81 protein-coding genes are annotated in these 101,152 nt (G+C 73.5%); 45 read left to right on the top strand and 36 right to left on the bottom strand.

Annotation, left to right across the window (positions count from 1 at the left end; translation table 11 throughout):
• Positions 1-83 precede the first annotated feature (83 nt).
• Positions 84-269: a hypothetical protein gene (locus AB0F71_RS27710; RefSeq protein ID WP_360239408.1), complete on the bottom strand. Its 186-nt coding sequence runs from the start codon at positions 267-269 to the stop codon at positions 84-86.
• A gap of 193 nt (positions 270-462) precedes the next feature.
• Here AB0F71_RS27710 and sigJ point away from each other — a divergent pair, with 193 nt between their 5' ends.
• The 21 genes from sigJ to AB0F71_RS27815 all read left to right on the top strand — a co-directional run bounded on the left by sigJ (position 463) and on the right by AB0F71_RS27815 (position 28,902).
• Positions 463-1,395 carry an RNA polymerase sigma factor SigJ gene (gene sigJ, locus AB0F71_RS27715; protein ID WP_360239620.1) on the top strand — a complete coding sequence of 311 codons (933 nt, stop codon included), beginning with the start codon at positions 463-465 and terminating at the stop codon, positions 1,393-1,395.
• Between the two features lie 94 nt (positions 1,396-1,489).
• Positions 1,490-1,966, top strand: a complete 477-nt coding sequence (locus AB0F71_RS27720) for a carboxymuconolactone decarboxylase family protein (protein ID WP_360239411.1) — start codon at positions 1,490-1,492, stop codon at positions 1,964-1,966.
• Between the two features lie 294 nt (positions 1,967-2,260).
• A complete protein-coding gene (locus AB0F71_RS27725; RefSeq protein WP_360239623.1) occupies positions 2,261-3,013 on the top strand; it encodes a response regulator transcription factor in 753 nt (250 codons plus the stop codon).
• A gap of 12 nt (positions 3,014-3,025) precedes the next feature.
• Entirely contained in the window at positions 3,026-4,537 is a 1,512-nt protein-coding gene (locus AB0F71_RS27730) for a HAMP domain-containing sensor histidine kinase (RefSeq protein WP_360239414.1), read from the top strand.
• A 236-nt stretch (positions 4,538-4,773) separates the two neighbouring features.
• On the top strand, positions 4,774-5,715 hold the full coding sequence (locus AB0F71_RS27735) for an LAETG motif-containing sortase-dependent surface protein (protein WP_360239417.1): 942 nt from the start codon (positions 4,774-4,776) through the stop codon (positions 5,713-5,715).
• A 265-nt stretch (positions 5,716-5,980) separates the two neighbouring features.
• Complete coding sequence (locus AB0F71_RS27740; RefSeq protein ID WP_360239420.1) at positions 5,981-6,562, top strand: Uma2 family endonuclease; 582 nt, start codon at positions 5,981-5,983, stop codon at positions 6,560-6,562.
• Positions 6,555-7,925, top strand: a complete 1,371-nt coding sequence (locus tag AB0F71_RS27745; protein WP_360239423.1) for an EF-hand domain-containing protein — start codon at positions 6,555-6,557, stop codon at positions 7,923-7,925. Before AB0F71_RS27740 ends, AB0F71_RS27745 begins: the two co-directional genes overlap by 8 nt.
• Positions 7,926-8,272: 347 nt before the next feature.
• Positions 8,273-9,835, top strand: a complete 1,563-nt coding sequence (locus AB0F71_RS27750) for a cytochrome ubiquinol oxidase subunit I (RefSeq protein ID WP_360239426.1) — start codon at positions 8,273-8,275, stop codon at positions 9,833-9,835.
• A 30-nt stretch (positions 9,836-9,865) separates the two neighbouring features.
• A complete protein-coding gene (gene cydB, locus AB0F71_RS27755) occupies positions 9,866-10,903 on the top strand; it encodes a cytochrome d ubiquinol oxidase subunit II (RefSeq protein ID WP_360239429.1) in 1,038 nt (345 codons plus the stop codon).
• 4 nt (positions 10,904-10,907) lie between these two features.
• Positions 10,908-14,471 carry a thiol reductant ABC exporter subunit CydD gene (gene cydD, locus AB0F71_RS27760; protein ID WP_360239432.1) on the top strand — a complete coding sequence of 1,188 codons (3,564 nt, stop codon included), beginning with the start codon at positions 10,908-10,910 and terminating at the stop codon, positions 14,469-14,471.
• Positions 14,472-14,661: 190 nt separating this feature from the next.
• Positions 14,662-16,347, top strand: a complete 1,686-nt coding sequence (locus AB0F71_RS27765; RefSeq protein WP_360239626.1) for a GAF domain-containing protein — start codon at positions 14,662-14,664, stop codon at positions 16,345-16,347.
• A gap of 265 nt (positions 16,348-16,612) precedes the next feature.
• Entirely contained in the window at positions 16,613-17,014 is a 402-nt protein-coding gene (locus tag AB0F71_RS27770) for a hypothetical protein (protein WP_360239435.1), read from the top strand.
• The gene (locus AB0F71_RS27775; RefSeq protein WP_360239438.1) at positions 17,004-17,408 is read left to right on the top strand and encodes a hypothetical protein; all 405 of its coding nucleotides are present in this window, start codon (positions 17,004-17,006) and stop codon (positions 17,406-17,408) included. Before AB0F71_RS27770 ends, AB0F71_RS27775 begins: the two co-directional genes overlap by 11 nt.
• 383 nt (positions 17,409-17,791) lie before the next feature.
• Positions 17,792-18,826, top strand: a complete 1,035-nt coding sequence (locus AB0F71_RS27780; protein ID WP_360239441.1) for a substrate-binding domain-containing protein — start codon at positions 17,792-17,794, stop codon at positions 18,824-18,826.
• A 137-nt stretch (positions 18,827-18,963) separates the two neighbouring features.
• Entirely contained in the window at positions 18,964-19,560 is a 597-nt protein-coding gene (locus tag AB0F71_RS27785; protein ID WP_360239444.1) for a hypothetical protein, read from the top strand.
• A gap of 260 nt (positions 19,561-19,820) precedes the next feature.
• A complete protein-coding gene (locus AB0F71_RS27790) occupies positions 19,821-22,403 on the top strand; it encodes a hypothetical protein (protein WP_360239447.1) in 2,583 nt (860 codons plus the stop codon).
• 355 nt (positions 22,404-22,758) lie between these two features.
• Entirely contained in the window at positions 22,759-23,790 is a 1,032-nt protein-coding gene (gene pstC / locus AB0F71_RS27795; RefSeq protein ID WP_360239450.1) for a phosphate ABC transporter permease subunit PstC, read from the top strand.
• A gap of 127 nt (positions 23,791-23,917) precedes the next feature.
• Positions 23,918-25,207: a phosphate ABC transporter permease PstA gene (gene pstA / locus AB0F71_RS27800; RefSeq protein WP_360239453.1), complete on the top strand. Its 1,290-nt coding sequence runs from the start codon at positions 23,918-23,920 to the stop codon at positions 25,205-25,207.
• Positions 25,208-25,272: 65 nt separating this feature from the next.
• The gene (locus tag AB0F71_RS27805; protein ID WP_360239455.1) at positions 25,273-27,042 is read left to right on the top strand and encodes a substrate-binding domain-containing protein; all 1,770 of its coding nucleotides are present in this window, start codon (positions 25,273-25,275) and stop codon (positions 27,040-27,042) included.
• Positions 27,039-27,935, top strand: a complete 897-nt coding sequence (locus tag AB0F71_RS27810) for a class E sortase (RefSeq protein ID WP_360239458.1) — start codon at positions 27,039-27,041, stop codon at positions 27,933-27,935. Before AB0F71_RS27805 ends, AB0F71_RS27810 begins: the two co-directional genes overlap by 4 nt.
• Positions 27,936-28,125: 190 nt before the next feature.
• The gene (locus tag AB0F71_RS27815) at positions 28,126-28,902 is read left to right on the top strand and encodes a phosphate ABC transporter ATP-binding protein (RefSeq protein ID WP_360239629.1); all 777 of its coding nucleotides are present in this window, start codon (positions 28,126-28,128) and stop codon (positions 28,900-28,902) included.
• A gap of 5 nt (positions 28,903-28,907) precedes the next feature.
• Here AB0F71_RS27815 and AB0F71_RS27820 read toward each other — a convergent pair whose 3' ends face one another.
• On the bottom strand, positions 28,908-29,762 hold the full coding sequence (locus AB0F71_RS27820; protein ID WP_360239461.1) for an HAD family hydrolase: 855 nt from the start codon (positions 29,760-29,762) through the stop codon (positions 28,908-28,910).
• A gap of 175 nt (positions 29,763-29,937) precedes the next feature.
• On the opposite strand from AB0F71_RS27820, the gene AB0F71_RS27825 reads away from it, so the two are divergent.
• On the top strand, positions 29,938-30,120 hold the full coding sequence (locus AB0F71_RS27825) for a hypothetical protein (RefSeq protein ID WP_360239464.1): 183 nt from the start codon (positions 29,938-29,940) through the stop codon (positions 30,118-30,120).
• A gap of 117 nt (positions 30,121-30,237) precedes the next feature.
• On the opposite strand, the gene AB0F71_RS27830 is transcribed toward AB0F71_RS27825, so the two are convergent.
• Positions 30,238-31,125, bottom strand: coding sequence for an LLM class flavin-dependent oxidoreductase (locus AB0F71_RS27830; protein WP_360239467.1), 888 nt, complete (start codon positions 31,123-31,125; stop codon positions 30,238-30,240).
• Positions 31,126-31,215: 90 nt separating this feature from the next.
• On the opposite strand from AB0F71_RS27830, the gene AB0F71_RS27835 reads away from it, so the two are divergent.
• Genes AB0F71_RS27835 through AB0F71_RS27850 form a run of 4 tightly spaced genes read left to right on the top strand, consistent with a single transcriptional unit; the run spans position 31,216 to position 33,912 of the window.
• Positions 31,216-31,521, top strand: a complete 306-nt coding sequence (locus tag AB0F71_RS27835) for a hypothetical protein (RefSeq protein ID WP_360239470.1) — start codon at positions 31,216-31,218, stop codon at positions 31,519-31,521.
• 32 nt (positions 31,522-31,553) lie between these two features.
• Complete coding sequence (locus AB0F71_RS27840) at positions 31,554-32,792, top strand: hypothetical protein (protein ID WP_360239473.1); 1,239 nt, start codon at positions 31,554-31,556, stop codon at positions 32,790-32,792.
• Between the two features lie 59 nt (positions 32,793-32,851).
• Complete coding sequence (locus tag AB0F71_RS27845; RefSeq protein WP_097236829.1) at positions 32,852-33,451, top strand: MarR family transcriptional regulator; 600 nt, start codon at positions 32,852-32,854, stop codon at positions 33,449-33,451.
• Positions 33,448-33,912, top strand: coding sequence for a hypothetical protein (locus tag AB0F71_RS27850; protein ID WP_097236830.1), 465 nt, complete (start codon positions 33,448-33,450; stop codon positions 33,910-33,912). The genes AB0F71_RS27845 and AB0F71_RS27850 overlap by 4 nt, the downstream gene beginning before the upstream one ends.
• Positions 33,913-34,034: 122 nt before the next feature.
• Here AB0F71_RS27850 and AB0F71_RS27855 read toward each other — a convergent pair whose 3' ends face one another.
• Positions 34,035-35,387 carry an alanine--tRNA ligase-related protein gene (locus AB0F71_RS27855; RefSeq protein WP_360239477.1) on the bottom strand — a complete coding sequence of 451 codons (1,353 nt, stop codon included), beginning with the start codon at positions 35,385-35,387 and terminating at the stop codon, positions 34,035-34,037.
• 207 nt (positions 35,388-35,594) lie between these two features.
• Between AB0F71_RS27855 and AB0F71_RS27860 the strand changes: the two genes are divergently transcribed.
• Complete coding sequence (locus AB0F71_RS27860; RefSeq protein WP_360239480.1) at positions 35,595-35,843, top strand: hypothetical protein; 249 nt, start codon at positions 35,595-35,597, stop codon at positions 35,841-35,843.
• A gap of 162 nt (positions 35,844-36,005) precedes the next feature.
• Here AB0F71_RS27860 and AB0F71_RS27865 read toward each other — a convergent pair whose 3' ends face one another.
• The 10 genes from AB0F71_RS27865 to AB0F71_RS27910 all read right to left on the bottom strand — a co-directional run bounded on the left by AB0F71_RS27865 (position 36,006) and on the right by AB0F71_RS27910 (position 54,117).
• On the bottom strand, positions 36,006-37,337 hold the full coding sequence (locus tag AB0F71_RS27865; protein ID WP_360239483.1) for a helix-turn-helix domain-containing protein: 1,332 nt from the start codon (positions 37,335-37,337) through the stop codon (positions 36,006-36,008).
• 402 nt (positions 37,338-37,739) lie between these two features.
• A complete protein-coding gene (locus AB0F71_RS27870; protein WP_360239486.1) occupies positions 37,740-38,060 on the bottom strand; it encodes an acyl carrier protein in 321 nt (106 codons plus the stop codon).
• A gap of 81 nt (positions 38,061-38,141) precedes the next feature.
• On the bottom strand, positions 38,142-43,277 hold the full coding sequence (locus AB0F71_RS27875; protein WP_360239489.1) for an amino acid adenylation domain-containing protein: 5,136 nt from the start codon (positions 43,275-43,277) through the stop codon (positions 38,142-38,144).
• The gene (locus AB0F71_RS27880; protein ID WP_360239491.1) at positions 43,274-48,715 is read right to left on the bottom strand and encodes a type I polyketide synthase; all 5,442 of its coding nucleotides are present in this window, start codon (positions 48,713-48,715) and stop codon (positions 43,274-43,276) included. The genes AB0F71_RS27875 and AB0F71_RS27880 overlap by 4 nt, the downstream gene beginning before the upstream one ends.
• Entirely contained in the window at positions 48,712-49,554 is an 843-nt protein-coding gene (locus AB0F71_RS27885; protein WP_360239493.1) for an alpha/beta fold hydrolase, read from the bottom strand. The genes AB0F71_RS27880 and AB0F71_RS27885 overlap by 4 nt, the downstream gene beginning before the upstream one ends.
• Positions 49,551-50,354: an ABC transporter permease gene (locus tag AB0F71_RS27890; protein ID WP_360239496.1), complete on the bottom strand. Its 804-nt coding sequence runs from the start codon at positions 50,352-50,354 to the stop codon at positions 49,551-49,553. The genes AB0F71_RS27885 and AB0F71_RS27890 overlap by 4 nt, the downstream gene beginning before the upstream one ends.
• Positions 50,351-51,118 carry an ABC transporter permease gene (locus AB0F71_RS27895; protein ID WP_360239499.1) on the bottom strand — a complete coding sequence of 256 codons (768 nt, stop codon included), beginning with the start codon at positions 51,116-51,118 and terminating at the stop codon, positions 50,351-50,353. Before AB0F71_RS27895 ends, AB0F71_RS27890 begins: the two co-directional genes overlap by 4 nt.
• A complete protein-coding gene (locus AB0F71_RS27900) occupies positions 51,115-52,077 on the bottom strand; it encodes an ABC transporter ATP-binding protein (RefSeq protein WP_360239502.1) in 963 nt (320 codons plus the stop codon). The genes AB0F71_RS27895 and AB0F71_RS27900 overlap by 4 nt, the downstream gene beginning before the upstream one ends.
• The gene (locus AB0F71_RS27905; protein WP_360239504.1) at positions 52,070-52,927 is read right to left on the bottom strand and encodes an SDR family oxidoreductase; all 858 of its coding nucleotides are present in this window, start codon (positions 52,925-52,927) and stop codon (positions 52,070-52,072) included. The genes AB0F71_RS27900 and AB0F71_RS27905 overlap by 8 nt, the downstream gene beginning before the upstream one ends.
• 134 nt (positions 52,928-53,061) lie before the next feature.
• Positions 53,062-54,117, bottom strand: coding sequence for a serine hydrolase domain-containing protein (locus AB0F71_RS27910; RefSeq protein WP_360239507.1), 1,056 nt, complete (start codon positions 54,115-54,117; stop codon positions 53,062-53,064).
• Positions 54,118-54,380: 263 nt separating this feature from the next.
• Between AB0F71_RS27910 and AB0F71_RS27915 the strand changes: the two genes are divergently transcribed.
• The 8 genes from AB0F71_RS27915 to AB0F71_RS27950 all read left to right on the top strand — a co-directional run bounded on the left by AB0F71_RS27915 (position 54,381) and on the right by AB0F71_RS27950 (position 65,759).
• Complete coding sequence (locus AB0F71_RS27915) at positions 54,381-56,747, top strand: lantibiotic dehydratase (RefSeq protein ID WP_360239509.1); 2,367 nt, start codon at positions 54,381-54,383, stop codon at positions 56,745-56,747.
• Positions 56,748-56,817: 70 nt separating this feature from the next.
• The gene (locus AB0F71_RS27920) at positions 56,818-57,819 is read left to right on the top strand and encodes an amino acid--tRNA ligase-related protein (RefSeq protein ID WP_360239511.1); all 1,002 of its coding nucleotides are present in this window, start codon (positions 56,818-56,820) and stop codon (positions 57,817-57,819) included.
• 2 nt (positions 57,820-57,821) lie between these two features.
• Positions 57,822-58,871: a hypothetical protein gene (locus AB0F71_RS27925; RefSeq protein ID WP_360239513.1), complete on the top strand. Its 1,050-nt coding sequence runs from the start codon at positions 57,822-57,824 to the stop codon at positions 58,869-58,871.
• On the top strand, positions 58,862-59,716 hold the full coding sequence (locus tag AB0F71_RS27930) for a class I SAM-dependent methyltransferase (protein WP_360239515.1): 855 nt from the start codon (positions 58,862-58,864) through the stop codon (positions 59,714-59,716). Before AB0F71_RS27925 ends, AB0F71_RS27930 begins: the two co-directional genes overlap by 10 nt.
• Positions 59,717-59,780: 64 nt before the next feature.
• The gene (gene thrS, locus AB0F71_RS27935; protein ID WP_360239518.1) at positions 59,781-61,805 is read left to right on the top strand and encodes a threonine--tRNA ligase; all 2,025 of its coding nucleotides are present in this window, start codon (positions 59,781-59,783) and stop codon (positions 61,803-61,805) included.
• 1 nt (position 61,806) lies between these two features.
• Complete coding sequence (locus AB0F71_RS27940) at positions 61,807-64,185, top strand: LD-carboxypeptidase (protein WP_360239520.1); 2,379 nt, start codon at positions 61,807-61,809, stop codon at positions 64,183-64,185.
• Between the two features lie 46 nt (positions 64,186-64,231).
• Entirely contained in the window at positions 64,232-64,978 is a 747-nt protein-coding gene (locus tag AB0F71_RS27945) for a nucleotidyltransferase domain-containing protein (RefSeq protein WP_360239523.1), read from the top strand.
• Between the two features lie 184 nt (positions 64,979-65,162).
• The gene (locus tag AB0F71_RS27950) at positions 65,163-65,759 is read left to right on the top strand and encodes a hypothetical protein (RefSeq protein WP_360239526.1); all 597 of its coding nucleotides are present in this window, start codon (positions 65,163-65,165) and stop codon (positions 65,757-65,759) included.
• 28 nt (positions 65,760-65,787) lie between these two features.
• On the opposite strand, the gene AB0F71_RS27955 is transcribed toward AB0F71_RS27950, so the two are convergent.
• From AB0F71_RS27955 to AB0F71_RS27970, 4 genes are read right to left on the bottom strand one after another with little or no spacing between them, the layout of a single operon-like run.
• The gene (locus AB0F71_RS27955; RefSeq protein ID WP_360239529.1) at positions 65,788-66,306 is read right to left on the bottom strand and encodes a hypothetical protein; all 519 of its coding nucleotides are present in this window, start codon (positions 66,304-66,306) and stop codon (positions 65,788-65,790) included.
• Positions 66,303-66,857, bottom strand: coding sequence for a hypothetical protein (locus tag AB0F71_RS27960; RefSeq protein WP_360239532.1), 555 nt, complete (start codon positions 66,855-66,857; stop codon positions 66,303-66,305). The genes AB0F71_RS27955 and AB0F71_RS27960 overlap by 4 nt, the downstream gene beginning before the upstream one ends.
• Entirely contained in the window at positions 66,854-69,142 is a 2,289-nt protein-coding gene (locus AB0F71_RS27965; protein ID WP_360239535.1) for a hypothetical protein, read from the bottom strand. Before AB0F71_RS27965 ends, AB0F71_RS27960 begins: the two co-directional genes overlap by 4 nt.
• A 13-nt stretch (positions 69,143-69,155) precedes the next feature.
• A complete protein-coding gene (locus AB0F71_RS27970) occupies positions 69,156-69,596 on the bottom strand; it encodes a hypothetical protein (RefSeq protein WP_360239538.1) in 441 nt (146 codons plus the stop codon).
• A gap of 222 nt (positions 69,597-69,818) precedes the next feature.
• On the opposite strand from AB0F71_RS27970, the gene AB0F71_RS27975 reads away from it, so the two are divergent.
• The 4 genes from AB0F71_RS27975 to AB0F71_RS27990 are packed head-to-tail and all read left to right on the top strand — an operon-like array spanning position 69,819 to position 73,414.
• Positions 69,819-70,835, top strand: a complete 1,017-nt coding sequence (locus tag AB0F71_RS27975) for an ABC transporter ATP-binding protein (RefSeq protein ID WP_360239541.1) — start codon at positions 69,819-69,821, stop codon at positions 70,833-70,835.
• Positions 70,819-71,718 (top strand): ABC transporter permease subunit, encoded by a 900-nt coding sequence (locus tag AB0F71_RS27980; RefSeq protein WP_360239544.1) that lies wholly within the window; start codon positions 70,819-70,821, stop codon positions 71,716-71,718. The genes AB0F71_RS27975 and AB0F71_RS27980 overlap by 17 nt, the downstream gene beginning before the upstream one ends.
• Before the next feature lie 9 nt (positions 71,719-71,727).
• Positions 71,728-72,645 (top strand): ABC transporter ATP-binding protein, encoded by a 918-nt coding sequence (locus tag AB0F71_RS27985; protein ID WP_360239547.1) that lies wholly within the window; start codon positions 71,728-71,730, stop codon positions 72,643-72,645.
• Between the two features lie 52 nt (positions 72,646-72,697).
• A complete protein-coding gene (locus AB0F71_RS27990) occupies positions 72,698-73,414 on the top strand; it encodes an ABC transporter permease subunit (RefSeq protein WP_360239550.1) in 717 nt (238 codons plus the stop codon).
• 68 nt (positions 73,415-73,482) lie between these two features.
• Here the strand turns inward: AB0F71_RS27990 and AB0F71_RS27995 are convergent, their stop codons facing one another.
• The 11 genes from AB0F71_RS27995 to AB0F71_RS28045 form a co-directional block, all read right to left on the bottom strand.
• On the bottom strand, positions 73,483-74,760 hold the full coding sequence (locus tag AB0F71_RS27995) for an MFS transporter (protein ID WP_360239553.1): 1,278 nt from the start codon (positions 74,758-74,760) through the stop codon (positions 73,483-73,485).
• A 136-nt stretch (positions 74,761-74,896) separates the two neighbouring features.
• Positions 74,897-75,628 carry a FadR/GntR family transcriptional regulator gene (locus tag AB0F71_RS28000; protein ID WP_360239556.1) on the bottom strand — a complete coding sequence of 244 codons (732 nt, stop codon included), beginning with the start codon at positions 75,626-75,628 and terminating at the stop codon, positions 74,897-74,899.
• Positions 75,629-75,740: 112 nt separating this feature from the next.
• The gene (locus AB0F71_RS28005) at positions 75,741-76,574 is read right to left on the bottom strand and encodes an HAD family hydrolase (RefSeq protein ID WP_360239559.1); all 834 of its coding nucleotides are present in this window, start codon (positions 76,572-76,574) and stop codon (positions 75,741-75,743) included.
• Complete coding sequence (gene serS, locus AB0F71_RS28010; protein ID WP_360239561.1) at positions 76,571-77,845, bottom strand: serine--tRNA ligase; 1,275 nt, start codon at positions 77,843-77,845, stop codon at positions 76,571-76,573. Before serS ends, AB0F71_RS28005 begins: the two co-directional genes overlap by 4 nt.
• A gap of 612 nt (positions 77,846-78,457) precedes the next feature.
• Positions 78,458-79,393 (bottom strand): prephenate dehydratase, encoded by a 936-nt coding sequence (gene pheA, locus AB0F71_RS28015; protein WP_360239564.1) that lies wholly within the window; start codon positions 79,391-79,393, stop codon positions 78,458-78,460.
• A 137-nt stretch (positions 79,394-79,530) separates the two neighbouring features.
• A complete protein-coding gene (gene efeB, locus AB0F71_RS28020; protein ID WP_360239566.1) occupies positions 79,531-80,802 on the bottom strand; it encodes an iron uptake transporter deferrochelatase/peroxidase subunit in 1,272 nt (423 codons plus the stop codon).
• Between the two features lie 5 nt (positions 80,803-80,807).
• A complete protein-coding gene (locus tag AB0F71_RS28025) occupies positions 80,808-82,859 on the bottom strand; it encodes a FixH family protein (RefSeq protein ID WP_360239569.1) in 2,052 nt (683 codons plus the stop codon).
• Positions 82,860-82,872: 13 nt separating this feature from the next.
• Positions 82,873-83,370, bottom strand: coding sequence for a copper chaperone PCu(A)C (locus AB0F71_RS28030; protein ID WP_360239572.1), 498 nt, complete (start codon positions 83,368-83,370; stop codon positions 82,873-82,875).
• On the bottom strand, positions 83,370-84,041 hold the full coding sequence (locus AB0F71_RS28035; RefSeq protein ID WP_360239575.1) for an SCO family protein: 672 nt from the start codon (positions 84,039-84,041) through the stop codon (positions 83,370-83,372). The genes AB0F71_RS28030 and AB0F71_RS28035 overlap by 1 nt, the downstream gene beginning before the upstream one ends.
• Positions 84,042-84,115: 74 nt before the next feature.
• A complete protein-coding gene (locus AB0F71_RS28040; RefSeq protein WP_360239578.1) occupies positions 84,116-84,874 on the bottom strand; it encodes a YcnI family protein in 759 nt (252 codons plus the stop codon).
• A gap of 181 nt (positions 84,875-85,055) precedes the next feature.
• A complete protein-coding gene (locus AB0F71_RS28045; protein WP_360239581.1) occupies positions 85,056-85,874 on the bottom strand; it encodes a hypothetical protein in 819 nt (272 codons plus the stop codon).
• A 230-nt stretch (positions 85,875-86,104) separates the two neighbouring features.
• On the opposite strand from AB0F71_RS28045, the gene AB0F71_RS28050 reads away from it, so the two are divergent.
• Positions 86,105-86,728 (top strand): ATP-binding protein, encoded by a 624-nt coding sequence (locus AB0F71_RS28050; protein WP_360239584.1) that lies wholly within the window; start codon positions 86,105-86,107, stop codon positions 86,726-86,728.
• 117 nt (positions 86,729-86,845) lie between these two features.
• Here the strand turns inward: AB0F71_RS28050 and AB0F71_RS28055 are convergent, their stop codons facing one another.
• The 3 genes from AB0F71_RS28055 to AB0F71_RS28065 all read right to left on the bottom strand — a co-directional run bounded on the left by AB0F71_RS28055 (position 86,846) and on the right by AB0F71_RS28065 (position 90,264).
• The gene (locus tag AB0F71_RS28055; protein WP_360239587.1) at positions 86,846-88,081 is read right to left on the bottom strand and encodes an IS701 family transposase; all 1,236 of its coding nucleotides are present in this window, start codon (positions 88,079-88,081) and stop codon (positions 86,846-86,848) included.
• A 376-nt stretch (positions 88,082-88,457) separates the two neighbouring features.
• A complete protein-coding gene (locus AB0F71_RS28060) occupies positions 88,458-89,225 on the bottom strand; it encodes a hypothetical protein (protein WP_360239590.1) in 768 nt (255 codons plus the stop codon).
• A 97-nt stretch (positions 89,226-89,322) separates the two neighbouring features.
• Positions 89,323-90,264: an LAETG motif-containing sortase-dependent surface protein gene (locus AB0F71_RS28065; protein WP_360239593.1), complete on the bottom strand. Its 942-nt coding sequence runs from the start codon at positions 90,262-90,264 to the stop codon at positions 89,323-89,325.
• Positions 90,265-90,449: 185 nt separating this feature from the next.
• On the opposite strand from AB0F71_RS28065, the gene AB0F71_RS28070 reads away from it, so the two are divergent.
• The 3 genes from AB0F71_RS28070 to AB0F71_RS28080 all read left to right on the top strand — a co-directional run bounded on the left by AB0F71_RS28070 (position 90,450) and on the right by AB0F71_RS28080 (position 93,199).
• Positions 90,450-90,680, top strand: a complete 231-nt coding sequence (locus AB0F71_RS28070; RefSeq protein WP_360239596.1) for a hypothetical protein — start codon at positions 90,450-90,452, stop codon at positions 90,678-90,680.
• Positions 90,681-90,705: 25 nt separating this feature from the next.
• Entirely contained in the window at positions 90,706-92,022 is a 1,317-nt protein-coding gene (locus tag AB0F71_RS28075; RefSeq protein ID WP_360239599.1) for an amidase, read from the top strand.
• Between the two features lie 355 nt (positions 92,023-92,377).
• Positions 92,378-93,199 carry an integrase gene (locus AB0F71_RS28080; protein WP_360239602.1) on the top strand — a complete coding sequence of 274 codons (822 nt, stop codon included), beginning with the start codon at positions 92,378-92,380 and terminating at the stop codon, positions 93,197-93,199.
• Positions 93,200-93,230: 31 nt separating this feature from the next.
• On the opposite strand, the gene AB0F71_RS28085 is transcribed toward AB0F71_RS28080, so the two are convergent.
• The 3 genes from AB0F71_RS28085 to AB0F71_RS28095 all read right to left on the bottom strand — a co-directional run bounded on the left by AB0F71_RS28085 (position 93,231) and on the right by AB0F71_RS28095 (position 95,313).
• Complete coding sequence (locus tag AB0F71_RS28085) at positions 93,231-93,599, bottom strand: hypothetical protein (protein WP_360239605.1); 369 nt, start codon at positions 93,597-93,599, stop codon at positions 93,231-93,233.
• Positions 93,600-93,791: 192 nt separating this feature from the next.
• A complete protein-coding gene (locus tag AB0F71_RS28090) occupies positions 93,792-94,751 on the bottom strand; it encodes a pirin family protein (RefSeq protein WP_360239608.1) in 960 nt (319 codons plus the stop codon).
• A 127-nt stretch (positions 94,752-94,878) separates the two neighbouring features.
• Positions 94,879-95,313: an SseB family protein gene (locus AB0F71_RS28095; RefSeq protein ID WP_350507437.1), complete on the bottom strand. Its 435-nt coding sequence runs from the start codon at positions 95,311-95,313 to the stop codon at positions 94,879-94,881.
• A gap of 284 nt (positions 95,314-95,597) precedes the next feature.
• On the opposite strand from AB0F71_RS28095, the gene AB0F71_RS28100 reads away from it, so the two are divergent.
• Positions 95,598-97,427, top strand: a complete 1,830-nt coding sequence (locus tag AB0F71_RS28100; RefSeq protein ID WP_360239611.1) for an acyl-CoA dehydrogenase — start codon at positions 95,598-95,600, stop codon at positions 97,425-97,427.
• Between the two features lie 399 nt (positions 97,428-97,826).
• Entirely contained in the window at positions 97,827-99,140 is a 1,314-nt protein-coding gene (locus tag AB0F71_RS28105; RefSeq protein WP_360239614.1) for a M18 family aminopeptidase, read from the top strand.
• A 61-nt stretch (positions 99,141-99,201) separates the two neighbouring features.
• Here the strand turns inward: AB0F71_RS28105 and AB0F71_RS28110 are convergent, their stop codons facing one another.
• Positions 99,202-101,016, bottom strand: a complete 1,815-nt coding sequence (locus tag AB0F71_RS28110) for an NHL domain-containing thioredoxin family protein (protein WP_360239617.1) — start codon at positions 101,014-101,016, stop codon at positions 99,202-99,204.
• Positions 101,017-101,152: the final 136 nt, after the last annotated feature.

Genomic DNA, 101,152 nt, shown 5'->3' on the forward strand with positions numbered 1-101,152 from the left:
GAGCTTCCTGGGCCCCTGCGGCTGCCGGTCCTCGCGGATCTCGAAGGTCATTGCACTCCCCAGCTGGGGCGTTGCAACGATCCCTAGAACTCAAGCAGGGCGGCGGCCGCCCGCTCCAGGCGTTCCGCGTCCGCGGGGGCGTCGAAGCCCGCACCCGCCGCCGCGTCCCCGGCCGGTCGGTGGCCGTCGCGCATCATCACCGCATCGGTGAACTCGGCTTGCGGGGCCTGGATCTCGACCAGGTCGGCGGTGCTCCGGAAGTCGTTCATGGTGGTTCTCCTTCGTGGCGTTCGGTTCCGTCTGCCGGGTACGACCGAACGGCACGCCGGAACGTGAGGTGCCGGGGCGGCTGTCACATTCCGCTGCGCTGTGCAGTCGTAGGAGTGACGGAACGGACCGGAGGCGGGTGGGGCCATGGACGTGGACGGGGACATGGACGTGTACGGGGACGCGGGCGGGGAGATGGGCGTGAACGGGGAGATGGGCGACGACCTGAGCGTGATCATGAGCGAGCGGCGGCGGCTGACCAACCTGGCGTACCGGATGCTCGGCTCCCTCGCCGACGCCGAGGACGTCGTGCAGGAGACCTGCGCCCGCTGGTACGCGATGCCGGCGGAGCGGCGGCAGGCCGTCGCCTCGCCCGCCGGCTGGCTGACCACCGTCGCCAGCCGGATCTGCCTCACCCAGCTCGGCTCCGCCCGCGCCCGGCGGGAGCGCTACGTGGGCGAGTGGCTGCCCGAGCCGCTGCCCGGACACCGGGAGGGGGCCGACGGCGCGGCGGCGGACCCGGCGAACCCGGCGGACCCGGCGGACCCGGCGGACCGGATCACCCTCGACGAGTCGGTAAACATGGCCTTCCTCGTCGTCCTGGAGACCATGACGCCCGCCGAGCGGGTGGCGTTCATCCTCCACGACGTCTTCCAGTACCCGTTCGCCGAGGTGGCCGCCGTCGTCGGCCGCTCGGCGGCGGCCTGCCGACAGCTGGCCGCCTCGGCCCGCCGCCGGATCCGCGAGGCGCAGGCGCCGGTAGCGACGACGGGCGTGCAGGCGGGCCTCGTCCGGGAGTTCAAGCGGGCCTGGGAGGCGAAGGACGTCAGGTCGCTGATGGACCTGCTCGACCCGGAGGCCACCGTGATCGCCGACGGCGGGGGCCTGGCCGGCGCCCTGTTGGAGCCGCTCGTCGGCAGCGAGCGGATCGCCCGCGCCTACGCCGGCTCCGCCGGGCTCGTCGGCGGCCGGAGGCTGCGGGAGCGCACCGTCAACGGCCTGCCGGGCCTGGTCGCCGAGCAGGACGGCGTCACCGACACGGTGATCGCCTTCCGGACCACCGGGCACCGGATCTCCCACATCTGGGTGGTGCGCAACCCGGAGAAGCTCCGCCCCTGGCAGGGGTGACGCGGGTCACGTCCGGGGGTGTCACACGGCGCCCGGCTACCTGGTCCTAGAGAACGACAACGGCAAGGAAGCACCGAAACCGAGGGAGCACACCGTGGAAGCCCGACTGAACCCCTTCGCCAACCCGGTGATGACCAAGTTCTCCAAGCACCTGATCGCCGCGAACAAGCAGCTCGCCGACTCGTCGCTGCCGTACGCGACCCAGGAGTTGGTGCGGCTGCGCGCCAGCCAGATCAACGGCTGCGGGTTCTGCGTCGACATGCACTTCAAGGACGCCGTGCACGCGGGGGAGGAGGCGACCAGGCTGAACCTGGTGGCGGCCTGGCGCGAGGCCACCGTCTTCACCGACGCCGAGCGGGCCGCCCTGGAGCTGGCGGAGCAGGGCAGCCGGCTGGCCGACGGGGGCGGGGTGACGGACGAGGCGTGGGAGAACGCGGCGAAGCACTACGACGAGGAGCAGCTCGCGGCGCTGGTCTGCGTCATCGCGCTGATCAACGCCTTCAACCGGGGCAACGTCATGATCCGCCAGCCCGCCGGCGACTACCGGCCGGGTCAGTTCGGCCAGCACTGAGCGGGGCCCGCGCGGGCGGTCGGACGGCACTCCGTCCGGCCGCCCGCCGTCCTCCGGGGCCGGTGGGGCCGCTGGGGGCGGGCGAGGGCGGGCGGGGGCGTGACCGGCCCGTACGCACACCACCGAGCCCCGCCCCTGGGGGCTTGTCGCCGTAAAACCGACCGTTAAGGTGTTAATCCAACATTCATCCATGCCGCGTAGCCTCCGGGGGCTAGCCTCATGCTGAACGTCATCGTCCGACCGGGAGGCGAAACCCCCGTGCAAGGCACTGTCACCACACCGGGCGGCCCCGCCGTGGCCGGGGGCCAGGGCGAGGCCTTCCTCCTCGTCGTGGACGACGAGCCGAACATCCGCGAACTGCTCGCAGCCTCGCTGCGGTTCTCCGGATTCCGGGTCGCCTCCGCCGCGAGCGGGACGGAAGCGCTGGAGCTGATCGCCGTCGAACGTCCGGACCTGGTGGTCCTCGACGTGATGCTGCCCGACCTCGACGGCTTCACCGTCGTCGAGAAGCTGCGCGAGCGCACCAACCGGGGCCAGATAGCCGGGCCCGCGCACGGACACCCGGGCGACCACCTGCCGGTGCTGTTCCTCACCGCCAAGGACGGCGTCGGCGACAAGGTGCAGGGCCTGGCCGCGGGCGCGGACGACTACGTCACCAAGCCGTTCAGCCTGGAGGAGCTGATCGCCCGGATCCGGGCGATCCTGCGCCGGGCCGGCGGCCCCGCCGAGGACGGGCGCCTGCTGGTGGCCGACCTCAGCCTCGACCCGGTCGCCCACGAGGTGACCAGGGCCGGCACCCCGGTCGCGCTCTCCCCGACCGAGTTCAAGCTGCTGCACTACCTGATGGCCAACGTCGGCCGGGTGGTGTCCAAGGCGCAGATCCTCGACCACGTCTGGGCCTACGACTTCGGCGGCGACCTCTCCATCGTCGAGTCGTACATCTCCTACCTGCGCCGCAAGCTCGACTCCGGCCCGGCGCACGGCCCCAAGCTGATCCACACCGTGCGCGGCATCGGCTACGCGCTGCGCCGCCCCCCGCAGGGCTGACCGGTCCCGCCCGTGTTCACCCGCTTCACCTCCCGGTTGTCCCTGCGCGCCCGGCTCCTGGTCCTCGCCCTCGTGCTGGTGACCACCGGGCTCGTGGTCAGCGACACCTTCGTGCTGGGCGCCGTCCGGGCCCAGCTGGTGGAGCAGCTGGACGAGCAACTCCAGCGCTACGGCGTGCCGTTGTCCCGCAAGGCGCCGATGCAGGTGAGCACCCCGGGCAGCAGCAAGCCGGTCCTCTCGGGGCGCCGGATCAGCCTGCCCAGCCAGTACCTGGTGCAGTGGCTGTCCGCGGACGGCAAGGTCCAGAACTCGCTCCGCCAGCCCGTCTCGGACAGCGACCCGGCTCCCCAACTCGGCGGCCTGGACCCGACCCAGACCGCTCCGGACTCCCCCTTCGACCTGCCCGACCAGCGCGGCCACCACAGCTGGCGGGTCCTGGTGCTGCCGATCCAGGCCCCGCGCACGCCGACCCCCGGGCCCGGCGTGTTCGCCTCCCCGGTCGGCACCCCGACCTACGTCATGGTCGCCGTCTCCCGCGAGGACGTCGACGCCACCACCGCCCGCCTCGGCACCTCCTTCCTGGCCATCGGCGGCGGCGTCCTGCTGCTCATCGCCGCGCTCGGCTTCTTCGCCGTCCGGGCCGGACTGCGGCCGCTGCGGCGGATCGAGGAGGGCGCCGCCCGGATCGCGGCCGGCGAACTGTCGCACCGGATGCCGGAACTCTCCCCCGGCACCGAGGTCGGACGGCTGTCCGTCGCGCTCAACGGCATGCTCACCCAGATCGAGGCGGCCTTCGCGGCCCGCGCCGAGTCCGAGGCCCGGATGCGGCGCTTCGTCGCCGACGCCTCGCACGAACTGCGCACCCCGCTGGCCGGCATCCGCGGCTTCGCCGAGCTGTACCGGATGGGCGCGCTGCCCACCGGGGCGGACGTCACCCGGACCATGAGCCGGATCGAGAGCGAGGCCGTCCGGATGGGCACCCTGGTCGAGGACCTGCTGGTGCTCGCCCGGCTCGACGAGGAACGCCCGCTCGACCTCGCCCCGATGGACCTGCGCACCCTCGCCGCCGACGCCCTGCACGACCTCACCGCGCTCGACCCCAGCCGCCCGGTCGCCCTCACCGGCCCGGCCGGCAGCGGCGCGCCCGGCGCGGCGCCCGTCCTCGGCGACGAGGCGCGGCTGCGGCAGGTGGTCACCAACCTGGTCGGCAACGCCGTCAAGCACACCCCGCCCGGCACCCCGGTGCGGATCGGGGTCGGCGGCGGCGCCGACGGGGTCTGCCTGCTGGAGGTCGCCGACGCCGGGCCGGGCCTCACCGAGGAGCAGGCCCAGCGGGTCTTCGACCGCTTCTACCGGGTCGACGCCTCCCGCAGCCGCGACAACGGCGGCGGCGGCGGACTCGGCCTCGCCATCGCCACCGCCCTCACCCGCGCCCACGGCGGCACCCTCACCCTGGACACCGCCCCGGGCGCCGGCGCCACCTTCCGGGTCGAACTGCCCGCCGACGGCGACCGCGCTTCCTGAGTCACCGTCGGCTCGTCGGCTCGTCGGCTCGTCGATTCCGCTGCGAACCCAGCAATTCCGGCGTTCCCTTCACTGCCGGAAACCGGCATGGAGAGTAAAGAATCCGTATGCCTATGATCGGCGCTGTCCGAGCGTCAGAAGGCGCCCGGACAAGGGCATTTGCCGTCCTTTCCGACCCGAAAGGGGTCATTGTGCATTTCCGCCGTTCGCTGGTTTCGGCCGCCCTCGTAGCAGCCGTGATCTCGCCCGCAGCCATGCTCTCCGCGGCACCCGCGTTCGCGGAGTCGGCTCCGGCGGCGCAGACCCAGAACGACGCCGGTTCGATCGCGGCCCTGGAGAAGGCCGCCGCCGACGCGGCCAAGGCCTACCAGAAGGCCAAGGCGACCCAGGCCGACATCGCCGCCAAGCTCGAGACCTTCGACCCGGCGCCCTACCTCGCCAAGCACCGCGAGGCGCAGGCCGCCGCCAAGAAGGCCACCGAGGCCCGGACCGCCGCCGAGGACGACCTCCACAAGGCCATGTCCGTCTACGACAAGGCCTCGGCCGCCGAGCGGGAGAAGGCCCGGCAGGACCTGCTGAAGGCGATGGACAAGGCCAACGCCGCCATCGCCGCCGAGCAGCAGGCCCAGACTGCCGCCGCGGCCGCCGGCACGGCCGCGGACGACGCCAGGGTCGACCTCTTCCGCAGGATCAACGAGGCCAACAAGGCGGTCGACGCCGCCCTTGCCGCGAAGAACGACGCCGACAAGGCCCTCGCCGACGCCAGGGCCGCGGCCGAGAAGCCGACCGACAAGCCTACGGAGAAGCCGGCCGAGAAGCCGACGGACAAGCCGGCTGAGAAGCCGACCGACAAGCCCGCCGAGACGCCCGCCGACCAGGGCGCCCAGCAGCCCGGCACCGTCACCCCGGCCACCGACACCACCTCGACCACCGACAAGTCGGCCGCGGCGTCCACCACTTCGGCCACTTCGGCCACTTCGGCCACTTCGGCCACGCAGACGACGACCGCCAACACCGGTACGACGCCCGCCGCCACCACCGGCTCGGCCACCGAGCTCGCCGAGACCGGCTCCAACCCGGCCACCCCGTACCTCGCCCTCGGCGCGGCCACCGCCATCAGCCTCGGCGCCGCCGCCCTCTACGTCTCGCGCCGCAAGGGCACCCGCCCCACCTCCTGACCCACCCGGTTCGCGCCCGCTCGGGAGGAGGCCGCGAACCCGCCGCACCCCGAACCGCAGGGCAGGCCCCCTCCCGGCCTGCCCTGCGGTTTTGCGTTTCCGCACCCCAAACGCCCCGTTCGGGTGAACCGGGAACCATTCACCCACTCGGCCCTCCGGTCGTGTGCGACCGTGCAGCCGTCGCTTGTGCGGGCTCGCACGGGCTGATCACACTGGACGGGAAAAGAGGTGTCTCGTGAGCGCGTTAGTTACCGAGGTGGCCGTCGTGAACCTGGACCAGGTGCTGTGGCAAGCGTGGAAGTCCATGGATGTGCCCGAGGGCTTCCGCGCGGAGATCATCGAGGGGACGATCACCTTGTCACCCACTGGCGGAGCTCGTCATTTCACTGTCAACAGGCGGCTGGGCAGGGCTCTCCACGACTTTCTGAGCGGCACCGGCTACGGGCCGGCGCAGGACGGCAACGTGATTGCCGATCTGAAGGTGTTCATCCCGGACGTCTTCGTGGCGCCCGAGGACGTCGACGAGATCGAGCATCCGGAGGGCTTGGGGGTGCTGGCTTCGGGTGTGCCGATGGTGGTCGAGACCGTTTCGCCGGGCGCCGAGGCACGCAAGCGCGACCACGTCCTCAAACGTCGCGCGTACGCCCGTGCCGGTATTCCGGTGTACGTGATCATCGACGACTACGACGAGGGCGGCGTCGTGACCGTCCTGACCAGCCCTGACCCCGGCCGCCGGGAGTACGCCTCGTCGGTCCGTGTCCCGTACGGCAAGGAGGCCGTGATCCCCGAGGGCCCCGCCAAGGGCTTCGTGATCGGCCCCGACATCACCGGAGAGCCCCGTGGTTGACCAGACGTCCGTCTCCTTCAAGCGGGACCTCTCCGAGTGGCGGATCGCCCTCGTCGCCTGGCGGTTGCTGATCCTCCAGGCGGCGGATCCGGCGGTGGGGGCGGGGATGCACGAGCACTCCACCTACCGGGCGCACCCGTGGCGGCGGATCGAGCACACCCTGGGGAGCGGGCGACGGCTGTTCTACCAGGACGCGGACACCCTGCGCCGCGAGGTCGCCCGGCTGAACCGGGCGCACAAGCGGATCCGCGGCACGCTGCCGGACGGCCGGGCGTACGACGCCCGGGACCCGGCGACCAGGGTGTGGGTGCTGCTGACGCTGTTCGAGTGCGTGGCCGCCATGCGGCGGCTCGGCGGCGACCCGTACGACGCCGACCAACTGGAGCTGGCCTACCGGGAGTTCAGGGAGGCGATCGCGGCCTTCGAGCTGCCGGAGGAGGAACTCCCGAAGACCGCCGCCGACCTGCCCGGCTACTTCGCCCGGTACACCGCCGAGAAGCTGGAGTTCACCGAGGCCGCCCGCTACCTCCTGGAGGACGTCCTGCGCGAGGCGCCCCGCCCGCGCCGGCTGTGGTTCCTCGGGGACGCCGGGTGGCGGGTGCTGCGGGTCGTCGTCGCCGCGGCGATCCGGGAGCTCACGGTGGCCGACCTGCCGCCGACCGTGCGGGAGCGGCTCGGCCTGGTCCGGACCCGGCGGGGCGCCCTGCTGTCGGTGCTGCTGCACCGTGGCGCCGGGATCGTCGTGCCGCGCCTCCCGGAGCGGATGCGCTACCGCTCCCCGGAGGAGCGGGTGGCCCCGCCGCGCCGGCTTCGGCCGCGGCGCCGGGACGCGCGCGGCTCCCGGGTGGACCGGTTCTTCCGCGAGGTGCTCGACCAGACCGGGGACGGCGTGATCACCGTGCACGACCTGCGGGCGATGGCCCACAACGTGTGCTGGCAGCTGGAGTTGGACGAGGCCGCGGAGGCCCGGGTGTACGCGGCCTTCGACGGGTGGTGGGAGCAGCTGCGGGCGGCGATGGACGCCGACGGGGACGGCGAGGTGAGCCGGGAGGAGTTCGTGGCGGCGACCCTGGCGGGCTGCGACCGGGACGACGCGTACCTGGAGCGGGGGCTGCTGCCCGCCCTGCGGGCGGTGTTCACCGCGGCCGACACCGACGGCAGCGGCTTCCTGGAGTTCGACGAGTACCGCGCGGTGTTCGGCGGCCCGCGGGTGCACCCGGCCGAGCTGTCGCACGGGTTCCGCCAGTTGGACACGGACGGGGACGGGCGGATCACGGTGGAGGAGTTCGTGGGGGGCTTCACCGAGTTCTTCACCGCCCGGGCCGACTCCACCTCGGGCGCCCAGCTCCTCGGCCGCCCGTAGTCGAGAGGGCGGCCCTAGCACGCCCCGCTCGCGATGGCGAGCGGGGCGTGCCGCTGTCAAGCGCCGGTTCGGCCAAGAGCGACGCGCCGTCCGCCCACTCGTTCGTTGCCCCGGCCCCGGCCGGTCCGCAGACTGTGCGCACCGCCTTCGCAAACCGTGACGCACCGCACAGGAGTGTCAACCCCACCCCACCTGCCGTTCGCCCGTAAGGATGGTGGATACTGTGCTTGTGAACGTGTTCACGTTCACAAGCGGACAAGCTTGCACGGGTGTGCGACGGTCTACGGCTATAGATGAAGTTTGTCCGGAACATGCCCTGGAAAGGGCCGGTTGGGAGAGAGGGCGACGTGGAACTGGCAATCGCTCACGAGACGATCGCGCGATGGCAATTCGGAGTCACCACCGTCTACCACTTCCTCTTCGTACCGCTCACCATCAGCCTGGCCGCGATCGTGGCCGGGCTGGAGACCGCCTGGGTGCGTACGAACAAGGAGAAGTACTTCCACGCGACGAAGTTCTGGGGAAAGCTCTTCCTCATCAACATCGCGATGGGCGTCGTCACCGGAATCGTCCAGGAATTCCAGTTCGGCATGAACTGGTCCGACTACTCCCGCTTCGTCGGTGACGTCTTCGGCGCCCCGCTCGCGATGGAGGCGCTGATCGCCTTCTTCTTCGAGTCCACCTTCATCGGCCTGTGGATCTTCGGCTGGGACAAGCTGCCGAAGAAGATCCACTGTGCCTGCATGTGGATGGTCGCCCTGGGCACCGTGCTCTCCGCCTACTTCATCCTGGCCGCCAACTCCTGGATGCAGCACCCGGTCGGCTACTCGATCGACCCGGTCACCGGCAAGGCGCAGCTCACCGACATCGCCAAGGTGCTGTTCCAGAACACCACCCTCACCGTCGTCTTCCACACCCTGACCGCCGCCTTCCTCACCGGCGCCGCCTTCATGGTCGGCATCTCCTCCTTCCACCTCTGGAAGGCCAAGCGGCTGCTTGCCAGGAGCGGAGGGGCCGAGACCGTCGACCCCAGGAAGACCGCCGTGATGCGCACCTCGCTGCGGCTCGGCCTGGTCCTCGCCGTGGTCTTCGGCGCCGGCACCGCGCTCAGCGGCGACACCCTCGGCAAGGTCATGTTCGAGCAGCAGCCGATGAAGATGGCCGCCGCCGAGGCGCTCTGGGACACCCAGTCGCCCGCGCCGTTCTCGATCTTCGCGGTCGGCGACGTCAGCAAGGGCCACAACTCGGTCGCACTGGAGGTCCCCGGGATACTCTCCTTCCTCGCCCACAACGACTTCAGCTCCTCCGTGCCCGGCATCAACGACACCGCGGCCGCCGAGGCCGCCGCGCACGGCGGCGACCCCAAGAGCTACATCCCGAGCGTCTTCGTGACGTACTGGGGCTTCCGATTCATGATCGGCTTCGGGATGACCTCCTTCGTGGCCGCCCTGATCGGCCTCTGGACCACCCGCCGGAAGTTCCTGCTGCGCCCCGAGTTCCGCACCGGCGACACCGAGGTGCCCCGGCTGATGCTCACCCCGTCCCGGGAGATGGGCCCGCTGCTCACCAGGTGGAGCTGGCGGATCGGCATCCTGACCATGGGCTTCCCGCTGATCGCCAACAGCTTCGGCTGGATCTTCACCGAGATGGGCCGCCAGCCCTGGGCCGTCTTCGGCCTGATGACCACCGCGAGCGCCGTCTCCCCGAACGTGAGTGTCGGCACCCAGATCGGCGCGCTGGCCACCTTCACCACGCTGTACGCGATCCTCGCCGTCGTCGAGGTCCGGCTGCTGGTCAAGTACGCCAAGGCCGGCCCGGTGGTGACCGAGCAGCCCCCGGCCAAGGACCCGACGCTGCGCGGCCCGTCCGCGGACGAGGACGCCGACAAGCCGCTCGCCTTCGCGTACTGACGCGCACCCCAGGGGATTTGAGGATCTGACATGCAACTCCACGACGTCTGGTTCGTGCTGATCGCGGTCCTGTGGATCGGCTACTTCTTCCTGGAGGGCTTCGACTTCGGGATCGGCGTCCTCACCAAGCCGCTCGCCCGCGACACCGCCGAGCGGCGGGTGCTGATCAACACCATCGGCCCGGTCTGGGACGGCAACGAGGTCTGGCTGCTGACCGCCGGCGGCGCCACCTTCGCCGCCTTCCCGGACTGGTACGCGACCCTGTTCAGCGGCTTCTACATCCCGCTGCTGGCCATCCTGGTCTGCCTGATCGTCCGCGGCGTGGCCTTCGAGTACCGGGCCAAGCGCGACGGCGCCCGGTGGCAGCGCAACTGGGAGGAGGCCATCTTCTGGACCTCCCTCCTCCCCGCCTTCCTGTGGGGCGTGGTCTTCGCCAACATCGTCCGCGGTGTGGACATCGACGCGCAGAAGAACTACGTCGGCGGCCTCGCCGACCTGCTCAGCCCGTACGCGCTGCTCGGCGGGCTGGTGACGCTCACCCTGTTCACCTTCCACGGCGCGGTGTTCGCGGCGCTCAAGACCGTCGGCGAGATCCGCGAGCGGGCCCGCCGGGCCGCCCGGTACGCGGGCCTGGCCGCCGCCGTCCTCGCCCTCGCCTTCCTGGTCTGGACCCAGGCGGACAGCGGCAACGGACGCAGCCTGGCCGCCCTGGTGGTCGCCGTGCTGGCCCTGGTCAGCGCCCTGGCGGCCAACCAACTCGGCCGTGAGGGCTGGGCGTTCGTCCTCTCCGGGGTGACCATCGTGGCCGCCGTGGCGATGCTCTTCCTGGCGCTCTTCCCGAACGTCATGCCGTCCACGCTCAACCCGGACTGGAGCCTGACCGTGACCAACGCGGCCTCCTCGCCGTACACGCTCAAGCTGATGACCGTCGTGGCCGCCGTGTTCACCCCGCTGGTGCTGCTCTACCAGGGCTGGACCTACTGGGTGTTCCGCAAGCGGATCGGGGTCCAGCACATCCCCGGCCACCAGGCCGGCCACCAGCCCGCCGCCCCGCTCGACCAGGCCTGACGCCGTGCAGCCGGTCGACCCGCGCCTGCTCGCGCACGCCCGTACCACCCGGGCCTTCCTCGCCGGATCCGTGCTCCTCGGCGGGGCCGGCGCGGCCCTGGTGGTCGCCCAGGCGGGCCTGATCGCCGAGATCGTGGTCCGTGCCTTCCAGCGCGGGGCCGGCCTCGGCGAACTGACCACCCCGCTGGTCCTGCTCGCCCTGACCGCCGTCGGCCGCGGGCTGGTCGGCTGGCTCACCGAACTCACCGCGCACCGGTCCGTCGCCCGGGTGAAGTCCACCCTGCGGCGCCGGCTGCTCGACCACGCCACCGCGCTCGGCCCGTCCTACCTGATGGGCCGGCGCACCGGCGAACTCACCACCCTCGCCACCCGCGGCATCGACGCCCTCGACGACTACTTCGCCCGCTACCTGCCGCAGCTCGCGCTCGCCGTGGTCGTGCCGGTGATCGTGCTGCTGCGGATCGTCGGCGCCGACCTCACCTCCGCCGCGATCATCGCCGGGACACTGCCGCTCATCCCGCTGTTCATGGTGCTCATCGGGATGGCCACCCAGTCCCGGATGGACCGGCAGTGGAACACCCTGGCCCGGCTCTCCCACCACTTCCTGGACGTGGTCGCCGGCCTGCCCACCCTCAAGGTGTTCAACCGGGCCCGCACCCAGGCCGCCACCATCGCCCGGATCACCGCCGACTACCGCAGGGCCACCCTGCGCACCCTGCGGATCGCCTTCATCTCCTCCTTCGCCCTGGAACTGCTCTCCACCCTGTCCGTCGCCCTGGTCGCGGTCACCGTCGGCTTCCGGCTGGTCGACGGCACCCTGGACCTGGAGACCGGGCTGCTGATCCTGGTCCTCGCCCCCGAGGTGTACTTCCCGATCCGCCAGGTCGGCGCGCTCTACCACTCCAGCGTCGAGGGGCTCACCGCCGCCGACGAGATCTTCCGGGTGCTGGAGACCCCGCTGCCCGCCGCCGGCACCCGCCCCGCCCCCGACCTCACCGGCGCCGTGATCACCGCCGAGGGCCTGACCGTACGCCACCCCGGCCGCGCCCGGCCCGCCCTGGACGGCGCCGCACTCACCCTGCGCCCCGGCTCCAGCACCGCCCTCACCGGGCCCAGCGGAGCCGGCAAGTCCACCCTGCTGGCCGTCCTGCTCGGCCTCACCGCCCCCGAGGCCGGCCGCGTCCGGATCACCGCCGCCGACGGCAGCACCCACGACCTCGCCGAACTGGAGCCGGACAGCTGGCGGCGGCAGATCGCCTGGGTGCCCCAGCGCCCCCACCTGTTCGCCGGGACGATCGCCGACAACCTGCGGCTGCACCGGCCCGAGGCCCCCGACGAGCAGCTGTGGACGGCGCTGCGGGCCGCCCACGCGCTCGACTTCGTCACCGACCTGGACGCCGAACTGGGGGAGGACGGCGCCGGGCTCTCGGCCGGCCAGCGCCAGCGCCTCGCCCTCGCCCGGGTGCTGCTCGCCGACGACCGGCCGCTGGTGCTCCTCGACGAGCCCACCGCCCACCTGGACGGCGACTCCGAGGCGGCCGTCGTGGCCGCCGTCCGGACCCTCGCCGAGGACCCGGCGCGCACCGTGCTGGTGGTCGCCCACCGGCCGGCGCTGCTGGCCGTCGCCGAGCAGCGGATCCGGCTCCTCGGCCCCGCCGCCGTCGAGGCCGAGCTCCCCGGCCCGGTCGAGCCACTCACCCACACCGGCCGGCCCACCCCCGCCCCCGCCGTGCCCGAGGAGCCCGAGGCCGAGCCCGCCGCCCCCCGGCTGGCCCTGTCCGTGCTGCTCGGCGCGCTCGCCCTGGGCAGCGCCGTCGCCCTGATGGCCACCTCCGGCTACCTCATCTCCCGGGCCTCCCAACTGCCCCCGGTGCTCTACCTGATGATGGCCGTCACCTCCGTCCGGGCCTTCGGCATCGGCCGCAGCGTCTTCCGCTACGCCGAACGGCTGGTCTCCCACGACGCGGTGCTGCGCACCCTCGGCACCCTGCGGGCCGCCGTGTACCGCCGGCTGACCGTGCTCGCCCCCGCCGGGCTGCCCGCCTTCCGGCGCGGCGACCTGCTCTCCCGGCTGGTCGCCGACGTCGACGCGATCCAGGACCACCACCTGCGCTGGCGGCTGCCCGCCGCCGTCGCGGCCGTGGTCGCGCTCGCCTCGGCCGTCGCGATGGGCGCCTTCCTGCCCGCCGCCGGGCTGGTGCTCGGCCTCGGACTGCTGCTCGCCGGGGTGCTGGTGCCCGCGCTGACCGCCCGCTGGTCGGCCGGCGCCGAGCGGCGCCAGGCCCCCGCCCGGGGACGCCTGGCCACCGCCGTGGTGGACGGTCTCACCGGCACCGCCGAACTCACCGTGGCCGGCGCGCTGCCCGCCCGGCTGGCCGCCGTCCGCAGCGCCGACGCCGCCCTGACCGGCCTCGCCGCCCGCTCCGCCGCCACCACCGCGCTCGGCACCGGGCTGATCGCCCTGCTCACCGGGCTGACCGTGGCCGCCGCGGCCGCCGTCGGCATCCAGGGGGTGCGCGACGGCGCGCTGGCCCCGGTCTGCCTGGCCGTTGTGGTGCTCACCCCGCTGGCCGCCTTCGAGGCCGTCACCGGGATGCCGCTCGCCGTCCAGGCCCGCCAGCGCAGCCGCGCCGCCCGGGCCCGGCTGGACGAGGTGCTGACCGCGCCGCCGGTGGTGGCGGAACCCGCCGAACCGGCCGCGCTGCCCGAGCGGCCGCTGCCCGTCGCGGTGCGCGGGCTGACCGTACGGCACCCCGGACAGGCCGTGGACGCGCTCACCGGCGTCGACCTCGACCTCACGCCCGGCCGCCGGATCGCCGTGGTCGGCCCCTCCGGCTCCGGCAAGACCACCCTCGCCCAGGCGCTGCTGCGCTTCCTGGAGCCCGGTGCCGGGTCCGTCACCTTCGCCGCCGGTCGTCCACAGGCTGTGGACAGCCGCGCGCTCGCGGGCGAGGACGTCCGCCGGGTGATCGGCCTCTGCGCCCAGGACGCCCACGTCTTCGACAGCTCGCTGCGCGAGAACCTGCGGCTCGCCCGCCCCGACGCGGAGGAGGCGGAGCTGCGCGCCGCCCTCGCCGCCGCCTGCCTGCTGGACTGGACCGAGGGCCTCCCGGACGGCCTGGACACCATGGTCGGCGAGCACGGCGCCCGCCTCTCCGGCGGCCAGCGCCAGCGCCTCGCGCTCGCCCGGGCGCTGCTCGCCGACTTCCCCGTGCTGGTCCTGGACGAGCCCGCCGAGCATCTCGACCTGCCCACCGCCGACGCCCTCACCGCCGACCTGCTGGCCGCCACCGCGGGCCGCACCACCGTGCTGATCACCCACCGGCTGGCCGGGCTGGACGACGCCACCGTGGACGAGGTGTTGGTGCTGGAGGCCGGCCGGGTGGCCGAGCGCGGCCGCTGGTCCGAGCTGCTCGCCGATCCGGACGGGCGGCTGCGCGCGCTGTGGCGCCGGGAGCGGGAGGCGGACGGGCTGCTGGAGCTGGTGGGGCCGCTGGACGCCGTGGCGCCGTCGGAGGTGGTGGGGCCGCTGGAGACGGTGGCGCCGTTGGAGGCCGTGGGGCACTGATGGCCGCATCGTCCCTCGGCTGAAAACCGTACAAAAGTAGGCTTTCTCCATGGACCCCACGCCGGATCTCCCCGAGGCCGCCCCCGAGCCCACCCCCCACCGGGTGCCCGAGATCGCCTCGCTCGGGCTGGACACCCTGGTCACCGAGGTCGCGGAACGGCTGCAGTCCGCCGCCGCCGTCACCGACCGGATGCAGCGCCTGCTGGAGGCGGTGGTCTCCATCGGGGCCGGACTCGACCTGCACGCCACCCTGCACCGGATCGCCACCGGCGCCGCCGAACTCGTCGACGCCCGGTACGCGGCCCTCGGCGTGATCGCCCCCGGCGGGCACGGCCTGGCCGACTTCATCCACGTCGGCATCGACGACGGCACCGCCGCCGAGATCGGCGAACTGCCCACCGGCCGCGGCATCCTCGGCGCGCTCATCGACCGCCCCGAACCGCTCCGGCTCGCCGACCTCGGCGCCGACCCGCGCTCCTCCGGCTTCCCGCCGCACCACCCGCAGATGAAGACCTTCCTGGGCGTGCCGATCCGGGTCCGCGAGGAGGTCTTCGGCAACCTCTACCTCACCGAGAAGAAGGGCGGCGGCGCCTTCACCCCCGAGGACGAACAGGTCGTGCACGCGCTCGCCGCGGCCGCCGGGGTCGCCATCGAGAACTCCCGGCTGTACGAGGAGGGCCGCCGCCGGGAACGCTGGATCGCCGGTGCCGCGGCCGTCACCACCGCGCTGCTCTCCACCGAGCAGGCCGAGGGCGCGCTCACCGTCGCCGCCGAACAGGTACGGGAGTTGGCGGGCGCCGCGCTCGGCATGATCCTGCTGCCCACCGGTCCGGCCGGCCCGCCCGGCTCCTCGGCGGACGGGGACGGGCAGATGCGGGTCGCCCACGCCTCCGGCGAGGCCGCCGAGTTCGTCCGCGGCGAACTGCTGCCCAAGGACAGCTTCGCCGCGCAGCTGCTGGAGGGCGACAGCGTCCACCTCGACGACATGTCCAGCGACCCCACCGTGGTGATGCGGCTCGCCCGCAGCTTCGGCCCGTCCCTGGCCGTGCCCATGGTCGCCGCCGGGCGGGTGCTCGGCGGACTCTGCGTCTGGCGCTCGCGCGGCGCCCTGCCCTTCACCGACTCCGAGAAGCAGCTCGCCGAGACCTTCGCCTCCCAGGCCGCGCTCGCCCTGCGGCTCGCCGAGGGCCAGCGCGACCAGCAGCGGCTGGCCGTCTTCCAGGACCGCGACCGGATCGCCCGCGACCTCCACGACCTCGTCATCCAGCGGCTGTTCGCCACCGGGATGATGCTGGAGAGCGCCGCCCGCCGGTCCGTCGTCCCCGAGGTCAAGGTGGGCATCGGCAGGGCGGTCGACGAACTGGACGCCACCATCCAGGAGGTCCGCACCACCATCTACGCGCTCCAGCACGACAACCACGGCGACGCCCCCGACACCCTGCGCACCCGGGTCCTGCGCGAGGCCAGCCAGGCCGCCGCCGCCCTCGGCTTCAAGCCCTCGGTGAGTTTCGTCGGCCCGGTCGAGAGCCTGGTCGGCGAGAACACCGGCCGTCAACTCCTCGCGGCCCTGCGGGAGATGCTCTCCAACACGGCCCGGCACGCCCGTGCCTCCCGGGTCGGCGTCGAGGTCGACGCGACCGTCCACCTGGACGACGCCGGACGGCCCGTCGGCGGCGACCCCGAGTCGCTGGACCGGGGCGGGCGGCCCGGCGTGCTGCTGACCGTCACCGACGACGGCGTCGGCATCCCCCAGGGCGGCCGGCGCAGCGGACTGCTCAACCTCACCCGGCGCGCCGAGGCCCTCGGCGGCGCCGCCTGGCACGAGCGCGGCCCCTACCGGAAGGGCGCCGTGGTCCGCTGGACGGCCCGGCTCTGACCGCCGTTCCGGGTACCAACCAGTGAAGCTGAACGAGGGAGAACTTCCCGACCAACGGCGCAAGTTGTGAACGTTCTGGGCTTTCGGCGGTTCCGTGTGCACACATAGCTTGGCACCGTCCCGGAGGGGAAACCGGACGGAGGGGGCAGTGGACGGTTCCGGCCGCGGTCACACCGCAGCAGGGGCGAGCCGAGGGGGGTTCCGGACCGAGCGTGCGCCGGACGGGCGCTACCGCTGGCAGCTGAAGGCACCCAACGGCCGGGTGGTGGCGATCACCGCCGCGCTCTTCGAGACGCCCGGCGAGGCCGAGCGGGGCTTCGACGGACTGCGGGCCGGCGCCGAGGGACTGACCGCGCGGATCACCCATGTCCGCGACGGACTCGGCTGGATCTGGGTCGTCCCCGGCACGCGCAGCCTGCCCGAGGTGCGCTCCAGCCGCGCGTACGAACGGTACGCGACGTGCCAGAACGCCTTCCGTCGCTTCGTGGTGCTGCTCGCCAAGCAGCCGCCGCGCGAGGCGGCGGTCCACGAGCCGCCCGTCCGCCAGGCGCCCGGCCGTGACGCGCCCGGCCGTGAGGGAACCGTCCGTGACGGGTCCGCGCGTGACGGGTCCGCGCGTGAACTCCCCGGGAGAGCAGTGTCGTTGAGACGCCCCGATGGCAGCTGAGCGGCGCGGACCGCGGCTGCTGATCGTGCCCGCGGCCGACCGCTGCGTGGGCTGGGCGCTGCGCTCCGCCAACGGGCGGCCGCTCGGCGTCGGCGTGCGGACGTACCGCAGCGAGGAGGAACTCGCCGACGCGGTGCGCGAACTGATCATCGAACGGGCCGCGCTGCGCTGCTCTACCGTCCAGGCCGAGGGCCGCCAGTGGGTCTGGTCCGCCCACCTGCCGGTGCGCACCACCCGGCCGGGCGCGGCCCCCGCCGTCCCGGTCGCCCGCAGCGCCCGTGGCTACCTGCGGCGCGACCAGTGCCAGGCGGGCGTCGAGGGCTTCCTGGCCGGACTCCAGTGGGTCGGGCAGGAGTGGCGACGGTCCGGCCGTGACGGCCGCTGGCCGCTGTAGCCTCCGGTCCGCTCCGCTCCAGGGCGGTCCGTTCCAGGCCGGTCCGTTCCAGGCAGTTCCGTTGCAGGCCGTTCCGCTTCGTGCTGTCCCGGTGAAGCGCAGGTTTCCGGCAACACCCCGAGCCGCCTCCTGGAGAAGAACGTCGACCGGGTTCGTAGCCCCTGTTCCGCCCCTGTCACATCGGCGTTGACCAGTGCCTAAACCTCGTCGAACCGATGAGTCGACATTCCCCGACCGGCCCCGACGGCCCTTCCGACGGAACCTCCCGGCCGGACAGGATCGGCACTGCCGGAGCGGCCGCAGCAGACACGGCCCCCGGCCCCGGACTCCCCCCGGAGCACGGGTTCACGCGATGGACGTCTCTCCCTCGGAGGAAGAGGAACATGCGTAAGACCGCTGCCAAGCTGCTCACCGTCGCCGCCCTGGCGACCTCCCTGGTCACCGTCGTCAGCGGCTCGGCCCTGGCCGACCCGACCGTCACCCCGGCCGCCCAGGACATCGTCGGCGTCGGCTCGGACACCACCCAGGCCGTGCTGAACCAGTTCTCCACCGACTACAACGCCCACCTGGGCGCCGGCTCCACCCAGCCGCACCTGTACAGCTGGGACGCGACCGGTTCCTCGCCGATCACCACCAAGACCGGCGCGACCTCGATCGCCCGCCCGAACGGCTCCGGCGCCGGCATCTCGGCCCTCAAGAACAACACCAGCGCGACCGTGGACTTCGCCCGTTCCTCGCGCGGCCCGCAGTCGACCGACCCGAACACCTTCGACTTCGTCGCCTACGCGACGGACGCGGTGTCCTGGGCCGCGCCGAACAACGGTGACGCGCCGGCCAACCTGACGACGCAGAACCTCAAGGACATCTTCAACTGCAACATCACCACCTGGGACCAGATCGACCCCAGCCTGCCCAGCAACACCATCAAGCCCTACCTGCCGCAGGCCAACTCCGGCACCCGGTCGTTCTTCCTCTCCGCGCTCGGCATCACCACCATCAAGCCGTGCGTCACCGAGGGCGTCCAGGAGAACCAGGGCAGCGACACCGCCCTGTCCGACCCCGACGCGCTGGTCCCCTACTCCGTCGCCCACTACATCGGCCAGGTGTACTACGGCCGGGGCAGCGGCTCCGACGTCCAGGGCCCGCTGACCATCCGCAGCATCGACAACACCGCGCCGGTCGACACCACCAACAAGGTGATCAGCAGCGACTTCGCCGCCACCTCCTACGCCCGCACCGTCTACAACGTGGTCCGTGACGCGGAGTGGAAGGCGACCGACGCCCACGGCGCCGCGCTGCGCAACATCTTCGGCACCACCGGCTGGGTCTGCACCAACGCCACCGCGAAGGCGGACCTCAAGAGCTTCGGCTTCCTGCCGCTCAACGCCGGTGCCTGCGGCAGCACCATCCACTCCTGATCACACCCCGCACGATCCGACGGCCACGGGCCCGCCGCCCGTGGCCGTCGGCCGTCGGTCGTCAGGAGTCGGCGGCGTGGCCGCCCCTTGACCACCGGTCACCACCGCACCGTCCCACCTCTCCCAGGGAGTTCGACATGGCAAGAACCGGCGTCCGTCTCGCCGCCACCGGGACCGCCGTGGTCCTCGCGATCACCGGATTCTGCGGTGTGGCTGCGGCCGACACCACGGCCACCACCACCGCGCCCACCGGCAGCGCCGTGGTCACGGTCGACCAGCAGTTCCTGGCCAAGAGCCTGCTCGGCGGCATCGCCGTGGTCCCGTTGACGCCGGCCACGGCGGACGTCACGAACAACGTCGTGACCAGTACCTTCCCGGTGACGGGCGGCGTCGCCAACATCCCGTCGTTCTCCGGCCAGGTGCAGCTCGGCGGCGGACTGCTCTTCGTCAACCTGACCAACGGCAAGACCGTCACCTTCAAGCAGCTCGGCTTCAAGGTCCGTGACTGGAACGTCTCGGCGGTCCCGAACGGCGCCACCGCGCCGGTGGCCCTGCTGGACCCGCTGGGCGACACCCAGGTCGGCCGCACCGGCACCACCCAGACGCTCTCGGCGTCCGACCTGCAGCTGGACGCGGCCGGCGCCCAGTACCTCGACGGCGCGCTGGGCACCACGTACTTCACGGGCGGCCAGTCGCTCGGCTCCTTCACGCTGACCTACACCCCCGGCAGCTGATCCGGCTCCTCCCCGGACGCCCCCGGTGATCCCGGGTGCCCAGCGGGCCCGCTCCTCGGCGCGGGCCCGCTCCTGTGCAAGGGGAGCGCCCAACTCCGTTCCAGGGGAGCCGCGTTGTGTTCTCGTACATCCTGTCGACCGGATCCGGACACGTCCGGCTGGCCGAATGGGTGGGTACTGGGGGTGCCCGGCCGTCGGCATGCCCGATCCCACCTTGCGCCGCGTGCTGGGCGGCGCGGATCCGCACGGAGGTGCCCGCCATGAGAATCCGATTGCCCGACCGGAGGGATCCGGGGAGATGGCGCCGCCGACTTCCGGCGATCGCGCTGGTGTGGTCGGTGGTGGTGGCGCTGGGCGTGGTGCCGATCGGCCTGGGCGCCGGACCGCAGGCGGTGGCGGAGTCCTCCACCGTGACCGTCCCGGGGCCCAAGGTGCTCGACCCGGTGACCGGGACGCGCGGCAGGGCCGGCAAGATCACGGTCTCGCAGACGAAGAACCTGGTCAACCAGGTGGTGCAGGTCTCCTGGAGCGGGTTCACCCCGACCAAGACCACCAGCGGCCAACAGGTCACCCTGGCGCGGGTCGGCGAGGCCAAGTACCTCTACCCCGTGCGGATCTACGAGTGCCGCGGTACCACTCCGAAGGTGACCGACTGCTACAACAGCTCGCTGTACGGCGGTGACGCGAAGGCGGGCTTCCAACAGACCCTGCCGCCCGGGTCGAGCACCGCGCCCGACTTCCCGAGCAACATGGCGATCGCACCGACCGGTGCGGACGGCACCGGTGCCGCGAACATCGAGCTCTACACCCAGGCCCAGGCCCCGACGCTCGGCTGTGACGACACCCACCCGTGCTCCCTCGTGGTGGAGGCGAACTACGGCGGCGACAGCCTCGGCCGGACCACCCCGACGGCCTCCGTCGACTGCCTCAACCACTCGCTGGACAGCTCGAGTTCGCTCGCCAGCGACGCGGCGCTGTTCAGCTACGCGGCCAACGGCATGTCGAGCGGTGAGCAGTGCGCGTGGGAGAACGGCATCGTGATCCCGCTGTCCTTCGCGCCGGTGGCCCAGGCCTGTGCGTCGCAGAACGGTTCGTTCGACGCGGAGGGCCTGGAGATGTTCAACCGGGCCATGCAGCAGTGGCGTGCGGGCCTGTGCCTGAGTGATTCTCCGATGGCGGTCCGGTACGTGTCGGCCGGCGGTGAGCCGCAGGCCCGTTCGCGCTTCCTCGGCGGGTCGACGGACGTGGCGCTGACCGCCCGGGCGGACGGTTCACCACCGGCCCGGCCCTATGTGTACGCGCCGCTGGCGACCTCGGGCATCTCGGTGGTGTTCTCGGTGGACGACCAGGACACCGGCCGGCAGATCCGCGACATGAAGCTCGACGCGCGGCTGATGGCCAAGCTGCTCACCCAGTCCTACGCGCCCCGCGGCGGCGTGGTCACCTCGGTGAAGGGCAATCCGACCTGCCTGTTCGCGGATCCCGAGTTCCTCCAGCTGAACCAGCTGCCGGCGACCTCGGGGCTCAAGTGGCCCAGGTTCTGCGACATGTTCGACTTCAGCCCGACCGTGGTGGGCGGGACGACCGACCTGACGTACCAGCTGACCTCGTGGATCGCCTCGGACCCGGACGCCGCCCGCTTCCTGGACGGCGAGTCCGACCCGTGGGGCATGCACGTGAACACCTACTACCTCCGGCCGGCCTTCTCCGGCTACCCGGTCGACTCCTTCTCCCGGCAGGACTCCTCCGGGATCGTCGGCAGCAAGGTCGACGCCTACCAGCACCTGATGCAGTACGAGTGGAACCCGGTCACCAGCGGACTGGGCCAGGTCGCGCGAGGGTTCCTCCAGAACAAGGCGACCTGCGTCAACCCGGGCCTCAACGGCACCGGCGGGCACGACCAGTGCGCGCCGGTGGACGTCGGGCAGCGGATGCTGATCGCGATCATGGACACCGGCCAGGCCAAGGCCTACTCCCTCCCCGAGGCCCAGCTGCTCAACCCGGCCGGCGCCTTCGTCTCCCCGGGGACCACCGGCTTCCAGGCCGCCGTCGCCGACATGACCGTCGACGCCTCGACGGGCGTGCAGTCGCTGCCGTACGGAATCGCCGACACGGCGTACTCCCGCGACCAGCGGGCCTACCCGCTGACCACCGTGCAGTACGCGATGGTGCCGACCCAGGGCGTCCCGGCCGGCAAGGCCGCCGCGATCACCACCTTCCTGCGGACCACCACGACCAGCGGCCAGGTCTACGGCACCGAGCCGGGCCACCTGGCGCCGGGCTTCCTGGCGCTCACCAGCGCCCAGCGGGCCCAGGCGGCCGACGCCGCCACCCACGTGGAGGCGCAGGACGCCAAGCTGCCCGGCAACCAGGCCGCGCCGCCGAACCCGCCGGCCGTCACCCCTGGCGACGGGGGCACCGGCGGGGGAACCCCGGCGGAGGGCCCGGGCTCGGGCTCGGCGGGCGGCACCACCCCGGTCAGCGCCGGAACCGACAACGGCACGAGCGGTGGCGGCCTCGGTGGGGCCTCGACCGGCGGCCTCGGGGAGGGCGCCGCGACCACCGGGGGCGCCGCCGCGGCCGCGGCCGCAGCCGGGGGCAAGACCCCGGGCGCCTCGCCGAGCACGCCCGGCAAGTCGCTGAGCGCCGCGCCCGTCGCGGCCGGGACGCCGGCGGCGGACCGCTCCGGCACCGCCCGCCTGCTGCTTCCGATCGCGCTGATCGGCGGCCTGGTGCTGCTGGTCGGCGGGCCGGCGGCGCTGATCCTGGGCGGGACACCGGCCGGGGAGCGGACGCTGGCGGGGCTGCGGAGCGGCTGGTCGCGGCTGCGCCGTCGGCCCTGACGGCCGGGGCGCGCTCCAGCGGCCGTCGCTCCAGCCGCCGTCGCGCCCCGTGTTGATCGTCGCCGCCCAGGGTGGCCGGAACGGATCCGGCCACCTTGGGGGGTCAACTCCGGCACGGAACTGGCTCGTTGGGGTCTCGTACATGCGTCCGACCCGGGGTGGACACCTCCGGATGGCCGAATGGGTACGCACCGGAACCGCGGTCCGACGCCAACTCGCCGTCCCCGCAACGACTTCGCGCCGCCGGGCGCCGCCGATCGCGACCGAGCGCCACCACCGCCACCCCAGCCACGTCGCGCCACCGTCCAGTCCGGGCGCCGCCCGGCCATCCGCACCCGAGCACGGAGAGCAGAGCATGACAGCCGCCGCCGAGCCCGCGGCCTCGTCCGCCGGGGCCCCGGGCAGACCCGACCGCGGAGCCGACACCGACGTCCCGCGCACCATCACCGCCCCCGCGACCCCCGGCGACCGGGTGTTCCGCGGGGTACTGCGGGTGGCCGGGCTCTCGGTGTTCGCGATCATGGGCCTGATCGCGTTCTTCCTGCTGCTGCGCGGCTCGGACGCGCTGCGCGCCGTGGGCTGGTCCTTCCTGACCGAGCAGAAGTGGCAGACCGCCGCGCACACCTTCGGCATCGCCGCCGTGCTGCCGAACGGTCTGCTGATCGCCGTGATCGCGCTGGTCATCGCCGTCCCGGTGGCGCTCTCCACGGCGGTCTTCATCTCCGAGTACGCGCCGGTCCGGCTGCGGGCCTCGCTGGTCTCGCTGATCGACCTGATGGCGGCGATCCCGAGCATCATCTACGGCCTGTGGGGGCTGTTCTTCCTCCAGCCGCGGATCATCGGTTTCAGCCGCTGGCTCTCCAACCACCTCGGGGACACGATCCCCTTCCTCAAGGTGCGCACCGGCGACATCGGGACCTCCTACACCTCCTCCACGTTCATCGCGGGCGTCGTCGTCTCGCTGATGATCATCCCGATCGTCACCTCGCTCAGCCGGGAGGTCTTCTCCCAGGCCCCGCAGGGCGAGCGGGAGGGCGCCTACGCGCTCGGCTCGACCCGGTGGGGGATGGTGCGCACGGTGGTGCTGCCGTTCGGCCGCGGCGGCGTGATCGGCGCGGTCATGCTGGGCTTCGGCCGGGCGATGGGCGAGACGATCGCGGTCGCGCTGATCATCTCCCCGAACTTCAAGGCCATCAGCCACATCCTGGAGAACGGCGCCAACTCGATCTCGGCGCTCATCGCGCTGCGCTTCGGCGAGTCGGACGCGCTCTCGCTCTCCGCGCTGATGGCGGCCGGCCTGGTGCTGTTCGCGCTGACCCTGCTGGTCAACGTGGCGGCCGGCTTCGTGATCAACCGGTCCCGCTCCGGGGCCTCGACCGCGGACTGAGGCGGCGCACGGACATGACCGGTCCCGCTGAGACCCCTGCCGCACTCCAGGCGGCGACGCCTGCCGCACCCCGGGCTGCGACCCCCGCCGGGCCCCCGGCCGAGACCCTGTCGAAGGGAACGACCCGATGACCACGCTCGACCTGCCTCCGGCCGCCGCCGTCCCGGGGCCCGCCGTCCCGGGGCCCGCCGTTGCCGGGCCCGCCGCGCCCGCGGCCGGTCCGGTGGAGCCGCGCCCGGAGAAGCGGGTGAAGCTCGGCGGCGTCACCCGCGAGGACGTGTTCACCGTGGCCGGCTCGTCGATCGGCTCGCTGGCCCTGAACTGGACGCTGTACGAGCGGGTGCTGCCGTTCAGCGGCGCCTTCGGCTTCCTGGTCTGCTGGTACCTGCTCTTCCTGGCCGCCTACTTCACGCTCGGCCGGCTCCAGTGGGGCCCGCTGCTGGTGCGCGAGCGCCTGGTCTCCGTGGTGGCGTGGAGCGCCGGCCTGCTGGTGCTGGCGCTCATCGTCGACCAGGTCGGCTACCTGGCGGTGCGCGGCTTCGAGGCCGCCCAGCACCTCAACTTCTTCACCGAGTCGATGGAGCGCACCGCCGCGCTCTCCCCGATCACCTCCGGCGGCGCGCTGAACGCGATCGTCGGCTCGCTCGAACAGGTCGGCCTGGCCACCCTGTTCGCCGTACCGCTGGGCATCGCCGCGGCGATCTTCATGTCCGAGGTCGGCGGGCGGATGGCCAAGCCGGTGCGGACCCTGGTGGAGGCGATGACGGCACTGCCGTCGATCGTCGCCGGCCTGTTCGTGCTCGGCATCGTGATCCTGACGCTCGGCTTCGACAAGAGCGGCTTCGCGGCCTCGCTCGCCCTCACGGTGATGATGATGCCGATCGTCACCCGGGCCGCCGAGGTGGTCATCCGGCTGGTGCCCGGCACCCTGCGCGAGGCCTCGTACGCGCTGGGCGGCAGCCAGTGGCGGACGGTGTGGAACGTCGTCCTGCCGACCGCCCGGCCCGGTCTGGTCACGGCGGTCGTGCTCGGGGTGGCGCGCGGCATCGGGGAGACCTCGCCGGTGCTGCTGACCTCGGGCTTCACCCCGCAGTTCAACGCCGACCCGTTCCACGAGCACCAGGTGTCGCTGCCCCTGTACGTCTGGAACTACGTCAAGCAGCCCTACCCCGAGATGGTCGCCCGGGCCTTCGCGGCGGGGCTGACCCTGATGGCGCTGGTGCTGGTCCTCTTCGTCACGGCGCGGGTGCTCGGCGGCCGTCGCCCCGGTGAGCTGACCCGTGGTCAGCGGCGCCGGATCGACCGGGAGGCGCGGCGGGCCGAGAGCGCCGCCCGGGCCGCCCGGGCCGGGGCCCAACCGCCCGTCGCCCACCCGCCCGTTGCCCACCCGCCCGTCGCACTGCCCGGGAACAGCTGATGAACCGTCCGACCACCCTCCGTACCAGAGGAGTTCTCATGTCATGGGAGGCCGCAAGGCGCTCCGTGGCCCGTGTCCTGGCGTGCCTGTCCGCGCTGCTGCTCGCCGCGGGCACCCTGCTGTTCGGGCAGGCCGCACCGGCCTTCGCCGCCTCGGTCGCGCTGAGCGCCGACGGCTCCAGCTGGGCCGGCCCGGCCATCGACCAGTGGCGCCAGGACGTCGGGCCGCAGGGCATCCAGATCAGCTTCAACCCGGTGGGGTCGGCGGCCGGCCGGACCGCCTGGAGCAACGGGCAGGACGACTTCACCGCCTCGGACGTGCCGTTCCGCAGCACCGAGGACACCGGCCTCAACTCCGGTGCCCGCACCAGCGGTCAGGGCACCAGGGAGAACCCGGTCTACGGCTTCTCCTACGTGCCGATCACCGCGGGCGGCACGACCTTCATGTACAACCTGGTGGTCGGCGGCAAGCAGGTCCGCGACCTGCGGCTGTCCCCGCAGACCATCGTGGACATCTTCACCAACAAGATCACCAACTGGAACGACCAGAAGATCACCGCCGACTACGGCAAGCCGCTGCCCAACCTGCCGATCACCCCGGTGGTCCGCTCGGACGGCTCCGGCGCCACCGCGCAGTTCACCCGCTGGATGGAGCACACCCACAAGGACCAGTGGGACGCCTACTGCTCCTCGGTCAACGGCACCACCTGCGGTGACTACACCGAGTTCTTCCCGCCGTCCGGCCGGATGGTCGCCCAGAACGGCTCCGACGTCGTCGCCGGCTACATCAAGGCCGCGGCCGGCCTGGGCACCATCGGCTACGACGAGTACGCCTTCGCCAAGCGCAGCAACTGGCCGGTCGTGAAGGTGCTCAACCAGGCCGGCTACTACTCGCTGCCGACCGCCTCCAACGTGGCCATCGCGCTCACCGCCGCCAAGATCCGCGGCGTGGACGACGACACCCCGGCGTCCGACCCGAACTACCTCCAGCAGAACCTCGACGGCGTCTACACCATGGACGACCCGCGCTCGTACCCGATCTCCAGCTACAGCTACGTGATCGTGCCGCGGGCCGGCGCCGCGCTGCCCCCGCCGGGCCGGTTCAACAACGACAAGGGCGCCGCGCTCAGCCGCTTCCTCGCCTACGTGCTCTGCGAGGGCCAGGGCGAGGCCGACGGCCTCGGCTACTCGCCGATCCCGCGCGGCCTGGTCAAGGGCGGGCTGCTGCAGACCAAGTCGATCCCCGGCAACGCCAGCCCGGTCAACCCGGACACCCTGGCCAACTGCGCCAACCCGACCTTCAACTCGGCCGGTGAGCTGACCGTCCTCAAGAACGCCCCGCAGCCGAGCCCCTGCGACAAGCAGGGCGCCCCGCTGGACTGCACCGTCCAGAACGGCCAGGCGGTCAAGGCCGGTTCGGGCGGCTCCGGTGGTTCCGGCGGTTCCGGTGGCACCGGCGGCGCGGCCGGTGGCTCCGGCGGTACGGGCGGCACCGGCCACGGCACCGGCGGGAACGGCGGCACCGGTGGCAGCGGTGACGCGGCCGGCACCGGCGGCGCCGCGGCCGGCGGCGACCCGAACGCCGCCGTGGCCGGCGACCCCGCCGCGGGCGACGGCTCCGCCGACGTGGTCGACCCGCAGACCGGCCAGGTGGTCGCTCGCGGCCGGGGCGGCGCCACCGAGGTCGCGGCCAACGTGGTCGAGGTGAGCGGCCGGCCCGAGGACTGGACGCTGTCCTCGCTGACCGCCGTCGAGCTGCTCGCCGTGGTCCTCGTCCCGCCGCTGCTCGGCCGCCGGTTGCTGCGTCGGCGCAAGGGCTCGGGCGGTGCCTCGTGACGGCACCGGTCCTGGAGAAGCCGCTCGTCCTGGCGCCGCCCGTGGTCGGGGCGCCCCCGGCCCGGCCCGCCGCCGTCACCCCCGCCCGGCGCCGCTTCCTCCAGGGCGCCTGGGCGGCCAGCCTGGCGGCCGCGCTGGTGCTGGGCTTCGTCGGCTTCCTGTTCACGCTCTCGCACGTCCAGGAGCGGCACTACCAGTCGACGGCGTACAAGACCTTCCAGGACCAGCTGGCCCGGGCCGTCGCCCCGACCGGCGCGGCCGCCGACGGCGACCCGGTGGCGCTGGTGGACATCCCGGCGATCGGCCTGCACCAGGCCGTGGTGGTCGAGGGCACCACCGGCCGGGACCTGATGCGCGGCCCCGGCCACCGCCGGGACACCGCACTGCCCGGCCAGAGCGGGGTGGCGGTGCTGTTCGGGCGCGGCGCGACCTTCGGTGCGCCGTTCGCCCGGCTGGCCGGGCTGCGGGTCGGCGACCGGATCGAAACCACCACCGGGCAGGGCAAGCTCACCTACGTGGTCAACGTGTACGGCGACGGCGACCACCCGATCACCGACCCGGCCCGCAACCGGCTGGTCCTGGTCACCGGTGACTCCGACTGGATCCCCGGCTCCACCGTGATGGTCGGCGCCCGGCTGGAGGGCGATCCGCAGCAGAACCCCGGCGGCCGCCCCGCCACCGTCGCCTACGACAAGGCGCTGGCCGCGGACAAGGGCGCGCTGGCCACGCTCCAGCTCTGGTCGCTCGCACTGCTCTGCGCGGTGACCGGGGCGCTGCTGCTGGCCCGGTACTGGCGCCGCTCGACCGCCTACCTGAGCGCCGCGCCGGTGGTCGGCGCCCTGCTCTGGGCGGTCTACGAGAACGCCGCCGCCCTGCTGCCCAACCTCTACTGACGCGCGCCCGGAGGACGTACCGATGACCGACACCGCCGACACGGCCGACACCGCCGACACCGCCGACATCACGCACCAGCCGCACGACGCGACGGTCGACCCGGCCGCCGACACCCTCACCCTCCCGCCGGTCCCGCCAGTTCCGTCGGCCCCGGCCCCTTTGGTCACCCCGGCCCAGGGCCCCGGCGGGGTGCTCGCCGGGCTGGAGACCCGGGACGTCTCCGCCTGGTTCGGTAGCCGCAAGGTGCTGGAGCGGGTCTCCCTGGCGATGCCGGCCGGCGAGGTCACCGCGCTGATCGGCCCGTCCGGCTGCGGCAAGTCCACCTACCTGCGGATCCTCAACCGGATGCACGAGATGGTGCGCGGCGCCGCCCTGGCCGGCGAGGTGCTGCTGGACGGGGACGACGTCTACCGGCCCGGCCGGCGCCCCGCCGAGGTGCGGCGCCGGATCGGCATGGTGTTCCAGCGGCCCAACCCGTTCCCGGCGATGTCCATCCAGGACAACGTCTCCAGCGGGCTCAAGCTGGCCGGGATCAAGGTCTCCAAGGAGGAGCGCCGGGACCTGGTGGAGACCAGCCTGCGCCGCGCCGGACTGTGGGACGAGGTGGCCACCCGGCTGCACGCCCCCGGCGGCTCCCTCTCCGGCGGCCAGCAGCAACGCCTGTGCATCGCACGGTCGTTGGCCGTCTCGCCGGACATCCTGCTGATGGACGAGCCGTGCTCCGCGCTCGACCCGACCTCCACCCGCCGGGTCGAGGAGACCATCGCCGAACTGCGCGGGCGGCTCACCATCGTGATCGTCACCCACAACATGCAGCAGGCCCAGCGGGTCTCCCAGCGCTGCGCGTTCTTCCTCGCCACCCACGACACCCCGGGCCGGATCGTCGAGGCCGGGCCGACCGAGCAGCTCTTCGGCAGCCCGCGCGACCAGCGGACCTCCGACTACGTCAACGGCCGCTTCGGATAGGTCAGTTACCGGCCGGAGTCGGCGATCAGCCGCTCCAGCACCGCCGCGACGCCGTCCTCCTCGTTGCTCACCGTGTGCAGCGGCACCGCCGCCAGCACCTGCGGGTGCGCGTTGGCGACGGCGTACGCGGTGCCGGCCCAGGCCAGCATCTCCAGGTCGTTCGGCATGTCGCCGAAGGCCACCACCTCGGCCCGGTCGATGCCGTGCTCGGCGCACCAACGGGCCAGCGTGCTGGCCTTGGTGATGCCGGGCGCGCTGATCTCCAGCAGGGAGATCGGCGCGGAGCGGGTGATCTCCGCCAGGTGTCCGGCGGCCGTCCGGGCCTCGGCGAGGAAGGTGTCCGGGTCGAGGTCCGGGTGCTTGGCCAGCAGCTTGAACAGGCCCCGCACCGGGCCGTCGTCCGCCAGCAGCTCCTCGGCCGGGCCGACCGCCCGCACCTCGTCGTCGCCCCACATCAGCACCTCGTACCCGGGCTCCCGGGCCCAGCCGTCCGCGTACTCGAAGGCGAAGGCGGTGCCGGGCAGCTTGGCCCGCAGCGCCTCGACCACGGCCAGCGAGGTCGGCGCCGAGATGGGGAAGTACTCGATCAGCTCGCCGCCGCGCCGTACGTCCACGATCGCGCCGCCGTTGGAGCAGATCGCCACCCCGTGACCGCCGATGTGCGGGCTCACCTGCTGCATCCAGCGCGGCGGCCGGCCGGTCACGAACACCACCTGCACCCCGGCCGCCTCGGCCGCCGCCAGGGCCGCGGCGGTGCGATCGCTGACGGTACCGCCGGAGCACAGCAGGGTGCCGTCCAGGTCGGTGGCGATGAGGCGGGGAGCGGTGCGGGGTGAGGTCACCGGTCCATCTTCGCCCATCGCCGCCGCCCGGTCACCGCCGCGGCGCCACCGCCGCAGGCCCCGGTGGCCCCTGACCGTAAGGACGGGTTCCGGCCCTTCCTGCGCCGCTTTCCGGCCGATCCGCCCCCGCCCGGGGTGTCGCGGCGGGCCGACGGGCAGGAACCCCCTGGTCACCCCGTCGGCAGGAAGAGCCATGCCCACTCGCCAGCTCCGTGACGAGCCGCCCCCGACCCTCCCTTCCCCGGATCCCCCCGCCGCCTCCCGCGAGCCGGTGCTGCTCGGCGAAGTGCTGTTCCACACCCTCGCCGAGCTCGCCCGCCGCACCCCGGACCAGGCCCCGGCCTTCCCGGCCCAACGCACCCGCCCCCACCCCTGACCGCCTCCCACCGGCGCGTGAGTCTCGATGCCGGTCCGCCAGTGACCTGTCGGCCACTGGCGGACGGACTGCTCCACGTGGGTCGGCGGCGCGAACCACTGGGGAGGGCGGTCCGACTCAGCGGAGCTGGGCGAGGCCCTCGGTGGCGATCCGCTCGAAGACGGCGAGGTCGTTGGCGAAGATCGAGTCCGGGACGGGCCAGTGGATCACCAGCTCGGTGATGCCCAGCTCCTGGTAGGTGCCGGCGAAGTCCACGAAGGCGTCCAGCGACTGGAGCGGCTTCTCCGCGGTCGAGCCCTGGAGCAGCATCTTCTCCAGCGTGGCGACGTCGCGGCCGGTCGCCTCGCAGGCCGCCGTCAGCTTTCCGATCTGCTGCGCGATGACGGCGGGGGCCTGCTCGACCGGCACGTCCGCCGGGCCCTTCGGGTCCCCGTACGTCACCCAGCCCTGTCCGTACTCGGCCGCCAGCCGCATTCCGCGCGGGCCGGCGGCGGCCACGTAGAACGGGACCCGCGGGGTCTGCACGCAGCCGGGGATGTTCCGTGCCTCGACCGCCGAGTAGTACGTGCCCTCGCGGGTGGTGGCGTCCTCGCGCAGCAGCTCGTCCAGCAGCGGCAGGAACTCGCCGAACCGGTCCGCCCGCTCCTTCGGCGACCACGCCTCCTGCCCCATCGCCGTCGCGTCGAACCCGACCCCGCCGGCCCCGATCCCCAGCGTGATCCGCCCGCCGGACACGTCGTCGAGCGTGATCAACTCCTTCGCCAGCGTCACAGGGTGGCGAAAGTTCGGCGAGGTTACGAGCGTGCCGAGCCGCAGGCGCTCGGTGGCGGTCGCGGCGGCTGTCAGCGTCGGGATCGACCCGAACCACGGCTCGTCCCGGAAGGACCGCCAGGAGAGGTGGTCGTAGGTGTACGCGGCGTGGAATCCGAGGTCCTCGGCCCGCCGCCAGATCTTCTGCCCCTCGGCCCACCGGTGGATGGGGAGGATAACGGTACTCAAGCGCATGCAACGACGATACGCGCGCATTTCGGCGGACCTTCGGACCGCTCGCGCAACGGTAAAGGGGAGATCGGCTAGCGTGGCGCCGTGGGCACGATGAGCAGGCGAGAACTGGCCGCGCTGGTCGAGGAGGCGACGGTCGACACCTACGACGAGCACGAGGAGATGTCGGCTCTGTTCGCCGCCGTCGAGGAGAACCTGGCGGTGCCGTTCAGCACCTCGGTGCTGGGCGTCGAGGTGACCGTGAGCGGCGTCGACCTCTCGCGGGACGGAAGAGTCGTCGCCCTGTGCACCCGCGGTGGATTCCGGCAGGCGATCGGACTCCTGGATCTTCCGTTGCCGGACCCGGCGCCGGACGGAGCGGAGTGGGTCGAGGCATATCGCCATTACTGGGCGCAGTGAGCGTCGGAACCTTCAAGACCGAGAGAGCTCTCATGACTGTCGCTGTACGGAGCGAGGACGAGGCGTCGTTGCGGCGCCTGATCGAGCGAAGTTCCGAACTGAAGGGCGAACTCGTCGCCTTCGCCCAGAGCGCGCGGTTCGACCGGTGGTTGACGCCCCTCCTCCTGGAGGCCGCCGGGCCTCAGCGGCAGTTGGGGGAAGGCGATGCGATCCGGATCGTCGACAACTTCATTCTGCGGTACCGCTTGCCGGACGGTTCTACCGTGGTGGACCGGTTCGTGGCCGGACGACGGGGCTTGACCGAGGCAGATCGGGAGATGCTGCTCGGCTGGCGTGACCCGGTCGAGGGCGTCTTCGAGATCCGGCGCAAGGACGGGGACGCCGTCGTTCTGCTGAACCTGGTCGACGACCTGGAGTACCGCACCTACTCGAACGTCGGGCGGGCGGCCTTCCGCGGAGTGTCCAAGGGAGGCTTCCTCCTCGCCTGCGTGGTGCCCGTGCACTCGGCGGACGGGGCGTGGCTGATCTCCGGGGCGATGTCGTCCTACCCGAAGTCCAGCGTCACCGAGATCGCCCGGGCGGCACTCCAACTGGCCACCAGCCAACCTGAACTGGTCTTCCGCAACCCCGAGAAGATCGAGCAGGGATGGGAGTCGATGCGGGAGGACCGGGCCGCGTTCGTCGAGTTCTGTGGCAGCGACGAACTGGCCCTTCCCCCTGCCGAAGTCGAGGACCGGCTCAACGCCTACTACCGGCACCGGCAGGAGGCCGCCGTCGCCGAGCATCCCGACCGGGCCCGGGGCAGGCGGCTCCCCGGCCTGGCCTTCCCGGCCTTCGAACTGCCGCGAGGGCTCGCCGAATCGGACACGGTCGGCGTCATCTACGACGAAGTGGACGGGCTCAACTTCTACCCGGACTACGGGATGCTGCGGGACCTCTTCGCCGATCCGGCCCTCCCTGGCCGCAGGCAGCACCAGGACCTGCTGCGCGTGTACCTGCGCGAGGAGTCGATTGCACCGCTGCCGCTCCGCCGCCTGGCCGCCGCCCACCCGGAGACCGTCGACGAGGTGTTCCGGAAGCTGCTGCGGAAGCCCGGATTCACCTGGGACGAGCACGGCGAGGAGCTGCTGCGCCGGCGCAAGCCCTGGTACTACGAGCAGGAGCCCCGCCCGGGCGTTTCCGTGATCGGCGAGCGCCTCAGCGAGCTCGCCGCCGGCACCGGACGGCAGAAGTTCACCAGAGCACGGCGCGTGGCCTCCGATCACTCGTAGGGATGAATTAGTGACTCATCAGGGGCTATTTGCATAAGGTGCAAGATACTGTGCGGCTTATGCAAACTCCTCCGCCGGCACTGCTGCCGCTCCTGCGCACCCCGTTCCAGGGGGAGATGCTGGCCTGGCTGTATCTGCATCCGCAGGAAGAGACCTCACTTGCCGACATTGCCGCACGCTTCGGGGTCTCGACCGCAACCGCCAGCCGCGAGGCGGACCGGCTGGTTGAGGCCGAACTGATCACAGAGCGACGGCTCGGAAACCTCCGGCTGCTGCGGGCCAACGCCACCGGGCGGCTGGCAGGCCCACTGACCGAGCTGTTCGCCCTCACCTACGGTCCGATCGCCGTGCTCGGAGATCTGCTGCTACCGCTCGCCGGCGTAGAGGAAGCCCACATCTACGGCTCCTGGGCCGCCCGTTACACCGGGGAGGGCGGCGGGGTACCCAACGACGTCGATGTCCTTGTGGTGGGTACCCCCGACGAGGACGAGCTGTACGAGGCTGCACGCAAGGCGGAACGTCTGCTCGACCGAGACGTCAACGTTCACCGGATCTCGTCGGCCCGCTGGCACGAGCCGGGCACGGACCCGTTCCTCACGGGCGTCAGAAGTCGGCCGACGGTTCAGCTCGAAGCGTTCGAAAGGAAGCACAAGGGATGAAGTGGCAGCAGGGCCGCGCCGCAGTCGAAAGCATGTTGGCGCGCAAGGAACTGGAGCGCGTACCCGCGAGCCGGGAGCAGGCCGACAACCTGCTGGCCCAAGCGTCGAACCACCTCAAGGCAGCAGAGGCGGTCGCTTCCTTCGATGCGATCGGCGCCTACCAACTGCTGTACGACGCAGCGCGGAAGGCGCTGGTCGCGGTCTTGGAGAACCAGGGGTTGCGACCGACCAGCCGAGGGGGGCACATCGCGGTCCTGGAAGCGGTCAGTGCACAGCTCGATCCACCTCTTGGGGCGACTCTCAGGCCCTTCGACCGCATGCGCCGACGTCGGAACCAGGCGGAGTACGCGGATCTGGACGCACCCGAGATCGAAGCCCAGGACGTGGCCAACGATGTCCCGAAGGTGAAGGCGATCACCGAGCTTGCTCAGCGCGTCCTGGACGAGATGAGCCCTTTCTGACGCACTGCGGTCACTGATCGAGTCGATCAGATCCGAGTTCCTCGGCCCGCCGCCAGATCTTCTGCCCCTCGGCCCACCGGTGGATGGGGAGGATCACTGTGCTGAGACGCATGGCATCGACCCTAGCCGGATGACATCCCGTTCGTCCCAGTCGCGAGGCTGAGCCGAACGCCGTGCGACGTGCCCGGCGGGTGGGGCGGGTGGGGCGGGTGGGGCGGGTCGAGGGCGGCGAGGCGGGAGAGCGGGACGGGGAGCGAACGCTCCTCGCACCAGGCGAGCAGGATGGCGATCGGCACGCCCCGTTCACGTCGGGCGCGCCACACCAGCTGCGGCAGGTCGTCCGGCCGGGTGTCCGAGGCGCGCCGGAGGAACCAGCGCCGGCCGGTCGCCAGACCGGCCCGCAGGGCCACGACCTCGCGGTGGACCAGGGCCAGCGCGTCGGCCGGGAGCGGAGCGAGCCCGAGCGGGGCGCGGACCGCGGCGTCCGCGAGCGCGGCGGCGGTGACCAGGCCCTCGGGGCGGCCGCCGGCCAGCAGGACCTCGGTGGCCGCGCGTCGGACGAGTCGGCGCACGACGTGGGAGGCACCGCGCGGCCCGGGAGCGATGCCGCCGCCGAGGAGCAGCGCCACCGTGCAGAGATGGTCGGCGACGACCTCGACGGCGGCCCGACCGCGCGGTCCCGCGGACAGCTCCGGGAAGGCGCCGTCGATGCCGTCCACCAGGGGCCGTAGCGCCGGGAGTTCGAGCGAGGACCGGACGCCGGCCAGGACGCAGCCGACCGCGGGCTCCAGCAGCACCGCTTCGAAGACCGCGCGTCCCGGCCGGGCGGCGGACCGCCCCCGCCCGGACTCCTCGTCACCGGACCGCCCAGCGCCGGACCGCCCAGCGCCGAAGCGGCCGTAGCCGAGCAGTACGTAGCGGCCGCAGGAGCAGCCGGGCCGGCAGTGCGCGGAACAGCCCGGCCCGACCGGGGATTCCAGGGTGAAGCAGGGCCCCGACCGGGCGCCCAGCCGCCGCGGCATCCCCGGCGGCAGCCGGTCGACGACGGCTCGCTCGCGGATGCCGACTTCGCTCAGGGCGCCCGCTAGCGGCTCGGTGCCGCCCTCGTCCGGCGGGCCCGGCAGGATCCCGGCGGCGAGTGAGCCGCGGTCCACGCCGCATTCCTCCAGCGCACCGAGCACCTCGTCGAGGCGCCACGCCCGCGACCGTCCCTCCGTGTGGACCGCACCGACGACGCGCTGCGCGGACGGGGGTGAGGCGATCGGCAGGGCGTCGATCCGGCTGGTGTCGAAGCACCAGGCGAGGGTGGCCGCGCCGCCGCCCTGCCGGGGCACTGCGGAGAGCAGGTGCTCCGGCCAGTCGGGCGCGGACGGAGTGTCGAACGGGACGCCGCCACGGCGGAGCGGCGGCGTCGCCCGCGGAACGGCGCGGCGATACCCGCGCCGGGCCAGCCCGTGCATCAGGGACTGAGCCACCCACGGCGTCTCCGACTCGCTCGCCGACATCCCACCCCCACCTTGTGACTACTTTATTGACAATGCTGACTAACTACATGACTAGCTGTCAAGTTTTCTCTCGCCGTACACCCAAAACGCCACCGACCTGCACAGATCGCCCAATCGTCGGTCGCGACCGGGGCGGCAAAACAGGACAAGCAGACCGAAAGCAGAACCAATCACCGCTTGACCCAGACTCTTGACAGCTCTTGTCGAGTGCTGTCAATATCACCCCAAGCTAAATCCGGCTGGTGGAAATTCTTTCATTTTGCAAGTGGGGAAAAGATCGTGCGCAAGGCTCTTTCGACTGTTCTTCTGGTGATTGCGGCCTTCGTGGCGGTGACGGTGGGTCCGGCCGAGGCGGCCGGGACGCACCCGGCGGCGGGCACCGTCGTCTCCGCCGCCGGCGTCGCCGACATTCCGCTCTGCTGCTGAGCGGAGGCGGACGCACGGACTGACGTCCGGGGATGGGAAAAGCCGCAGGGGCGGACCGTCGGAGGACGGTCCGCCCCTGCGGTGGCGGTTCCAGCGGGTGGTCGGCGGGTGGTGGGCAGCGGCCCGCGGGTCAGTGGTCGCGGGTCAGCGGTCGTCGGCCGGTCAGGCCCGGGGCAGCAGGCTCCCGGCCGGGAGGATCCGGCCGTGCTGGCCCAGGCACCGCATGCCCTGTCGGTACGCCCAGATCGCGCGCTCCGGCTGCCCGGCGGCCTCCAGGATCTCGGCCAGCTCGGACCAGGCGGCGGCCGCCTGCCGACCCGCCGACGAGGCCTCCAGCATCAGCGCGCTGCGCTCGTACGCCTCCCGGGCCGCGACCTGGTCGCCCTGGGAGAGGCGGGCGGCGGCCAGCACCAGGAGAGTCCTCGCGCTCTGCAGCCGGTGCAGCGGACCGAGCAGGCCGAGCGCCTTCTCGGCGTGTTCGACGGAGGCCGCCGGATCGCCGCTGCGCAGCTTCACCCGGGCCATCGCGGTCTCGCAGTAGGCGAGGTCGATGTCGCTGCCCACGTCGGACAGCGCGCTCGCGCTCTGCGTCAACAGGCCCTCGGCCAGCGCGATGTCCGGCTCCTCGAACTCCAGCAGGACCGCGGCGTAGGCGTTGCGCAACCGGGCCAGCGCCCGGGTGTCGTCACCCTCCGAGTAGATCGCCAGGGCCTGCTCGATGAGTTCCACCGCGTCCGCCGTCCGGCCGTTGCGGTGCATCGCGACGCTGGCGTTCCACAGCGCGGCGCCGAGCGCCTTCCGGTCGGAGACCTGGCCGGCCTTCTCGATCGCCCGGGCGGCCAGGTAGCTCGCCCGGTGCAGGTCGCCACGCTCGCAGTGCAGGCCGACCAGCGTCGACAGCAGTTCGATCCCCGGGCGGGTGGGCGCGAGGTTCAGCCGCTCGATCTCCGTCACCGCCTCCTCGGCGATGGTGATCGCGTGGGAGAGGTCGCCCAGCTCGCGGTAGCAGCGGCAGAGCGCGACGGTGACGGGAAGCCCGGCGACGAAGTCCCGGGACCGTTCCGAGGCCGTCCGCAGTCCCTCGTACCGTGCGGCGGCCTCCTCCAGGCGCCCGACCCGTTCGAGTGACTGCGCGATCCCGGTCTCGGCGGCGAGCCAGAGGGCCGGCTGCTCGTCGCGGTCGATGGTGTCCTGGATGCGCTCGTACTCGGCCAGGGCGGCTTCCGGCTCGCCGTTGAGCGCCGTCATCTCGGCGTACTTGAGCGCGAGGTCGATCTCCTCGGCCCGGGACTCGGTGACGCCGACCAGGTCGGCGACCTCGCAGTTCAGCCGGCCGGCCAGGTACTGCACGACGTCGGCGGAGGGCGTCCGCTTGCCGGCTTCGAGCAACGAGACGTAACTCGGTGAGAGCTTGGGGCCGGCGAGTTCGGCCTGGGACATGCGGGCGGCCCGCCGCAGCCGCGCCACGCGTACGCCCAGGTCTTTGTCGTTCACGATTCACTCCTCGGCTCCGAGCACTGCGAAGGCAGGTCGTGGAAGAATTGTGGATTCTTTTCGCGAATCCGGGTCGGATTCCCGGGAAACGGGCGGCGGCAGTGGCTTGGCATTCCGGGGGCCGGGCCGTTTCGGCGGGTGGCGGTTCGAGCGGCGGCGGTTCGCGCCGGGACCGCCGCAGTGACGGGCCCCCGAACGCCCGATGGGGTGAACGGGCCACCGGCCACCGGTGGTTCAGGGGATGATGCGCCGGTCGACGAGTCGGTCCGAAGCGGCGCCGGGCTCGCTGATAAGCACCCTGGTTTCGCCTGCATGATGACCGCCCACGCCTTCCCTGACCGTGCAGCCCCCGCATTCGCCTGAGATTCGAAGCATAAAGATACCAGCTAGTCAAGAAAGCTGTCAAGCTACCCCGGAGCCCACCGAATTAATGGCCGGGGCGGCCTCGGCGATTTCCGGTGCCGGCGCATTGGCGACCAGTTCGGCGACCAGTTCGGCGAGCGTTTCGACATACGGATCGGCGAAGACGTCGCGCAGGCTGATGACCAGGCCGAACTCCGTCTCCAGCCATGCCGTGAGTCCCAGGGCGCTCTTCGAGGTCAGCCCCAGGTCGAAGAGGTCGGCCCGGGCGAGCTCCCGGTCGGCCAGGGTGTCGGGCAGGTCCAGCATGTGCCGGACCTGGCGGGCGATCCGCTGTTCGACGGCGTCGTGGGTGTGGTCCATGAGGTCGGGCTCCTTGCAGGGGACGGGGTGGGAGGGGTCGGTTCCCGCGGTGCGGGGAGGGGTCTTCGGCCCGGCCACGGCTCAGGCACCGACCGGGAGCGCGCCGATCCCGGCCCGGGCGGCCCGGCGCAGCGCACGGGCGTCGCCGGCGGCCGCCACCGGAACGGCGGGCCGGACGGCGGTGCCGCCCGGGGAAGAGGACTCGGCCAGCGCCTCGGCCAGGCGGCGGACCGTCGAGTGCTGGAAGACCATCAACGGCGAGACGTCCGCGCCGAGTTCGGTCCTGATCAGGGCGTGCAGCCGGACGGCCGCGAGCGAGCTGCCCCCGAGGTCGAAGAAGTTGTCGTCGAGGCCGACCCGCTCCGTCTCCAGGACGCGGCACCAGAGCCGGACCAGTTCCTGCCGCAGGCTGTTGCGGTCGGCGGCGGACGGGCCGCTGCCGAGCGCCGGAGCCGCCGGTACGACCGCCGCGGACGGGACGGCGGACGGAACGGCGGACGCGACGGCGGAGGGGACGGCCGGGACGGCGGCCTGCGCGGCGCTCGCCCGCAGGTCGACCTTTCCGTTGGGCGTCAGCCGCAGCGCCGGGACGATCCGGACCTCCTCCGGCAGGTGGCCGGCCGGCAGCCGCCGCGCGAGTTCCGCCGCGACGGCGTCCTCGGTCAGCGCGGCCCCCGGCGCCGGGACGACGCAGGCGACCAGCCGGGAGAGCCCCGACGCATCGGTCAGCGCGCCCGCCGCCGCCTGGTCGACGCCGGGCACCAGGCGCAGCTCGTGGGCGACCTGCGCCGGTGAGACCCGGTTGCCCCGGACCTTCACGATCGCCGCACTGCGGGCGACGAACGCGACCGTGCCGTCCCAGCGGAGCCGGCCGAGGTCGCCGGTCCGGAACAGCGCGTGGCCGGGTTCGCCCCACGGATCCGGCCGGTAGGCCCGGGCGGTGGCGGCCGGTTCGTCCAGGTAGCCCAGGGTGAGCAGCGGCCCGCGGACCGCGATCTCTCCGATCCGGCCGGGCTGCACGGGGTTGCCGTCCCGGTCCAGCACCAGCAGCTGGGCCTCGACCGCGCCGGCGCCGAGCAGTGGCTCCGGGCCGCTCGGCCGGCCGGGCTCCCGCTCGTGGCAGCTCGCCACCTGGGGCGTCTCGGTGGTGCCGTAGACCGTCAGCACGCGGGAGGAGGGCGCGGCCGCCCGCCAGGCCTCGACCGTGGCGTCGGTCAGCAGGTCGCCACCGAAGCAGGCCAGCCGGACGTCGGGCAGGCTCAGGCCGTGGGCCCGGGCGGCGCCCGCGACCATCGCCCCGACCAGCGGGGTCGCGTGCACCACGGTGATCCGCTCGTCGGCCAACCAGCGGACCAGCTGGTCCGCGTCGAGCCGGGTCCGCGCGGGCGGGACGACGGCGGTGCCGCCGTTCCACAGCGGCAGCAGCAGGTCGCGCAGCAGCGGGTCGTGGGAACGCCCGGAGAGCACGCTGAAGCGGTCCCCGGCCGTGATCCCGTGGCAGGCGGACCACCGGTCGAGGAAGGCGAGCAGCGGGGCGTCGGTGCCCAGCACCAGCCGCGACCGGCCGGTGGAACCCGAGGTCGGCAGGACGTAGCAGGGCTCGCCGCCCGCCCGACCGGCCTCCGGCACGCGCCGGACGGGCAGTTCGGCGGTGCGGTCGACCGGGACGACCCGGGGGCCGTCCGACTCGCAGTGGACGGCCCAGTGCGGGCGCGCCAGCGCGGTGAGGTCCTCCCGCCAGGCCCGCGGGTGCTCCGGGTCGACCGGCAGCACCACGCCGCCGGCCCGCCAGACGCCGAGCAGACCGACCGCGAGGTCGCGCCCGTGTGCCTCCCGCAGCTCGACCAGCTCGCCGGGGCCCAGTCCGGCCCCGCGCAGCAGATCCGCGAGGGCGTCGACCCGGTCGGCCAACTCGCCGTAGCTGCACGCCCCCCGCTCGTCCCGCAGGGCGACGGCGTCCCGGGGGTGACCGAGGACGCGCTCCAGCAGGGCGCCCCGCGCTCCCCCGGGGCCGGGACGGACCGGCTCCGGCAGGCTCCGGCGCGGGACGGCCGGGGCGGGCAGCTGCCGTGCCGTCCAGCCGGCCACCGTCCGCACCACCTGGTCGAGCAGTTCGCCGGCCCACGGCCGTTCCAGGCGGGCCGCGTCGAAGGCGAGGTCGAGGGTCAGGCCGCCGGCCCGCTGGTCGACGTAGAGCGACAGGTCGAACGGGAGGCCCGGCAGCGGCGCGCGCCGCCGCTCGGCGGTCACGGCGTCCAGCCGCAGGCCGCGCACCGGGAAGCTCAGCGCGTTGAACCACACCGAGAAGAGCGGCCCGGCGGGCCCGCCGCGCTCGGCGGCCAGCGCCGCGACCACCTCGTCGTACGGGAGGTCCTGGTGCAGCTGGGCCTCGGTCAGGGCCCGGTGCGCGCTACGCACCAGGTCAGCCGGGGAGCCGTCCGCGGACACGTCGAGCCGCAGCGCGACAGTGGCGTTGAAGAAGCCGACCGTGTCGGTGCTGTCGGCGGTGGTGCGCCCGCTGAGCGGGGCGCCGACCACCAGCTCCGAGCGGTCGCCCCACCGGCCGAGCACTGAGCCGAAGGCGGCCAGCAGCACCGTGGCGGGCGTCGTGCGCAGGCTGCGGGCCAGCTCGCCGACCGCCGCCGCCAGGTCGTCGTCCAGGGTGGCCGAACGGCGCTCGACCCGCGGCTCGCCGCCCGGCGGTGCGAGCGGCAGCCGGGGAGCGGGCGGGGCGTCGCGCAGGACGCGCCGCCAGTACCCGGCCTGCTCGGCGGGCACCGGCCGGGCCGCCTCGCGGGCGCTGAACTCCGCGTAGTCGAGGGCGACCGGCGCGAGCTCGGGGGCGCGGCCCGCCGCGCGGGCGGCGTAGCAGTGCGACAGCTCCGCCCAGAAGACCTCGACCGACCAGCCGTCCAGGACCAGGTGGTGCGCGACCAGGACCAGCTGGTGAGCGTCCGGGCCGGTGGGCAGCAGGACGCACCTGACCAGCGGGCCGGACCTGAGGTCGAACCGGGTCCGGGCCAGGCGCTCCGCGCTCTCGCGGGCGGCCTCCTCGCCCAGCGGGCCGGGGAGCACCTCCAGGCCGGCCAACGGACGGGGGTGGACGACCTGGACCGGGCCGTGCGGGCCGTCCCGGAAGGTGGTGCGCAGCGCGTCGTGGCGCCCCAGCACGTCGGTGACGGCACGACCCAGGGCCGCCCGGTCGAGCGGGCCGGTCAGCGACCACAGGTCCACGACGTTGTAGTCCACCTGGCCCGGAGCCAGCTGTTCCATCAGCCACAGCCGGCGCTGGGTCGGCGCGAGCGGTGCCTCCCGGACGGGCGCCGCACCGGGCTCGGGCCGGTCGGGGCGCGCGGGCCGACCGGGCGCGTCGGGCCCGGCGTCGAGCGCGTCGGGCCCGGCGCCGAGCGCGTCGATCCGCGCCGCGAGGGCGCGCGCGGTCGGCTCGGCCAGCAGGTCGGCGATCCTGATCTCGGCGCCCAGCCGCTCCTTGACGCGGACGAGCATGCGCGCCGCGACGAGCGAGTGGCCGCCGCGGGTGAAGAAGTCGTCGTCCGGCCCGACCGCCGGGTCGTCCAGCAGTTCGCGCCAGATCTCCACCACGGCGCGCCCGGTCGGCGTGTCCGGCGCCGAGGCCGGAGCCTGGGCCGGCACCCCGGGCTCCGGAGCCGCCCGGTCGGCCAGCCGGGCGAGCAGCGCCGCCCGGTCGAGCTTGCCGGACGGCGCCAGCGGCAGCCGCTCCACCGGCACGATCCGCGCCGGCACCATGGCCGGCGGCATCCGCTCGGCCAGCGCCGCACGGATCTGCGCCACCCGCGGCAACGCCCCGGCGGGGTCGGCGAGGAACGCCGCCAGCTGGGTCGCCCCGGCCGCGTCCCGGAACGGGAGGACGGCGACCGGCCCGCCGCCGAGCGCCGCCGCCAGCTGTGACCGGACCTCCTCCGGCTCGATCCGCTGGCCGCGGATCTTCACCTGGTCGTCGATCCGGCCGTGGTACTCCAGTTCACCGTCCGGGCGCAGCCGGACCAGGTCACCGGTCCGGTAGCGGCGCCCGCCGGGCCGGGCCGGGTCGGGCAGGAACGAGCGCGCCGTCAGGTCGGGCCGGCCGAGGTAGCCGCGGCCCACCCCCGGGCCGCCGATCCACAGCTCGCCCACCGTGCCGGGCACGACCGGGCGGCCCTCCTCGTCCATCACCTCGATCGCCGTGCCGGCCACCGCCGGGCCGATGCTGACCGGCCCGAGCGGGTCACCGGCCCGGGTGATCGCGCAGGTGGCGAAGACCGAGCACTCCGCGGGGCCGTAGAGGTCGACGACGTCCGCGGTGCACCAGCCGCGCAGGTCGGCCAGCAGCGCGGGCGGCAGCGCCTCGCCGCCGACGACCAGGATCCGCAGGCCGTCGAGGGCCCGGAAGTCCCGCTGCTCCATCAGCACGGCCAGCATCGACGGCACGAACTGCGCCACCGTCACGTTCGCGGCGCGCATCTCCCGCACCAGGTGGAGCGGGTCCGCGTGCAGTCCCGAGGGCACCACCCGCAGCCGGGCGCCGCAGGCCAGCGGCCAGAACACCTCGGCGACGGAGTAGTCGAAGGCGTACGCGGTCTTGTGCAGGGCCACGTCCCCGCCGTCCAGCGGCAGGTGCTCGGCCAGCCAGCGGATCTTGTCGACGATCGCGCCGTGTTCGTTCAGCACGCCCTTGGGGCGGCCGGTGGAGCCGGAGGTGAACACCGCGTAGGCGGCGTCCCCGGCGCCGGCCTCCGGCAGCCGGACGGCGCCCGCCGGGGTGGCGGCGAGCGCGTCGAGGTCCGGCGCGGGCAGGCCGGGCGGGACCGCGGCCATGGGCGCCGCGCGGTCGACGACGACCAGGCGGGCCCGGGAGTCCTCCAGCATGCCGCGCAGCCGCGCGGCCGGCTGGTCCGGGTCGAGCGCGAGGTAGGCGCCGCCGGCCCGCAGCACGGCGAGCACGGCGACCAGCACGTTCTCACCGCGCGGCATCAGGACGGCGACGACATCGCCGGGGCGCACCCCGTGCGCGACCAGAGCGCGGGCCGTCCGGCCGCTCTCCGACCAGAGTTGACGGTACGTCAGGCTGCGGTCGGCGCCTTCCAGCGCGACGGCGTCCGGGGTCCGGGCGACCTGCTCCGCCACCAGGGCGTGCAGGGTCCGGGCCGGGCCGGGCGACGGCTCGCCCGGCACGAACGGCTGCGGCACGGCGGTCACCCCCTGCTCCCCACGGCGGCCACCAGCTCGGACAGCGTGGGGTGGTCGAACAGGGCGGAGATGGGGAGTTCCACGTCGAGTTCGCCGCGGATCCGGTCCACCAGCTGGACGGCGGCCAGGCTGTCGCCGCCGGACTCGAAGAAGTCGTCGTCCGGACCGCCCTCGGTGCCCAGGATCTCGGCCCACAGGCCGGTGATCCGCTCGTCGAGGCCGCCCCGGCCCGAGCCGGCGGCCGGTGCGCCGGCCTGAACCGCCGCGTCCGCCGCCCCCGTGCCCTGCGCCCCCGTGCCCTGTGCCGCCGTGCCCTGTGCCCCCGTGCCCTGTGCCGCCGTGTCGTGTGCCGCCGTCCCGCCGCCCGCCGAACGGACGGCGGCTGCGGTGAACCGGCTGGTCCGGCGCAGCTTCTCGCGCAGCCCCTCCGGTGCGACGACCACCTGCGGGCCGAGGTCGGTCGCCAGGAACGCCTCCAGCAGGGCCGCCCCCGCCGCGACGCCCAGGAAGGAGTCCTGGGTGACGCCCGAGGAGCTGAGCGGGGCGCTGCGCGCCGCGTCGCCCGCCGAGCGGATGTTGCCCGCCACGGTCGCCCGGTCGACGTGCCACAGCGTGAACCCGGTGACGGTGACCACCTCGCGGCCGCCCTCGTCGATCAGGGCGATGTCGCGGACGACCGCCCCCTTGGGCTGCTCGGCCCACGGCCGCACCAGCGCCGTCACCCGGGCCGGCAGCGGGCCCCGGACCACCAGCTCGCGGTAGCTGAACGGCAGCGCGTTGACGCCCTCCGGCAGCGGCAGCAGGAACGAGGTGGCGCAGTCGAGCAGGGCCGGGTGCAGCAGGTTGGCCGCCGTGTCGCCGCGGTGGGCGGCGGGCAGGGCCAGTTCGGCCAGCACGGTGTCCGTGCCGCCGCTGACCCGCTCGACGCAGTGCCAGCGCGCGCCGACCGTCATCAGTCCGGAGCCGTCGTTGAGCCGGGGCCCGGCCAGCGGCACGGTGTGCGCGGCGCGCAGCGCCACCAGGTCGTGCCGCGGCGCCGTGTCCTCGTACGGCGTGACCGTGCCGCCGGCGTGCTGGACGGCGGTGCGGGCACCGTCCGCCCGGGACTGCACGCGGAACCGCCAGCCCGCGCGGGCGGGTTCGAAGGCGATGGTCAGGTCGAGCGGCTCGGCGATCGCCAGCGGCGCGGTGAAGGCGACGTCGGCCAGCCGCACCGGGCCGGGGTGGAAGGTGCGGACCGCGCGGAGCACCAGTTCCAGGTACCCGGTGCCGGGGAGCACCGGGGTCTCGTCCATGCGGTGCTCGTCGACCATCCAGACGTCCGGGGCGAGCCGGACGGTGAAGGCGCGGCCCTCGCCCTCGGCCGGGGCGGCGGTCAGCTCCGGCTCCCGGTTCGGGCGGTCGACGTGGAACCGGGAGTGCCGGGCGGCGGCCTCCACCGCCATGCCGGCCCCGTCCCAGGACGGCCAGTTGACCGACAGGGTGCGGCCCGGCCGGCGGCGCGAGCGGTCGTGGGCGAACGCGTCCAGGAAGGCGTTCGCGGCGCCGTAGTCGGACAGGCCGAACTGGCCGGTGACGGCGGCGACCGAGGAGTACAGGACGAAGGTCCGCGGCTCGTCGCCCAGCACCTCGTCCAGCAGCAGGGTGCCGTTGACCTTGGGCCGCAGGACCTGCTCGGCCGCGCCGGCGTCCTTGACGGCGAGCATGCCGCCGCCCGCGAGCCCGGCGGCGTGGATCACCCCGCGGATCGGGCCGAGGGCGCTCCTGGCCTGCTCGACGGCGGCGGTCAGCGAGGCCCGGTCGGCCACGTCGGCGGCCAGCGGCAGTACCCGGCAACCGGTCGCCTCGATCCGGCGCACGGCGTCGACGGCGGCCCGCTGACCCTCGGTCAGCGCCCCGGCGTCGGTCCACTGCGCGCGGTCCGGCAGGCCGGAGCGGCCGAGCAGGGCGATCCCGCCGGCGCCGCGGGCGGCCAGCCGCTCGGCGGCGACCAGGCCGAGGGCGCCGAAGCCGCCGGTGATCAGCCAGGCGCCGTCGCCGACGTCCGCGAGAGCGGTCCCGCCGGCGGGCGCGGCGGGCTCGGGCACGCTGTGGAAGGCCGGGTGCCAGAGGCGCCGCCCGCGCAGCGCGACCCGGGTGAACTCGGTGCCGTCGTCGCCGTCCAACAGCGCCCGCAGCGCCTCGGCCGCCACGCGGTCCTCGCCGCTCAGCGCCTCGGCGGGCGCGTCGACCACCCGCGCGCGCAGCTGCTCGTGCTCCCGGACGGCGCTGTGCAGCAGGGCCGCGACGGGCGCCTTGGCCGGTTCGACCGGTTCGGTGCCGGAGACGTCCCAGAGCTGGTCGGCGAGCACGGTGATCCGGACCGGGCGGTCCGGGCAGTGCCGGGCGACGTCCTGGACGATCCGCTGGGTCGCCCGGAAGCCCCGGTCGAGCCAGTGCCGGGCGGCCCCGCCCGCGCCGGCGCCCTCCGGGGCCGGGCCGGTGAGCCAGAGGTGGAGGATCTCCAGCGGCTCCCGGTGGTCGCGCAGGTGCGGCCGGAGCGCGGCGCTGAGCCGCTTGGGCTCCACGTCGTCGGCCTTGACCAGGTCGGCGGTGATCCCGGCCGCGGCCAGCCGGTCGAGCACCGGCGCGGCCTGCCCGGCGTCGTCGGCCAGCACCAGCCAGCGGCGGTCCGCCGGCAGCGGCCGCGCCTCGGCGGGCTGCGCCTGGACCCAGCCGGGGACGGTGATCCGGTCGTTCTCGGCCGGGGCCTCCTCGGCGGTCCGCGGCCCGGCGCTCGGGGCCGGGGCCTGGGCGGCGGGCTTCGGGTCGGGGGAGATCCAGTACCGTCCGCGGTCGAAGACGTAGCCGGGCACGGCGACCGGGGTGATCTCCTCGTGCTGCAGCAGGGCGCGCCAGTCGACGTCGAGTCCGGCCTGCCAGAGGGCGGCGACCGCCCGGTAGAGGACGGCGGCGGCCGGGACGTCCTCGCCGCTCGGCGGCAGCGAGGGCAGCGGGCGGTGCCCGGCGGCCGTCCGGACCCGGCGCACCAGCTGGGTGAGCGCCTGGCCGGGGCCGACCTCCAGCAGCACGGCGCCCTCGACGGCGGCGGCGCGCTCGGCGCCCTCGCGGAACCGGACGGGGCTGCGCAGCTGCTCGGCCCAGTACTGCGGGTCGGTGGCCTGCTCGTCGTCGATCCAGTCCCCGGTGACGTTGGAGACCCAGCGGACGGCGGGCCGGTTGCGGGTCAACTGCCCGACGAACGCTGCCAGTTCCTCGGCCGCGCGGTCGGTGGCGGGGGTGTGGAAGGCCCGTTCGACGTCGAGGGCCACCCAGCGCCGGCCGAGCGCGGTGAGCAGGGCGGTCAGCTCCTCGACGGCCTCGACCGAGCCGCCCACGGTGCAGCTGCGCTCGCCGTTGTCGGCGCTGAGCCAGACGTCACGGCCCTCCAGCAGCGGCGCGGCCTCGGCGGCGGGCATCGCCAGCGCGACCATCCGGCCGGCCGGCGCGGCCGCGAGCAGTTCGCCGCGGCGCACCACCAGGCGGGCGGCGTCGGCGAGTTCGAAGACCCCGGCGAGCGCGGCCGCGGTGATCTCGCCGACGCTGTGGCCGATCATCGCGACCGGCCGCACGCCCCAGGAGGCCCACAGCCGGGCCAGCGACCACTCCACCGCGAACAGCGCGGGCTGGGTCAGCGCGGTGTCGCGCAGCCGGGCCGCGCCGTCGGGCGCGCCCTCCAGCAGCACGGCACGCAGCGCGTCGGCGACCGCCGGTCCGAAGTGCTCCAGGCAGCGGTCGAACTCGGCCCGGAAGACCGGCTCGTGGGCGTACAGCTCGGCGGCCATGGCGGGGTGCTGGGTGCCCTGCCCGGGGAACATGAAGACCGCGCCGGTGGCCGGGGTGCCCGGCTCCTGGCCGCGGGTCGCGAGCTCCGCGAGGGCGTCGGCGAGGGTGGCGCCGTCCTCGCCGACCACGGCGAGGCGGTGGCGGTGGCGCAGCGGGCGGCGCTGCAGGGTCCGGGCCACCTGGTGCAGGTCGGCCTCCTCCTCGGCCAGGTGGGCCGACAGCCGCTCCGCCATGCCGCGCAGCGAGGCGGTGGAGGCGGCGGCCAGCGGGAGCACCACGGTGCGCCGGCGCTGCGGGCGCGGTGCGACGGGCGCGGCCGCGGGCGGCTGCTCGATCAGGACGTGGGCGTTGGTGCCGCCGATGCCGAAGGAGCTGACGCCGGCGATCCGGGGGCCCTCGATCGGCCACGGTCCGGCCTGGGAGCGGACGGTGAACGGCGTCCGCTCCAGCTCCATCAGGGGGTTGGCCTCGGTGAAGTTGGCGGTGCCGGGGGCGATGCCGCGGTTGACGGCGAGCACGGCCTTGATGAACCCGGCGATGCCCGAGGCCGGGCCGAGGTGGCCGATGTTGCCCTTGGCCGAGGAGAGCAGGCAGTAGCCGGTGCGGTCGGTGTGCGCGCGGTAGGCGCGGCTCAGGGCCTGGACCTCGATCGGGTCGCCGATGGCCGTGCCGGTGCCGTGCGCCTCCAGGTAGCCGACCTGGTCGGCGGCGACGCCGGAGACGGCCAGCGCCTCGTACACGGCGGCGAACTGGCCCTCGGCGCTGGGCGCCGCGAAGCCGGCCTTGCGGTTGCCGTCGTTGTTGACGGCGGAGCCGCGGATGGTGGCGAGCACCCGGTCACCGTCGCGCAGCGCGTCGGCGAGCGGCTTGAGCACGACCGCGCCGGCGCCGTCGCCGAAGATCGTGCCGTCGGCCGCCGCGTCGAAGGGGCGGCATCGGCCGTCCCGGGAGAAGATCCCGCCGTCCACCCAGCGGTGCCCGCCGCCGTGCGGCAGTTCGAGCTGGACGCCGCCCGCGACGGCGACGTCGCACTCGCCGTTGCGCAATGCCTGGCAGGCCAGGTGCAGCGCGACGAGGGAGGTGGAGCAGGCGGTGGCGACGGTGAACGCGGGGCCGCGCAGGTCGAGCTTGTAGGAGACGATCGTGGCGATGTAGTCGTTGTGGTTGCCCGCCTGGATGCCGACCTCGCCGTAGTTGCGCACGGCGGCGGCGTTGCGCCGGACGTTCAGCTCGGCGTAGCGGTTGGTCGCGCCGCCGGCGAAGACGCCCACCGAGGTCGGGCCGTCGGTGCGCACGCCCGCGTCCTCCAGGGCGCCGTAGGCCACTTCGAGGAAGATCCGCTGCTGCGGGTCGCGCAGTTCGGCCTCCCGGGGGGTGAAGCCGAACAGGCCGGCGTCGAAGCCCGCGACGTCGTCCAGCAGGGGGGCCCGCTTGACGTAGTTCGGGTCCGCGATGGCGGACTCCGGGACGCCCGCGTTGCGCAGGGTGTCGTCGGACAGCTCGGTGAGGCTGACGGTGTTGGTGAGCAGGTTGGACCAGTAGCTCTCGACGTCCGGTGCGCCGGGGAGGCGACAGGCCATCCCGATCACGGCAATGCGGTCGTCGTCCGCGACGCGGTTCATCGGATACCTCCAGGACTGGGTGCCGCCGTGGGCGGCGGGCAGGAGCGATCGGCGGGGGCGGGCGCGAGGTCGTCCGCCAGCTGCCGGGCGATCGCGGCGAGCAGGGGTTCGGTGGCGTGGCCGAGCAGGTGGTGCGGCCCGGGGAGGGTGTCGCGGCGGTGGCCGCCGGTGGTCCAGCCGGACCACCCGGGCCCGTTCGGGTCGAGGACGCGGTCGCGGTCGCCGCGCAGTTCCAGGACGGGTGCGGCCACCGGGCGGGCGGCCGGCTCGGGCACGGTCCAGGTCTCCAGGGCCCGGAAGTCGGCGCGGATCGCCGGTTCGGCGAGCGCGAACAGGGACCGGGCGGTCGGGGTGTCCTGGACGGCGCCGTAGCGGACCAGGTCGGCGAACAGGGCGGCGTCGTCCAGCAGGTGGGTGGTGCCGCCGACGGTGGCGTCCGGGGTCGGCGCGGCGGCGACGATCAGGCGCCGCACGTCCGTCCGGCCGTCCGCCTCCAGGAGCCGGGCGGTCCGGTAGGCGGCCACCGCGCCGAAGCAGTGCCCGAACAGGACCACCGGGCCGGGCAGCGCGGCGACCTCCCGGGCGGCGGCCGCGGCGATGGCGTCGACCGAGGTGAGCGGCGCCTCGCGCAGCCGGCTCTCGCGGCCCGGCAGGCGGACGGCGCTGACCGCCGTCCACTCCGGGAGCAGGCCGGGCCAGCCGGCGAACGGGGCGGCTCCGGCGCCGGCGTGGGCGAAGCAGACCAGGTGCACCGAAGCCGTCGCGGCCGCCGGGAAGCGGACCAGCGCGGGGCGGACCGGACGGGCGGTCGCGGCGGTGGCGGTGGCGGCGGCGCTCATGCCGACAGCTCGATCGTGCCGCGGCGCCGCTCGCCGGCCACCGCCTGCTTGAGCAGCACGACGCCGAGGACGGTCCAGGCCAGGCCGACCAGCAACTCGCAGCCGAGGCCGCCGAGCACGGTCGGCGCCGACGCGCCCGCGAGCAGGTCGCGCAGCGCCTGCAGGCCGTGGGTGAGCGGCAGCAGCTGGGCCGCCGCGGCGACCGGCGCGGGCCAGTAGTCGACCGGTACGTTCACCCCGCAGAAGGTCATCAGGGACATGTAGCCGGTGTTGAGCGCCAGCCACTGGAGCCCGGGGCGGCGCAGCACGAGGGCGCCGACCGCGGTGCCCAGCCCGTAGGCCGAGCAGCCGGCCACGGCGAGGAACAGCGGGACGAGCAGCACCTCGGGGAAGGGCATGGACAGCCGGAAGACCAGCGCCGCGACGGCGAACACGCCGGTGCTGCTGACGATTCCGACCACCAGGCAGTAGGCGCCGCGCGCCAGGTAGCTGAGCGCGAAGTCGGCGGGCGCGGCGACCTGGAGCGCCAGGGTGCCCTGGCCGCGCTCGCGGACCGTGGTGGTGATGACCACCATGGCCTCGATGCAGACCACCACGGCCGCGTTGCCGACGGCGAGGTAGCGCACCCGGTCGTCCGAGCCGGAGAGCATGCCGATGGTGCCGAAGAACAGGACCTGGGCGATCAGTCGCAGGAACCAGCCGAACAGCCAGGTGCGCCAGGTGTAGAAGGTGGTCAGCTCACGGAAGCCGATCCGGGAAGCGGTGGTGACGACGGAGCCCCACCGGGTGAGCGCGTTCACGACAGCCCCACCGTGCCCTCCGACTTGAGACGGGTGATCATCCGGTCCACCAGGACGGTGCCGGCGGCGTAGGCGACGGCGCCCAGGAGCAGCAGCGCCGCGAGCCGCCAGCCGAAGTCCGCGACCGGCTCGGGCCGGGTGGCCGCCCGCAGCAGGTCCGCGGCCCAGGAGAGGTAGACGACCTTGCTGAGCGGCTGCAGCCAGCCGGGCAGCAGGCTGACCGGCACCAGGACGCCGCCGAGGACGTAGCACGGGTACCCGAGCGCGTTGGCGTAGCGCCGGGCGGAGCCGGCGGTGACGAAGACGGCGGCCAGGACGGTCGCGGTGCCGAGGGTGGCGAGCGCGGTGGCGGCCACGGTGCAGACCAGGAGCCAGGGGTGGTGCACCGGCAGCGAGACGCCGAAGAAGGCGGTCGCGGTGAACCAGGACTCCGCGAAGGTCACCACGCCGAGGACGGCGATGGTGGCGACCCGGCCGGTGACCAGCCGGGTGAGCCCGGCCGGCGACCCGAGGAACAGCTCCAGGGTGCCGCCGCGCTTCTCGTCGTCGACCACCGAGCCGGCCAGGTCGAGCGAGACCAGCCACAGGCCCATCAGGGCCGGCGCCAGGACGGCGTAGGCCTCCAGGTCGGGCCGGTCGGCCTGCCGGACGGAGGACAGGAAGATCGCGGTGAAGAACGGGATGGTGGCGAAGACCAGCAGGTGGCCGGCGTTGCGGCGGAACAGCCGCAGCTGCAGCCGGGCGCCGGTGAGGATCTCGGTCATACCGTCAGCCCCCGGTCCCCGATGACGTGCAGGTAGACGTCCTCCAGGGTCGGCAGCGAGGTGCGGACCGTGGTGACGTCGGCCTCGACCAGGGCGCGCAGCACCGGCTGGACGGCGCCGGCGGCGCTGGTGGCGATCCGGATCCAGCCGTCGGTCAGCTCCTCGATGCCGGCCACGCCGTCGAGTTCGGCGATGGCCCGGCGCAGCCCGGCGGGCACGTCGCGGGCGTCGACCCGCTCGTGGGCGGTGATCCACCGGCCGACCTCGGCGGGGGCCTCGGTGCCGATCACCTGGCCGCGGTCGACCAGGGTGACCCGGTCGCAGACCGCCTCGGCCTCGTGCATGTCGTGGGTGGTCAGCAGGATGGTGCGGCCCTCGGCGCGCAGTTCCCCGACCAGGCTGCGGAACTCCCGCGCGGCCACCGGGTCCATGCCGACGGTGGGCTCGTCGAGGAAGAGCAGTTCGGGGTCGCCGACCAGGCCGCGGGCCAGGTGGAGGCGCTGCTTCATGCCGCGGGACATCCGGTCCACCTGGGTGTCGGCGCGGTCGCCGAGGCCGACCCGCTCCAGCAGCGCGGTGACCTTCGCGGCGCGGTCGCGGCCGGCCACCCCGTAGAGGGCCGCCCAGTAGTCCAGGTTCTCGCGCGCGGTGAGCCGGCCGTAGAGGCCGCGTTCGCCGCCGAACACGATGCCGATCCGCCGGCGCAGGGCGCGGGCGTCGGCGGCGACGTCCAGTCCGAGCACGGTGGCCGTGCCGGCGGTGGGCAGCAGCACCGTGGAGAGGATCTTGACCAGGGTGGTCTTCCCGGCGCCGTTGGGGCCGAGCAGCCCGCGGATCTCACCGCGCTCCACGTCGAGGTCCAGGCCGCGCAGCGCGGTGACGACCTGGCCGGCCTCGCCGCGGCGGCGGCCCTTCGGGTAGGTCCGGGTCAGTCCCCGGACCTCGATCGCCCTACTCACTCTTGGTCGTCTCCTCGTGCTGTCGCGGGGTCGCCGCGGCGTGGTCGAAGTTCAGGTCCCCGCTGGGCAGGGGGAGGGAGATGCCGCCGTCCACCGGGAGGTTCACCCCGGTGATGTGCCCGGCTGCGTCGGAGCAGAGGAACAGCGCGGCGGAGGCGGAGTCCTCGGGGGTGGCGAGCCGCCGCAGCGGGGTGCGCAGCCGCTGGCGCTCGAAGGACGGCGGGTGGTCCGGCCGGCCGACCGCCATGCCGCCGACCGCGTTCTCGGTGGGCGTCGGGCCGGGGCCGAGGGCGTTCACCCGGATGCCGTACCGGCCCCACTCCGCGGCCCAGGTGGCGGTGAGGGCCACGACGCCGGACTTGGCGGCGGCGGCGTGGGCGAAGTAGGGCAGGCCGCGCTGCGGGTCGGTGATCGCCACGTTGAGGATCGCGCCGCCGCCCTGCTCGATCATGTGCGGGACGACGGCGCGGGTGGTGTGGAAGGTGCCGTAGAGGTCGATCTCCACGACCGTCCGGAACGAGCGGGCGGACATCGTCTCGGCGGGCGACCAGAAGTTGGCCGCGGCGTTGTTGACCAGGACGTCGATGGTCCCGAACCGGGACACCGCGCGTGCCACGGCCGCCTTGACCGCCGCCTCGTCCCGGACGTCGCACACCACCGTGTCGTTCTCGATCCCGAGGGCGGTGAGCCGCCCGGCCGCCGCGGCGAGCCGCTCGGCGTTGCGGGAGGCGAGGACGACCTGGGCGCCGTGCAGGCCGAAGGCCCGGGCCATGGCGAAGCCGATTCCGGTGGCTCCCCCGGTGATGAGCACGGTCTGCGAGTCGTACAGGCCGGCAGTGAAATGAGGCATGACGCAGGCCCACTTCCGATCAGTTCATGACGGGTAGACATTACAAACGGTCATATTGACCAGTCAATATCTTCGGTCAAGGCGTTCCGGGCTGATTTCCGGGACGGCCGGGCGCTGCGTGGCGCCCGGCGGGCTCAGGCCGCGCCGGACCGGACCGCCCGGCCGAGGTCACGCACGATCAGGTTCTCCAGCCGGCTGCCGCTGCCGCCCGGGGGCACCACGCTGCTGGAGAGGAAGGACACCGTCAGGTCCTGGTCGAGGTCGGCGACGACCATGCCGCAGCCGTAGGCGGTGTGCCCGGCGACCCGGGCGCCGGCCGGGGCGGAGTACCAGGCGCGGTCGGTGCACATGCCCAGGCCCCAGGCGAGGTCGAGGTCACCGAAGTTGCGGTCGGGCAGCCCGGAGCGGTGGTCGGCGGCGAGCACGTCCACCGTCGCGCGGTCCAGGCCGAGGTCCGGCCACCGCTCGGGCGCCGCGAGGCAGTCGACCAGACGGGCCAGCTCGTTGGCCGGGCCCCAGGCGCCGGTGCCGGGCAGGTGGGGCGCGAGCACCTTCGCCGAGACCCGCCCGGTGGGCACCTGCCGGCCGTCGACCTGCTCGAACAGGCCCACCGCGCGCGGCGGTTCGGCCGCCGGGGTGCCGGCCGCGGCGAACACCGTGCGGGTCATGCCCAGCGGCCGCAGCACCCGCTCGGCCACGTACTCGGCGTAGTCCCGGCCGGTCAGCCGCTGGACGATCTCGGCGAGCACGACCCAGGACTCCATGGCGCTGTACCAGCCGCCGCTGCCGGGTTCGCCGGTCAGCTCGACGGCGCAGGCCGCCTCGAAGGCCTCCCGGTGGCTCAGGCCCGAGTACGGGCGGTCGACGCTCTCCGGCCGGAACGGCAGCGCGTGCGACATCAGGTGGGCCAGCGTCGCCCGCTCCTTGCCGGCCACCGCGTACTCGGGGACCAGCTCGGCCAGCGGGGTGTCGGGGGCGACGGCTCCCGCCCGCAGCTGCTGCCCGATCGCGAGCGCGCCCAGCAGCTTGGTGCAGCAGATCCACGGCAGCAGGTCGTCCGTGGTCAGCGGGACGCCGGGCTCGACCTCGCCGTACGCCTCGTCCAGCAGCACCTCGCCGCGCCATGACACCTGGAGCTGGATGCCCAGGTGGGTGCCCTCCTGGATCGCCGCCAGGGCTCGGTCGCGCACATTCCTGATCGCCTTCAAAGCCTGTCCTCTCGTGGCTGTCGAATGCCTTGCGGGCGTTCACGATGCCAGCCCGGAAGAGTCTTCTCAAGGAGCTTGACAGAGTTTATTGACCATCGAGTCACATTCTGCGTATCGTTCCGGCCTGCCGGGTCGCGGAGCCGGGGCGCCCCGCCGCAGGTTCCGCGCGGCGAGCCCCGCACGCGCCGCACGCCCCGCGCCGCACGCCCCGACGCCATCCATCCGCTCCGACTGCGAGGACCGACATGGCCGAGTCACCCACCGACCACACCGTTCCGCTCGGCCGTACCGGCTGGCGCCTGTGGCGGGACGCGGTGCTGCGCAGTGCGGGCTTCTCGGCCGGCCGGATCCGGGCGTTGGCCGACCCCGAGCTGGCGGCCGCCGCCGACCGGGCCCTCGCCGGCACGATCGGCCCGGACGAGTACCGGCAGACCTACCGGGAGGCGACGGCGCGGCTGTCCGCGGCGGTGCGCGCCACGGCGGGCGAGCCGCGCTTCCGCGAGGCCGTCACCTGGCAGAACCGGCGCCTGGTCGCCGACTGCCTGGACAAGGCCGCCGCCGGTGAGCCGCGCAACGCGCGCGGCCGCTCCCACGAACTCACCGTCACCAGCTACCTGCAGCGGTACGCGTTGAAGAACGACACCATCGGCTTCTTCGGACCGGTCGGCTGGGCGCGCTGGGACGACCGGCCGCAGGCCATCGCCGTCGAGACCGGCGGCGGGACCGGCGGCGGGCCGGGCAACGGGCCGGGCAACGGGCCGGGCAACGGGGCCGGGATGCTCACCCACCGCACCGTCTACTTCGAGTCCTGGGCGATCGACACGCTCGCCCGGGCCCTCGCCGCCGACCCGGACCTCGCCCCCTGGCTGACGCCGCGCCGCTCGGCCGCCGACCGCCTCGGCGACGGCGTGCTGCACCGCGCGGGGAAGGGCGAGCAACCGCTCACCGCACGGGAGCACGCGGTGCTCGCCCGGTGCGACGGCCGCCGCACCGCCCGCGAGGTGCACGCCGCGCTGTCCGCCGAGGCGGCCGGCGCCGAGGCGGACACCCTGGCCCTGCTCGCGGACCTGCGCGAACGCGAGCTGATCACCCTCGATCTGGAGGGCCCGATCGAGGCCCGGCCGGAGCTGACCCTGCGGGCCAAGCTCGACCGGATCGACGACCCGGCGGTGCGCGCACGCGCGCTGGCCGTCCTGGACGGTCTCTGCCGCGCCCGCGACGCCGTCGCCGCGGCGGCCGGGGACGCGCAGGCGCTCGCCACGGCCATGGACGGGCTCAACGCCGCCTTCCTGAGCGCCACCGGCGCGGCCGCCGAACGCCACCACGGACGCAACTACGCCGGCCGGACGCTGGTCTACGAGGACTGCGTACGGGACGTCGAGGTCCGGCTCGGCACCGAGCTGCGCGACGAACTCGCCGCCCCGCTCGGGCTGGTGCTGGACAGCGCGCGCTGGCTGGTGGGCCGGATCGCCGCCGAGTACCGCACGCTGTTCCTGGGCATGTACGACCGCTGGTCGGCCCGCAGCGGCGAGACCGCCATGCCGCTCGCCCGACTGCTGGCCGCCGCCACGCCGCACCTCTTCTACTCCGCCCGGGCACTGCCCGCCCCCGTCCGGACCGCCGTCGCCCAGCTCCAGGAGCGGTGGGCCCGGGTGCTCGGCGAGGCGGACGATCCGGGGCCGCGGCTCTTCACCAGCGAGCAGTTGACCGAGCGGTTCGCGCGCGAGTTCCCGGCGGCGCCGCTGCCCTGGGCCGCCGCCGTCCACCACTCCCCGGACCTGATGCTCGCGGCGCCGAGTGCGGCGGACGTCGCCGAGGGGCGCTGGCTGGCCGTGCTCGGCGAACTGCACACCGCGCTCAACACCCTGGAGAGCCGGGTGTTCGTCGAGCAGCATCCCGACCCGGACCGGCTGCGCGCCGCGGACGCGGCCGACCACGCCGGCCGGCGGGTCTACCTGGTGCCGCCCAAGGACTGGCCGACCGTCACCTCCCGGCTGGCGCCGCCGTCCGCGCTGCTGTCGCCCGACTACACGTACTGGACGCTGCGTTCGCCCAGCGTCGAGCCGGCCGGCCCGGTCCTGGCGCTCGCCGACCTGTCCGTCCACCGGGAGGACGGCGCCCTGGTCGTCCGGTCGGCCGACGGCGGATTCCGCTGCGACCTGCTGGAGATGTTGGGCGAGGTCCTGTCCGGGGTGACGGTCAACAGCTTCAAGCCGTTCGCCGCGGCCGCGCACCGGCCTAGGGTGGTCGTCGACCGGCTGGTGGTCGCCCGGGAGTCCTGGGCCTTCGCGGCGGCGGATTTGACCTGGACCTCCGTGAAGGACGAGTCCGAACGATTCCTGGCCGCCCGGGCCTGGCGCGCCTCGGCAGAATTGCCGGAACGGGTTTTCTATCGTTCGCCCACCGAGGACAAGCCGGCGTTCCTCGATTTCGAGAGCCTCCCACTCGTCAACCTGTTCGCCCGCACCGTCCGCAGCGCTGCCGAACTCCCCTCCGGCACCATCGGGTTGACGGAACTGCTGCCCGACCTGCCGGACACCTGGCTGCGCGACGCGGACGGCGACGGATACACCGCTGAATTCCGCGTCGTGGCCGTCGACAAGACTTTGTGACTAATCCGTTGACCATTGAGTCAAATTCTGAGTACTGTTCCCGCAACCTCACCTGAAAGGTGCCTCAGGAATGAAGCCCACTGCCGCGGTGACCGACCCGGACCGTTTCCTCAAGATCCTCGACGACCCGGCCATGCAGCTCCTGGTCCGCCTGCAGGACCAACTCCTCCACACGACGGCCGAGTTCTGGAAGGAGCGCCGCACGCTCAACCTGCACCTGCCGATCACCACCGGCTCGGTCTCCAGCCCGATGGGCCTGGGCAGCGACAGCCTGCCGGTCCAGATCGACCTGTTCGGCGAGAAGGTGTACCTGGCCGACTCGATGCAGTTCCTGCTCGAGTACGGCTGTCGGATCGCCCCCGAGGGCGCCTGGTACCTGATGCCGAGCTTCCGCGGCGAGGAGGCCGACAAGACCCACCTCAACCAGTTCTTCCACAGCGAGGCCGAGATCATCGGCGGCCTCACCGACGTCCAGGAGGTCGTCGGCCAGTACACCCGCACCCTGGCCCGCGCCGCGCTGCGCGAGTTCGAGAGCGAGCTGGCCGCGGTGGCCGGCACCGTCGACCACATCGTCCGGATGGCCGAGACGGAGGTCATCCCGCAGCTCACCGTCGACGAGGCCGTCGAGCACCTGGGCAACGACCCGGAGTGCGTGCGCCACGACCCGGCCGGCTTCCGCACCATCACCCGGGCCGGCGAGCGCCGGCTCATGGACGAGATCAGCCCGGTGCTGTGGCTGAGCCACTTCGACCACCTGTCCGTCCCCTTCTACCAGGCCTACGAGCCCGGCACGGACAAGGCCCGCTGCGCCGACCTGCTGCTCGGCATCGGCGAGGTCGTCGGCGCCGGCGAGCGGCACGTCGACGGCGAGCAGACCCGCAAGGCGCTCGCCCACCACGAGGTCGCCGAGGAGGAGTACGACTGGTACGTCCGGATGAAGTCCGAGCGCCCGATGCTCACCTCCGGCTTCGGCCTCGGCGTCGAGCGCTGGCTGATGTGGCTGCTGCGCCACGACGACATCCGCGACCTCCAGCTGGTGCCCCGCCTCAACGGCCTCACCCTGGCTCCCTAGTCGTGGCCGGGTCCGTTCTCGTGGCCCCCGCCCGCAGAGCGGGGGCCGACGGCGACACCGCGTCCACCACGGCGCTGCGGCGGCGGATCGCGGACGGCTTCGTGGCCGCCCACCCGCAGGCCCGGCAGGTTCCGGCGGTGCGCATCACCTCCGGTGCGGACCGCTCGGTCCACCTCGTCGGATCGTCGATCAGCGCGCTGAAGCCCTGGATCCCCGGGGGCATTCCGGACGGCGGGATCCTGGCGGTCCAGCCCGCCGTCCGGACGCAGAACCTCAGGACGCTCGGCGACTGCGTCACCCCGTTCGGCTGGGGCGGCCACTTCACCAACTTCTCGATCGTGCTCCCGGCCGGTTCCGGCACGGCCCCGGCCGAGCGCACGCTGGCCTTCTTCCTCGACCACTGCGGGTTCGCCCCCGCGGACGTGCTGGTCCGGGCCAGCCGCGAACACCCCGGCCTCTTCCCGGCGGTCGGGGTGTTCGCGGAGCACGTCCGGGTGGAGTGGGACAGCCGGGACCCGCGCTACTACACGCACACCGTCGGCATCCCCGGCGTCCACGGCGTGAACTTCAACGTCGCGCTGCGCCACCCGGTGACCGGCGAGTACGACGACGTCGGCAACTACATCGACTTCGTGCCCGCCGGCACACCGGACACCGCACCGATCACCGAGCCGATCACCGAGCCGTTCACCGAGGTCGGCTTCGGCGACACCACCATCCTGCGGGCCCAGCTCGGCCTCGACCACGTCCTGGACGCCTTCCCGTTCCCGGCCGGGCCGACCGCCGACCGCTGGACCAACCGCCACCTCCAGGACGCCTTCCTGGTCTCGGCGGTGCTCTGGAACGAGGGACTGCGGCCGTGCAACCGGGACGCCAGGACCAAGCTCCTGCGCAAGTACCTGGAGGCCTGCCGCGCCGCCGTGACCCGGTCCGGCCTGGGCCGGTCGGAACTCCGCGCCTGGCTGGCCGGCCTCTACGCGGCGGAGGGCTTCGCGCCGGCCGACCTCGACGGCATCTGGTCAGAACACCTGGAGGACAACCTGTGGACCTGAAGCACGACACCCCGACGCACGACACCCAGACCCACGACGCCGCGCCGAACGACGCCGCGCCGAACGGCACCGCCGCGCGGTCCCGCACGTACAAGAACGTCGCGGCCGTCTACGACCTCGTCTACGAGACCCGCACCGAGGACGTGGAGTTCTACGTCGAGCAGGTCGTCAAGGCCGCACCGCGCCGGCTGGCGGAGTTCGGCTGCGGGACCGGACGGGTCACCCTGAAGCTGGCCGAGCGCCTGCCCGACACCCGGATCGTCGCGGTGGACATGGACGCCGACGAGGTCGAGGTCCTGGCGGACAGCCTGCGCGCCCGGGGCATCGACACGGTCGAGACCCACTGCGGGCTGATCCAGGACTTCGAGGCCGAAGGCCTGGACATGGCGATCGCCCCCTTCCGGGTGTTCCAGCACGTCACCGACCCGGCCGAGTTCGAGGCCTGCCTGACCCGGGTCGCGCGCAGCCTGCGGCCGGGCGGCGTCTTCGTCTTCGACCTGTTCAACCCGTCGGTTCCGCTGCTCGCCAAGACCGGCCGGATCGTCTCCCAGGTCTTCGAGGACGGCGACGGCAACCGGATCGAGCGCGTGGTCGACGTCAACGAGCGCGACCACTTCCGGCAGACCCAGTTCGTCGAGGAGGACTACACGGTCACCACGCCCGAGGGCGAGACCTACGACCTGCACTGGCACTACCACACCCGCTACTACTTCCTCGGCGAAGTGGTCCCGCTCGTCGAGCGCGCGGGCTTCGAGGTGGTCCGGATCGACTCGGACTACCGGGGCACCCCCTTCGGCGAGGGCGAGTACCCGGGCGACCTCGTGTTCCACCTCGTCCGCAAGTAGCGGCGAGCAGCGGCGAGCCCGCACCCAACGACAAGTCAAGCCACCGCGACGGAGTCACAGAACAATGGCTGAAGCACCGGTCCTGGAGCAGGACCCCCACCTCCCCCTCTCCGTGGAAGCCGACGCTTCCCCCTTCGCCCTGCTCCAGGGCGAGGCCCGCACCGTCGGCCGTCCGGGCACGGTCGTCGCGGTCGAAGCGGCCGGCCGGACCGAGCCGCTGCGGCAGCCGTTCGCCGAGGCGGGCGAGGCCCGGGTGCTGACCGCCGGGAGCGCGGCCGGCCTGCGGGTGCTGCGGGCCACCGCGGCCCTGGTCCTGGCGATGGCCGTCCGGGAGGAGTTCCCGGACGCGCTGCCGGCCGGCTCGGGCCTGACCGAGGACGGCTTCCACGTCGACTTCGCCGACCTGGCGCCGGTCACCCCCGAGGTGCTCAAGCGGCTCGACAAGCGGATGCGCCGGATCACCAGGCGCCGCCTGCCGATCGACGCGCTCCGGCTCGCCTCCGCCGAGGAGGCCGCCGGGGCCGCCGACGGCAACCGCTTCCTGCGGGAGATCGCCGAGGAGGCGTTCGGCCAGGACGAGCCCGGCCAGGACGCCCCGGGCGCGTTCCGCCAGTCGGTCGGCCCGCAGGGCGCCGAGCCGCTGTGGACCGGGATCGGCACCGAGGTGACCGCCCCCGACACCGGCTACCTGACCGCCTTCGAGCTGGAGTCCTCGTCCGCCGTCTACTGGCGGGGCGACGAGGCCAACGAGAGCCTCCAGCGGATCAAGGGCACCGCCTGGGCGGACGAGGAGGCCCTGGCCCGTCACCGCGCCTTCCTGGAGGAGGCCGCGCGCCGGGACCACCGCCGGCTCGGCTCCGAGATGGAGCTGTTCACCTTCGCCGACGAGATCGGCCCGGGCCTGCCGATCCTGCTGCCGAACGGCGCCGCGATCCGCGACGAGATGCAGCGCTACTCGCTCGACAAGCACCGCCGGTCCGGCTACACGCTGATCAACACCCCGTTCATCGCCAAGGAGGAGCTGTTCCTGCGCTCCGGGCACCTGCCGTACTACGCCGACGGCATGTTCCCCGGCATGGCGGTGGACGGCAGCGAGTACTACCTCAAGGCCATGAACTGCCCGATGCACGCGGTGGTGTTCAAGAACCGCGGCCGCTCCTACAAGGAACTGCCGCTGCGGCTCTTCGAGTTCGGCTCGGTGCACCGGTACGAGCGCTCGGGCACCCTGCACGGCCTCACCCGGGTGCGGAACATGACCCAGGACGACGCCCACATCTTCTGCACCCAGGAGCAGATCCAGGAGGAGCTGAAGACGGTCCTCGCCTTCGTGCTCGACCTGCTGCGCGACTTCGGCCTGCGCGACTTCTACCTGGAGCTCTCCACCCGCGACGACTCGGACAAGTTCATCGGCAGCGAGGAGGACTGGGCGAACGCCACCGCCGCCCTGGTCGCCGCCGCCGACTCGACCGGTCTGGAGCTCGTGCCGGACCCGGGCGGCGCGGCGTTCTACGGCCCCAAGATCAGCGTCCAGGTGCGCGACTCCCTGGGCCGCAACTGGCAGATGTCGACCATTCAGCTGGACTTCCAGACCCCGGCCCGGTTCGAGCTGTCCTACCAGGCCGCGGACGGCTCCCGGGTCCGCCCGGTGATGATCCACCGCGCCCTCTTCGGCTCCCTCGAGCGCTTCCTCGGCGTGCTCATCGAGCACTACGGCGGCCAGTTCCCGGCCTGGATGGCCCCCGTCCACGTGGCAGGTGTGCCGGTGCGCGCCGACGCCGAGGCGGGCCACACCCAGTACCTGGCGGACTTCCTCGACGGCCTGCGGGACGCCGGCGTCCGCTCCCAGCTGGACGCGTCCAGCGACCGCCTGCCGAAGAAGATCCTCAACGCCCAGCGCCTGCGGGCCCCCTTCGTCGTGGTCGCCGGCGACCGGGACGTGGCCGCCGGGACGGCGTCGCTGCGGTTCCGGGACGGCTCGCAGGAGTCGGACGTCCCGCTCGCGGAGATCGCGGACCGGATCCTCGCCACCATCGCCTCCCGGGAGACCGACAGCCCCACCGCCGTCGTGCGGCCGAGCAGCGACGGGTGACATGCGGGACGTCACCTTTCCACCGCCGTTGGCGCGCGGCGACCGGATCCTGGTGGTGTCGCTGTCCTCCAACACGGCGTCCCGGTTCGGCCAACGGCTGCGCCGGGGCGTCCGGGAGCTGGAGCGCAGCGGGTTCGAGGTCCGGCTGGGCGCCCACGTCAGTGACAGCCGCCAGCCCGGCCTGGAGACCGTCGCCACCCGGCTCGCCGACCTCCACCACGGGTTCGCCGACCCGGGCGTCACCGCGATCGTGTCGGCGATCGGCGGCTGGGCCTCGCACCAACTGCTGGACTCCGTCGACCTGGAGCTGGTCCGGGCCAACCCGAAGTGGTTCATCGGCTACAGCGACACCAGCTCCTTCCACCTGCTGCTGAGCGAACGGGCCGGGCTGGCCAGCGTCTACGGTCCGGCCGTGCTCCCGCAGTTCGGCGAGTTCGGGGGCGTGCGCCGGTACGCGCTGGACTCGCTGCTGCAGGCGACCAGGCGTGAGGCGTACGAGGCGTCCTGGGCCGACACCCGGGTCGACGAACGGCTGCGCTGGGAGACCGAGGACGGCGTGCGGCGGGCCGAGGTGCGGGCCCCCGCCCCCGTCGTGATCAGGGAGGGGGTCGGGCGCGGCGAGGTCCTGGCGCTCAACCTGGAGACGCTGATGTCGCACGCCGGGACGCGGTACTGGCCCCGGCTCTCCGGGCGCATCCTGCTGGTCGAGATCTCCGACAGCGCACTCGAGTGGCAGGCCCTGCGGCTGGTGCACCAGTTGAGCCAGCAGGAGGAGTTCGGCCACCTCCGCGGCCTCGCCCTCGGGCGGATCCCGCGGGGCATCGGGATCGACGCCGGGACGGTCCTCAAGCGGCTGCGCGAGGTGACCGGACCGCTGGCGATCCCGGTGGTGGCCGACCTCCCGTTCGGCCACGTCGACCCCATCATGTCGATCGCCCTGCGCCGGACCGCCGAACTGACGGCGGAGGCCGGCGGCCGGGTGTCCCTGCGCTTCGACGCCCTCGGGGACCCGCTCGCGGACTCCCCCGCCGACCGTCCCGCCGACCGTCCCGGGGACGGCACCCGGGACGTTCCCGCGGCCCGGCCGGAAGCAGCAGCACAGCCAGAAAGGTTCGCCCGCCCCATGTCCGGAACCCCGCGCCCGCCCGCCCACGGGCACGGCCCCGCCCCGGCGGAGCCCGCCGAGGCCCGCTGCCCCGCCCACGGCGACGTCGACGGCCTGCTCACCACCGACCCGTACCGGGCCTACTCGGTGCTGTGGGCCGCCGGCGAGGCCGCCACCTGGCACGAGCCGACCCGCTCCTGGTACGTCACCGATCCGGTGCACGTGCGGGAGATGCTGACCGACCGCCGCTTCGTCGCCCGCGGCGCCTCCCCGCTGGAGCCCGCGCTGGTCGGCGCCCCGGGGGCGGAGGCCGTCGAGGAGTTGGAGGCCTTCCTCGGCTGCTGGCCGGTGTTCTCGGACGCACCCGTCCAGCGCACCGCCAGCCAGGCGCTGCGCCGCTCCTTCTCCCGGGCCCGCGCCGAGCAGCTGCGGCCGGCCTTCCGCACCGCCTTCGCCGGGATCGTCGAGCGGGCCGACCGCCACCGGCCGGTCGCCACCTTCGCCCGGCCGGTGAGCGAGGCGATGCTCTCGCTGCTGCTCGGGCTGACCGCCGACGAGGTCGACCTGCTCCGCTCGATGACCGCGGCGACCATCGGCTACCTCTCCAACGACGGCCAGGACGTCGCAATGGCCCGCGCCGCCCTGGACCGGATCGGCGAACTGGAGGAGTGGCTGGCCGAGCGCGGCAGCCGGGGCGGGCAGGACTGGCTGCTGACCGAGCTGGACGCGGCCGGGGTGGAGCTGTCCCGGCGCGAACTGGCCGCCGTCTACATGCAGGTCGTCACCGGCGCGCTCGATCCCACCTCGCACGCGCTGACCGGCGCGCTGCGGTTCGTCCGGCACTCGCCGCAGGCCCGGGCGCTGGCCGCCGCCGGGGACTTCGCCGCCCTGGTCGAGCTGTGCCTGGGCCACGACACCGGGTTCCACTTCGCGCCCCGCCGTTCCGGCTGCCCGATCGCCTTCCACGGGCGGGAGATCGGGGCGGGGGAACGCGTGGTGGGCGTCCTGGCCTGGGCCGCCTCGGTCGAGGCCGGCAACGACGGCGGGACGGCGCCCGGCACCCCGCGCGGCTCCGGCACCTCGCTGGCCTTCGGCCACGGGCGGCACTTCTGCCTCGGGGCCGGCATCGCCCAGGTGGCCATGGAGGAGGCGCTGCGGGCCGCCCTCGCCCTCCCCGCCGCGGCCGGGTTCGACGTCGACGCCGTCGAACGGCTCCCCGCGCTCGGCGCCTCCCTCTACCGCGACCCGGCGGCGGAGGTGTCGCCGGAGGCGTGACGGCCCCGGCGGGCGACCGCCCCGGGAGCTGTGGGACCGTGGTCGGATGCAACCTGATCCGATCGACCAAGCGCGGCGCCTCGTCCGGGACCGCTTCCCCGGGGCGCTCGCCGTGGTCCTGGCGGGATCCACCGTCTCGGGCCGGGCGGGCGCGACCAGCGACCTGGACCTCGCGGTCCTGGTGCCCAGCGGCGGCGAGACCTACCGGGAGACGCTCCGCTTCGAGGGCCGGGTCGTGGAACTGTTCGTCCACACCCGGGCCGGCCTGCGCGACCTCTTCGCGGTGGACGTCGCCACCCGCCGGGCCGTCCTGCAGAGCATGTACGCCACCGGCCTGGTGCTGGTCGACGTGGACGGGGAGGCGGGCCGGGCCCGCGCGCTGGCGGAGGAGGACCTGCGCCAGGGCCCGCCCGCGCTCGAACCGGACACCGTGGAGACCAAGCGCTACGGCCTGACGGACGCGCTGGACGACCTGCGCGACGCCACCGACCCGGCCGAACTGCTGTTCACCGCAGGCGTGGTGGTCAACACCGCCGCCGACCTGCTGTGCGACCACCACCGGGCCTGGACGGGCAGCGGCAAGTGGCTGCCCCGGCGCCTCCTGGAGGCCGACCCGGTGCGCGGTGCCGCCCTGCTCGACGCCTACACCCGGCTGGCCGCCACCCGGGATCCGGCAGCCCTGGTCGAGGCCGGCACGGAGGTCCTGGACCTCGCCGGCGGCCCGCTCCGCGAGGGTTACCACCGCGCCTGGCAGGGCGTCATCGATTCCGTCGCCGTGGGCGTCGGCCGCTGAGCACCCATGTCCCCCGAAGCACGACGAAGGGCGTCCTCCCCTGCGGGAGGGCGCCCTTCGTCGTGATCGGAGACCTTCGCCCGGGTGGGCCACGGCGGCCGTCAGGACGGGTGCGGTCGAGGGAGGCGCTAATCTGTGCGCCGCACCTTTATCTGATCATGCGTTAAACGGGGGTTCTTTCGTCATGTCTGCATCCAGGAGTCTGCTCGTCGCCGCTCTGGTCGCCACCGCCGCGCTGGGCCTCGCCGCCTGCGGCCCGGACGACCCGTCGACCCAGGGGGCCGGCGCCGCCGCCACCACCGCCCCGGCCACCGGTGGGGAGGGCTCGCCCACCGCGGCCCCGGCGACCGGGACGGGCAAGCCCGCCCCGACCGGCAAGCCCGCCCCGACCGGCAAGCCCACCGACGGCGGCCCGGAGGGCTTCTGCACCAGCGCCCCGCTGCCCGCCGGGCAGAAGTGGGTCGACGTGGCGAAGGGCACCACCGCGACGGCCCTGGTCTACAAGGAGACCAAGGACGCCTGCGGTGTGAACGACGTCGCCCACGAGCCCGTCGGCGCCGACAAGACCGCGCAGTTCGCGCCCAACGCCAAGGGCCACCTCAAGTCGGTCGTGGCCGCGCCGAAGGACGTCAACGCGGCCGACCTGGCCAAGCACATCAACGAGTGCATCGCCACGCCGGGCAACCAGAAGGGCTCCTACCCCTGTTCGAGCGGCGACTACAAGGTCGCCTTCGACGCCTCCGGCAAGGTCGTCGAGATGTGGGAGCGCCCCAGCTCCTGAGGTGACGCCGTTCACGGCGCCGGGCCGCTCACTTGATGGTGAACGACTCGGCGCCGTTGGCGCATCCGAGCTTCCCGGCCGCCTTCCGGGCGAAGCCGGTCAGCAACGCGTCGCGGCGGTCCGGGGCGGGGAGGTCGGCCTGGGGGAACTGCCTGTCGGGCCGGAGGGCGGCCCAGTACAGCTCGGCCTTACCGTTCAGGGTGCAGGTGAAGGTGGCTTCCCCGGGGGCGGTCACGGTGGCCTCATCGGTGTTGAACGCGTAGGCGAGCACCCGCCGTTCACCCTGCCCCTGGACCGAGCAGCGCAAGCGCGGCTTGAGTTCCGCGGTCCCGGTGCGGAAGTCGGTGTCGACGAAGACCCGCGGGGTGGCGCCCAGCAGCGCGGCGAAACCCGGGTCGTCGAGGGTGCCCTCGCACTCCCCGTGCGACAGGGAGACGGCCGGCGGCCGGTACTCCGTGCGGTCGAGGTACACGTGCCAGCCGAGCAGCCCGCCGCCGAGCACTACCAGCGTCGTCGCGCCCACGGTCAGGGTCCTGATGTGCTTCACCGGCAGACTCCCTTCGACTGGCTCGCAAACGCGGCCAGGGCGGCCTGTTCGAGATCGACCTGCCGGTTTCCGTCGGTGCGGGCGGCCTCACCGGCGGTGAGCGACAGCACGACGTAGCCGAACGCGGGCGGCTCGGTGGGCGGACAGGTCCGGGCCAGGGTGGCGGTGCCGGTCCAGGACGCGGACGGGCCGTCCTGGGTGAAGGCGTGCGCGTCCGGGTGCTGGGCCGCTTCGGGCGGGAGCACGGGTGATCCGCCGAAGTGGGCGGCAGTGACGGTGAGGGCGGCGCGTCCGTCCACCCTGACCGTGCACGACACCGGGCCGTCCGGGGGGCCGTCGGTCGTCTCCTCCACGTCCTGCCTGCCCTCCGGCAGCAGCCGCCCCAGCGGGGTGTCCTTCCCGGTGGGCGCCCCGCACAGGTGCGCTGCCCGACCGGGCTTCTCGACCGGCTGGTGCCCGCGCCAGTCCAGGTAGCCGACCGTCCCGGCGGCCGCCACCAGCACCGCGAGCGCGGCGGGCAGCGGCCATCGGCGGCCCGAGGACCGGTTCACGAGCTGCCCTTCGAGTTGACGTTGCTGTTGTTCGAGACACCGGCGGCGTAACCCGTGAGCAGGTTGTCGGTGGCGTCCGCCGAGATGCGGTCGAGGTCCGCCTTGCTGAGCCCGGAGGTCTGGCTGGCGTCCGCGATCGCCTGCTGAATGCTCTGTGCCGCGTACTGCTGGGCTTCGGAGGAGTAGTTGCGGGCCTCCTGGCGGCCGTCCTCGGTGGTGTCCCGCTGGTTGGCCTCGATCACGCTGTCGGCGATCGAGTCGACCAACTGGCCCGACAGCTCGCTGCCGAGCGGAATCTTCTCCGTCACCTTGCCGATGGTGGCGTTGAAGGCTTCCTTGGCATAGCCGACGTTCTTCTCCAGGGCGTCGTTGTACGCCTTGTCGTCGGCCGCGTGCTGGTTGTGGACCTCGTCGATCCGGGCCTCGTTGAGGATGCCGTTGACGATCCCGCCGGCGAAGGCGTCGTGCCTGATGTCCGCATCCAGCCGGGGGAAGTCGGTCGAGCCGTCCAGGTGGCCGCGGACGAGGGCGGTGGTGTACGCCTGGTCGGCGTTGACCACCGAGCCGTATGCCTCCGGGTCCCGCCCGAGGGCGTCCAGCAGCCCGTGCACCGCGGCGCCGTTGAGGTGCGCCGGGGCGCCGTTGACGGGCAGGACATCGCTGTGCACCACCGAGTTCTGCACGTCGCCGATGTACTCGGCGGTCATGTGCCCCAGGCTCGTCCGCATGGTGGAGAACTTGCCGTCGCCCTTGATGTCGTCCAGCGCCCCGTTGTCGCCGTGGGTGCCGAAGGTGTCCACCACCCGCTGCATCAGGTTGGCCTGGTCGGCGGTGTGCGGCTTCGGCGGGACGTCCGCCGGGACGTCGTACGGGTGGCCGGTGGTGGCCGCCTCCAGGGCGTGGCCGAAGGCGGTGGGCCCGGCGTGCCTGCTCTGGTCCAGGGCGTTCGGGTCGCGCAGGGAGTTGGTGTCCGGGAGCCAGTCCTTGTCGTGCGAGTAGTAGGTGAGGTAGTCGGCGGGCTTGGCCTTGCCGCCCGGGTTGACCGTGCCGTCCTCGTTGTACGCGGTGGGCTGTTCGGTGAAGAACTGGGTCGCCGCGGCCGGGCTGTGGGCGAGGGCCTGCATGACCGCGGTGGTGGGCTGGAAGCCGAGGCCGCCGTCGCCGCCGAGCAGGTTGAAGCCGTGCACCCTGTCGGCGACCGCCTGCGGCGGGGCGGGCCAGTACTTCTCCCGGTTGGTGTCGAGCTGGGTGACGTGCTGGGCGATCGGGTCGATGAAGTGCGGGTCGTAGTTGCCGCTCATCAGGATGCCGGAGAGGACCTGGTAGCCGTACGGCTGGTAGTCCAAGCCGGAGGCCCGGTAGGGCTTGTCCCAGACCGGCTGGGCGCCGGCCTTGCGCAGGGCGGCGGCCCATTCGTCGGACAGGTGCGGCTGGTTGCTCTGCCGGGTGGCGGTGGCCAGGTTGAGCCCGAGGTTCTTCTGGAGGTCCTGGTAGGCCTTCCAGCGCGGGTCCTTGGGGTCGCGGTAGTGGCCCGGGTCGCCGACCATGCTGTTCCAGGACTTGATCAGGCCGTCCGGGCCGATGTCCTGGTAGAACTTGGTGGCGAACTTCGGGTCGTCCTGGTGCGAGGACAGCAGCGAGTTGAGCTCGGTGAGCTCGGCGTCGCTGATGTCGCCGCCCTTGCGGGCGAGTTGGGCGGCGCGGGTGCCGTCGGCCTCGGGGCCGCCGCCGATGGCCTTGCCGTTGAAGGAGTGGTCCTTGTCGGTGCCGGAGTCGGAGGTCAGCGCGTAGGCGATCCGCTCGTCGGCGGCGGTGGCCTCGGCGACGGCGGCGTCGATCGCGGCGCGGGCGGCGTCGGCCTTGCCGCGCCACTCCTTCTGGTAGTCCTTGAGGCCGTCCGGGTCGTGCCGGGTGGCGGAGTCGGCCGGGGGCCAGGAGACGGTGCCGTCGGAGCCGACGGTGAGTCCGGCGGTCCGGGCGTCCTGGACGGCCTTGTCCAGCTTGGTCCTGGCGGCCTTGAACTCGGTCGCGGCGTCGCCGAAGATCGAGGCCAGCGCGTTCGCCTCGGTGGTGGCGTCGGTCAACTGGTCGTTGGTGCGCTTGAGCCCGGGTCTCGCCTGGTCGGCCGCGTTGCCGACCCAGCATTCGGAGTTGACCTGGGCGATCACCGTGTTGTTCCAGTCGTCGTCCATGGACTTGAGTTTCTGGGCGACGGTGGTCCAGGCGGTCGCGGCGGCGTCGAGGGAGCCGAAGTCGGCGGTGCTGAGTTCGTGGAAGTCGACCATGTCCCGGTCCTCCTCAGGCGCCCAGGTCGTGCTGGACGGTCTGCTCGTGCTGCTGGTAGGTGGTGGCGCTGGTGCGCAGCGCCTGGGTGGTCTGTCCGATGGTCTGGCCGAGGGCGGCCACGCACTGGTCCCAGGTGTCGGCGGCGCTCTTGGCGGCCTTGCCGGTGCTCCAGTTGGCGAGCGAGGTGCTGACCTTGGCGGTGGCCTCGTCGGCGCCGCGCCCGTCGGTGTTCAGCCGGGCGTGGATCTGGTCGGAGTTGGTGGCGGCGGTGCCCAGTGCGTTGGCGTCGACGGTGAAGCCGCCGCCTCCGCCGCCGTCCCCGGCCTGCGACTTCGCCGAGTTCAGCTGGGTGCGGGCGGCCTCCTGCGCACGGGCCCGGTCGGTCAGGTTGCCGTCGGCGTCGTAGGCCCACGGATTCATCATCCGGTCGAACTCGGTTGCCCGGTCGGACATCTGGTCCGTCCTCCTTCGGTGTCCACGCGGTGCGCGGCACCTTCGCTGGTGACGCTGCTCGCTAAGAATCCGACAAGATTACAAGTGACCTCCAAGGGCCGTCCTTTACCCGACCCTTAGGGGAGAGCGGTCCCGGCGTCATACCGCAGCAGCAGAAGGCCCCGCGAAGCCTCGTCATTCCAGCTCATGCCCCCTGCGGCGCGGGAACGTTACGTTGAGGGCGTGTCCACTGCTGTCATCAAGACCGAGGGCCTCACCAAGAGGTTCCCCCGGGTCACCGCGCTCGACCAGCTGACCGTCGAGGTACGGCCCGGGGTCGTCGGGCTGGTCGGGGCCAACGGGGCGGGCAAGTCCACCCTGATCAAGATCCTGCTCGGGCTCGCCCCGGCGACGTCCGGCCGCGGCGAGGTGCTCGGCCTGGACATCGCCACCCGGGGCTCGGAGATCCGCGAGCAGGTCGGCTACATGCCCGAGCACGACTGCCTGCCACCGGACGTCTCGGCGACGGAGTTCGTGGTGCACATGGCGCGGATGGCGGGGCTGCCCGCGACCGCCGCGCGGGAGCGCACCGCGGACACGCTGCGGCACGTGGGCCTGTACGAGGAGCGGTACCGCCCGATGGGCGGCTACTCGACCGGCATGAAGCAGCGGGTGAAGCTGGCCCAGGCGCTGGTGCACGACCCGAAGCTGGTGCTGCTGGACGAGCCGACGAACGGTCTGGACCCGGCCGGCCGGGACGAGATGCTCGCCCTGATCCGCCGGGTGCACACCGACTTCGGCATCTCGGTGCTGGTCACCACCCACCTGCTCGGCGAGCTGGAGCGGACCTGCGACCACCTGGTGGTGATCGACGGCGGCAAGCTGCTGCGCTCCTCCTCCACGGCCTCCTTCACCGAGGCGACCGCCGTCCTCGCGGTGGAGGTCACCGACTTCCCGCAGGACGCCGCCGCCGAGCCCGGCGCCACCGTCCGGGAGCGGCTCGCCGCCAGCGGGCTGGACGTCCGGGCGGAGGGCTCGCACCTGCTGCTGGTCCGGCTGGACGGCGAGTCCACCTACGACACCATCCGCGACACGGTCGCCGAACTCGGCCTCGGCCTGGTCCGGTTGGAGCAGCGCCGGCACCGGGTCGCGGAACTCTTCACCGACCACGACCAAGCCGACGCCCCGGAGTACGACGCGTACCACGGCGGCGCCGACCGGAGCACCAGGGGAGGGACGGACGATGCCGCAGCCTCCTGACACCAGGCCCGCCGACACCGGTGTCATCCACGACATCGGCTACCGCGGCTACACCGGTCCGCGTCTCGGCCGCGCCTACGCCACCCGCTCGCTCTTCGCCCAGAGCCTGCGCGCCGCCTACGGCCTGGGCCGTTCCGGCAAGTCCAAGGTGCTGCCGATGCTGCTGCTGGGCGTGGTCACCGTCCCGGCGATGATCTTCGTCGCGGGCGCGGTCTACCTCAAGCGGGACGAACTCCCGGTCGAGTACGCCGGCTACCTCTCCAGCCTCGGCCTGGTGGTGTCGATCTTCCTCGCCGCCCAGACGCCGGTGCTGCTCTCCCGGGACCTCCGCCACCACACCGTCCCGCTGTACTTCTCCCGACCGATCACCCGCGCCGACTACGTCCGGGCCAAGTTCGGCGCCATGGCCTGCGCCCAGTTCCTGCTGATGGCAGCCCCGTTGCTGGTGCTGTACGCGGGCGCGCTGCTCGCCGGGATGGACTTCGGGCACAACACCGGCCAGTTCCTCTACGGCCTGGTGGCGGCCGTGCTCTACGCCCTGGTGCCGACCTCGGTGGCCCTGGTGATCGCCGCCAGCACCCCACGCCGGGGCTTCGGGGTGGCCGCCATCATGGGCTACCTGGTGGTGAGTTCGACCCTCGCCGCGGTCGTGGTCGGCATCAGCAACCCCGGCCCGGGCGGCTCGGACGCGGCCCAGTGGACCTCGCTGATCTCGCCGAACGGCCTGGTGGAGGCGCTGGTCAACGAGGTGTTCGACCTCGGGTCCGGGATCGACCGCCGGCACGCCCCGGGGGCGTTCGGCACCCTGGTGTTCGCACTCGTCGCCGTCGCGATGGTGGCCGGCTCCTATCGCCTCCTGCTGCGCCGCTACGAGAAGGTCTGAGAGGGCGGCATGGCCACCATCACCATCGACAAGGTCTCCCGCTGGTTCGGGAACGTGGTCGCGGTCAACGACATCTCGATGTCGATCGGCCCCGGCGTCACCGGCCTGCTCGGGCCGAACGGCGCGGGCAAGTCCACCCTCATCCACATGATGAGCGGCTTCCTCGCCCCCTCCAGCGGCGCGGTCACCCTGGACGGCGCGCAGATCTGGCGCAACCAGCAGGTGTACCGGCAGATCGGCCTGGTGCCCGAGCGGGAGTCGATGTACGACTACCTGACCGGCTGGGAGTTCGTCCTTGCCAACGCCGAACTGCACGGCCTGCCCCAGCCCGGCGCCGCCGCCCGGCGCGCCCTCGACCTGGTCGAGATGGCGCCCGCCAAGGACCGCCGCACCGGGACGTACTCCAAGGGCATGAAGCAGCGGGTCAAGATGGCCTCGGCGCTGGTCCACGACCCGGCCGTGCTGCTGCTGGACGAGCCCTTCAACGGCATGGACCCGCGCCAGCGGCTCCAGTTGATGGAGCTGCTGCGCCGCTTCGGCGCGGACGGCCGGACGGTGCTGTTCTCCTCCCACATCCTGGAGGAGGTCGAGCAACTGGCCCGGCACATCGAGGTGGTGGTGGCCGGACGGCACGCCGCCTCGGGCGACTTCCGGCGGATCCGGCGGCTGATGACCGACCGGCCGCACCGCTACCTGGTCCGCTCCAGCGACGACCGCCGGCTCGCCGCCGCACTGATCGCCGACGGCTCGACCACCGGCATCGAGGTGGACGAGCGGGAACGGGCGCTGCGGATCGAGGCGGTGAACTTCCAGGGCTTCACCACCCTGCTGCCCAGGGTCGCCCGGGAGGCCGGCATCCGGCTGTACACCGTGTCCCCGGCGGACGAGTCGCTGGAGAGCGTCTTCTCCTACCTGGTCTCGGCATGACCCCCGGCCCCACCCGCGCCACCCACCGGACCCAGGAAGGGGTCGACCGACCATGAACCCGACCGTCGCCAGGCTGACCCTGCGCGGCCTGCTCGGCCGCCGCCGCGGCGCGCTGCTGCTGGTGGCCCCGGCGCTGCTGCTGATCGTCGCGGCGATCGCCGCCGGGTCGAGCGGCGACGCGCACAGCCTGACCGTCAAGATCCTCGGCCAGCTGGACCTCGGCACCCTGCTGCCGATCCTCGGCCTGGTGATCGGCACCGGGGTGATCGCCACCGAGATCGACGACGGCTCGATCGTCTACCTGCTGGCCAAGCCGCTGCCGCGCCGGCAGATCATCACCACCAAGCTGGCCGTCGCGATCGGCACCACCTGGGTGTTCTCGGCCGTCCCGACGCTGCTCGCCGGGCTGCTGCTGTACGGGACGAAGGACGGCGTGGCGCTCGGCTACACCGTCGCGGTGCTGGTCGCCGGGGCCGTGTACAGCGCGCTGTTCCTGCTGCTCGGCGTGGTCACCCGGCACGCGGTGGTGGCCGGGCTGGCCTACGCGCTGATCTGGGAGTCGCTGATCGGCAACTTCGTCGAGGGCGCCCGCACGCTGAGCGTCCAGCAGTGGGGCCGGGCGGTCGCCGAGGCGGTCGCCGGGGACAACGCGATCGGCGCCGACGTGTCGCTCGGGGCGGCCGTCCCGCTGCTGCTGGTGGTCGCCGTCGGGGCGACCGTGCTGGCCTCGGTGAAGCTGGCCGGGCTGACCCTGGCCGCCGAGGAGTAGGCCGCGCCCCGCGCGACAGGGCCCGGACTCCCACGGAGTCCGGGCCCGGTCGGCGTTCCGCGGCCGTCCTACAGCGTCCGGTTCCGTCCGGCGCCGAACCCGGCCGCGCCGACCACCAGGACCAGCACCAGCATCAGCACCAGGGTGGCCTCCCAGCCGCCGGTGAGCTGGTGCAGCGCCCCGGCGCCGACCGGGCCGGCCGCCGCGACCAGGTAGCCGATCGCCTGGGACATGCCGCCCAGCTGGGCGGCGCCGGCCGCGGTGCCGGTGCGCAGCACGATGAAGGCCAGGCCGAGGCCGAGCGAGCCGCCCTGGGCCAGGCCGAGGATGGTCGCCGATACCCAGGCGCCGGAGACCGGGGCGACCAGCAGCAGGGCGATGCCGAGCCCGTTCAGGGCGGCCATGGTGACGGCGAGGGCGCGCTGGCTCGTCATCCGGCCTGCCATCAGCGGCACCAGGAAGGCGCCGGCCACCTGCACCAGGTTGGAGAAGGCGAAGACCAGGCTGGCCTGGCCGCGGTCCATGCCGTGGTCGAACAGGATGGTCGGCATCCAGGCGACCAGGGTGTAGACCAGCAGCGAGGAGATGCCCATGAAGAGGCTGATCTGCCAGGCCAGCGGGGACTTCCAGATGCCCTCGATCGGCCTGTCGGCCGGGGCGGGCCGGGCGTCCCGGGCGTCACGGGCGTCCCGGGCGGGGGCGGCGGCCACCGCGGCCTGCTCCTGCCGGGAGCGCAGCACCTGCGGCAGCCAGGCCACCGCGGCGATCAGCGCCAGCAGCGACCAGGCGCCGAGCGAGGCCCGCCAGCCGCCGCCGAGCGCGTGCTCCAGCGGGACGGAGGAACCGGCCGCGAGGGTGGCGCCGACCAGCATGGTGGTGGAGTAGACGCCGGTCATGGTGGCCGCGCGGTCCGGGAACTCCCGCTTGACCAGGCCGGGCATCGACACGTTCAGCACCGCGATGGCGACGCCGATCACCACGCAGCCCGCGTACAGCGCGTACACCGAGGGCAGCACCCGCAGCAGCACGCCCGCGCCCAGCACCAGCACCGCGCCGAGCACCACCCGCTCGGCGCCGAACCGCCTGGTCAGCCGGGGGGTGAGCGGGGCGCCGACGCCCTGGAACAGCACCGGGACGGTGGTGATCAGCCCGCCCGCGGTGGCGGACAGCCCGAAGGTGCGCTGGATCTCGCCGACCATCGGGGAGATCGCGGCCAGGCAGGCGCGCATGTTCAGCGCGACCAGCAGGATGCCGGTCAGCAGCAGCGCGGGGTGGGCCAGCCGGCTGCGGACGGTGAGCGGGGCGGCGGTGGTGACAACCGGCTGCGGGGCACGGGTGACGGCCATGGGTGTGCTGTTCTTTCCGGGCTCGGGGTGGCGCGGGCACGGCGGGAGGAGGCCTCCACCGGCCGCGGGCAGGACGGGACAGGACGGGGGGTGGGCAAGCAGCGGGGCTGCGTGCGGAAGCGGGGCCTGCGCCGTCCTACTTCCGGGCCGCGATGGCCGCGAGGAGCTGCTCGACGGCCGCGGTGGGCTCGGCGAGCAGCGCCCGACACGCCGTCTCGGCGCGGTCCGGGTCGCCGCTCTCGATGGCGTCCACCAGCGCCTCGTGGGTGGCCACGACCGCCTCGGGCATCTCGTGGTCGCCGAAGGCGGCCGTCATCGACTCGCGCACGGAGGCGCCGAAGTAGCGGTAGACCTCGGCCAGCGCCGGGTTGTGCGCGGCTTCGACGACGGCGGTGTGGAACTCCAGGTCGTGCTCGACGGTGGCCTCGCGGCCGGCCCGCTCGGGGTGCCGGGCGAAGACCTCGGCCTCCCGGGCCAGCGCGGCCCGCATCCGCCGGACGTCCTCGGGGGTGTGCCGCAGGGCGGCCAGCCGGGCGGCCTCGGTCTCCAGTGCGGCGCGGACCTCCAGGACGTCCCGGATGCCCGAGCGCTGGACGCCGCGGAGCACCGCCGCCGGGTCGCTGGTGGACCGTACGAAGGTGCCCTCGCCCTGCCGGGAGACCAGCATCCCGGCGTGCACCAGCACCCGGAGGGCCTCCCGCACGGTGTTGCGGCCGACCCCCAGCTGCTCGGCCAGCTCGTGCTCGGTGGGGATCTGCGATCCCACCGGCCAGGCCCCGCCGGCCAGTTGCTCGCGCAGCCGGTCGATCGCGGTGTCCACCAGGGAACGTCGTCCGGCCGCCTGCAGGCCGTTTCCGTCGCCGCTCATGCCGGGCCCTCCCTTCGCACACCGCTCATCGGTCGTCGGTCATCCTACAACCGCTTGCCCGGTCATCCTACAACTGGGGGTGAACCGTCCGTGAACGTGTCCCGGGGGGCGCTCAGCGCGTCGGGTAGAGGCGCTCCAGGACGATCGCGACGCCGTCCTCGTCGTTGCCCGCGGTGACCTCGTCGGCGACGGCGAGCAGTTCCTCGTGGGCGTTGGCCATGGCCACGCCGTGCGCCGCCCAGCCGAACATCGGCACGTCGTTGGGCATGTCGCCGAAGGCGATGGTGTCGCTGGCGCGCACGCCCAGGCGCCGGGCGGCGACGGCCAGGCCGGTGGCCTTGGACAGGCCCAGCGGCAGCAGCTCGACCACGCCCGGGCCGGCCATCACCACGCCGACCAGGTCGCCGGCGGCGCGCCGGGCGGCCTCGGCGAGGCCGTCGTCGGTCAGCCCGGGGTGCTGGATGTAGAGCTTGCTGAGCGGGGCGGCGAGGAGTTCGCCGCGCTCGGCCCGGACGACCGGGAGGTCGGAGCCGATCAGCAGCTCGTAGCCGGGGCCGGCCAGCACCTGGCCGTCCAGACCGTCCTGGTTGGCGGCCACGGCCAGCGGGCCGGTCTCGGCCTCGATCTTCTCGATCGCGACGGCGGCGAGCCGGCGGTCCAGGGTGAGCGAGGTGAGCAGCTTGTGGGCGCCGGCGTCGTAGACCTGGGCGCCCTGGCCGCAGACCGCTATCCCGGTGTAGCCGATCTCGTCGAAGACCGGGCGGGCCCAGACGGCCGAGCGGCCGGTCACCACGATGTGCAGCGCGCCCGCGCCGGTGGCCGCGGCCAGCGCGGCGCGGGTGCGCTCGGAGACGGTTTCCGCGCTGGTGAGCAGGGTTCCGTCGAGGTCGGTGGCGACCAGCCGGTAGGGCAGGTCGCCACCGATCGGGTGGGTCGAGGAGGTCACTTGACCGGCTCGAGGACGGTCCGTCCGCCGAGGTACGGACGCAGCGCCTCGGGCACGACGACCGAGCCGTCGGCCTGCTGGTGGTTCTCCAGGATCGCCACGATGGTGCGCGGCACGGCGACCAGGGTGCCGTTCAGGGTGGCGAGCGGGCGGGTCCTGCCCTCCTCGCGCATCCGGATCGACAGCCGGCGGGCCTGGTACTCGGTGGTGTTGGAGGTCGAGGTGACCTCGCGGTACTTGCCCTGGGTCGGGATCCAGGCCTCGATGTCGAACTTGCGCGCGGCCGAGGAGCCGAGGTCGCCGGAGGCGACGTCGATCACCCGGTACGGCAGCTCCAGCGCGTTGAGGAAGTCCTTCTCCCACTGGAGCAGGCGGCGGTGCTCGTTCTCCGCGTCCTCGGGCGTGGTGAAGACGAACATCTCCACCTTCTCGAACTGGTGGACCCGGATGATGCCGCGGGTGTCCTTGCCGTAGGTGCCGGCCTCGCGGCGGAAGCAGGACGAGTAGCCGGCGTAGCGCAGCGGCAGCTTGTCGGCCTCGATGATCTCGTCCATGTGGTACGCCGCCAGCGGGACCTCGCTGGTGCCGACCAGGTACTTGTCCTCCTCGGGGAGGTGGTACACGTTCTCGGCGGCCTGGCCGAGGAAGCCGGTGCCGTCCATGGCGGCCGGGCGGACCAGGGCCGGGGTGATCATCGGGATGAAGCCGGCCGCGGTGGCCTGGGCGATCGCCATGTTGACCAGGGCGAGCTCCAGCAGCGCGCCGGGACCGGTCAGGTAGTAGGAGCGGGCACCGGCGACCTTGGCGCCGCGCTCGGTGTCGATCGCGCCCAGCAGCTGGCCCAGTTCGACGTGGTCGCGGGGCTCGAAGCCCTCGGCGGCGAAGTCGCGCGGGGTGCCGATCTCCTCCAGGGTGACGAAGTCCTCCTCGCCGCCGACCGGGGCGGCCGGGTCGATGAGGTTCGACAGGGAGCGGAGCAGGCGGTCCGCCTCCTCCTTGGCCGCGCTCTGCTCGGCGTCCGCGGCCTTGACCTCGGCGGCCAGCTCCTTGGTGCGCTGCAGCAGGGCGGTCTTCTCGTCGCCCTTGGCCTGGGCGACCTGCTTGCCGAGCACCCGCTGCTCGTTGCGCAGTTCGTCGAAGCGGCTGCCCGAGGACCGGCGCCGCTCGTCGGCGGAGAGGAGGGCGTCGACGATGTCGACGTCCTCGCCACGGACGCGCTGCGAGGCGCGCACTCGGTCAGGGTCCTCACGAAGCAGGCGAAGGTCAATCACAGGCCCAAGCGTACCGGGCGGCCGTTCCTCCACCGGTACCGGTTTTCCCCTGGGGATAACTCCGCGGCTCCTGTGGATAACTCCTGTGGGGAACTCTCCGCCCCCAGCCCGCGGGCGGGTTATCCACAGGGCCCGCCCCGGGCCTGTGGATGAGGGGCGCGGAGGGGGAGCCGTTGATCAAAACCAGGGAATTGAGGTTTCAAACCCCAATGAACCTTCTCGGGTGAGGGAATTGAAGCACTCGCACGGGTGATTTGCAGGCAAGCGGGTGACTCTGGTCCGATTAGTCATCTCTATGACGCAAACCGATGGTCCGACCAGTTCTGGGCAATGGCTATACCGGTTTGTCGACTCATCCCCAGGCCTGTGGATAACTTTCGGCTGTGGACAGCGATGAGGCCTGTGGACAGCGGCCCCCGGAGTCCGGGGTTCCTGTGGATGACGGTGCGGTCACCCGCCGCGTTCGGTCGGGTCGGTCGATAACGGTCGGAAAAGGTCAGAAAGACACGAGATGACGCTCAGCTGTCCGGGGCCGGGCCACCTCGGGGATCAGGCTCGGGGATCAGGCTCGGGGATCGGACTCGGGATCGGACTCGGGATCGGACGCGGGGATCAGATGTCCCCGCGCCCGTCGAGCGCCCGGGAGAGCCAGTCCGCCGCCGCGGCGAAATCCTCGTCCGAAGTCCCCGGCCGCCGGTGCGTGGACACCTGCCGGTCCGCGCGCGGATAGGAGCCGAGGAACCGGACCTGCGGACTGATCCGCCTGAGCCCCATCATCGCCTCGGCCACCCGCCGCTCCGACAGGTGCCCCTCGCAGTCGATCAGGAAGCAGTAGTTGCCCAGCCCCTCACCGGTCGGCCGGGACTCGATCCGCATCAGGTTCACCCCGCGCACCGCGAACTCCTGCAGCAGCTCCAGCAGCGCGCCCGGGTGGTCGTCCGGCAGCCAGACCACCATCGAGGTCTTGTCCGCCCCGGTCGGCGAGGAGACCCGCCCCGGTCGGCCGACCAGCACGAACCGGGTGGTCGCGCTCTGCGCGTCGGCGATCTCCTTGACCAGCGGGTCCAGCCCGTAGATCGGCGCCGCGAACTCGCCCGCGAACGCCCCGTCGTACCGGCCCTCGGCGACCAGCCGGGCGCCGTCCGCGTTGGAGGCGGCCGACTCCCAGACCGCGTCCGGCAGGTTGGCCGCCAGCCACTTGCGCACCTGCGGCTGGGCCACCGGGTGGCTGGTCACCGTCTTGACCTCGGACAGCTCGGTGCCCGGCCGCACCAGCAGCGCGAAGGTGATCGGCAGCAGCACCTCGCGGTAGATCATCAGCGGGGCGCCGGCGGCCAGTTCGTCGTTGGTCGCGGTGACCGCGCCCTCCACCGAGTTCTCGATCGGCACGAACGCCCCGGCAGCCTCCCCGGCGCGCACCGCCTCCAGCGCCAGCGCCACCGAGGACAGCGGCACCAGCTCCCGGGTCGCCGCCTCGGGCAGGGTGTGCAGCGCCGCCTCGGTGAAGGTGCCGGCCGGGCCGAGGTAGGTGTAGCGGGTGGCCGACATGACGCCTCCGTTGCCAGGGGGGTGGTGCCCGAGCCGGGTGCTGCCCGAGCGGTGGTGCCGAAGCAGTCACCATAACGATTCCGCGGCCCCGGCAGGACCGCGTTCCAGTGGCCGGGACCGCTCCTTCCGCGCGGGCGCTACCCGTCCAGCAGCTGCTGCCCGAGGTAGCCCCCGGCCGGCACCCCCGGAAGGACGGCGTACAGCCCGCCGGCCTCGTGCCGGAGGAAGCGGGACAGCCCGTCGCCCCGGGAGAGCTTGCGCTGCACCGGGGTGAAGCCCTTGCGCGGGTCGGCCTGGAAGGCGAGGAAGAGCAGCCCGGCGTCCGGCGATCCGTCCGGCAGCGCCCCGTCGTGGTACGAGAAGCCGCGCCGCAGCATCGTCGCCCCGCCGTTGCCCGCCGGGGCGGCGACCCGTACGTGGGCGTCGGCGGGAATGGCGAGTCCGCCGTCCGGGCCCTGGGCGGCGAGGTCCACCGGGGTGCCCTCGCCCGAGCCGGCCGGCGCGCTCAGCGGCGAACCGTCCGACTTGCGCCGGCCGATCACCCGTTCCTGGCGGTCCACCGGCAGCTCCTCCCAGTGGTCCAGCAGCATCCGGATCCGCCGGAACACCAGGTACGAGCCCCCGGCCAGCCAGGCCGGCTGGTCGCCGCCGGGGGCGCAGAACACCTTGGCGGCGAAGCCGTCCTCGCCGGGCCTGGGGTTGTTGGTGCCGTCGATCTGGCCCATCAGGTTGCGCCCGGTCACCGGGCGGGCGGCCGCGCCGGGGGTCCGGGAGAAGCCGGCCGACTGCCAGCGCAGGGCCGCCGTGCCGGCCGCCAGCTTCTGCAGGGTCCGCAGGGCGTGCACCGTCACCAGCGCGTCGTCGGCGCCGATCTGGACGAACAGGTCGCCGTCGCCGCGCGCCGGGTCCAGCGCGTCGCCGGGGAAGGCGGGCAGCGGTTCGAGGGCGGCCGGGCGGCGGTCCGCCAGCCCGGTCCTGTCGAACAGCGTGGCGCCGAAGCCGAGCGTGACGGTGAGCGAGCAGGGCCCGGCGTCCAGGGCGACCTGGTTGTCGAACTCGGCGGCCGGCTCCCCGGCGGTCAGCCGCTCGACCGCCCCGGTCCAGCGCCGCAACAGGGCGCGCAGCCCGTCCCGGCCGGCCCCGTCGACCAGGTCGAAGGCGGCCAACTGGACGCGGGCCTGGGCGGGTTCGAGGATGCCGGCCTGGTGCTCGGCGCGGAACGGCACCCGGCCCGCGCCGAGCGCGCCGGCCCCGCCGCCGGACGCCTTCGGGTCGGCGCCCGGCCGGTCCTCGTAGGCGACCGCCCCGGCCACGCCCGCCCCGGCGCCGACCAGTAGTCCGGCGCCGGCCGTGCCGAGCAGGGCCCGGCGGGTGAAGCCCGCCGGGCTCGTCGTCTGGTCGTGCTCCACCGCGCTCATCCGATCTTGAACTGCTGGGTCGGGGTGGTCTGGTCGATGTCCGAGGAGCGGATCTGCACCGAGACCACCCAGGTACCGGCCAGCGGGAGCTGGGTGGTGCCGCTCCAGCGGCCGGTGCCCGCCGCGGTGAGTGCGACCGGCAGCGGGCCGAGGTCGCGGTCCGGCAGGGTGAAGGCCAGCTGCACCTCGGGGACGTCCACCGGCTTGCCGTCCGCGCCGTCCAGCGCGAGCTGGACCTCGTTCGGGCCGGTCCGGGCCGGGTTGAGGGTGACGGTCGCGGTGCCCTTGGCGTTCGGCGTCCGGCCCTTGGTGTCGTACGGCAGCTTGAGCTCCACCGTGCGGCCGGGCTCGGTCTGCGGGGCCGCCGGGGCGGAGTTCCCTGCGCCCGGGGCGGTCGCGCCGCTCCCGGCCGCCCTGACCTCGCCCGCGACCCGCCCGGGCGGGGAGTTGGTGAGCATCGTGGTGACCACCAGCACCGCCACTGCGACCAGCGCCTCCACCAGCACCGAGCGGCGCAGCCCGGCCCGGGTCGGGGTCAGCCCGCGCTCGCGGCCGGCGGTGCGCGCGGCGGCCCGCTGCCGCTCCAACTGGGCCCGCCGGACCGGGTCCTCGCTGTGCGCGGCGGCGCCGACCGGCTCGGGCACCTCGGCCCGTTCGACCTCCGCCGCCTCGGCCGGGGCCGAGCGCAGCCGGGCCAGCCAGCTGCGGGAGATCCAGGCGACGCCCAGCATCACGACCACGCAGCCGCTCTTCACCAGCAGCAGCTTCCCGTACTCGGTGCCGGTCAGCGCGCTCCAACTGCCCAGGCCCCGCCAGGACTGGTAGACCCCGGTGACGGCCAGCACGGCCACCGAGCCGAAGGCGATCCGGGAGAAGCGGTCCACCACCTCGGCGCCGACGCCCTCGCGCAGCGCGACCAGCAGCGAGGCCAGCCCGCCCAGCCAGAGCGCCATCGCGATCAGGTGCAGGATGCCGAACGGCAGGGCCAGCCAGACCTGGATGCCCACCGAGGCGTGGTCGGCGCCGACCCAGGTCGCGGAGAGCGCCACCGCGAGCACCAGCCCGGCCACGCCCAGGCCGATCCGGGCCTCGCGTTGCGGCCGTTCGGCGGCCCGCTGCTCCAGCTCGCGCAGTTCGGCGGCCTCGGTGTCGTCGTCGTGCGGTTCCGCGCTCGGGTCCGAGCCGGTGCCCGCGGCCGGTTTCGGCGGCTGCCCCAACTGCCCGACCAGCAGCGACAGGAAGATCCCGGCCGCCGCGAGCAGCAGCAGCCGGGCCGCCAGCGCGGTGCCGATCCGCTCGTCCAGGGTGGCGCGCACCAGCGAGAGGTCGAGGGCCTGGCCGATGCCGGAGCCCCGCTCGTACGGGCCGCGCAGCATCAGCACCGCGACGGTGGAGGCCAGCAGCGCCGTCCAGCCGGTCATCAGCAGCCGCTGCACCGGGCGCCGGGCGGCGCCGGCCGGCCAGCAGACCAGCACGAAGGCGGCGACCCCGGCGAGCAGTGCGAAGGCGGCGTACGCGACGGTGCGGCCCGTTCCGTACAGGGCGGCGACCAGGTCGTCGGCCTTGGCGCCCTGCAGTGCGGTGGCGGACACCGAGGTGTCCGAGGGTGCGCCGATGGAGAAGGTGAACGCCCCGCCGACCGGGTGGGAGTCCTCCGAGACGGCCCGCCAGGCGACGGTGTACGTGCCGTTGGCGAGCCCGCTGTTCAGGCCGACCCGGGCGGTGTTGCCCTTGCCGTCGGCGTGCCCCGGGTTGCCGGTGTCCACCGCCTTGCCGGCCGGGTCGAGCACCCGGACGGAGTCGCTCGACAGCGACACCGTCTCGCTGAACGTCAGGGTCACCGCCGGCGGGGCGGTGGCGACCACCGAGTTCTGCGCCGGGTCGGTGGAGTCCAGGGTGGCGTGCGCGGACGCCGGGGCGGCGCCGGCGAGCATCAGCGCGAGCAGCGCGCCGAGCGTGCCCAGCGCCGCGGCGATGCGTGGCGCGACGCTCCGGCGGCGCGCGGCCGGCGGCCGGGACGCGCTGCGGGGGTGGGCGGCCTTCTCCATGCTGGCGGGTCCCCTAACTCTGGCCGGGGCGGTAGGTGAGCTCCTTGACCGGCACCTTGACGGAGATGGTCCCGGACTTGGCGAAGGTCAGGTCGAGCTCCAGCTCGTCGCCGAGGGAGGGGGCCTTCTGCCAGTCCATGATCATCAGGTGGGTGCCGCCGCGGGCGAGCTGCAGCGCGCCGTGCGCGGGCACGTCCAGGCTGTTCACCTGCTCCATGGTCGAGGCGGTCGAGCGGTGCATGGTGACCGACCCGGCGGCCGGGCTGGTCACCTTGACCAACTGGTCCGGCCCGCCGTCGTTGCGGACGGTCAGGTAGCCGGCGCCCATCCCGCCCGCCGGGGGCAGCGGGATGTAGGAGTCGGCCACGCTCAGCTTCGCCGGACCGGCGTCCGCCGAGCCGCCGTCCGCGCCGCCCGTCCCGCAGGCGGCGAGTATCGCCCCGCCGCCGAGGACCGTCGCCAGCACCGCCCCGGCCAGGGCCGAGCGGCGGAACCGTCGGTTCGCCGACATCACGCCGCGACCCCCTTGGCGAGCAGCGGCAGGTCGTGCTCGTAGGTCTTCTCCTCGGTGCCGCTCATGTAGAGCACGTGCGCCTTGTCGTCCGAGGGGAGGAAGGCCAGCACCTGCGCGCCGTGGGTGGAGGTCACGGTGCCGTCCGCGTTGACCACCGGGTCCTCGATCATGATGCCGAGCGACTTGGCGGCGGTCTTCACCTTCGCCAGGTCGCCGGTGAGGCCTATGAAGTCGGTGCCCATCGAGTCCAGCCAGGTGCGCAGCACCTTGGGGGTGTCGCGCTGCGGGTCGGTGGAGACGAAGACGACGTTGACCTTCTTGCGGTCCTCCGCGGAGAGGGCCTTCATCGCGACCCCGATGTCGCCCATGGTGGTCGGGCAGACGTCCGGGCAGCTGGTGTAGCCGAAGAACAGCAGGGTGGTCCTGCCGTTGGTCTGCTGCCGCAGGTCGTACGGCTGGCCGGAGGTGTCGGTCAGCTGGAGGTCCGGCTTCTCGAAGTTCTTGGCCAGCTTGGTGCCCTGGTACGGGGTGTCCTCCTTCTGCTGGGTCACCTTGGCGGCGGACGAACCACCGCCGCCGGAGGAGCCGCAGGCGGACAGGGTCAGCGCGGCGGCCAGGGCGAGGGCGGCGGCGCCGGCCAGTCGGGTGGAACGGGCGGTGCGGGGCATGGTGGATCCGATCGGACGCGGTGGACCGCCGGCGGGGCCGTACCGGGGAGGGGTACGGCCCCGCCGGCGAGGGGTCAGGAGGCGGAGCCGCTGTTCTTGCGGCGCAGGCCGAGCACGCCGACGGCGGTGCCGATCACGCCGACGACGATGCCGACCACGCCGAGGGTGCGGGCGGTGCTGTCGCTGGACTTGGCGTCGCCGTCGGAGGCGGCGGCGTGGTCGGAGCTGCCGCCGTGGGCGCCGGCCGCCGGGGAGGCGGAGGCGGAGACGCCGTGGCCGTCACCGTCGGCGGCCTTGGTGAGCTTGAGGGCCGGGGCCGGGTGGGCCGGCTCGGGCTGGCCGGCCGCGGCCTCGTCGATCCAGCGGACCACGTCGCCGTTGTCGTAGGTCTGCAGGGCCTTGAAGACCATGCTGTCGGCGTCGGTCGGCAGCGGGCCGAGCGAGACCCGGAACTCCTGGAACTGGCCGGGGGCGATCTTGGTGCCCGGGTCGGCGGTCCAGGTGATCTTGGAGACGGCCTCGTTGACGTCGTTGCCGTGCACCTTGATCGGCTTGTCGAGCTTGGCCTTCTCGACGGCGGCCGTCCAGCCCGGCAGCGGCAGGGTCCGGACCGAGGCCAGCGGGTGGTCCAGCGGAAGGTTGACCTCAAGCTTCACCGTGCTCGCCGTGTCGCTCTCGTTCGGCACCCGGAAGTCGACGGCCGTGTAGCCGCCCTGCGCGGCCGAACCCGGGTTCACGGTGACGTGCGCGAAGGCGGGGCCGGCCAGTGCCACCACCGAGGCGGCGGCGGTCAGGGCGACGGCGGCGAGACGGCGGGTGGGAAGGGAACGCATGATGGGGGGTCTCCGATCGGAGCTCGGCACGTGACCGCCGCTCTCGGCGGCGGGCTGCACGCGCGGACGTGGGGGGCAGGACCAGGGGCCGCCGTCGCCGTGGACGGACGGAACGGCCCGGACACCGCGTACCGCACCCGGTCGGCCGGCACCCCTCCTCGGGGTGCGCCGCAACGCCGGATCAGTACGCGAAGGCCCCGCACGGCGGCCCGCGCCGCACCACGCTGTGCCGCAGCACCGCACCCGCGGGCAGCCGGCTCCCGCCGCCGCCCGCACCGAACCGGCGGACCGGACCGGCCATGCCGAACAGACCGCGCAGCAGCGCGGCCACCAGCACCAGGGCCGAGCGCAGCGGCGCCGCCCAGTGCTCCCGGGCCGCCGACGCCGCCACCCGCAGCAGCCGCCACAGCGCCGCCTCGCCGCGCCGCAGCCACCAGCCCGCCACCAGCGCGGCGACCAGGTGCCCGGCCAGCATCGACGGCGTCATCCCCAGCACGCCGCCCTGCTGCCACCAGGGCGCGGCGGCGTACGTGTGCGGATCCAGGCCCGCGGAGGAGACCAGCTGCTCCGGCGAGGTGCCGGCGGGCAGGCCCACCAGGGTGCCCGGCCGGGCCTCGTTGCAGATCAGCCGCCCGGCCGCCTGCGGCACGCTCATCGGCATGCCGTCGTGCATCCCGTGGCCGCCCAGGCCGTGGAACAGAAGGTGCAGCCCCAGCTGACCCGCGCCCAGCGCACCGGAGATGCCCGCCAGCGAGCGCTCCCGCCCGCCGCACGCCACCGCGAGCACCAGCACCGCGGCGAAGCCCGTCGCCAGCGCGACCGGCGGCACGTTCCCGCCACCCGCCAGCGCGTGCCCGGCGGCCGCTATCAGCGTGCACACCAGGGCGAACGGGACGGCCCGGGCAAGCCGCAGGTCCCAGGCGGCCCCCACCGGCCGGGCCGGCTGCGTCGAATCGACGACGGGGGTGCCCTGGAACGGGGCGGCGGGGAGGGCAGTCATGGCCGGGCCATCATCTCATCGCGTACACGGCCGACACGGGCAGGGTGGGAAATCCCTACGAATGCCCCGTTCGGCCGCGGCGTGCACCCCACGGCATGCGCCCTCCGGCACAGACCCCCGTCCCCAGTCCATCCGCCGAACGGGCGGTAGCCGCCCCCGGGCACGGTTCACCGCCGAATCGCCCGGAGATACCTAGTTGTATGTGGAGCCGCAGCCAGGAGGGACCTCCCGTGGACATCTGGTGGACTCTGCACCTCAAGCGCGACCCGGCCAGCGTTCCGCTGGCCCGGCGCATCCTGCTCGGTGCCATGGCGACCGCGGGCGTCGACCCCCAGATCGCCCACGACCTCGGCGTCGCCCTCACCGAGGCCTGCGCCAACGCCGTCGAACACGGCGCCACCGGCCGGCCCGACGACGGCTTCCAGGTCACCGCCGCGATCAGCGGCGACCGGCTGCGGATCGAGGTCACCGACTCCGGCCCCGGGCTGCCCGCCCCCAGCGCCCCGCCCGCCCGCCGCCCGGCCGCCCCGGCCCCGGCCGGCCACGCGACCCGCCGCCCCCGCCGCGGCCGCGCCACCGTCCCGGCCCGCGTCCTCACCGCCCACCGCCCCCGCCGCGAGGGCCGCCCCTACGACACCCACGTCCTCCCGCACCGCCCCGCGGCCCCCACCCTCCGCCCGGTCGACCTCGACACCCTCCCCGACCTCACCGCCGAATCCGGCCGCGGCCTCTTCCTCATCCACGCCCTCACCGACCACGTCCAGCTCCGCAACCACCCGCTCCGCGGGGCCATCGTCAGCTTCGACAAGATCCTCAAGTGGCAGGACGGCGCCCTGCTTCAGGCGGCGTCCTAGTAGTGCTTTGTTAGGTCGGGGCTGGTCTTGGCCTGGCTATTGGTTGGTGGCAGGTCGGGCATGTTCCGTTCCAGGTCGCCAGGAGGTGCTGGAGGGTTCTGACGGCCTGGTAGAGGGTCATGCCCGAGCAGGCACTTTTGGGCGGCTCCGGGTCAGGGTGACGAAGAGGTGGGCGGCGGTGACGAGGGTGACGTGGCGATGCCAGCCGGTCCAGGAGCGGCCCTCGAAGTGGTCCAGGCCCAGCGCGGTCTTCAGCTCGCGGTAGTCGTGCTCGATTCGCCAGCGGATCTTGGCCAGGCGGACCAGTTCCTCGACCGTTGTGTCGGCGGGCAGGTTGGACACCCAGTAGTGCGAGGGCTCGGCCTTGTGGGCAGGCCACTGGGCCAGCAGCCAGCACGCGGGCAGCGTGCCGTCTTCCTCCAGGCGCGGGCGGCGACCGGCCAGGCGGACCCGAAGTGCCACGAACTCGCCGGTCAATCGGTCGCGCGAGCCGTGTCGCCAGGTCACCGTGCGGGCCGCCGGGTGCCCGGCGGCCCGCACGTGCTCGGCCAGCGGGAGGGGTCGGGTGCGGTAGCGGGGCTTGGGGCGGGGGCCGAGTCCGCTGTAGGGCGGCTGGTGCGGGACCGCGTTCAGCGGGTGGGCGGTGGCCAGGCCCTTGACCTGCACGATCCAGTGCAGGCCGCGCTCGTCCAGGGCCGTGCGGAAGTGGGCGTTGTCGCCGTATCCGGCATCGGCGACCACCACCGGCGGCGCGAGGTCCCAGGTGGCGAGTTCGTCGAGCATCTCGACGGCCATGCGCCATTTCGGGCGGTGGCCCTCGTCGGCGGGGATGCGACAACTGGTCCGCCGCCGCCCGGTTCGGGCGGCGGCGGCCGGGTCCGCGGCGTGCTCCGGGTCCCAGGAGGCGGGCAGGAACAGTCGCCAGTCGAGCGGGCAGGACGCCCGGTCGGTGACGGCGTGGACACTCACCCCGACCTGGCAGTTGCCGACCTTGCCGAGCGTGCCGGAGTACTGGCGGGCGACTGCGGGTGAGCTGGTGCCGTCTTTGGGGAAGCCGGTGTCGTCGATCACCCACGCCTGCGGCGACAGGGCCCGGACGGCCCGGCGGGCGATGCGGGCGCGAACCTCGTCCAGGGGCCAGGTCGAGGTGGTGATGAACTGCTGCAGGCGCTGGTGGTCGATCCCGAGGCGCTCGGCCATCGGCTGCATCGACTTGCGCCGCCCGTCCAGGAGCAGGCCGCGCAGATAGCCCAGGCCCTTGTCCCGCTGGTCCGAGCGTCGCAGCGGAGCGAACACCACCGCTGCGAACGCCTCCAACTCGTCTCGTAACACAGCCAGTTCGTCTGGAGTCACACCGACAGCGAACCGCCGAAACAGCCACCTGCCCAGACCCCGTGCAGCACGTAACAAAGCACTACTAGGGCGTGTCTTGTGGATCAGGCCAGGCCCGCGACGTCAGGGCACGCACCTCGCCGCGTTGTCGTCGGTCGCCGATGGCCCCCAGCCTTCGGCCGGGAGGTGCCCCCACCGCATGGACTCTCCCCCAGCCTTCGGCCGGGAGGTGCCCCCATCCTCCGCCTTGCGATGCACGCACCCTGACGCCGCGGTCTGGTCCGACCTGATCCACAAGACACGCCCTAGGCGTATCGACCCGCAGGGTTGTTCACCCTGCGGGGGCTCGCGCGGAGCCGGTGAGTCCGGGCCCTGCCGGTCCGGCGGGGCCCGTCCGTCAGTCGGTGGTGGGGCGGCGGCGGGTGAGGAGGCGGAGGGTGGTGCCGAGGAGGAGGGCGGTGGTGCCGGCGATGGCGAGGGGGCGGGTGGCGGTGCCGGCGCCGGTGTCGGCGAGGTGGGTGGGGGTGGTGGCGGTGGGGGGCTGGGCGTGGTCGGCGGGGGGGAGGGTGCCGGTGTAGGTGGCGGTGAGCTGGGGGCAGGTGTACTTCTTCGCCGGGGCGGAGCCGCTCGGCAGGACCTCGGACTTGGCGGTGAAGGTGAGGCGGTGGTCGCCGTGCGGGGTGCCGGCGGCGAGCCGGACCTGGAGGGTGAGCCGCTGGCCCTGGGGGACCTGGTAGGCGCCGGTGTTGGCCGGGGTGCCGGTGACGGTGAGGGGCTTCCAGGCGCCGGCGCCCGCGCGCAGTTCCAGGGGGAGGCTGCCGCTGCCGTCGGTGAGGGCGACGGTGGTGGCGAGCTGCTTCACCGTGGTGGTGCTGGTGTTGGTGAAGGTGACGGCGAGTTCGCCCGGGGTGCCGGTGCTGCCGGTGGCCGGTATCGGGTCGGCGGTGGTGCCTTCCGGGCAGTCGGTGGGGGCGGTCGGCGTCGGGGTGGCGGAAGGGGTCTCGGAGGGAGTCCCGGTGGGCGTCGCGCTGGTCGTCACGCTGGGTGTCGCGGCGGGGGCGGCGGTCGGGCTGTCGGAGGCGAACGCGGGGACCGTGGCGAGGGCGACCGGACCGGCGGTGAGCACGAGCAGGGTGCAGGCGGCGGGAAGGCGGGCGGGACGCATCGGCGGGCTCCAGCGGTGGGGTCGGGTGTCGCTCTCCGGGAAGACCACCGAGGGGCCCGAACGGTTGTCCGTGCCCCTCGGTTCATTTCACGCGGGATCAGCTGTGCGCGCCCGCCTTGCGACGGCGCAGGACGAACAGGGTACCGGCGCCGGCGGCCAGGACGGCGGCGCCGCCGAGGGCGATCGGCAGGGTGTTGGAGGAGCTGCCGGTCTCGGCCAGGTGCGGGCCGGCCGACGGGGAGGCGGAGGCCGTGGCGGACACGGCGGCGGCCGGGACAGCGGTGCTGGTGGCCGGGGCGGTCGAGCCGGCGTCGACGACCTTGAAGAGGTCGTCGACGCGGTAGTCGCCGTTGAATGCCAGGCAGCTGCCGGTGGCGGGGGCGCCCGGCACGTCCTTGCTCTCGAAGGCTTCGGAGGTGCCGCTCAGCTGGGCGAAGTACCGCGCGGCGATCGCCTTGTCGGTGGCCGCAAGGCGCACCTGGAGGGTGAGCTTCCCGCCCTTGGCGATCTTGTACTGGCCGAGCTCCACCTTCAGGTAGGACATGTTCCCGGTGACGGTGCTCGCCTCGGGCGTCTTCCAGTCCCCGCCGGGCAGCTTCACCTGGATGTTGAAGGACTCCTTGCCCCAGGTGACCGGGTTGGTCACCGGCTCGGTCTCCGCCAGGTCGGTGAAGAAGAAGTAGGTGTCGAACTTCTTGAGGTCGACCGGGGTGGTGTTCTCGAAGGTCACGGTGGCCTCCTGCGCCGGGCCGCCCTTGACCAGGGTGGTCTTGGCGAGACCCGAGCCGGTGACCTTGAGGTCCCGGATCTGGTAGCCGCGGCAGGGGCCACCGCTCGGGGTCGGCACCGGCGGGGTCGGCAGGTTGGTCGGCTTGGCCGTGGCCGTCGGTGCCGGGGTGCTCGGGGCGGTGGTCGCGGTCGCGGTCGCGGTCGGGGTCGGGGTGGTGATCCCGACGGCGCTCGCGGTGGCAGCGCCGGCCGTGGCGCAGAGGGTGAGCGCCGTCAGCGCGGAAGCGGCGAGGAGACGGGAAGAGCGCACGCGGACTAGCTCCATCTGTGGGCGGAATTCGGGTGTTTTCGGGCGAATTGAGGCTTCGGCGAGGGCCGTCGGCACTGGATCGCCCGCGTACCCTACCGGGGTGGGGAGCCGGCGCTTCCGGGTGGGGACGGGGTGCCGGGGTGCTCCGGTTGCCGGGGTGTGGGGGCGGTCGGACGATGGTGGGCATGATGCACCAGATGCGAGCCGAGTTCGGCCCCGAGGGGGAGGCCGGCGGGGTGCGGCTGTGGCACGTGGTCCGGGGGGCGCAGAGCGTGGCGATGTGCGGCCGGGAGCTCGATCCCGGGGCGCCGGTGCGGGAGGCGGTGGACTGGGGGCGGACCCCGGAGCTGTGCTGCCACACCTGCGGGGCGTACTTCCTGCGCGAGGCGCCGTACCTGTCGGCCGAGCACCAGTGAGCGGCCGGGCGCTACGGTGCTCGGTATGGAGGAATCGCTGGTCCGGCCCCGGTCGCTGACCGCCGAGGCCGCGGGGCTGCGCTCCGGCGTGCCCGGGCTGTCCGAGTACGTCGACCGGTTCTGCGGGCGGGTCGAGCGGGTGGACCCGCTGCTCCACGCCTTCGTGGCGGAGCCCGGCCGGCACGACCGACTGCGGGCGCGGGCACGGGAGTTGGCCGCACGGTACCCGGAGCCGGCCGGGCGGCCGCCGCTGTACGGGGTGGCGGTGGGGATCAAGGACATCGTGCACGTGGACGGGCTGCCCACGCACGCCGGGTCCGCGCTGCCGCCGGGTGTGCTGGCGGGGCCGCAGGCCGTGGTGGTGGACCGGCTGCTGGCGGCGGGGGCGATGGTCGCGGGCAAGACGGTGACCGCCGAGTTCGCCGCGACCGCCCCGGGCCCGACCCGCAATCCGCACCGGCCGGGGCACACCCCGGGGGGTTCGAGCAGCGGCTCGGCGGCGGCGGTGGCGGCCGGGCTGGTGCCGTTGGCGGTCGGCACCCAGACGGTGGGTTCGGTGATCCGGCCGGCCGCGTACTGCGGGGTGGTGGGGTTCCGGCCGACGTACGGGCGGATCCCGTTCGCGGGCGTGATCCCGAACGCGCCGAGTTTCGACACCCTGGGCGTGTTCACCGCCGAGCTGGCGGGCGTGGCGCTGGTGGCCCCGCTGCTGTGCGAGGACTGGCGGCCCGGGGAGGGGGAGGCGGCGGCCCCGGTCTGCGGCGTGCCGGACGGGCCGTACCTGGAGCGGGCGGAGCCGGCCGCGCGGCGGGCCTTCGAGGAGCAGGTGGCACGGCTGGCGCGGGCCGGGGTGACGGTCCGCAGGGTGCCGCTGTTCCCCGACTTCGCCGAGGTGACGCGGCAGTTGCAGCTCGTCAACCGGTTCGAGCTGGCCCGCAGCCATGCCGACTGGTTCGCCCGCTTCGGCGGGCTGTACCGGCCGGAGACGGTGGCGAGCATCCGGGTCGGGCAGGGGGTCGCGGCGGCGGACCGGGCGGCCGCGCTGCGGTTCCGGGAGGGGCTGCGGGAGCGGGTGGCCGGGGCGGCGGCCGCCGCCGGGGTGGACCTGTGGCTGGCGCCCTCGGCGACCGGCGGGGCGCCGGAGGGCTTGCACGACACGGGGAACGGGGTGATGTCGCTGCCGTGGAGCTTCCTCGGCCTGCCCGCGGTGAGCCTGCCGGCCGGCCGGACGGCGGACGGGCTGCCGCTCGGCCTCCAGCTGGTCGGCGCGGCGGGCGGGGACGAGCGGCTGCTCGCCGGGGCCGCCGTGCTGGAGCGGGCGCTGGGCCAGGGGCGGGGGTAGCGGCCCGCTGGAGGGGCCCGCCTGACCGGGGAGGGGTCAGGCGTCGGGACCGCGCCGCTCGTCCGGGAAGCGCGGCCCGCCGATCAGGAAGAACAGTGCGGCGGTCGGAAAGCCGAGCGCGGCGGCGAGCACCACGATGAACTGCCAGAACATCTTCCGCTCCTCGTCAGTCCCGGGCCGCTCGGGCACTCGAAGGTGGTGCCAAACCCGGCCGGCCCCGATTGGCCGAATTGTCCAGTCGTTATCCGACGGTATGGCCGAATCGCCCCCGCTGCCACCGGAAACCGGTCCCGGCCCGCGCCACACCGGCGCAGGGGTCTGGGCGCGGGCCGGGGGTGGCGGCCACACTGTCGGGATGCAGCTACAGCTCGCAGGGGAAGCACGGCGGCCCGACCGCGAGAGCGAGGACTTCGCGGCGGCCTCGCCGGAGGCACTGGTCCTGCTGGACGGCGCCAGCTCGCCGGCCGGCCTGGAGTCCGGGTGCCGGCACGGAACCGCCTGGTACGTCCGCCGGTTGGGGGTGCACCTGCTCGCCCGGCTCACCGACCGGGTGGACCGCTCGATCGCCGAGTGCCTGGCCGACGCCATCGTGGAGACGGCCGCGCTGCACGGCGGCCGCTGCGACCTCGGCCACGCCAACACGCCCGCGGCGATGGTGGTCGCGGCCCGGCGGCACGGCGAGTCCCTGGAGTACCTGGTGCTCGGGGACTCGCTGCTGGTGCTGGAGTTCAAGGACGGCCCGCCCAAGGTGATCGGCGACAACCAGCGCTTCCCCGGCGGGGAGGAGCTGCGCCGCCAGGTCTGGGCGACCGTCCCGGGGACGGCCGAGCGGGCCGCGCTGCACCTGGAGTACGCGTTGGCGGTGCGCGCCGCCCGTAACCGGGGCACCGGTCCGTGGATCGCCGCCGCCAGTCCGCGGGCCGCCGAGCACGCCGAGACCGGCTTCGTCCGGCTGGAGCGGCTGCATGCGGTGGCCGCCCTCACCGACGGCGCCTCGCGCTACACCGAGCGCTTCGGGCTGGGCAGTTGGGGGGACGTGCTGCGGCTGCTCGCGGAGTCCGGGCCGGGCGAGCTGATCGCCCAGGTCCGCGAGGTGGAGCGGGCGGACGCGGGCTGCGAGCGCTGGCCGCGCGGCAAGACCCACGACGACGCCTCCGCCGTCTACGCGTTGCTGTAGCCGGCGGAGGCGCTGCCCGGGTGGTGCGGGGTCAGCGGTTGTTGCCCCAGCGGAAGCTGGACGGGTCGCCGACCTTCTGCACCCACGGCCGCACGTAGCGGGAGGGGTCGTCGCTGGTGGAGTAGCTGCCGCTGGTGATGTGGCCGACCCAGCCCTGGTCGCTGGTGTACGCGCCGGCCTCGCAACCCTGGGTGCCGTTGCCCCAGTTGATCAGGTCGTACTGCACGTACCAGTGCGAGCTGTAGTAGAAGTGCACGTTGATCGAGCAGGTGCCCGTCCCGTCGGTGACGGAGTACGAGCTGGTGTCGATGGTCGGCAGGGCCTGGGCCGCGGTGGCGCCGGTCAGGGCGATCAGCGGGGCTGCGGCGAGTACGGCGAGCCGCCGGACGGCACGGCGCATGGTGGGGTTCCTCCCGTTGTGGTCTCGACCAATTTGGCCAATGGTTCAGACCAATCGACATTATTGCGAGACGCCCGGAGCTGGTGTCAACACCCGTGCGACAAGGGGAGGATGGGGCTCCGGAGGCTTCCGGTACGAACATGCCGAAGGGCCCGGACCGTGTGCGGTCCGGGCCCTTCGGGTGTGCCGACGTCAGTGGGCGTCGGTGGGGATGGTGCCGAGCCGGCCGGCCTGGAAGTCCTCCATGGCCTGCTGGAGTTCGCGGTGGCTGTTCATCACGAACGGGCCGTACCAGGCGACGGGCTCGCGAATCGGCAGGCCGCCGAGCAGGACGACCTCGAAGTTGGCGTTGCGGGAGTCCTGCTTCTCGTCGGCGCGGATGGTGAGGGAGTCGCCGTCGCCGAAGACGACGGCCTGGCCCATGTGGAAGGGGCGGCGCTCCTCGCCGGCGGAGCCGCTGCCGGCCAGGCCGTAGGCGAGGGCGTTGAAGTCGGCACGCCAGGGGAGGGTGACCTGGGCACCGGGGTTCACCGAGATGTGGGTCATGGTGATCGGGGTGTGGGTCGCGCCGGGGCCCTGGTGGCCGTCGACCTCGCCGGCGATGACGCGGATCAGGGCGCCGCCGTCCGCCGAGCCGAGCAGCTTGACGCTGCCGCCGCGGATGTCCTGGTACTTCGGGGCGATCATCTTGTCCGAGGCGGGCAGGTTGACCCACAGCTGGAGGCCGTGGAACAGGCCGCCGGACATCACCAGCGACTCCGGCGGGGTCTCGATGTGCAGCAGACCGGAGCCGGCCGTCATCCACTGGGTGTCGCCGTCGGTGATGGTGCCGCCGCCGCCGTGCGAGTCCTGGTGGATGAACGTTCCGTCGATGATGTAGGTGACCGTCTCGAAGCCGCGGTGCGGGTGCCAGGGGGTCCCCTTGGGCTCACCGGCCGCGTAGTCCACCTCGCCCATCTGGTCCATCATGATGAACGGGTCGAGGTACTTGGTGTTGATCTTGGCGAAGGCGCGGCGGACCGGGAAGCCCTCGCCCTCGAAGCCTTCGGGGGCGGTGGCGACGGTGAGCACCGGCCGCGGGGTGGCGACGACCGGGTCCGGCGTGGTGACGCGCGGGAGGGTCAGCGGGTTGTCGACGGTCACGGCGGGCATGTCGGCCTCCTTCGAGGGGGGTTCTCTGGCCTACGTCCACGAGGATAGTTCAATCCTCAACAACAAGCAAGTTGAAAGTTGAACTATGTGTCGACGAAGGAGCGCGGGGCTCCTCGCTCAGGATGGGTCAGCCGTACATCCGGCGCATGGTGAAGTCGACCATCTGCTCGACCGCCTTGGCGTCGAACACCATCCGGTGCTCGCCCTCCATGTCCAGCGCGAAGCCGTAGCCGGTCGGCAGCAGGTCCAGCACCTCGGCGCCGGTGACGGTGAAGTGCTTGGAGTCCTTGCCGGCGTAGCGGCGCAGCTCCTTGAGCGAGCTGAACATCGGGATCACCGGCGTCGGGGTGTTGTGCAGTGCCAGGAAGCCGGGGCGCTCGCCGCGCGGGCAGTGCACCTTCGAGGTGATGAAGATGGCCTGGAAGTCCTCGACCGCCATCGAGCCCGTGGTGAAGGCGCGCACCGCGTCCGCCAGGGACGGCGGGGAGGGCTCCGGGTACAGCGACTGCTGGGGCGCCTGCCCCTGCGCGCCGTACGCGTCCGGTCCGGGCATGCCGTTCATGCCCGGCTGCGGACCCGCCTGCTGCTGGTAGGGGTCACCCGGGTATGCGTTCTGGTCATATCCGTACACACGGACAGGCTAGCGGGAGCGCACCCGCCCGCGCTGGCGTCGATCCTGACAAGGAGTGGTCGTCCCGGCTTGTGGGACGTGACCACGTTCATACCGGATTCACCGTCGGGGGCTTGCCCAAGTTACCGCTGGGTAGCATCATGATGCCTACTGGTGGGTACGGGACGCCCGAAACGCGGCGGTCACCCGGAAGCGACGAACCGGAGAAAACGGCCATGGGTCACTACAAGTCCAACCTGCGGGACGTGGAGTTCAACCTCTTCGAGGTGTTCGGTCGCGACCAGGTGTACGGCACCGGGCCGTTCGCGGACATGGACGTCGAGACCGCGAAGAACATCCTCAGCGAGATCGCCCGCCTCGCCGAGAACGACCTCGCCGCGTCGTTCGCCGACACCGACCGCAACCCGCCGGTCTTCGACCCGGAGACCAACACCGCCCCGATCCCGGCCACGTTCAAGAAGAGCTACCAGACCTTCATGGACGCCGAGTGGTGGCGCCTGGGCATCCCGGAGTCCATCGGCGGCCAGGTCACCCCGAACTCGCTGATCTGGGCCTTCGCCGAGCAGATCCTGGGCTCCAACCCCGCCATCTGGATGTACTCCTCCGGCCCGGCCTTCGCCGGTGTCATCGCCGAGGAGGGCACCGAGGAGCAGCTCGAGGTCGCCAAGCGGATGACCGACCGCCTGTGGGGCTCCACCATGGTCCTCACCGAGCCCGACGCGGGCTCCGACGTGGGCGCCGGCCGCACCAAGGCGATCCAGCAGGAGGACGGCTCCTGGCACATCGAGGGCGTCAAGCGCTTCATCACCTCGGGCGAGCACGACATGTCCGAGAACATCATCCACATGGTGCTGGCCCGCCCCGAGGGCGGTAAGCCGGGCACCAAGGGCCTCGGTCTGTTCATCGTCCCCAAGTTCGACTTCGACTGGGAGACCGGCGAGCTCGGCGAGCGCAACGGCGTCTACGCCACCAACGTCGAGCACAAGATGGGCCTCAAGGCCTCGAACACCTGCGAGATGACCTTCGGTGCCAAGCACCCGGCCAAGGGCTGGCTGCTGGGCGAGAAGGTCGACGGCATCCGCCAGATGTTCAAGATCATCGAGTTCGCCCGGATGATGGTCGGCACGAAGGCCATCGCCACCCTCTCCACCGGCTACCTGAACGCCCTGGAGTACGCCAAGGAGCGCGTGCAGGGTGCCGACATCTCCCAGTTCCTGGACAAGACCGCCCCGCGCGTCACCATCACCCACCACCCGGACGTGCGCCGCTCGCTGCTGACCCAGAAGGCCTACGCCGAGGGCATGCGCGCGCTGGTCCTGTTCACCGCGTCCGTCCAGGACGACATGCTGGCCGCCAAGCTGCGCGGCGAGCGGGACGAGGCCGCCGAGCGCCTCAACGACTTCCTGCTCCCGATCGTCAAGGGCTACGGCTCGGAGAAGTCCTACGAGCAGCTCGCCCAGTCCCTGCAGACCTTCGGTGGCTCCGGCTACCTGCAGGAGTACCCGATCGAGCAGTACATCCGCGACGCCAAGATCGACACCCTGTACGAGGGCACCACCGCGATCCAGGGCCAGGACTTCTTCTTCCGCAAGATCGTCAAGGACGGTGGCCAGGCGCTCACCGCCCTCAACGAGCAGATCCAGAAGTTCCTCGGCTCCGCCGAGGGCGGCGACGCCCTGGCCGCCGAGCGCGAGCTGCTCGCCAAGGCCGCCGGCGACCTGGAGGCCATCGTCGGCAAGCTCATCGCCGACCTGACCTCGGTCGAGCAGGACGTCAAGAACATGTACAAGGTGGGCCTCAACACCACCCGCCTGCTGATGGTCTCCGGCGACGTCGTGGTCGGCTGGCTGCTGCTGCGCCAGGCCGCGGTGGCCCTGGCCAAGCTGGAGGCCGGCGCCTCCGAGAAGGACGTGCCGTTCTACCAGGGCAAGGTCGCGGCCGCCCGCTTCTTCGCCAAGAACGTCCTCCCGACCATCGCCCCGCAGCGGGCGATCGCCGAGGGCATCGACAACGAGATCATGGAGCTGGCGGAGGAGGCCTTCTAAGGCCCTGCGCGCTCTTCTGACTGCCTGACGACGACACCCTCACACCGAAGGGCCCGGCTGCCACCGGGCCCTTCGGCGTCTTCGCGCGGGCGGGGCGCCCCAAGGCCTGGAGGCCGTACGGGAGTTGGGCCCAGAGGTCCGGCTGTGGGCCGGGTGGCGAAGGGCTCCGGCGTCGTGCCCGGCGGGGGAGGCGCGGCCCCCGTGCCGCGGTCCGCTGACGGTGTGCGACCGGGAGGGACCAGGGCGTGAAGAAGGGCCGGTGGGAGGCGGGTTCGGGATCGTGCCGGTGTTCCGAAACCCCTGCCGGGGCCCGAATGCCATGTCCGTGTACGGGCATATGCTCAAGGTGCGAAGCCGATCCCCCATCCGGCTTCGGCCCTCCCTCGACCCTGGAGCAGTATGTCGACCGCCGCCCGCCGGGCCTTCTTCGACCGGACGCACACCGACGATCTGATCGCGTTCCTCGGCACCTCGCCGTCCCCGTACCACGCGGTCGCGAGCGCCGCCGAGCGCTTGGAGAAGGCGGGGTTCCGTCAGGTCGCGGAGACGGACGCCTGGGACGCGGCGGCCGGCGGGCGCTACCTGATCCGCGGCGGCGCGCTGATCGCCTGGTACCTGCCGGAGGGCGCGGGGCCGGAGACGCCGTTCCGGATCGTCGGCACCCACACCGACTCGCCCAACCTGCGGGTGAAGCCGGTCCCCGACACCGGCTCCGCCGGGTGGCGGCAGGTCGCGGTGGAGATCTACGGCGGGGTGCCGCTGAACACCTGGCTGGACCGTGACCTCGGCCTGTCCGGCAGACTCGCGTTGAAGGACGGAAGTGCGCGGCTCGTCCAGCTGGACGAGCCGCTGCTGCGCGTGCCCCAGCTCGCCATCCACCTGGACCGCCAGGTCAACGACGGCATGAAGCTGGACCGGCAGCGGCACGTCACCCCGATCTGGGGCCTCGGCCCGGTCGACGAGGGCTCGCTGATCGGCTACGTCGCCGAGCGGGCCGGGCTGGCCGTCGAGGAGGTGGCCGGCTGGGACCTGATGACCCATGACGTCCAGCCCGCCTCCTACCTGGGCCGTGACCGCGAGCTGCTGGCCGGCCCGCGGCTGGACAACCTGCTCTCGGTGCACGCGGCCACCGCCGCGCTGGCCGCCGTGGCCCTCGCCGCCGCCGGGGGCGAGGTGGCGCTGCCGTACATCCCGGTGCTGGCCGCCTTCGACCACGAGGAGACCGGCAGCGAGTCGGACACCGGCGCGCAGAGCCCGCTGCTCGGCAACGTGCTGGACCGCACGGTGTACGCCCGCGGCGGCTCCCCGGAGGACCGCGCCCGGGCGCTGGCCGGCACCGTCTGCCTGTCCTCGGACATGGGCCACGCCGTCCACCCGAACTACTCCGAGCGGCACGAGCCGGGCCACCACCCGCTGCCGAACAACGGGCCGATCCTCAAGGTCAACGTCAACAACCGCTACGCGACCGACGGGGTCGGCCGGGCGGTGTTCGCGGCCGCCTGCGAGAAGGCCGGCGTGCCGTGGCAGAGCTTCGTCTCCAACAACGCGATGCCCTGCGGGACGACGATCGGTCCGATCACCGCGGCGCGGCTGGGCATCAAGACGGTGGACTGCGGCATCGCGGCGCTGTCCATGCACTCCGCGCGCGAGCTGTGCGGGGCCGAGGACCCGTACCTGCTGGCCAGCGCGATCAAGGCCTTCCTGGAGGGCTGAGCACGGACGGTGTGACGCGCGGGGCCCGACGGTTCGCCGGCGGGCCCCGCGCGTCGCCCGGCTACTCCATGCCCGCCAGGACCAGCGGGAGGCGGCGCACGCCGTCGGCGACCAGCTTCACCGGCACGCCCCAGTCCTGCTGGTGCACGTGGCAGGCCGGGTACTCGATCTCCGGGTCGTCGTCGCAGGAGGCGGCCATCGCCGAGACGTGCAGCACGCCCTCGGTCACCTCGTCGGAGAGCACCAGCTCGCGGGAGAGGGCGGAGTCCGCGCCCGCACCGGAGACCAGCAGCTCGGGCGGGGTCGAGCTGACCAGCAGCCGGGTGGACGGGCCGTAGCGCTCGTCCAGCTTCTGGCCGCTCGGCGCCTCGAACACCACGTCCAGCCGCAGGGCGCCCGGGGCGACCTCGGTGGCCGCGCGCTGGGTGCGGTGCGCCACCGACTCCACCCGTACCGCCTCCTCCGGCAGCCGCAGCCTGGTCAGCCGGTGCCGGGCCGACTCGACCACCACGATGTCGCCGTCGACCAGCACCGCCCCGGAGGGCTCGCGCAGGTCGGTGGCCAGCGTGGTGACCTCGCCGCTCGCCGGGTCGAAGCGGCGCAGCGCGTGGTTGTAGGTGTCGCTGACGGCCACCGAGCCGTCCGGCAGCACGGTGACGCCCAGCGGGTGCTGGAACAGGGCCTGGTCGGCGGCGCCGTCCCGGTGGCCGAAGTCGAACAGCCCGGTCCCGACGGCCGTTTCGACCGCGCCCGTTTCACGTGAAACGAAGCGCAGCGCGGAGGTCTCCGAGTCGGCGACCCAGAGCCGCTCGCCGTCCGCGGAGACCGCGAGGCCGGACGGCTGGGCGAACCAGGCCTCGGCGACCGGGCCGTCCACCAGGCCCTCGTTGGTGGTGCCGGCCGCCACGCCGACCGTGCCGGCCGCCGGGTCGTACGCCCACAGCTGGTGCACGCCCGCCATCGCGATCCACAGCTTGCCGTCGAACCAGGCGACGTCCCACGGCGAGGAGAGGTCCACCTCGCGGGCCGGGCCCTCGGTCGGCGAGCCCTGCCACCACTGGCGGCCGGTGCCCGCCAGGGTGGTCACGCTGCCGTCGGCCAGCCGCACGCCGCGCAGCGCGTGGTTCACGGTGTCCGCCACGACCACGTCGTAGTCGTGGCCCTCCGGCAGCAGCGCCAGGCCCTGCGGCTCGCTGAACCGCGGGCTGGTGCCGTCCACCAGGCCGCGCTGCCCGTCACCGATCCGGCGCACCACCTTCTCGCCGTCCTCGGCCAGCTCGACCAGCGAGTGGTGGCCGGAGTCGGCCACCAGGAAGTGGCCGTTCGGGAGCCGCACCGCCTTGCCGGGGAACTTGAGGTCCTCGCTGCTCGGCTCCGGCGGCACGTACGGGCCGTCGCCGCGGCGCAGCGTGCCCTTGGCCTCGTGCTCCGCCTCCAGCTCGGCCACCAGCCGGGCGATCGCGTGGGCGTGGCCCTCACCGGCGTGCTGGGCCACCACGTAGCCCTCGGGGTCGATCACCACGAGGGTCGGCCAGGCCCGGACGGCGTACTGCTTCCAGGTCGCCAGGGCCGGGTCGTCCAGCACTGGGTGGTGCACCTCGTACCGGGCGACGGCGTCCACCACGGCCTGGTGGTCGGCCTCGTGCACGAACTTGGGCGAGTGCACCCCGACGATCACCACGGTGTCGCGGTGCCGCTCCTCGAGCTCGCGGAGCTCGTCCAGGACGTGCAGACAGTTGATGCAGCAGAAGGTCCAGAAGTCGAGGACGGTGATCTTGCCTCGGAAGTCGGCGAGGGTGAGGGTCTTGCCGCCGGTGTTCAGCCAGCCGCCTGCTCCGATGAGTTCGGGGGCGCGGACGCGTGCACGAGATGCCATGGGTGTATCCAACCGTATTGGGGGTGGGGGCATTCCGGGGGTGTGGGGGGCCGCTGCGCGGGGGGGGGGGGGGGGGGGGGGTTGGGGGTGTGGACGTGCGGGTTGAACAGGGCGTGCACGGGGGCCTTGGGGGCGT

Source organism: Kitasatospora sp. NPDC028055 (assembly GCF_040637885.1).
In the GTDB taxonomy this organism is placed as follows: Bacteria; Actinomycetota; Actinomycetes; order Streptomycetales; family Streptomycetaceae; genus Kitasatospora.

Excerpts from the sequence above, each read along its gene's own strand:
- AB0F71_RS27710 (WP_360239408.1), bottom strand. The coding sequence starts at position 269 with ATGAACGACTTCCGGAGCACCGCCGACCTGGTCGAGATCCAGGCCCCG.
- sigJ (WP_360239620.1), top strand. The coding sequence starts at position 463 with ATGGGCGTGAACGGGGAGATGGGCGACGACCTGAGCGTGATCATGAGC.
- cydB (WP_360239429.1), top strand. The coding sequence starts at position 9,866 with ATGCAACTCCACGACGTCTGGTTCGTGCTGATCGCGGTCCTGTGGATC.
- AB0F71_RS27765 (WP_360239626.1), top strand. The coding sequence starts at position 14,662 with ATGCAGCGCCTGCTGGAGGCGGTGGTCTCCATCGGGGCCGGACTCGAC.
- AB0F71_RS27775 (WP_360239438.1), top strand. The coding sequence starts at position 17,004 with ATGGCAGCTGAGCGGCGCGGACCGCGGCTGCTGATCGTGCCCGCGGCC.
- AB0F71_RS27780 (WP_360239441.1), top strand. The coding sequence starts at position 17,792 with ATGCGTAAGACCGCTGCCAAGCTGCTCACCGTCGCCGCCCTGGCGACC.
- AB0F71_RS27785 (WP_360239444.1), top strand. The coding sequence starts at position 18,964 with ATGGCAAGAACCGGCGTCCGTCTCGCCGCCACCGGGACCGCCGTGGTC.
- AB0F71_RS27790 (WP_360239447.1), top strand. The coding sequence starts at position 19,821 with ATGAGAATCCGATTGCCCGACCGGAGGGATCCGGGGAGATGGCGCCGC.
- pstC (WP_360239450.1), top strand. The coding sequence starts at position 22,759 with ATGACAGCCGCCGCCGAGCCCGCGGCCTCGTCCGCCGGGGCCCCGGGC.
- pstA (WP_360239453.1), top strand. The coding sequence starts at position 23,918 with ATGACCACGCTCGACCTGCCTCCGGCCGCCGCCGTCCCGGGGCCCGCC.
- AB0F71_RS27820 (WP_360239461.1), bottom strand. The coding sequence starts at position 29,762 with ATGGGCGAAGATGGACCGGTGACCTCACCCCGCACCGCTCCCCGCCTC.
- AB0F71_RS27825 (WP_360239464.1), top strand. The coding sequence starts at position 29,938 with ATGCCCACTCGCCAGCTCCGTGACGAGCCGCCCCCGACCCTCCCTTCC.
- AB0F71_RS27830 (WP_360239467.1), bottom strand. The coding sequence starts at position 31,125 with ATGCGCTTGAGTACCGTTATCCTCCCCATCCACCGGTGGGCCGAGGGG.
- AB0F71_RS27835 (WP_360239470.1), top strand. The coding sequence starts at position 31,216 with ATGAGCAGGCGAGAACTGGCCGCGCTGGTCGAGGAGGCGACGGTCGAC.
- AB0F71_RS27840 (WP_360239473.1), top strand. The coding sequence starts at position 31,554 with ATGACTGTCGCTGTACGGAGCGAGGACGAGGCGTCGTTGCGGCGCCTG.
- AB0F71_RS27845 (WP_097236829.1), top strand. The coding sequence starts at position 32,852 with ATGCAAACTCCTCCGCCGGCACTGCTGCCGCTCCTGCGCACCCCGTTC.
- AB0F71_RS27850 (WP_097236830.1), top strand. The coding sequence starts at position 33,448 with ATGAAGTGGCAGCAGGGCCGCGCCGCAGTCGAAAGCATGTTGGCGCGC.
- AB0F71_RS27870 (WP_360239486.1), bottom strand. The coding sequence starts at position 38,060 with ATGGACCACACCCACGACGCCGTCGAACAGCGGATCGCCCGCCAGGTC.
- AB0F71_RS27880 (WP_360239491.1), bottom strand. The coding sequence starts at position 48,715 with ATGAACCGCGTCGCGGACGACGACCGCATTGCCGTGATCGGGATGGCC.
- AB0F71_RS27885 (WP_360239493.1), bottom strand. The coding sequence starts at position 49,554 with ATGAGCGCCGCCGCCACCGCCACCGCCGCGACCGCCCGTCCGGTCCGC.
- AB0F71_RS27895 (WP_360239499.1), bottom strand. The coding sequence starts at position 51,118 with ATGACCGAGATCCTCACCGGCGCCCGGCTGCAGCTGCGGCTGTTCCGC.
- AB0F71_RS27905 (WP_360239504.1), bottom strand. The coding sequence starts at position 52,927 with ATGCCTCATTTCACTGCCGGCCTGTACGACTCGCAGACCGTGCTCATC.
- AB0F71_RS27915 (WP_360239509.1), top strand. The coding sequence starts at position 54,381 with ATGGCCGAGTCACCCACCGACCACACCGTTCCGCTCGGCCGTACCGGC.
- AB0F71_RS27920 (WP_360239511.1), top strand. The coding sequence starts at position 56,818 with ATGAAGCCCACTGCCGCGGTGACCGACCCGGACCGTTTCCTCAAGATC.
- thrS (WP_360239518.1), top strand. The coding sequence starts at position 59,781 with ATGGCTGAAGCACCGGTCCTGGAGCAGGACCCCCACCTCCCCCTCTCC.
- AB0F71_RS27940 (WP_360239520.1), top strand. The coding sequence starts at position 61,807 with ATGCGGGACGTCACCTTTCCACCGCCGTTGGCGCGCGGCGACCGGATC.
- AB0F71_RS27945 (WP_360239523.1), top strand. The coding sequence starts at position 64,232 with ATGCAACCTGATCCGATCGACCAAGCGCGGCGCCTCGTCCGGGACCGC.
- AB0F71_RS27950 (WP_360239526.1), top strand. The coding sequence starts at position 65,163 with ATGTCTGCATCCAGGAGTCTGCTCGTCGCCGCTCTGGTCGCCACCGCC.
- AB0F71_RS27965 (WP_360239535.1), bottom strand. The coding sequence starts at position 69,142 with ATGGTCGACTTCCACGAACTCAGCACCGCCGACTTCGGCTCCCTCGAC.
- AB0F71_RS27970 (WP_360239538.1), bottom strand. The coding sequence starts at position 69,596 with ATGTCCGACCGGGCAACCGAGTTCGACCGGATGATGAATCCGTGGGCC.
- AB0F71_RS27980 (WP_360239544.1), top strand. The coding sequence starts at position 70,819 with ATGCCGCAGCCTCCTGACACCAGGCCCGCCGACACCGGTGTCATCCAC.
- AB0F71_RS27985 (WP_360239547.1), top strand. The coding sequence starts at position 71,728 with ATGGCCACCATCACCATCGACAAGGTCTCCCGCTGGTTCGGGAACGTG.
- AB0F71_RS27990 (WP_360239550.1), top strand. The coding sequence starts at position 72,698 with ATGAACCCGACCGTCGCCAGGCTGACCCTGCGCGGCCTGCTCGGCCGC.
- AB0F71_RS27995 (WP_360239553.1), bottom strand. The coding sequence starts at position 74,760 with ATGGCCGTCACCCGTGCCCCGCAGCCGGTTGTCACCACCGCCGCCCCG.
- AB0F71_RS28000 (WP_360239556.1), bottom strand. The coding sequence starts at position 75,628 with ATGAGCGGCGACGGAAACGGCCTGCAGGCGGCCGGACGACGTTCCCTG.
- pheA (WP_360239564.1), bottom strand. The coding sequence starts at position 79,393 with ATGTCGGCCACCCGCTACACCTACCTCGGCCCGGCCGGCACCTTCACC.
- AB0F71_RS28025 (WP_360239569.1), bottom strand. The coding sequence starts at position 82,859 with ATGGAGAAGGCCGCCCACCCCCGCAGCGCGTCCCGGCCGCCGGCCGCG.
- AB0F71_RS28030 (WP_360239572.1), bottom strand. The coding sequence starts at position 83,370 with ATGTCGGCGAACCGACGGTTCCGCCGCTCGGCCCTGGCCGGGGCGGTG.
- AB0F71_RS28035 (WP_360239575.1), bottom strand. The coding sequence starts at position 84,041 with ATGCCCCGCACCGCCCGTTCCACCCGACTGGCCGGCGCCGCCGCCCTC.
- AB0F71_RS28040 (WP_360239578.1), bottom strand. The coding sequence starts at position 84,874 with ATGCGTTCCCTTCCCACCCGCCGTCTCGCCGCCGTCGCCCTGACCGCC.
- AB0F71_RS28045 (WP_360239581.1), bottom strand. The coding sequence starts at position 85,874 with ATGACTGCCCTCCCCGCCGCCCCGTTCCAGGGCACCCCCGTCGTCGAT.
- AB0F71_RS28060 (WP_360239590.1), bottom strand. The coding sequence starts at position 89,225 with ATGCGTCCCGCCCGCCTTCCCGCCGCCTGCACCCTGCTCGTGCTCACC.
- AB0F71_RS28070 (WP_360239596.1), top strand. The coding sequence starts at position 90,450 with ATGATGCACCAGATGCGAGCCGAGTTCGGCCCCGAGGGGGAGGCCGGC.
- AB0F71_RS28075 (WP_360239599.1), top strand. The coding sequence starts at position 90,706 with ATGGAGGAATCGCTGGTCCGGCCCCGGTCGCTGACCGCCGAGGCCGCG.
- AB0F71_RS28080 (WP_360239602.1), top strand. The coding sequence starts at position 92,378 with ATGCAGCTACAGCTCGCAGGGGAAGCACGGCGGCCCGACCGCGAGAGC.
- AB0F71_RS28085 (WP_360239605.1), bottom strand. The coding sequence starts at position 93,599 with ATGCGCCGTGCCGTCCGGCGGCTCGCCGTACTCGCCGCAGCCCCGCTG.
- AB0F71_RS28090 (WP_360239608.1), bottom strand. The coding sequence starts at position 94,751 with ATGCCCGCCGTGACCGTCGACAACCCGCTGACCCTCCCGCGCGTCACC.
- AB0F71_RS28095 (WP_350507437.1), bottom strand. The coding sequence starts at position 95,313 with ATGAACGGCATGCCCGGACCGGACGCGTACGGCGCGCAGGGGCAGGCG.
- AB0F71_RS28100 (WP_360239611.1), top strand. The coding sequence starts at position 95,598 with ATGGGTCACTACAAGTCCAACCTGCGGGACGTGGAGTTCAACCTCTTC.
- AB0F71_RS28105 (WP_360239614.1), top strand. The coding sequence starts at position 97,827 with ATGTCGACCGCCGCCCGCCGGGCCTTCTTCGACCGGACGCACACCGAC.
- AB0F71_RS28110 (WP_360239617.1), bottom strand. The coding sequence starts at position 101,016 with ATGGCATCTCGTGCACGCGTCCGCGCCCCCGAACTCATCGGAGCAGGC.